The sequence below is a fragment of the Pseudomonas sp. FW305-3-2-15-C-LB1 genome, from assembly GCF_058787615.1.
In genome coordinates, this window is record NZ_JBYSZX010000021.1 from 1 (window position 1) to 99,235 (window position 99,235).

83 protein-coding genes, 2 tRNA genes, 1 other RNA gene and 1 pseudogene are annotated in these 99,235 nt (G+C 58.7%); 36 read left to right on the forward strand and 51 right to left on the reverse strand.

What is annotated here, in order from left to right:
- Positions 1-83: 83 nt before the first annotated feature.
- From msrQ to mrcB, 9 genes are all read right to left on the reverse strand, one after another.
- Positions 84-704, reverse strand: coding sequence for a protein-methionine-sulfoxide reductase heme-binding subunit MsrQ (gene msrQ / locus AC3WP7_RS26910; RefSeq protein WP_102592726.1), 621 nt, complete (start codon positions 702-704; stop codon positions 84-86).
- The gene (gene msrP / locus AC3WP7_RS26915) at positions 704-1,717 is read right to left on the reverse strand and encodes a protein-methionine-sulfoxide reductase catalytic subunit MsrP (protein ID WP_102592725.1); all 1,014 of its coding nucleotides are present in this window, start codon (positions 1,715-1,717) and stop codon (positions 704-706) included. Before msrP ends, msrQ begins: the two co-directional genes overlap by 1 nt.
- A 63-nt stretch (positions 1,718-1,780) precedes the next feature.
- Positions 1,781-2,638 (reverse strand): CDP-diacylglycerol--serine O-phosphatidyltransferase, encoded by an 858-nt coding sequence (pssA, locus tag AC3WP7_RS26920; RefSeq protein ID WP_058427621.1) that lies wholly within the window; start codon positions 2,636-2,638, stop codon positions 1,781-1,783.
- Positions 2,639-2,783: 145 nt separating this feature from the next.
- Positions 2,784-3,800 carry a ketol-acid reductoisomerase gene (gene ilvC, locus AC3WP7_RS26925; protein ID WP_003176099.1) on the reverse strand — a complete coding sequence of 339 codons (1,017 nt, stop codon included), beginning with the start codon at positions 3,798-3,800 and terminating at the stop codon, positions 2,784-2,786.
- Between the two features lie 47 nt (positions 3,801-3,847).
- Complete coding sequence (ilvN, locus tag AC3WP7_RS26930) at positions 3,848-4,339, reverse strand: acetolactate synthase small subunit (RefSeq protein WP_003176102.1); 492 nt, start codon at positions 4,337-4,339, stop codon at positions 3,848-3,850.
- Between the two features lie 2 nt (positions 4,340-4,341).
- Complete coding sequence (locus AC3WP7_RS26935; RefSeq protein WP_071490031.1) at positions 4,342-6,066, reverse strand: acetolactate synthase 3 large subunit; 1,725 nt, start codon at positions 6,064-6,066, stop codon at positions 4,342-4,344.
- 431 nt (positions 6,067-6,497) lie between these two features.
- A complete protein-coding gene (locus tag AC3WP7_RS26940) occupies positions 6,498-6,827 on the reverse strand; it encodes a YqcC family protein (protein ID WP_071490023.1) in 330 nt (109 codons plus the stop codon).
- Positions 6,827-7,561: a tetratricopeptide repeat protein gene (locus tag AC3WP7_RS26945; protein ID WP_102592724.1), complete on the reverse strand. Its 735-nt coding sequence runs from the start codon at positions 7,559-7,561 to the stop codon at positions 6,827-6,829. The genes AC3WP7_RS26940 and AC3WP7_RS26945 overlap by 1 nt, the downstream gene beginning before the upstream one ends.
- Positions 7,562-7,577: 16 nt before the next feature.
- Positions 7,578-9,902: a penicillin-binding protein 1B gene (mrcB, locus tag AC3WP7_RS26950; protein ID WP_071490021.1), complete on the reverse strand. Its 2,325-nt coding sequence runs from the start codon at positions 9,900-9,902 to the stop codon at positions 7,578-7,580.
- A 118-nt stretch (positions 9,903-10,020) separates the two neighbouring features.
- Between mrcB and AC3WP7_RS26955 the strand changes: the two genes are divergently transcribed.
- The 3 genes from AC3WP7_RS26955 (at position 10,021) to AC3WP7_RS26965 (ending at position 12,480) form a co-directional block, all read left to right on the forward strand.
- Positions 10,021-11,577 (forward strand): bifunctional aminoglycoside phosphotransferase/ATP-binding protein, encoded by a 1,557-nt coding sequence (locus AC3WP7_RS26955; protein WP_102592723.1) that lies wholly within the window; start codon positions 10,021-10,023, stop codon positions 11,575-11,577.
- Between the two features lie 93 nt (positions 11,578-11,670).
- On the forward strand, positions 11,671-12,015 hold the full coding sequence (locus tag AC3WP7_RS26960) for a pentapeptide repeat-containing protein (RefSeq protein WP_071490019.1): 345 nt from the start codon (positions 11,671-11,673) through the stop codon (positions 12,013-12,015).
- A 192-nt stretch (positions 12,016-12,207) separates the two neighbouring features.
- Positions 12,208-12,480, forward strand: coding sequence for a TfoX/Sxy family protein (locus AC3WP7_RS26965; RefSeq protein ID WP_092248424.1), 273 nt, complete (start codon positions 12,208-12,210; stop codon positions 12,478-12,480).
- A 244-nt stretch (positions 12,481-12,724) separates the two neighbouring features.
- Here AC3WP7_RS26965 and AC3WP7_RS26970 read toward each other — a convergent pair whose 3' ends face one another.
- The 3 genes from AC3WP7_RS26970 to AC3WP7_RS26980 are packed head-to-tail and all read right to left on the reverse strand — an operon-like array spanning position 12,725 to position 15,404.
- Positions 12,725-13,492, reverse strand: coding sequence for a heme ABC transporter ATP-binding protein (locus AC3WP7_RS26970; protein ID WP_102592722.1), 768 nt, complete (start codon positions 13,490-13,492; stop codon positions 12,725-12,727).
- Positions 13,492-14,529: a FecCD family ABC transporter permease gene (locus tag AC3WP7_RS26975; RefSeq protein ID WP_102592721.1), complete on the reverse strand. Its 1,038-nt coding sequence runs from the start codon at positions 14,527-14,529 to the stop codon at positions 13,492-13,494. The genes AC3WP7_RS26970 and AC3WP7_RS26975 overlap by 1 nt, the downstream gene beginning before the upstream one ends.
- On the reverse strand, positions 14,526-15,404 hold the full coding sequence (locus tag AC3WP7_RS26980) for a heme/hemin ABC transporter substrate-binding protein (RefSeq protein WP_093125988.1): 879 nt from the start codon (positions 15,402-15,404) through the stop codon (positions 14,526-14,528). Before AC3WP7_RS26980 ends, AC3WP7_RS26975 begins: the two co-directional genes overlap by 4 nt.
- Positions 15,405-15,559: 155 nt before the next feature.
- Here AC3WP7_RS26980 and AC3WP7_RS26985 point away from each other — a divergent pair, with 155 nt between their 5' ends.
- On the forward strand, positions 15,560-15,877 hold the full coding sequence (locus AC3WP7_RS26985; RefSeq protein ID WP_071490014.1) for a Rieske (2Fe-2S) protein: 318 nt from the start codon (positions 15,560-15,562) through the stop codon (positions 15,875-15,877).
- On the opposite strand, the gene sfsA is transcribed toward AC3WP7_RS26985, so the two are convergent.
- Complete coding sequence (sfsA, locus tag AC3WP7_RS26990; RefSeq protein ID WP_102592720.1) at positions 15,874-16,584, reverse strand: DNA/RNA nuclease SfsA; 711 nt, start codon at positions 16,582-16,584, stop codon at positions 15,874-15,876. The genes AC3WP7_RS26985 and sfsA overlap by 4 nt on opposite strands.
- Positions 16,584-17,756, reverse strand: coding sequence for a pyridoxal phosphate-dependent aminotransferase (locus AC3WP7_RS26995; protein ID WP_093514394.1), 1,173 nt, complete (start codon positions 17,754-17,756; stop codon positions 16,584-16,586). The genes sfsA and AC3WP7_RS26995 overlap by 1 nt, the downstream gene beginning before the upstream one ends.
- A 319-nt stretch (positions 17,757-18,075) precedes the next feature.
- Between AC3WP7_RS26995 and dksA the strand changes: the two genes are divergently transcribed.
- The 14 genes from dksA to AC3WP7_RS27065 all read left to right on the forward strand — a co-directional run bounded on the left by dksA (position 18,076) and on the right by AC3WP7_RS27065 (position 37,485).
- A complete protein-coding gene (gene dksA, locus AC3WP7_RS27000) occupies positions 18,076-18,519 on the forward strand; it encodes an RNA polymerase-binding protein DksA (protein ID WP_058427634.1) in 444 nt (147 codons plus the stop codon).
- 83 nt (positions 18,520-18,602) lie between these two features.
- Complete coding sequence (gluQRS, locus tag AC3WP7_RS27005; protein ID WP_102592719.1) at positions 18,603-19,490, forward strand: tRNA glutamyl-Q(34) synthetase GluQRS; 888 nt, start codon at positions 18,603-18,605, stop codon at positions 19,488-19,490.
- Between the two features lie 62 nt (positions 19,491-19,552).
- Positions 19,553-19,729 carry a hypothetical protein gene (locus tag AC3WP7_RS27010; protein ID WP_003176118.1) on the forward strand — a complete coding sequence of 59 codons (177 nt, stop codon included), beginning with the start codon at positions 19,553-19,555 and terminating at the stop codon, positions 19,727-19,729.
- Positions 19,713-22,667 carry a sensor histidine kinase gene (locus tag AC3WP7_RS27015; protein WP_162276390.1) on the forward strand — a complete coding sequence of 985 codons (2,955 nt, stop codon included), beginning with the start codon at positions 19,713-19,715 and terminating at the stop codon, positions 22,665-22,667. Before AC3WP7_RS27010 ends, AC3WP7_RS27015 begins: the two co-directional genes overlap by 17 nt.
- A gap of 22 nt (positions 22,668-22,689) precedes the next feature.
- The gene (locus AC3WP7_RS27020; protein WP_092248406.1) at positions 22,690-24,120 is read left to right on the forward strand and encodes a sigma-54-dependent transcriptional regulator; all 1,431 of its coding nucleotides are present in this window, start codon (positions 22,690-22,692) and stop codon (positions 24,118-24,120) included.
- Between the two features lie 708 nt (positions 24,121-24,828).
- Positions 24,829-26,223 (forward strand): polynucleotide adenylyltransferase PcnB, encoded by a 1,395-nt coding sequence (locus AC3WP7_RS27025; RefSeq protein WP_102592718.1) that lies wholly within the window; start codon positions 24,829-24,831, stop codon positions 26,221-26,223.
- Between the two features lie 2 nt (positions 26,224-26,225).
- Positions 26,226-26,723 carry a 2-amino-4-hydroxy-6-hydroxymethyldihydropteridine diphosphokinase gene (folK, locus tag AC3WP7_RS27030; RefSeq protein ID WP_092248403.1) on the forward strand — a complete coding sequence of 166 codons (498 nt, stop codon included), beginning with the start codon at positions 26,226-26,228 and terminating at the stop codon, positions 26,721-26,723.
- 214 nt (positions 26,724-26,937) lie between these two features.
- Complete coding sequence (panB, locus tag AC3WP7_RS27035) at positions 26,938-27,738, forward strand: 3-methyl-2-oxobutanoate hydroxymethyltransferase (RefSeq protein ID WP_102592717.1); 801 nt, start codon at positions 26,938-26,940, stop codon at positions 27,736-27,738.
- Positions 27,735-28,586, forward strand: a complete 852-nt coding sequence (gene panC, locus AC3WP7_RS27040) for a pantoate--beta-alanine ligase (protein WP_102592716.1) — start codon at positions 27,735-27,737, stop codon at positions 28,584-28,586. The genes panB and panC overlap by 4 nt, the downstream gene beginning before the upstream one ends.
- 224 nt (positions 28,587-28,810) lie before the next feature.
- Entirely contained in the window at positions 28,811-30,475 is a 1,665-nt protein-coding gene (gene pgi / locus AC3WP7_RS27045) for a glucose-6-phosphate isomerase (RefSeq protein WP_071490004.1), read from the forward strand.
- 105 nt (positions 30,476-30,580) lie between these two features.
- Complete coding sequence (gene acs, locus AC3WP7_RS27050; protein WP_102592715.1) at positions 30,581-32,518, forward strand: acetate--CoA ligase; 1,938 nt, start codon at positions 30,581-30,583, stop codon at positions 32,516-32,518.
- A 16-nt stretch (positions 32,519-32,534) separates the two neighbouring features.
- Positions 32,535-33,404, forward strand: a complete 870-nt coding sequence (locus tag AC3WP7_RS27055; RefSeq protein ID WP_102592714.1) for an oxygenase MpaB family protein — start codon at positions 32,535-32,537, stop codon at positions 33,402-33,404.
- A 57-nt stretch (positions 33,405-33,461) separates the two neighbouring features.
- A complete protein-coding gene (locus AC3WP7_RS27060) occupies positions 33,462-34,478 on the forward strand; it encodes a class I SAM-dependent rRNA methyltransferase (protein WP_092248390.1) in 1,017 nt (338 codons plus the stop codon).
- Positions 34,479-34,566: 88 nt separating this feature from the next.
- The gene (locus tag AC3WP7_RS27065; RefSeq protein WP_102592713.1) at positions 34,567-37,485 is read left to right on the forward strand and encodes a DUF748 domain-containing protein; all 2,919 of its coding nucleotides are present in this window, start codon (positions 34,567-34,569) and stop codon (positions 37,483-37,485) included.
- A 162-nt stretch (positions 37,486-37,647) separates the two neighbouring features.
- Here the strand turns inward: AC3WP7_RS27065 and AC3WP7_RS27070 are convergent, their stop codons facing one another.
- The 16 genes from AC3WP7_RS27070 to rlmE all read right to left on the reverse strand — a co-directional run bounded on the left by AC3WP7_RS27070 (position 37,648) and on the right by rlmE (position 53,872).
- Complete coding sequence (locus AC3WP7_RS27070; protein WP_092248384.1) at positions 37,648-38,268, reverse strand: BON domain-containing protein; 621 nt, start codon at positions 38,266-38,268, stop codon at positions 37,648-37,650.
- A gap of 295 nt (positions 38,269-38,563) precedes the next feature.
- The gene (gene pnp, locus AC3WP7_RS27075; protein WP_092248380.1) at positions 38,564-40,669 is read right to left on the reverse strand and encodes a polyribonucleotide nucleotidyltransferase; all 2,106 of its coding nucleotides are present in this window, start codon (positions 40,667-40,669) and stop codon (positions 38,564-38,566) included.
- Between the two features lie 194 nt (positions 40,670-40,863).
- A complete protein-coding gene (gene rpsO / locus AC3WP7_RS27080; protein WP_003177875.1) occupies positions 40,864-41,133 on the reverse strand; it encodes a 30S ribosomal protein S15 in 270 nt (89 codons plus the stop codon).
- 115 nt (positions 41,134-41,248) lie between these two features.
- Complete coding sequence (gene truB, locus AC3WP7_RS27085) at positions 41,249-42,166, reverse strand: tRNA pseudouridine(55) synthase TruB (RefSeq protein ID WP_043051764.1); 918 nt, start codon at positions 42,164-42,166, stop codon at positions 41,249-41,251.
- 3 nt (positions 42,167-42,169) lie between these two features.
- The gene (gene rbfA, locus AC3WP7_RS27090) at positions 42,170-42,565 is read right to left on the reverse strand and encodes a 30S ribosome-binding factor RbfA (RefSeq protein WP_003176137.1); all 396 of its coding nucleotides are present in this window, start codon (positions 42,563-42,565) and stop codon (positions 42,170-42,172) included.
- A 159-nt stretch (positions 42,566-42,724) separates the two neighbouring features.
- A complete protein-coding gene (infB, locus tag AC3WP7_RS27095; protein ID WP_071489997.1) occupies positions 42,725-45,250 on the reverse strand; it encodes a translation initiation factor IF-2 in 2,526 nt (841 codons plus the stop codon).
- A gap of 27 nt (positions 45,251-45,277) precedes the next feature.
- The gene (nusA, locus tag AC3WP7_RS27100; RefSeq protein WP_025857112.1) at positions 45,278-46,759 is read right to left on the reverse strand and encodes a transcription termination factor NusA; all 1,482 of its coding nucleotides are present in this window, start codon (positions 46,757-46,759) and stop codon (positions 45,278-45,280) included.
- 47 nt (positions 46,760-46,806) lie between these two features.
- The gene (gene rimP, locus AC3WP7_RS27105; RefSeq protein WP_003235029.1) at positions 46,807-47,265 is read right to left on the reverse strand and encodes a ribosome maturation factor RimP; all 459 of its coding nucleotides are present in this window, start codon (positions 47,263-47,265) and stop codon (positions 46,807-46,809) included.
- Between the two features lie 140 nt (positions 47,266-47,405).
- Positions 47,406-47,482, reverse strand: a tRNA-Met gene (locus AC3WP7_RS27110).
- A gap of 96 nt (positions 47,483-47,578) precedes the next feature.
- A tRNA-Leu gene (locus AC3WP7_RS27115) sits at positions 47,579-47,664 on the reverse strand.
- A 22-nt stretch (positions 47,665-47,686) separates the two neighbouring features.
- Positions 47,687-48,070 carry a preprotein translocase subunit SecG gene (gene secG / locus AC3WP7_RS27120; protein ID WP_003194191.1) on the reverse strand — a complete coding sequence of 128 codons (384 nt, stop codon included), beginning with the start codon at positions 48,068-48,070 and terminating at the stop codon, positions 47,687-47,689.
- A gap of 4 nt (positions 48,071-48,074) precedes the next feature.
- Complete coding sequence (tpiA, locus tag AC3WP7_RS27125; protein WP_058427650.1) at positions 48,075-48,830, reverse strand: triose-phosphate isomerase; 756 nt, start codon at positions 48,828-48,830, stop codon at positions 48,075-48,077.
- A gap of 66 nt (positions 48,831-48,896) precedes the next feature.
- A complete protein-coding gene (gene glmM, locus AC3WP7_RS27130; protein WP_093125940.1) occupies positions 48,897-50,234 on the reverse strand; it encodes a phosphoglucosamine mutase in 1,338 nt (445 codons plus the stop codon).
- Between the two features lie 16 nt (positions 50,235-50,250).
- A complete protein-coding gene (folP, locus tag AC3WP7_RS27135; RefSeq protein WP_071489995.1) occupies positions 50,251-51,102 on the reverse strand; it encodes a dihydropteroate synthase in 852 nt (283 codons plus the stop codon).
- Positions 51,103-51,110: 8 nt separating this feature from the next.
- Positions 51,111-53,021 carry an ATP-dependent zinc metalloprotease FtsH gene (gene ftsH / locus AC3WP7_RS27140; protein WP_058427653.1) on the reverse strand — a complete coding sequence of 637 codons (1,911 nt, stop codon included), beginning with the start codon at positions 53,019-53,021 and terminating at the stop codon, positions 51,111-51,113.
- Positions 53,022-53,221: 200 nt separating this feature from the next.
- Positions 53,222-53,872: a 23S rRNA (uridine(2552)-2'-O)-methyltransferase RlmE gene (rlmE, locus tag AC3WP7_RS27145; protein WP_010206606.1), complete on the reverse strand. Its 651-nt coding sequence runs from the start codon at positions 53,870-53,872 to the stop codon at positions 53,222-53,224.
- A 106-nt stretch (positions 53,873-53,978) separates the two neighbouring features.
- Between rlmE and yhbY the strand changes: the two genes are divergently transcribed.
- Positions 53,979-54,287, forward strand: coding sequence for a ribosome assembly RNA-binding protein YhbY (gene yhbY, locus AC3WP7_RS27150; RefSeq protein WP_028617972.1), 309 nt, complete (start codon positions 53,979-53,981; stop codon positions 54,285-54,287).
- Between the two features lie 9 nt (positions 54,288-54,296).
- Here the strand turns inward: yhbY and AC3WP7_RS27155 are convergent, their stop codons facing one another.
- The 8 genes from AC3WP7_RS27155 to grpE form a co-directional block, all read right to left on the reverse strand.
- Positions 54,297-54,701, reverse strand: coding sequence for an MFS transporter (locus AC3WP7_RS27155; RefSeq protein ID WP_071489994.1), 405 nt, complete (start codon positions 54,699-54,701; stop codon positions 54,297-54,299).
- A 28-nt stretch (positions 54,702-54,729) separates the two neighbouring features.
- The gene (gene greA / locus AC3WP7_RS27160; protein WP_060752268.1) at positions 54,730-55,206 is read right to left on the reverse strand and encodes a transcription elongation factor GreA; all 477 of its coding nucleotides are present in this window, start codon (positions 55,204-55,206) and stop codon (positions 54,730-54,732) included.
- Complete coding sequence (gene carB, locus AC3WP7_RS27165; protein ID WP_010206612.1) at positions 55,203-58,424, reverse strand: carbamoyl-phosphate synthase large subunit; 3,222 nt, start codon at positions 58,422-58,424, stop codon at positions 55,203-55,205. Before carB ends, greA begins: the two co-directional genes overlap by 4 nt.
- Before the next feature lie 105 nt (positions 58,425-58,529).
- Positions 58,530-59,666 (reverse strand): glutamine-hydrolyzing carbamoyl-phosphate synthase small subunit, encoded by a 1,137-nt coding sequence (gene carA, locus AC3WP7_RS27170; protein ID WP_071489993.1) that lies wholly within the window; start codon positions 59,664-59,666, stop codon positions 58,530-58,532.
- A 259-nt stretch (positions 59,667-59,925) separates the two neighbouring features.
- A complete protein-coding gene (gene dapB / locus AC3WP7_RS27175) occupies positions 59,926-60,732 on the reverse strand; it encodes a 4-hydroxy-tetrahydrodipicolinate reductase (protein WP_092248366.1) in 807 nt (268 codons plus the stop codon).
- 10 nt (positions 60,733-60,742) lie between these two features.
- The gene (gene dnaJ, locus AC3WP7_RS27180; RefSeq protein ID WP_071489991.1) at positions 60,743-61,867 is read right to left on the reverse strand and encodes a molecular chaperone DnaJ; all 1,125 of its coding nucleotides are present in this window, start codon (positions 61,865-61,867) and stop codon (positions 60,743-60,745) included.
- Between the two features lie 317 nt (positions 61,868-62,184).
- On the reverse strand, positions 62,185-64,101 hold the full coding sequence (gene dnaK / locus AC3WP7_RS27185) for a molecular chaperone DnaK (RefSeq protein WP_092248363.1): 1,917 nt from the start codon (positions 64,099-64,101) through the stop codon (positions 62,185-62,187).
- A 102-nt stretch (positions 64,102-64,203) separates the two neighbouring features.
- Positions 64,204-64,761, reverse strand: a complete 558-nt coding sequence (gene grpE / locus AC3WP7_RS27190; protein WP_093125925.1) for a nucleotide exchange factor GrpE — start codon at positions 64,759-64,761, stop codon at positions 64,204-64,206.
- Positions 64,762-65,015: 254 nt separating this feature from the next.
- Between grpE and recN the strand changes: the two genes are divergently transcribed.
- Positions 65,016-66,689 carry a DNA repair protein RecN gene (gene recN, locus AC3WP7_RS27195; protein ID WP_071489988.1) on the forward strand — a complete coding sequence of 558 codons (1,674 nt, stop codon included), beginning with the start codon at positions 65,016-65,018 and terminating at the stop codon, positions 66,687-66,689.
- Positions 66,690-66,776: 87 nt separating this feature from the next.
- Here the strand turns inward: recN and fur are convergent, their stop codons facing one another.
- The gene (fur, locus tag AC3WP7_RS27200; protein WP_003194220.1) at positions 66,777-67,181 is read right to left on the reverse strand and encodes a ferric iron uptake transcriptional regulator; all 405 of its coding nucleotides are present in this window, start codon (positions 67,179-67,181) and stop codon (positions 66,777-66,779) included.
- 98 nt (positions 67,182-67,279) lie between these two features.
- Here fur and AC3WP7_RS27205 point away from each other — a divergent pair, with 98 nt between their 5' ends.
- Positions 67,280-67,807, forward strand: coding sequence for an outer membrane protein assembly factor BamE (locus AC3WP7_RS27205; protein ID WP_102592711.1), 528 nt, complete (start codon positions 67,280-67,282; stop codon positions 67,805-67,807).
- Between the two features lie 63 nt (positions 67,808-67,870).
- Here the strand turns inward: AC3WP7_RS27205 and AC3WP7_RS27210 are convergent, their stop codons facing one another.
- Positions 67,871-68,173 carry an RnfH family protein gene (locus AC3WP7_RS27210; RefSeq protein ID WP_102592710.1) on the reverse strand — a complete coding sequence of 101 codons (303 nt, stop codon included), beginning with the start codon at positions 68,171-68,173 and terminating at the stop codon, positions 67,871-67,873.
- A complete protein-coding gene (locus AC3WP7_RS27215) occupies positions 68,166-68,600 on the reverse strand; it encodes a type II toxin-antitoxin system RatA family toxin (RefSeq protein WP_071489985.1) in 435 nt (144 codons plus the stop codon). Before AC3WP7_RS27215 ends, AC3WP7_RS27210 begins: the two co-directional genes overlap by 8 nt.
- Before the next feature lie 166 nt (positions 68,601-68,766).
- Here AC3WP7_RS27215 and smpB point away from each other — a divergent pair, with 166 nt between their 5' ends.
- Positions 68,767-69,249 (forward strand): SsrA-binding protein SmpB, encoded by a 483-nt coding sequence (gene smpB, locus AC3WP7_RS27220; protein WP_058427663.1) that lies wholly within the window; start codon positions 68,767-68,769, stop codon positions 69,247-69,249.
- A 40-nt stretch (positions 69,250-69,289) separates the two neighbouring features.
- Here smpB and AC3WP7_RS27225 read toward each other — a convergent pair whose 3' ends face one another.
- Positions 69,290-70,057 (reverse strand): GntR family transcriptional regulator, encoded by a 768-nt coding sequence (locus AC3WP7_RS27225; protein ID WP_092248351.1) that lies wholly within the window; start codon positions 70,055-70,057, stop codon positions 69,290-69,292.
- A 248-nt stretch (positions 70,058-70,305) separates the two neighbouring features.
- Here AC3WP7_RS27225 and AC3WP7_RS27230 point away from each other — a divergent pair, with 248 nt between their 5' ends.
- From AC3WP7_RS27230 to AC3WP7_RS27250, 5 genes are all read left to right on the forward strand, one after another.
- Positions 70,306-72,000 (forward strand): lactate permease LctP family transporter, encoded by a 1,695-nt coding sequence (locus AC3WP7_RS27230; RefSeq protein WP_102592709.1) that lies wholly within the window; start codon positions 70,306-70,308, stop codon positions 71,998-72,000.
- Between the two features lie 70 nt (positions 72,001-72,070).
- On the forward strand, positions 72,071-74,881 hold the full coding sequence (locus tag AC3WP7_RS27235) for an FAD-binding and (Fe-S)-binding domain-containing protein (protein ID WP_102592708.1): 2,811 nt from the start codon (positions 72,071-72,073) through the stop codon (positions 74,879-74,881).
- 137 nt (positions 74,882-75,018) lie between these two features.
- Entirely contained in the window at positions 75,019-75,297 is a 279-nt protein-coding gene (locus AC3WP7_RS27240; protein ID WP_010206635.1) for a PA2433 domain-containing protein, read from the forward strand.
- A gap of 104 nt (positions 75,298-75,401) precedes the next feature.
- Positions 75,402-75,798: a transfer-messenger RNA gene (gene ssrA / locus AC3WP7_RS27245) on the forward strand.
- 122 nt (positions 75,799-75,920) lie between these two features.
- A complete protein-coding gene (locus AC3WP7_RS27250; protein WP_139220347.1) occupies positions 75,921-76,262 on the forward strand; it encodes a hypothetical protein in 342 nt (113 codons plus the stop codon).
- A 174-nt stretch (positions 76,263-76,436) separates the two neighbouring features.
- Here AC3WP7_RS27250 and AC3WP7_RS27255 read toward each other — a convergent pair whose 3' ends face one another.
- From AC3WP7_RS27255 to AC3WP7_RS27275, 5 genes are all read right to left on the reverse strand, one after another.
- Positions 76,437-79,475, reverse strand: coding sequence for a type I restriction endonuclease subunit R (locus tag AC3WP7_RS27255; protein ID WP_093514385.1), 3,039 nt, complete (start codon positions 79,473-79,475; stop codon positions 76,437-76,439).
- Positions 79,472-80,641, reverse strand: coding sequence for a restriction endonuclease subunit S (locus AC3WP7_RS27260; protein ID WP_093514384.1), 1,170 nt, complete (start codon positions 80,639-80,641; stop codon positions 79,472-79,474). Before AC3WP7_RS27260 ends, AC3WP7_RS27255 begins: the two co-directional genes overlap by 4 nt.
- Complete coding sequence (locus AC3WP7_RS27265; protein ID WP_093514383.1) at positions 80,628-80,831, reverse strand: virulence RhuM family protein; 204 nt, start codon at positions 80,829-80,831, stop codon at positions 80,628-80,630. Before AC3WP7_RS27265 ends, AC3WP7_RS27260 begins: the two co-directional genes overlap by 14 nt.
- Positions 80,828-82,408, reverse strand: a complete 1,581-nt coding sequence (locus tag AC3WP7_RS27270; RefSeq protein ID WP_093514382.1) for a type I restriction-modification system subunit M — start codon at positions 82,406-82,408, stop codon at positions 80,828-80,830. The genes AC3WP7_RS27265 and AC3WP7_RS27270 overlap by 4 nt, the downstream gene beginning before the upstream one ends.
- Before the next feature lie 73 nt (positions 82,409-82,481).
- Positions 82,482-83,366, reverse strand: a complete 885-nt coding sequence (locus tag AC3WP7_RS27275; RefSeq protein WP_093514404.1) for a helix-turn-helix transcriptional regulator — start codon at positions 83,364-83,366, stop codon at positions 82,482-82,484.
- 535 nt (positions 83,367-83,901) lie between these two features.
- Between AC3WP7_RS27275 and AC3WP7_RS27280 the strand changes: the two genes are divergently transcribed.
- The 4 genes from AC3WP7_RS27280 (at position 83,902) to AC3WP7_RS27295 (ending at position 88,754) form a co-directional block, all read left to right on the forward strand.
- Positions 83,902-85,161, forward strand: coding sequence for an IS256-like element ISPsy17 family transposase (locus AC3WP7_RS27280; protein ID WP_093514381.1), 1,260 nt, complete (start codon positions 83,902-83,904; stop codon positions 85,159-85,161).
- A 653-nt stretch (positions 85,162-85,814) separates the two neighbouring features.
- Complete coding sequence (locus AC3WP7_RS27285; protein WP_102592707.1) at positions 85,815-86,066, forward strand: DUF6124 family protein; 252 nt, start codon at positions 85,815-85,817, stop codon at positions 86,064-86,066.
- Positions 86,067-86,178: 112 nt separating this feature from the next.
- Positions 86,179-87,204, forward strand: coding sequence for a hypothetical protein (locus AC3WP7_RS27290; protein ID WP_093514379.1), 1,026 nt, complete (start codon positions 86,179-86,181; stop codon positions 87,202-87,204).
- A 116-nt stretch (positions 87,205-87,320) separates the two neighbouring features.
- Positions 87,321-88,754 carry an ArnT family glycosyltransferase gene (locus AC3WP7_RS27295; RefSeq protein ID WP_093514378.1) on the forward strand — a complete coding sequence of 478 codons (1,434 nt, stop codon included), beginning with the start codon at positions 87,321-87,323 and terminating at the stop codon, positions 88,752-88,754.
- Between the two features lie 15 nt (positions 88,755-88,769).
- On the opposite strand, the gene AC3WP7_RS27300 is transcribed toward AC3WP7_RS27295, so the two are convergent.
- A complete protein-coding gene (locus tag AC3WP7_RS27300) occupies positions 88,770-89,258 on the reverse strand; it encodes a TIGR00645 family protein (protein WP_010206662.1) in 489 nt (162 codons plus the stop codon).
- 166 nt (positions 89,259-89,424) lie between these two features.
- Here AC3WP7_RS27300 and AC3WP7_RS27305 point away from each other — a divergent pair, with 166 nt between their 5' ends.
- Positions 89,425-91,248, forward strand: a complete 1,824-nt coding sequence (locus tag AC3WP7_RS27305; RefSeq protein WP_102592706.1) for a hypothetical protein — start codon at positions 89,425-89,427, stop codon at positions 91,246-91,248.
- Positions 91,249-91,251: 3 nt separating this feature from the next.
- Here the strand turns inward: AC3WP7_RS27305 and AC3WP7_RS27310 are convergent, their stop codons facing one another.
- Together AC3WP7_RS27310 and AC3WP7_RS27315 are read right to left on the reverse strand one after the other, a co-directional pair.
- Entirely contained in the window at positions 91,252-91,560 is a 309-nt protein-coding gene (locus tag AC3WP7_RS27310; RefSeq protein WP_058427690.1) for a PA4575 family protein, read from the reverse strand.
- A gap of 365 nt (positions 91,561-91,925) precedes the next feature.
- The gene (locus AC3WP7_RS27315; protein WP_102592705.1) at positions 91,926-94,364 is read right to left on the reverse strand and encodes a Lon protease family protein; all 2,439 of its coding nucleotides are present in this window, start codon (positions 94,362-94,364) and stop codon (positions 91,926-91,928) included.
- A gap of 267 nt (positions 94,365-94,631) precedes the next feature.
- Here AC3WP7_RS27315 and AC3WP7_RS27320 point away from each other — a divergent pair, with 267 nt between their 5' ends.
- The 4 genes from AC3WP7_RS27320 to AC3WP7_RS27335 all read left to right on the forward strand — a co-directional run bounded on the left by AC3WP7_RS27320 (position 94,632) and on the right by AC3WP7_RS27335 (position 98,827).
- The gene (locus AC3WP7_RS27320; protein ID WP_015885974.1) at positions 94,632-95,120 is read left to right on the forward strand and encodes a DUF3015 domain-containing protein; all 489 of its coding nucleotides are present in this window, start codon (positions 94,632-94,634) and stop codon (positions 95,118-95,120) included.
- Between the two features lie 93 nt (positions 95,121-95,213).
- A complete protein-coding gene (locus tag AC3WP7_RS27325; RefSeq protein WP_092248316.1) occupies positions 95,214-97,067 on the forward strand; it encodes an Lnb N-terminal periplasmic domain-containing protein in 1,854 nt (617 codons plus the stop codon).
- 158 nt (positions 97,068-97,225) lie between these two features.
- Positions 97,226-97,525: a chorismate mutase gene (locus AC3WP7_RS27330; RefSeq protein WP_092248313.1), complete on the forward strand. Its 300-nt coding sequence runs from the start codon at positions 97,226-97,228 to the stop codon at positions 97,523-97,525.
- A 216-nt stretch (positions 97,526-97,741) separates the two neighbouring features.
- Complete coding sequence (locus AC3WP7_RS27335; RefSeq protein ID WP_058427694.1) at positions 97,742-98,827, forward strand: type I restriction endonuclease; 1,086 nt, start codon at positions 97,742-97,744, stop codon at positions 98,825-98,827.
- Positions 98,828-98,866: 39 nt separating this feature from the next.
- Here the strand turns inward: AC3WP7_RS27335 and AC3WP7_RS27340 are convergent.
- Positions 98,867-99,040: pseudogene (locus tag AC3WP7_RS27340) on the reverse strand (DUF3077 domain-containing protein); the annotation flags it as partial.
- Between the last annotated feature and the right edge of the window lie 195 nt (positions 99,041-99,235).

The window sequence follows — 99,235 nt, forward strand, 5'->3', positions numbered from 1 at the left end:
TTGTTTACCAAGGAGTTTTCCGTTTCGACTGCGCCGGAAGTGGGGCGAATTATAGACTTCCAGAATCTGCCGTCAACCCTTAATTACGTTTTTGTTGCAGAAAGTGGTTTTTTCGCAATAAGCCGTGGGATTCGCCGCATTACGGGCGGTATCCGTAGCACCAACAGCAACGCACCTACAGAAGCATAGATAGCCCACTCTTTGAGGTCCGCTCGCACGATCCACAACATATGCAGCAAACCCAGCCCAAGAACTACGTACACCAAGCGATGCAGCTTCTTCCAACTCGCCCCCAACCGACGCTGACTGTAACGATTCGACGTCACCGCCAGAACCAACAGGGAAATAAACCCCAGCGCCCCGACAATAATGTAGGGCCGTTTGCGCAACTCCACCCCCAGCTGCGACCAATCCAGCCCAAGCACAAATACACAATAAGCCGCCAGATGCAGCACAACGTAGGCAAAGCACCACAACCCCAGTTGCCGACGCACCGCTATCCACCCCGCCCAACCGCTGAGCTTCTGCAGCGGTGTCATTGCCAGGGTAATCAGTAACAGAATCAACGTGCCGAGCCCCAGCCGATCCACCAATACCTTGCCCGGATCCGGCCCGAGAGCAGAACTCCACGCTTCATAGAGCCAGAAGAGCGGCCAAATCGCCGCTGCGATAAAGACGCCAACACGCCAGATCGGGTAACGCATCAGTAGTTCTTCCGCAGATCGAGACCGGTATAAAGAGAAGCCACCTCATCCGAGTACCCATTGAACATCTGAGTCTCACGTACATTAGGGCTGAACAGCCCACTCGGCAGACGACGCTCCCGCGCCTGAGTCCAACGTGGATGATCGACCGTAGGGTTCACGTTCGCGTAGAAGCCATACTCGTCAGCAGCAATGCTCTGCCACGTGGTTTTCGGCTGCTCACTCACGAGACTGATCCGTACAATCGACTTCACACTCTTGAAGCCGTACTTCCAAGGCACCACCAGGCGCAGCGGCGCACCATTCTGATTGGGCAACTCACGCCCATACATACCCACCGCCAGGATCGCCAGAGGATTCATCGCCTCATCCAGACGCAAGCCCTCCACATAAGGCCAATCGATCAAGCCAAAACTCGAACGCTGCCCCGGCATACTTTTGGGATCCTGGAGGGTTTCAAAACGGATGTATTTGGCCTTCGAGGTCGGCTCAACTTGCTTGAGCAGCGCCGAGATGGGAAAACCGATCCATGGAATAACCATCGACCAGGCCTCTACACAGCGCAGACGGTAGATCCGCTCTTCCAACTGATAGGGCTTCATGAAGTCTTCCAGGGCATAACGGCCTGGCTTGGCAACCTCACCATCAATGACAACGCTCCACGGCTCGGTCTTGAGTGAACCGGCATTCGTGGCCGGGTCCCCCTTACCTGTACCGAACTCATAGAAGTTGTTGTAGTGCGTAGCGTCTTTGAAAGGCGTGATCGCCTCGTCCTTCACCGTGATGGCCTGCCATTTTGTGCCTGGCAGTTTCTCGGTAAACCAGCCAGGCGCCTTGCCCGCTTCAACATCGGCATAACGCGAGGCCTCGTCAGCACTGGCCCAACGCGGCAAGCTACTGGCTGCAATACCGGCAAGCGCACCACCGAGCAAGCTACGGCGAGATAAATAGAAGGATTCAGGCGTGACATCCGACTCGTGGCAATCGGACGCTTTGGGTAATTTGATTAACATGGCAACTCCGCAGCATTGGAGGACTGATGCACCAATAGACTGCGGAGTATGGGGGAAATTACATTAAGGCAATGTTTTGTCGCGGCGCAGATGCAGCAGGTATTGAACCGGCCCCGAAGCGGCGTACACCAGGAACGCCAGCAACAGGATGCGCGGTGGATCACTGAACACCACGGCAAATACCAGCACTACCGCCAGAATTGCCACGAAAGGTACACGCCCCTTCAAGTCCAGTTCCTTGAAGCTGTTGTACTTGATGTTGCTGACCATCAGCATGCCGGCAGCGGCCACCATCAAGGCCACCAGGAACGACATTTTCGAACCCTGGATGCCGTAATCACTGAAGGCCCAGACGATACCTGCCACCACACCCGCAGCAGCAGGGCTGGCCAGACCGATGAAGTAACGCTTGTCGGCGGTCCCAACCTGGGTGTTGAAGCGCGCCAGGCGCAGGGCAGCACCGGCGACATAGATGAAGGCAACCATCCAGCCCACCTTACCCATATCACCCAACGCCCAGGCGAACGCCAGCAACGCGGGGGCGACGCCAAACGCAACCATGTCCGAGAGCGAGTCGTACTCGGCACCGAAGGCGCTTTGTGTGTTGGTCATGCGCGCCACACGGCCATCAAGGCCGTCGAGCACCATGGCCACGAAGATTGCGATGGCAGCAAAACCGAAATACTTGCTGGCACTCGCCGCATCACCCGCCGCCAGAGCACTCTGCGCGCTCATGGAATTGATGATGGAATAGAACCCGGCAAACAGGTTCGCCGTGGTGAACAGGTTGGGCAGAAGATAGATGCCACGATGCCGGACCTTGCGACCTTCCGCGTCATGCCCTTCTTCGACATGTTCATCGATCGGCAGCAGGCTTTCGGCGTCAGGAGCCTGGCTTGGCTCTTCGGGACGTTCGCTCATGGACTTTACCTTGCAACGGTGTGAAAAAAGTTCGACAGATACTTGCGGCGAGTGTTCGCCCGCAAACGATGCAGCTTTATACCAGAACCCGCCGCCCAAACGAAAAAACGCGGCCTAGGCCGCGTTTTCCCCTGATACGTACGACTTAGTTCTTGGCTTTGTCGACGATCTTGTTGGCACCGATCCACGGCATCATGGAGCGCAGTTGCTCGCCGATGACTTCGATACCGTGAGCGGCGTTATTACGACGCTTGGCGGTCATCGAAGGGTAGCCGGTAGCACCTTCGCTGATGAACATTTTGGCGTATTCGCCGTCCTGAATACGTTTCAGGGCGTTGCGCATGGCCTGACGGGACTCGGCGTTGATCACTTCCGGGCCAGTCACGTACTCGCCGTATTCGGCGTTGTTGGAGATCGAGTAGTTCATGTTGGCGATACCGCCTTCGTACATGAGGTCAACGATCAGCTTCAGTTCATGCAGGCATTCGAAGTAGGCCATTTCCGGCGCGTAGCCAGCTTCAACCAGGGTTTCGAAACCGGCTTTTACCAACTCGACGGTACCGCCGCACAGTACGGCTTGTTCGCCGAACAGGTCGGTTTCAGTCTCGTCCTTGAAGGTGGTTTCGATGATGCCGGTACGACCGCCACCCACGCCAGCGGCGTAGGACAGTGCCACGTTCTTGGCGTTGCCCGATGCGTCCTGGTAGATCGCGATCAGGTCAGGAATACCGCCGCCCTTGACGAACTCGGAACGTACAGTGTGACCCGGCGCTTTTGGCGCGATCATGATCACGTCCAGGTCGGCGCGTGGCACGACCTGGTTGTAGTGGATCGCGAAGCCGTGGGAGAAGGCCAGGGTGGCGCCCTTCTTGATGTTCGGCTCGATTTCGTTCTTGTACAGCGCGGACTGGAACTCGTCCGGGGTCAGGATCATGACCAGGTCGGCAGCAGCAACAGCGGAAGCGACGTCAGTCACTTTCAGGCCGTGGGCTTCAGCCTTGGCAACAGTGGCCGAGCCTTTGCGCAGGCCAACGGTCACGTCAACGCCGGAATCTTTCAGGTTGCACGCTTGAGCGTGGCCCTGGGAACCGTAGCCGATGATGGCGACTTTCTTGCCCTGGATGATCGACAGGTCACAATCTTTATCGTAATAAACTTTCATGAGGTTCCTCTATATATCCAGGCCGTAAGGCCATTCGCTAATTTGGGTTAGATGCTGAGTACTTTGTCGCCACGGGCAATCCCGGTGACACCACTGCGTACCGTTTCCAGAATCGAGGCCGTCCCGATCGACTGGATGAAGCTGTCCAGCTTGTCGCTTGTACCGGTCAGTTGAACGGTATAAACGCTGGCGCTCACATCGACGATCTGCCCGCGATAGATGTCGGTCGTGCGCTTGATCTCGGCACGTTGGGCACCCGTAGCCTTGACTTTAACCAGCATCAGCTCGCGCTCGATGTGGGCACTCTCCGACAGGTCGACCAGCTTGACCACTTCGATCAGCTTGTTGAGGTTCTTGGTAATCTGCTCGATCACCTCATCGTGGCCCACAGTGGTCAACGTCAGACGCGACAGGGTCGGGTCTTCGGTCGGAGCCACGGTCAGGCTTTCGATGTTGTAGTTACGCTGCGAAAACAGGCCGACAACACGAGACAGAGCGCCGGGTTCGTTCTCCAGAAGCAGGGAGATAATGTGCCGCATGATTAAGTACGCTCCGTCTTGTTCAGCCACATGTCGCGCATAGAGCCGTCCTTGATCTGCATCGGGTAGACGTGCTCGCTGGTATCCACCTGAATATCGATGAATACCAGGCGGTCCTTCATGGCGAACGCCTCTTCCATCTTCGGCTTCAGATCTTTCAAATCAGTGATGCGAATGCCGACGTGACCGTAGGCTTCAACCAATTTTACGAAATCCGGCAACGACTCCATGTAGGAATGGGAGTGACGGCTGTTGTAGCTCATGTCCTGCCATTGACGAACCATGCCCAGCACGCCGTTGTTCAGGCAGACGATCTTCACGGGAAGGCCGTACTGCAGGCACGTCGACAGTTCCTGGATATTCATCTGGATGCTGCCTTCACCGGTGACGCACGCGACGTCGGTGTCTGGGAAGCTCAGTTTCACGCCCATGGCCGCAGGAAAACCAAAGCCCATCGTGCCCAGGCCACCGGAGTTGATCCAGCGGTTAGGCTTGTCGAACTTGTAGTACTGCGCGGCGAACATCTGGTGCTGGCCCACGTCGGAGGTCACAAAGGCGTCGCCCTTGGTCACTTCGCACAGGGTCTCGATCACGGTTTGTGGCTTGATGATGCTGCCGTCACCCTTGTCGTAAGGGAACAGGCCGCGATCACCGCGCCATTCGTCGATCTGCTTCCACCAGCTGGCAACGGATTCCTTGTTCGGCGCCTCGCCGATGTCCTTGAGCGCGGCAACCATTTCGGTCAACACGCTTTCAACAGGACCTACGATCGGCACGTCGGCCTTGATGGTCTTGGAGATGGACGCCGGGTCGATGTCGATATGGATGATCTTGGCATTCGGGCAGAACTTGCTCGCACCGTTGATCACACGGTCATCGAACCGCGCACCCACGGCCAGGATCACGTCGGCATGGTGCATGGTCAGGTTGGCGGTGTAGCTGCCGTGCATGCCGAGCATCCCGACGAACTGACGGTCCGTACCCGGGAAGGCGCCGAGGCCCATCAGGGTGTTGGTGACCGGCAGGTTGAGCAGCTTGGCCAGTTCGGTCAGCTGTGCAGAACCGCCGCCCAGGATCACACCCCCCCCCGAGTACAACACTGGGCGCTTGGCCGCCAACAGCATTTCTGCCGCCTTGCGGATTTGCCCCGAGTGCCCGCGGACCGCCGGGCTGTAGGAGCGCAGCTTGGCTTTCTTCGGGAAGATGTATTCGAATTTTTCGGCCGGGTTGGTCATGTCCTTGGGGATATCGACCACCACAGGACCCGGACGACCGGACTGTGCGAGGTAGAAGGCCTTTTTCATGACTTCCGGGATTTCCGAAGGATGCTTGATCATGAAGCTGTGTTTCACGATCGGCCGGGAGATACCGATCATGTCGGTTTCCTGGAATGCATCGGTCCCCACCATGGTGCTGGGCACCTGGCCGGAAATGACCACCATCGGGATAGAGTCCATATACGCAGTCGCGATGCCGGTGATGGCATTGGTTGCGCCAGGGCCGGACGTTACCAGTACCACGCCGGCTTTACCGGTGGCACGGGCATAACCGTCAGCCATATGGGTCGCGGCCTGTTCGTGGCGAACCAGGATGTGGGTAACAGCCGGTTCCTTGAACAGTGCGTCGTAAACATGCAGCAGAGCACCACCTGGGTACCCGTAGATATAGTCGACGCCTTCGTCACGCAAAAAGCGGACGAGCATCTCACCGCCAGATAAAAGCTCCACGTTGTTCACCTCTAAAACGCCAGAATACCGTCCGTTGAAAACCGACGGGTCTTAATAGGTTTACTTCTCAACAGAGCATGAGCGACGGTGGTCGCCGACTACGTCAGCACTGACTGAGCAAGTATTGGGATCGTCCCAAGTGTTGCGGGCTTTTCCCACCCAGCGCGAGGTAACGCGTTGCGGGTGTAACAGGTCGGCGCGGATGTGCACCTCATGATCTGCTGAGCGGGCCTGCTTCTGGCAGTCCCGATACAGCGGACTTTGGATTCTTCTGTTTCAGGCCCTTCAAGTCAAGCAATAATTGCGCTTTTTTCCAACTAAGCGCATGAGAACGTAGAAGAAAGGGCTTTGAGGAGGGATAAAACTCGCCTGAATGTCGTCAAGCGGTAGAAATATGCGCAAGACTGCCGAAAAAGCCGGCAGTCAGGCAATTAACGAGCGTCGACGATCAGTTGATCGAACTTTTTCAGCGCATTGCGTAAGCCAAGGCTTTCCAGCGGGCGATCGGCGTAGACCATCTCGGCCATTTCCAGAATGCCCGACGCATTGGGCAGCGGCAGGTCCTGTTCGAGGATCTGCTTCATGCGTACCAGGAATATCCATTGCAGCCACTGGTGAAAGTCCAGAGTGTCCACCGAAAAGGGTTCGACACTGCTGAGCGCCTCGACGCTGGGGGACACCTCGTCCCACCAGCCCTGGACACGCAACTCTCGCTCGATCAGCAATAACTGTTCGGCAATCGCGGGAAACCGTGCATCCATCAGAGACTGACCTTGGCTTTCTGGCGCGCCTGGGCGGCACCGGCGGCGTCGCCTTGTGCGGCGCGCGCGTCACCAATCAAGGCCCACAGGCTGGCTTGCAGGTCGGGACGACCATTGGCCAAGGTCAGGCCACGACGCGCGAATTGCTCGGCCTGCGGCGCATCGCCCTGGGCCATGCGCACCTGGGCCAGGCGATACAGCACTTGCGGTTCACGCGGCGCAACGCGCTGGGCGCGCTCGAGACTCGACGACGCACCATTCAGGTCGCCACTCGCCTGCTGCTGCTGTGCAGTGGTCAGCAAGGCCAGTACCGGGCCATCCAATTGCTCGTCAGCCGACAGGCCGCCGGCGCTGGAGGACGATGGAATGCCGCTCGGGGTGGATGGCATGTTGTAGGTGCCCTGGTTGATCGGGGCCGTCTGAATCGGGGTCGAGTCAATCGGACCGGAGGTGCTTGGCCCCGGGGTCCACGGCTCGGCGCTGATCGGCGCCGACGTCGCTGCGCCACCACCCGGCACCATCACCACCACACCTGAATCCTGCGGCACAGCTTGCGGCTTGGCCTGGGCGGGACGGTTGGTCACGGTCTGGCGGAACCCGCCGTTGGCCGAGATCCGGTCGTTATTGGACACGGTCGTGCTCGAGTCCACCACGGGAATGGAGCCGCGCTGCACGCTGGCGCAACCATTGAGCAAAGCCAGAGCTGTAATAGCTGGAATCCACCACTTGTTCACTTGAAACCCTCTTTGCTTAATTCATCCAGCCCTTGACCCAATCCATCACCGATTCCGCGTCAGCAGGGGCACTGCCACCGCATGCGGCGCCGGGTGGCGGTTCGCTGCCGCGAATATACGGCATCTGCACCGCGCCCGGACAGTTGGCATCGGACCCCTGCCCGGTGTGCGGATCGATCCAGGCCTGCACGATGTTGTCCGGCTGCGGCATGTTCAACGGCAGCGGGTCGGCCTTGCGCATGAAACTGGTCCAGACCTGCAGCGCACCGGTGGCACCGGTGAACGGTGTCTTGCCGTTGTCGTCACGCCCCATCCAAACCACCGCCAGCACATCCTGGCCAAAACCCGCAAACCAACTGTCGCGCGAATCGTTACTGGTCCCGGTCTTACCCGCCAGTGTCAGGTTGGACGGCAGCACCTTATAGACCGAACTACCAGTACCCTCACGCATCACACGCTGCATGGCGTTCTGGATCAAGTAGATGGAGCCCGCATCGAAACGCTGCTGGATCTGGAACGGATAACGCTTGAGCGGCTCGCCTTCAGCCGTCAGCACGCTTCGGATCCCGCGCATCGGCGTATTGAAACCACCGTTGGCCAGGGTCTGGTACATCGTCGCGACTTCCATTGGGGTCATTGCGCCGGCACCCAGCAGGATCGATGGAAATGCCGGGAACTCACGCGTAATGCCCAGGCGCGCGAGGGTCTTCAGGACATTCGGTACGCCCACTTCGAGGCCGAGACGCGAAGTGGAGATGTTGTAGGAGTGCGCCAACCCTTGGTACAGGAACACTGTCCCATGAGAACGGCGATCGAAGTTCTGTGGCGTCCACACCTGCCCGTCAGCGCCTTTTACTGACAGCGGGTCGTCAGACAGCCAACTGGTCAGGGTGTACTTGCTCGGTTTTTCCAGGGCCGTGAGGTAGACCGCCGGCTTGACCAACGAACCAATAGGTCGCACGGCATCCAGGGCGCGGTTGAAACCGGCGAAGCTGGCCAGGCGGCTGCCGACCAGGGCCTGGACCTCACCGGTTTCCGGGTTGGTCACGACCATGGCCGCTTCGACTTCATCCGCGCCTTTGCGGCCGGTCATTCGCTTGAACGTGTCATTGACCGACGCTTCGGCTTTCATCTGCAGGATCGGATCGAAACTGGTGAAGATCCGCAGGCCTTCTTCGGTCAAGTCTTCGTCACGGTAGTCTTCACGCAACTGGCGCTTGACCAGGTCGATAAAGCCCGGAAAGGAGCTGTCTGCCAACTTGCCGCGGGTGGTGACACCCAGTGGCATTTTCTTCGCGGCGGCAACTTGTTCGGCGGTGGCAACACCTTGCTGCTCTAGAACATCCAGCACCAGGTTGCGACGCTCCAGCGCACGCTCGGGGTTGCGACGCGGGTTGTAGTAGGAAGGCCCCTTGACCATGCCCACCAGCAACGCAACCTGGTGCAGCTTCAGTTCGGACAGCGGCTGGCCAAAGAAGAATTGGCTGGCCAGACCGAAACCATGCACCGCGCGCTGACCGTCCTGGCCGACGAATACTTCGTTGAGGTACGCCTCGAGGATTTCCTGCTTGCTGTAATGCAACTCCAACAGCATCGCCATCATGGCTTCGGTGAGCTTGCGGGTCAGGCTGCGTTCGTTGGTCAGGTAGAAGTTCTTGACCAATTGTTGCGTCAGCGTACTGCCGCCCTGGGTCATCTTGCCGCCGGACGTATTCACCCAGACTGCGCGGGCGATCGACTTCGGCGAGACCCCCCAGTGATGGTAAAAATCACGGTCTTCAACGGCTACCAGGGTTTCCAGCAGGTAAGGCGGCACCTGATCAAGTTTGATCAGGATGCGATCTTCAAGGTTCTTCGGGTAAATGCCGCCGATCATCAGCGGCTCCAGGCGAACCACAGGCAGCTTCGAGCCATTGAGGGACGACAACTCGGCGACGTAATCGCCGGAGAAACGCACACGCACCGGCTGGGCTTTTTCCAGGCCTTCATAGAATTGGAAGCCACGGGTGTTCAGGTCGACGGTATTTCCGCTGACAGCCGCTGCACCCGGACCGTTGCTCACGGGCTCACGACGATAGCCCAAGGCGTCGAGTTCGGTCAGGAAGTCATCCTTGCTCAGCTTCTGGCCTGCGAACAATTCCAGCGGGCGCGCGTACACCTTGGCCGGAATGGTCCAGCGCTTGCCGGAGAACTTCTCCTGCACCACAGCGTCGAGGTAGACCGCAAAGCCGGCAAGCACCACAAGGCCTACCAGGCCAAGCTTGAGCGCCCAGCCAAGCCAGGGGCGCAGACCACGGGAAGGAGGTTTTTTACGGGAACGGGGAGATCGGGTTCGAGTCATGGCGGCGGATTATACGCACTTTATTGATGATCAACATGAGCCGGACAGCGGTTTGCACAAGCGGTCGCAGCAGCCATAATGCCCGCCATGTTTTTCCCCAGACTCTGAAGGATCGCCCGTGAGCCAGTCCCTGATCGCTGCCCTGCAAAATCCGGCTTTATATCCCCATCCGGTTGAAGCGTTCCAAGTCATCGAGACCCATATTTCCTGGGTCGTACTGACCGGTCCTTACGCCTATAAGCTGAAAAAGCCGATGAACTTCGGATTTCTGGATTTTACCGGCCTGGAAAAGCGCGGCCACTTCTGTAACGAGGAGTTGCGCCTCAATCAGCGCCTGACCGAGGATCTGTATCTTGAAGTGTTGCCGATCACCGGCACAGCCGAAGCCCCGCAGTTGGATGGCGATGGCCCGGTGATCGAATACGCACTGAAAATGCGCCAGTTTCCGCAGAGCCAACTGCTCAGCACCCTGCAAGCCAACGGCGAATTGACCAGCGCACACATCGATGAGATGGCCAAGCAGATCGCGCACTTCCACCTCTGCGCACCGAAAGTGCCGCAGGAACACCCGGCCGGCACGCCGGATGAGGTAATGGCGCCGGTTCGCCAGAACTTCGACCAGATCCGTCCATTCCTCAGCGACAAGACTGACCTGACCCAGCTGGAAGCCCTGCAGGCCTGGGCCGAAAGCAGCTTCGAGCGTCTCAAGCCACTGTTTTCCCAGCGCAAGCTGGACGGCTTCACCCGCGAATGCCACGGTGATATTCACCTGGGTAATGCAACGTTGATCGACGGCCACGTGGTGATCTTCGATTGCATCGAATTCAACGAGCCCTTCCGTTTCACCGATGTGTACGCCGATACCGGCTTCCTGGCCATGGACCTGGAAGACCGTGGACTCAAGTCCCTGGCACGCCGCTTCATCAGCCAGTATCTGGAATTGACCGGTGACTATCAGGGCCTGGAAGTGCTGAACTTCTACAAAGCCTATCGCGCCCTGGTCCGCGCCAAGATCGCGCTGTTCAGCATGCCGAGCGAAGCCAGCCCGGTGCAGCGCGCCACGACTCTGCGCCAATACCGCAACTATGCCAACCTGGCGGAAAGCTACAGCACCATTCCATCGCGCTTCCTGGCCATTACCCACGGCGTTTCGGCTGTCGGTAAAAGCCATGTGGCCATGCGCCTGGTGGAGGCACTGGGTGCCGTGCGCCTGCGATCGGACGTGGAGCGCAAGCGCCTGTTTGGCGAGCAGCACGTGGAAAACACACCACAGGCCGGTATCTATGCGGCCGACGCCAGTGCTGCGACCTACGCACGCCTGAATGAAATCGCCGATACCGTGCTGCGCGCCGGCTACCCGGTCGTGCTGGATGCGACCTTCCTGAAACGTGAACAACGCGATGCGGCCGCCACTGTTGCCGAAGCCACGGGTGCGCCTTTCCTGATTCTGGATTGCAACGCCCCACAAGCAGTTATCGCCAGTTGGCTGGCGCAACGTCAGGAGGACAACAACGACCCTTCCGACGCGACACTGACTGTTATCAAAGAACAGCAAGCCAATCGCGAGCCACTCACCGCCGAGGAGTTGCTCCTCAGCAAGCGCGTCGAGACCAATGAAAGCGGGACCCTCGATGCACTGGTGGCGCATATCCGCCAGCGCCTGCCGGGCCTGTAAGAAAAATTTCTTGGTCGTGTCGCCTACTTGGGCCACGCGACCAAGCAATAGTGGCACTATAATGGCGCCATAAATCCAACGGGAGTTGCCGTCATGAGTCAGCCCAAGCTTCTTGATACGCCGCTTTACTCGCTCCTGCATAAAGACGATGTGCGAGGCTTCAACCGGGAACGTCCAAAAGACGGTGCCATCGACATGCGCGGTGGCGACTTCCGTGGGCTGGATCTGCGCGAACTGAACACGGCAGGCGTGGACTTTACCGACGCCTATTTCCGATCTGCCGATTTACGCGGGCTGGACCTGCGCGACTGCCCGCTGGAGGGCGCCAGCCTGGCCCACGCGCAGATTTCCGGCACATACTTCCCGCCCGAACTGAGCGCTGACGAGATTCTCATGTCGGTCAATTTCGGCACACGCCTGCGCTATCGCACTCGCTGAAACCCTCTGCTTCCGCCCCGGTTTCGCGCAGGCGTGCCGGGGACTTCCCACCTGCCTGACCTGGTCATGCTTATACGTCTTTAGGCCGTTTCCGACTAAAGAACTACGCTTTTCCTACTGAGCGCTACACTTCTGTTCAGGCTTGCCTGGTCACATACCCACCGCACCATTCGGCCGTCGCAAGGAGGCTTGATGAACGATGAGCTGCAACACCTGAAAAACCTTGGCAAGACATCAGCACAGTGGCTGCATGCGGTGGGCATCCACAGCGCGTCCGACTTGCGTCGCCTGGGTGCGGTTGATGCCTACCGGGCCGTGCGAACGCGCGGGTTTCGTGCATCGAAAGTGCTGCTGTATGCCATCGAAGGGGCATTGATGGACGTGCACTGGAATGACATTCCTGCCGAGCGCAAGGAAGCGCTGAACCGTCAACTCGACGCTCTTTCAACGCGCCAAAAGAATTAGATCGACTATCAGGCCCCCCTGTTTATAGACATTCCGAACGGGCGTTTGAGAAAACCCAAGACACCGAAAAAACAAAGGTTGACTCTCAAATGAGAATCGTTATGATTATCACAACTGGTCGCGAGATCAGCCGATAACTGAAAGACCATTGGTTCGGACTCTCAGATTATCTCCTCATCAGGCTAATCACGGTTATTTGACCCGGCTTTTGCCGGGTCTTTTTTTGCCTGTGGAAAAGTCGAACTCAGCGCGCAATGATCAGAGGATGCCCACGCTCGGGATGAGCCTGCACAAGCACATCCAGACCAAAAACAGCTTTCAGGGGCTCAGGCTGCATCACTTGCGCCGGCGTATCCAAGGCATGCGGACGCCCCGCCTCCAGCAACAGAATACGGTCACAGTAACGGGCTGCGAGGTTCAAGTCATGAAGGATCACCAGCACCGCCGCCCCACGATCGGCGAAGGTACGAATGGCCTGCAAGGTCGTGTGTTGATGCAAAGGATCCAGCATTGACGTCGGCTCATCCAATAACAACGTCTGCCCCGCTTCACCTGGCCATAATTGTGCAAGCACGCGCGCCAGGTGCACCCGCTGGCGCTCGCCACCGGACAACGCCAGGTAGCTGCGACCGTTCAAGTGCCCGACGTCAGCCGCCTGCAAGGCCGCCTCGATGATCTCGTCATCGCGCACGCGCCCGGTCTGATGAGGCAAGCGGCCCATGCCGACAACCTCTTCGACACGGAAAGCGAAGTCCAACGTCGAGCTTTGCGGCAATACCGCCAGGCGCTGTGATCGTTGTGCCCCACTCCACGCCTGCAAAGGACGTTGATCCAGGCACACTGTGCCTAGGTCGGGATGCAACTCGCCGCACAACGCACCGAGCAGCGTACTTTTGCCTGCACCATTGGGCCCCAACACGCCGAGCACTTCACCCGGCAACAGGTCGAGTGTGATATCCGCCAATACGGTTTTGCGCCCGCGACGGATGTGCAGGTCTTCCACACGAAGCATCAGGCACGCCCCCGCAACAACAGGAAAAGAAAGAACGGCGCACCGATAAACGCTGTAACGATACCGATCGGCAACTCAGCCGGTGCCAAGGCAAGCCGTGCGACCAGATCGGCAAACAACAAAAGGCTCGCACCCGCGAAGACCGATGCCGGTAACAGCACACGATGATCCGGCCCCGCCAACAAGCGCACCAGATGCGGCACCACCAGCCCCACGAAACCGATCATGCCCGCTGCGGCAACCGCCGCCCCCACGCCCAGCGCCGTGCACAACACCAATTCGCGCTTGAGCCGTTCCACATCGATGCCGAGATGACTGGCCTCCGACTCACCGAGCAACAGGGCATTCAACGCCTTGGCCCGGCGCGGCAACCACAGCGCCACACCCGCGCTCACGAGCAACAGCGGCCATAACCGCGAATAGCTGGCGCCGTTGAGACTGCCCAGGTTCCAAAATGTCAGGGTGCGCAAGGTGGCGTCGTCGGCCAGGTAGGTGAACAGGCCCACCGCCGAACCGGCGAGAGCCGTAAGGGCAATGCCCGCGAGCAGCATCGTCGCGACGTTGGTCTGGCCGTTGCGCCGCCCCAAGCGATATACCAGTGCCGTCACACCCAGCCCTCCCAGGAATGCGCAAAGTGACAACAGGTAAGGTCCAACTGCATCCGGCAAACCACCGAAAAACGAACCGCCGACAATCGCCACCGCCGCCCCCAGCGCAGCACCGCTGGAGACCCCGACCAAACCCGGATCCGCCAGAGGATTGCGGAACAACCCCTGCATCGCCACCCCCGACAAGGCCAATACCCCGCCGACAGCCAAGCCCAGCAGCGTGCGTGGCAAACGGATCTGCCCCAGGATCAGCTCAGCCTGCTCCAGCCCTTGGGGCTCAATCGGCAGCCCCATCAAGCGCAAGGCGGCTTTGAGCGTATCCAACAGAGGCAAGCTGACTGGCCCCAGCGCCAGCGAAAGCCAGGTCGCCAAGACACACAACAACGCCAACCCAACAAACAGCGTTTTCGGTTTTACCGGAGTGGTCATGGGGCTGGTTTGGCCTGGGACGGGTAAAACCCGGCAGACAGGTCCGCGAGGCTTTGCGGCATACGCGGCCCAAGTCCGCCGACCAACAGGGTGGGATCGACCTCAAACACTCGCCCGCTCTTGGCCGCCGGCGTGGACGCCAGGATCGGGTTTTCCTTGAACAGTGCCGCACGCGCTGCGTCTGCGGTCAAGGCACGGTCAGCAAACACCAGTACATCCGGGCTCAAGCCCGCCAACGACTCCACCGAAAACGGCTTGTAACCTTCATGGACCGCCAGATTGCGCCCGCCCGCCTGTTGCAACATCCAGTCGGCCGCCGTGTCTTTGCCCGCGATCAGCGGCTTGCCGCCTGCATGCCCGAGCAACAACAACACGCCTGGCGCCTTTTGCGTGGACTGGGCCTTGGTCACCCAGCGTTTCTGCTGATCCAGCGCCTGCTCATATCCGGTAAACAATTCGGTGGCCTTGGCCTCGCTGCCCAGCAACTTACCCAGGTGTTGAAGATTGCCTTTCAACGTTGGCAGGTCCGGCTGCGCCGAGAACATTTCCACTTGCACGCCTGCACTGCGAATCTGCGCCAGCACCGGCGGCGGCCCCATTTCTTCGGTGCCGACCAGCACCTGCGGGCGCAGACTTAAAATGCCTTCCGCCGACAATTGCCGCTGATAACCAATGCTCGGCAACGCCTTGAGGGACTCGGGATGCTGGCTGGTAGTGTCCACCCCGACCAGTTTCGACTCGCCGCCCAGGGCCGTCACCCATTCCGACAGCGCCCCACCGGCACTCACCCAGCGTTGTGGCAGTTCAGAGGCTTGCGCCCCGTGGTTGACCAGCAGTCCGACAACGAGCGCAATAGCGCTGGTACTCAGTCGCATAACAGGGTTTCCTTCCAAGGGCAGGGCCGCTCAAGCACTCATTGATGTGACAGCAAACGCCCGTCTGGCATCGTATTGAGCGCCCGGTCAGCTGACGGGCGAGCCGGCATTTGATAATTGTTTGCATTTGAACGTCAAGGCACTTAAGGAGTGAAATGAAGTTTCTCTGCCCCTCCACCGCACTCGCGCCCAACAGCAGCCTCGGTTTTGATATCGACGGGTGCAAGCTGCTGGCCGTGCGTCGCGACGGCGTTGCGTACTTCTACATCAACCGTTGCCCCCATCGTGGCATTCCACTGGAATGGCAACCCGACCAGTTTCTCGACGACAGCGCCAGCCTGATCCAGTGTGCGACCCACGGCGCCCTGTTCCTGATCGAGAATGGCGAATGCATCGCCGGCCCTTGCGCCGGGCAGAGCCTGACCGCCCTGCGCGGCTGCGAAGACGCTCAAGGCCTATGGGTGGAACTCTAGTCGAGCAGCACGTCCAGCTGCCGGTCTACACAGATTTCTTCGCAGGTCACACGCACGCCATACGCCAGCACTTGCACCCCTGCCGCCTTGGCTTCACGCAGGGCTGCGGCATAACCGGGGTCGATTTCCACCGCCGGTCGCACAGCCTCAATCCCCGAGAGATTGACGCAGTACAGCTGCACCGCGCGCACACCCTCCCGCGCCAGGTGCGCCAGCTCACGCAAATGCTTGGCGCCGCGCTGGGTCACCGCGTCGGGAAACGCCGCAACCGCAGAGCCGTCATAGCCCAGGGTCACACTTTTGACTTCGACATAGGCCGCGCCGTCGGGATAATCCAGGCGAAAGTCGATGCGGCTTTTCTCCTGGCCGTAAGGCACTTCGCGTTTCAACGCGGTAAAGCCATTGAGCTCAGTGATCCCCCCTGCATGCAGCGCCTCCTCGACCAATTGATTGGCCCGCGCCGTGTTCACACAGGCCAAGCGGCCCTGAGGCGTCTCGGCGATTTCCCAGGTGCCGGGCAATTTGCGCTTGGGGTCATTGGAGCGGCTGAACCAGACCTGCCCACCTTCCACCATGCAATTGAGCATTGAGCCCGTGTTGGGGCAGTGAATGGTCAGCAACTCGCCGGTAACGGTCTCGATATCGGTGAGAAAACGCTTGTAGCGGCGAATCAGTCGCGCTTCTTCAAGGGGAGGATTAAAGCGCATCAGCCTTGCCAGCTCCGCAGACCACGGGCGATCCGCTCCACCGCTTCTTGTAGCCGATCGAGGTTCTGCGTGTAGGCAAAACGCACATGATGACCGGCCTGGTAGCGGCCAAAGTCCAAGCCAGGCGTAAAAGCCACATGCTCGGTTTCGAGAAAATGGCGGCAAAATGCGAAGGCATCACCGCCAAATGCGCTGATATCGGCGTACAAATAGAACGCCCCCTCCGGCTCAACGGCGATGCCAAACCCCAGCTCGCGCAGGGCGGGCAACAGGAAATCGCGACGGCGACCGAATTCGGCACGGCGCTCTTCGAGAATGCTCAGGGTCTGTGGGGTGAAACACGCCAGCGCCGCGTGTTGGGCCATGCTGGGAGCACTGATGTAGAGGTTTTGCGCCAACTTCTCCAACTCGCCCACTGCCGCCGGGGGTGCAACCAGCCATCCCAGGCGCCAGCCGGTCATGCCGAAATACTTGGAAAAACTATTGAGGACGAAGGCGTCGTCGTCGACTTCCAGCACGCTGGCTGCGTCGGTGCCGTAAGTGAGGCCATGGTAGATCTCATCCACCACAAGGTGGCCGTTGCGCGCCTTGATGGCCGCAGAAAGCCCGGCCAATTCGCCACGGGTGAGGATCGTCCCCGTCGGGTTGGCTGGCGAGGCCACCAGCGCGCCCACACTGTCCTGATCCCAGTGCCTGGCCACCAGGTCGGCGGTCAACTGATAGCGCACCTCCGGGCCTACCGGCACGAGTTGCGCCGCGCCCTCTACCAGGCGCAGGAAGTGGCGATTGCAGGGGTAACCAGGGTCTGCGAGCAGCCAATGCTTGCCCGGGTCAACCAGCAGGCTGCTGGCCAGCAGCAACGCGCCGGACCCGCCAGGAGTGATCAGAATGCGCTCGGGATCCACGTTCAAGCCGTAACGCTGCTGATAAAAACCGCTGATGGCTTCGCGCAACTCTGGCAGGCCACGGGCTGCAGTGTAACGGGTCTTACCATTGGCCAATGCCGCCTGGCCGGCCTGGATGATCGGCTCGGCGGTGGTGAAATCCGGCTCGCCGATTTCCAGGTGGATCACATCATGGCCGGCGGCCTGCAGCTCATTGGCCCGCGCCAGCAATGCCATGACATGAAAAGGTTCGATGGCGCGACTGCGCGCACTGTAGGGCTGGGCCATTAGCCTTCCTTAACGGTGAGGACAAAATCTGGATTCTACCGAACCCGCGCCGTAAAACATGTTCTATTGCCTGCCCGGCGGCATGTGCAGTCCGGGCAAGCGCGTGCAAACCGACTAAAATCTACATTCGAGGCAACACATACCCAGCAATGGCGGGCAGTCGCAGTTTGCAACCCCTTTGCGGTGGGCCTCGACAACCGGGAGTGGCGCACCCCGAATCTATCTGGTAAGTTCGCCCGCTTGCAGCCGCAGGGCCGGCAGGTGTCGGTGACGTTGCAATCCTGCGCAATGGATTAGAAGAGTGAGAGGCGGTCTATTCATGTCCACCCAAGCAAAGCAACAGCAGACTCAAGGCCTCAACGGCTTCGAACCTTACGTAGAGACGAAAGGTGAGGAGTACATGGGCGAGCCCATGCGCGAGCACTTCACCAAGATCCTGAACAAGTGGAAACAGGACTTGATGCAGGAAGTCGACCGTACGGTTGACCATATGAAGGACGAAGCAGCCAACTTCCCTGACCCGGCCGACCGCGCGAGCCAGGAAGAAGAATTCGCCCTGGAACTGCGCGCCCGTGATCGCGAGCGCAAGTTGATCAAGAAGATCGACAAGACGCTGCAGCTGATCAAGGACGAAGAATACGGCTGGTGCGAATCCTGCGGTGTCGAGATTGGTATTCGTCGCCTGGAAGCCCGCCCAACCGCAGACCTCTGCGTAGACTGCAAGACCTTGGCCGAAATCAAGGAAAAACAGGTCGGCAAGTAATCCAGCCGAGCTGAACGAATGGGGCGTGCGAACGCCCCATTTTTGTTTCTGGGGTTTACCGAATTTCCAGTAGTATCCGGCCCATGACAGCCTCTACCTATATCGGGCGTTTTGCCCCAACGCCCAGCGGCCACTTGCATTTCGGCTCACTGGTCGCCGCCCTCGCCTCCTACCTCGACGCCCGCGCCAACCAAGGCCGCTGGCTGATGCGCATGGAAGACCTCGACCCGCCCCGCGAAGAGCCCGGCGCCCAGGCAGCGATCCTGCACGCACTGGAAAGCTACGGATTTGAATGGGACGGCGAACTGGTCCGACAAAGCGAACGGCACGAAGCCTATGCCAAAGTACTGAACGATATGTTCAACCACGGCCTCGCCTACGCCTGCACTTGCTCACGTAAACAACTGGAGGCCTACAACGGCATCTACCCGGGCCTGTGTCGCAATGCCGGCCACGATCAGCAAGATGCCGCCATCCGTTTGCGTGTTCCTGAGCTTGCTTACCACTTTACCGACCGCGTCCAGGGTGAATTCCGACAGCACCTGGGTCGCGATGTAGGCGATTTCGTCATCCGTCGCCGCGATGGCCTCTATGCTTATCAATTGGCAGTCGTCCTCGACGATGCGTGGCAAGGTGTTACCGATATCGTGCGCGGTGCAGACCTGCTCGACTCCACGCCGCGCCAGCTCTACCTGCAGGAACTGCTCGGCCTGCGCCAACCGCGCTACTTGCATGTGCCACTGATCGTCCAGCCGGACGGTAACAAATTGGGCAAATCCTATCGTTCCCCGCCGTTGACACCCGACCAGGCCACGCCTTTGCTATTAAGGGCCCTGCGCGCCCTCGGGCAGCAACCCGGTGACGAGCTGCTCCACGCCAGCCCACGGGAACTGCTGGATTGGGGCATCCAGCACTGGGACGCCACGCGGATACCGCACAGACTCACGCTGGCAGAAGCGCAATTGAGCTGAAGGCGCTTGCAGCTTGGCCGGCATCCGTTACCATCGCCGCAGTTTTTCAATCAGAGGCCAACATGTACATCTATCGATTGGTCCTGCTGCTGGTCGTCGGGATCTACCTGTTTTCCCCCGCCATCATGGATTGGTGGATCGACGCCACGGGCGCCTGGTATCGCCCTTATCTGCTGTGGCTGATCCTGATCGTCGTGACTTTCATCCTGCAGAGCCAAAAAGATGCCGATGAGCTTTAGCCTCACCCAGATGCTGCTGATCAGCGCCGCCTACCTGGCCGCGCTGTTCGGGGTGGCCTGGATCAGTGAGCGTGGAATGATTCCGCGGGCGATCATTCGCCATCCGCTGACCTACACCTTGTCCCTTGGCGTTTACGCCAGCGCCTGGGCGTTCTATGGCACCGTAGGCCTGGCCTATCAATACGGTTACGGTTTTCTTTCCAGCTACCTCGGGGTGTCCGGTGCGTTTCTGCTGGCACCGGTGCTGCTTTACCCGATCCTGAAGATCACCCGCACCTACCAACTGTCCTCCCTGGCCGACCTGTTCGCCTTCCGCTTTCGCAGCACCTGGGCCGGCGCGCTGACCACCATGTTCATGCTGATCGGCGTGCTGCCGTTGCTGGCCCTGCAAATCCAGGCGGTGGCGGACTCCATCAGCATCCTGACCCGCGAACCGGTGCAACATCGGGTGGCCCTGGCCTTCTGCGCGCTGATCACGCTGTTCACGATTTTCTTCGGCTCACGCCATATCGCCACCCGCGAGAAGCACGAGGGCCTGGTGTTCGCGATTGCCTTCGAGTCGGTGATCAAGCTGATCGCCATCGGCGGCGTTGGCCTGTACGCGCTCTACGGCGTGTTCGACGGCCCGCAACAGCTGGAACTGTGGCTGCTGCAGAACCAGACCGCCCTCGCCGCCCTGCATACGCCATTGCAGGAAGGCCCCTGGCGCACACTGCTGCTAGTGTTCTTCGCCTCGGCAATCGTGATGCCGCACATGTACCACATGACCTTTACCGAAAACCTCAACCCGCGCTCGCTGGTTAGCGCCAGCTGGGGTTTGCCGTTGTTCCTGCTGTTGATGAGCCTGGCGGTGCCGCTGATCCTGTGGGCCGGTCTGAAACTGGGGGCCACCACCAATCCTGAGTATTTCACCCTGGGCATCGGCATAGCCGCGAATAGCCCGGCCTTGGCGCTATTGGCGTACGTCGGGGGGCTATCGGCTGCCAGCGGGTTGATCATCGTGACCACCCTGGCCCTCTCGGGGATGGCACTCAACCACCTGGTGTTACCGCTGTACCAACCACCGGCCGAGGGCAATATCTACCGCTGGCTGAAATGGACACGGCGCGCGCTGATCGTCGCGATTATCATGGCCGGCTATGGTTTCTACCTGCTGCTGGGCGCGGGTCAAGACCTGGCCAACCTGGGGATCGTTGCATTTGTCGCCACCTTGCAGTTCCTGCCGGGCGTGCTGTCGGTACTGTATTGGCCGACCGCCAATCGCCGTGGCTTCATCGCCGGGCTGCTGGCGGGGATCCTGGTGTGGGTCGTGACCATGCTGCTGCCGCTGGTCGGCAACCTGCAGGGCTTCTACATCCCGTTGCTGAACATGATCTACGTGCTGGATGACACCAGTTGGCACATGGCCGCGATTGCGTCGCTGGCCGCCAACGTCTTGATGTTCACCCTGATCTCACTGTTTACAAACGCCAGCCCGGAAGAAACCAGCGCCGCCGAAGCCTGCGCGGTGGATAACGTACGCCGTCCGCAACGACGTGAGTTGCATGCCGCCTCACCCCAGGAATTCGCCACGCAACTGGCCAAGCCGTTGGGTGCCAAGGCGGCACAGAAGGAAGTCGAGCAGGCGCTGCGCGATCTCTACCTGCCGTTCGATGAGCGCCGCCCGTACGCCCTGCGCCGCCTGCGTGACCGTATCGAAGCCAACCTGTCCGGATTGATGGGGCCGAGCGTGTCCCAGGACATGGTGGAAACCTTCCTGCCCTACAAGGCCGGCGGCGAAAACTACGTGACCGAAGACATCCATTTCATCGAAAGCCGGCTGGAGGACTACCACTCCCGCCTCACAGGCCTGGCCGCCGAACTCGATGCCCTGCGTCGCTACCACCGCCAGACCCTGCAGGAACTCCCGATGGGCGTCTGCTCCCTGGCCAAGGATCAAGAGATCCTGATGTGGAACAAGGCCATGGAAGAACTCACCGGTATCGCGGCGCAACGCGTAGTCGGCTCACGCCTGAATACACTGGGCGAGCCGTGGAAAGAACTGTTGCAAGGTTTCATCAATCTGCCCGACGAACACCTGCACAAGCAGCACCTGGCCCTCGACGGCCAGACCCGCTGGCTCAACCTGCACAAAGCCGCCATCGACGAACCCCTGGCCCCCGGTAACAGTGGTCTGGTGCTGCTGGTGGAAGACCTGACCGAAACCCAGATGCTCGAAGACAAGCTGGTGCACTCCGAGCGCCTGGCCAGTATCGGTCGGTTGGCGGCGGGCGTGGCCCATGAAATCGGCAATCCGATCACCGGTATTGCCTGCCTGGCGCAGAACCTGCGGGAAGAGCGTGAAGACGACGGCGAAATCACCGAAATCAGCGGGCAGATCCTCGAACAGACCAAGCGTGTTTCGCGCATCGTGCAGTCGCTGATGAGCTTTGCCCACGCCGGCGCCCACCAGAACCACGACGAAGCCGTGTGCCTGGCCGAGGTGGCACAGGACGCCATTGGGCTGCTGGCCTTGAACCGGCGCAATTTCGAAGTACAGTTCTTCAATTTATGCGACCCCGACCATTGGGTCGACGGCGACTCCCAACGCCTCGCCCAGGTGCTGATCAACCTGCTGTCCAACGCCCGTGACGCCACCCCGGCCGGCGGTGCGGTGCGCGTCAAGACCGAGGCTTTCGAACATACGGTCGATCTGATCGTCGAAGATGAAGGCAGCGGTATTCCACAGAACATCATGGACCGATTGTTCGAACCCTTCTTCACCACCAAGGACCCAGGTGAAGGTACCGGTCTGGGCCTTGCACTGGTCTATTCCATCGTTGAAGAGCATTATGGACAAATCACCATCGACAGCCCGGCTGACACCGAAAGCCAACGCGGCACCCGTATTCGGGTGACCTTGCCGCGTCATGTCGAAGCGACGTCCGCTGTGAACTGAGACCGTCGAGAGAATTGAATCAATGCCGCACATTTTGATCGTCGAAGACGAAACCATTATCCGCTCTGCCTTGCGTCGCCTGCTTGAACGAAATCAGTACCAGGTCAGCGAAGCCGGCTCGGTGCAGGAAGCCCAGGAGCGGTTCAGCATTCCCACGTTCGACCTGATTGTCAGCGACCTGCGCCTGCCTGGCGCGCCTGGTACCGAGTTGATCAAACTGGGCCAGGGCACTCCGGTGCTGATCATGACCAGCTACGCCAGCCTGCGGTCGGCGGTGGACTCCATGAAGATGGGCGCGGTGGATTACATCGCCAAGCCATTCGACCATGACGAGATGCTCCAGGCGGTGGCCCGTATCCTGCGCGACCGCCAGTCGGCCAGCAGCGCGCCGGCCGAGCAACGACCGGCGAGCAAAACCAATGACAAGCCAGGCGTCGACAACAGCAACGGCGAGATCGGCATCATCGGTTCCTGCCCACCCATGCAGGACCTGTACAGCAAGATCCGCAAAGTCGCGCCCACCGACTCCAATGTATTGATCCAGGGCGAGTCTGGCACCGGTAAAGAACTGGTGGCCCGCGCCCTGCACAACCTGTCCAAGCGTGCCAAGGCGCCGATGATCTCGGTGAACTGCGCGGCGATCCCTGAATCCCTGATCGAGTCCGAACTGTTCGGCCACGAAAAAGGCGCGTTTACCGGCGCCAGCGCCGGGCGTGCGGGCCTGGTGGAAGCGGCGGACGGCGGCACGCTGTTCCTCGACGAAATCGGCGAACTGCCTCTGGAAGCCCAGGCGCGGTTACTGCGCGTGTTGCAGGAAGGCGAGATTCGCCGTGTGGGCTCGGTGCAATCGCAGAAGGTCGATGTTCGACTGATCGCCGCGACCCACCGGGACCTGAAGAGCCTGGCCAAGATCGGCCAGTTCCGTGAAGACTTGTATTACCGCCTGCACGTGATCGCCCTCAAGTTGCCGGCCCTGCGTGAGCGTGGCGCCGACGTCAATGAGATCGCCAACGCGTTCCTGCTGCGCCAGAGCGCGCGCATCAACCGTACCGACCTGAAGTTTGCCCCGGACGCCGAGCAGGCGATTCGGCATTACTCGTGGCCGGGTAACGTGCGGGAGCTGGAAAATGCGGTCGAGCGTGCGGTGATCCTGTCGGAGAGCCCGGAGATTTCCGCCGAGCTGCTGGGTATCGACATTGAGCTGAGCGATCTGGAGGACGACGACTTCATCGGCCTGGCCCCACAACAGGGCGGCGGTAGCAACACCAGCCACGAGCCGACGGAAGATCTGTCACTGGAAGATTACTTCCAGCATTTCGTCCTTGAGCACCAGGACCATATGACCGAGACCGAACTGGCGCGCAAGCTGGGCGTGAGCCGTAAATGCCTGTGGGAACGTCGCCAGCGCCTGGGCATTCCGCGGCGCAAGACCGGCGTGGCCAGCGAGAGTTGAGGGCGCGCCCCCACAGGTAACACCCGCAGATGTGAAAAAACTGTTACCGCGGATATTTCGCGTAACAAAAGCCGGGGCTTACGGTAACGAAGCCCCGGTTTTTTTTGGGCCGTCAAAAGCCCGATACCACCTCAACCCCCCGGTTTTGCTGGGCGGTGCAAAAGTTGGCACGCACCCTGCTATATGCTTAGTAAAAAAACAATAACAAGCTTTGTACAAGACAATAAAAATAAGACGAATCGACTCACGCATAACAAAAACAACACGGCGGAGGCGCAGCTAACTGATTCTTTTGGAGAGGCGTTGCATTTGGGGCTTGCCCCGCAACCAGGCCGAGAACAACAAAAACTGCCCTAAGGCAGAGCCTGAACTGGTTGGATCGTAGATCAGCAACACAGCGACCAAAGCAATCCGTTTGCTCTTGACTCCCGATTGGGAGTGTCATGAAGGTGAAGCTTCATGGCGAGGGCGATCAACAAAAACAAGAAGCCCGCAATCCATAATAAAAATAGAGCACGCAACTACTTCTGGGGGAGCTTCGGCTCCCCTTGTAGTTTCCGCCATTTGACCACCCAGCAACCTCTTGAAGCTTTTGGCTTGGGGCTTGCAGCTTGTTCCTACACCATCCCCTGACTAAATGCTAGAATCCCCGCCCATCATGCGGTCATTCTTCGTTATGGCCGAACATTCCTTCAAACAGTGCATCCCATGCTGAAGAAGTTGTTCCAGTCATTCCGTTCGCCCTTGCGTCGTACGCAACACAAACCCAGCACGCCTGAAGTGCTCAACAGCAGCCAGCATTCGCTGCAACGCGCTCAATTCAGCCGTTATGCCGTGAATATCGTCGAACGTTTGCAGAACGCCGGCTACCAGGCTTATCTGGTGGGCGGTTGTGTACGCGACATGCTGCTCAATATCACGCCCAAGGACTTCGACGTCGCCACCAGCGCCACGCCTGAGCAAGTGCGTGCCGAATTTCGCAATGCGCGGATCATCGGCCGGCGTTTCAAGCTGGTGCATATCCACTTCGGTCGCGAAATCATCGAAGTTGCGACGTTTCGCGCCGGCCACCCGCAAAACGATGAAGAGGAAGACACCAATCAGTCCTCCCGCAACGAAAGCGGGCGCATCCTGCGTGACAACGTCTACGGTACCCTCGAGGAAGACGCGCAGCGCCGCGACTTCACCATCAATGCCTTGTATTACGATCCGGTCAGCGAGCGCATTCTCGATTACGCCAATGGCGTACACGATATCCGCAACAACCTGATCCGCCTGATCGGTGACCCGGTCCAGCGCTACCAGGAAGACCCGGTGCGCATGCTGCGTGCGGTGCGTTTTGCCGCCAAGCTCAACTTCGGCATCGAGAAACACACCGCCGCGCCGATTCGCGAACTGGCACCGATGCTGCGGGAGATCCCTTCGGCGCGCCTGTTCGAAGAAGTATTGAAGCTGTTCCTCTCGGGCTATGCCGCCGACACCTTCGAAATGCTCGTCGACCTGCAGTTGTTCGACCCACTGTTCCCGGCCAGCGCCGAGGCGCTGGAATACAACCCGACGTACACCCACACCCTGATCAGCGAAGCACTGATCAACACCGACCTGCGCATCAAGCAGAACAAACCGGTCACCCCGGCGTTCCTGTTTGCCGCCCTGTTGTGGCCGGCCCTGCCCAAGCGCGTGCTGCGCCTGCAGGAGCGTGGCATGCCGCCGATCCCGGCCATGCAGGAAGCCGCCCATGAGCTGATCGCCGAGCAGTGCCAGCGCATCGCCATTCCCAAACGGTTCACCATACCGATCCGTGAGATCTGGGACATGCAGGAGCGCCTGCCACGCCGCAGTGGCAAACGTGCCGACCTGTTGCTGGACAACCCGCGTTTCCGCGCCGGCTACGACTTCCTGTTGTTGCGTGAAAGCGCCGGCGAGCAGACCGACGGCCTGGGCGAATGGTGGACCGACTACCAGGACGCCAATGACAGCGAACGCCGCGACATGATCCGTGACCTCGGCAGCAAAGGCGATGGCGAAGGCGCCGGGCCGAAGAAGCGTCGCCGTAGCAGCAGCAAGCGCAAGCGCAGCGCGGCCGACGCCTCGGGCGAATAAGCGTGGAACGCATCTACATCGGCATGGGCAGCAACCTGGCGGCCCCGGATCAGCAATTGCGCAGCGCTATCGAAGCACTGGCGCAATTGCCCGGCACGCACGTCGCCGGTGTCTCTGCCTTCTATCAAAGTGACTCCCTGCTCCCAGGCCAACCGCGCTATACCAATGCGGTGGCCGCCCTTGACAGTAACCTCGCCCCTCTTGAGCTGCTGGATGCGCTGCAAGCCATCGAGAACGACCAGGGCCGCGAACGCCTCGAGCGCTGGGGCCCGCGCACGCTTGACTTGGACATCCTGCTGTTTGGCGATCGCCTGATCGACGAACCGCGTCTCAAGGTGCCGCACTACCAGATGCACCTGAGGGCTTTTGTGCTGTACCCGTTGGCCGAACTGGCGCCCGCCAGCCTGGCGTTACCCGATGGCCAAACCCTCAACGAACTGCTTGAAGCCTGCCCGTTTGTCGGTCTTGAACGGCTCACCGTTGCTGAATCGCGTCAGTAACAGCGGTAACACCGTCATCGTAACAATGCGGTAACACATCCAATTGACTTCCCGTGTCCTCCTCACGACTATAGGCGTCCCGCTGCCGCCAACCCGGCGCTGAAGGGCGCAATCCAGGCCTTATAAGCACTGCTCTCAAGACAGTGCGCCTGTATAAACGAAGACTCACGCGCGTTACTCGCTGTTTCCAAGCGCCTGAACGAGGACCCTTTTCATGCCAGACATTACCCTGACCACCTTGCAGAGCCTCAAGCTCAAAGGTGAAAAAATCGCCATGCTGACCTGCTACGACGCCACGTTCGCCCACGCCAGTTGCCAGGCCGGGGTTGAAGTGCTGCTGGTGGGCGACTCCCTGGGCATGGTTCTTCAAGGGAATGACAGCACCCTGCCCGTCACCACCGATGAACTTGCGTACCACACCGCCAGCGTCAAGCGCGGTAACGATGGCGCCTTCATCATCGCCGACCTGCCGTTCATGGGTTACGCGACGCTCGAACAAACCTTCCAGAATGCCGGCAAGCTGATGCAAGCCGGCGCGCACATGATCAAAATTGAAGGCGCGTTATGGCTCGCCGAGTCGATCCGCCTGCTCGCGGAACGCGGCGTGCCGGTGTGTGTGCACATGGGACTGACGCCGCAGTCCGTGAACATCCTTGGCGGCTATAAGGTCCAGGGCCGGAATGAGGCCCAGGCGCGCCAGATGCGTGCGGACGCCATCGCCCTGGAACAGGCCGGCGCGGCCATGATCCTGCTCGAATGTGTGCCGAGCGAGTTGGCGGCAGAAATCACCCAGGCCGTGAAAGTGCCAGTAATCGGTATCGGCGCAGGTTCGGCCACCGATGGCCAGGTGCTGGTGCTGCACGACATGCTCGGCCTGTCGATCAGCGGTCGTGTGCCGAAGTTCGTGAAGAACTTCATGGCTGGCCAGACCAGCCTCCATGACGCCTTGAGCGCCTACGTCGCCGAAGTCAAAGGCGTGACCTTCCCGGCCGCCGAACATGGGTTCTCTGCATGAACACCGTTAAAACCGTACGTGAACTGCGGGCCGCCGTAACCCATGCCCGCAGCGCCGGCAAGCGTATCGGCTTTGTGCCGACCATGGGCAACCTGCACAGCGGCCACGCCACCCTGGTGACCAAGGCCGCCCAGCAGGCGGATTTCGTGGTCGCCAGCATCTTCGTCAACCCGCTGCAATTTGGCGCCGGCGAAGACCTGGACAAATACCCCCGCACCCTGGCCGCCGATCAGGAAAAGTTGCTGCAAGCCGGCTGCAACCTGCTGTTCGCACCTACCGTCGAGGAAATGTACCCCGGCGGCATGACCGGCCAGACCCGTGTCAGCGTGCCGCAACTGTCCGAAGGCCTGTGTGGCGCCAGCCGTCCCGGGCATTTCGAAGGCGTGGCGACGGTGGTCAGCAAGCTGTTCAACATGGTGCAGCCGGACATGGCCGTGTTTGGCCAGAAGGATTACCAGCAACTGGCCGTGATCCGCGCCATGGTGCATGACCTGAACATGCCGATCCAGATCATCGGCGAGCCCACCGTGCGCGCCGACGACGGCCTGGCGCTGTCGTCGCGCAACGGCTACCTCAGCGACGAACAGCGCGCCATTGCGCCGGTGCTGTACCGCAGCCTCAGCCAGATAGGCGCTGCGATCAAGGCCGGTGACCATGACTTCGCCAAGCTGCGCGCCGAACAGGTCCGCCAGATCGAAGCCGCCGGGCTGCGCCTGGACTACCTCGAAGTGCGCCAAGGCGTGCATTTGCGCCCGGCCACGGCCGAAGACCGGGATATCGCGATCCTGGTCGCCGCCTACTTGGGGGCCACCCGTCTCATCGATAACCTGCATCTGATCCTCGACTGACCCTTCCAGTTGCCCTCCTCACTGCGTAAATAAAAAGTGCCGGTATAAAAAAGTACCGGCCTTAGCGCAGACAAAGCCAAGACATATCGACACGCTAGGTTTAATGTAATCGCCCTGCGCTATGGTTAGCGCTGTCTGGAACCCATTGCTTGATCAAAGACTGGATGTTCCAGGCAAATAAGTGTCCTAAAGGCAGTCCCCGTAATAAAAGGAAACCCGCAGCGATGGCGTACTACCGCACCCCTCATGACGTTACCGCTCTGCCCGCCTGGCAAGCGCTCAATCAACATCGCCAAGCCATGCAGGATTTCAGCATGCGCGAAGCGTTCAATGCCGATCCTCAGCGTTTTTCCCAGTTCACCTTGAGCAGCTGCGGACTTTTCCTCGATTACTCGAAAAACCTGATCACCGGCGAAACCCGTGACCTGCTGGTAAACCTCGCCAAAGAGGTCCACCTCAAGGAAGCGATTGACGCGCTGTACAAAGGCGAACCGGTCAACTCGTCGGAAGGCCGCCCAGCGCTGCACACCGCACTGCGCCGTCCGGTGGGTGACAAGCTGTCGGTCAACGGCGTGAACATCATGCCTGACGTGCACAAAGTGCTGAACCAGATCACCGACCTGGTCGGCCGCATCCACGACGGCCTGTGGCGTGGCTACACCGAGAAGCCAATCACCGACGTGGTGAACATCGGTATCGGTGGCTCGTTCCTCGGCCCGGAGCTGGTCTCCGAAGCGCTGCTGTCCTACGCCCACAAAGGCGTGCGCTGCCACTACCTGGCGAACATCGACGGCAGCGAGTTCCACGAGCTGACCCTGAAGCTGCGCGCCGAGACCACGCTGTTCATCGTCTCGTCAAAATCCTTCAACACCCTCGAAACCCTGAAAAACGCCCAGGCCGCCCGTGCCTGGTACCTGGCCCAGGGTGGCTCGGAAGCCGAGCTGTATCGCCACTTCATCGCCGTGTCGAGCAACAACGCGGCGGCCGTGGCCTTCGGAATTCGCGAAGAAAACATCTTCCCGATGTGGGACTGGGTCGGCGGCCGTTACTCGCTGTGGTCGGCCATCGGCTTGCCGATCGCCCTGGCCATCGGCATGTCCAACTTCAAGGAACTGCTGTCCGGTGCCTACACCATGGACCAGCATTTCCAGAACGCCCCGTTCGAACAGAACATGCCGGTGCTGCTGGGCTTGCTGGGCGTGTGGTACGGCAACTTCTGGGGCGCGCAGAGCCACGCGATCCTGCCGTACGACCACTACCTGCGTAACATCACCAAACACTTGCAACAGCTGGACATGGAATCCAACGGCAAGAGCGTGCGCCAGGACGGTACGCCCGTCGCTACCGATACCGGCCCGGTGATCTGGGGCGGCGTTGGCTGCAACGGCCAGCACGCTTACCACCAGTTGCTGCACCAGGGTACCCAACTGATCCCAGCCGACTTTATCGTGCCGATCGTCAGCTTCAACCCGGTGTCCGACCACCATCAATGGCTGTACGCCAACTGCCTGTCCCAGAGCCAGGCGCTGATGCTCGGCAAGACCCGCGCCGAAGCGGAAGCCGAGCTGCGCGACAAAGGTATCCCGGAAGACGAAGTGCAGAAGCTGGCACCGCACAAGGTGATTCCGGGCAACCGCCCGAGCAACACCCTCGTGGTCGAACGCATCAGCCCGCGTCGCCTGGGTGCCCTGGTAGCCATGTATGAGCACAAAGTGTTCGTACAGAGCGTGATCTGGGGTATCAACGCCTTCGACCAATGGGGTGTGGAGCTGGGCAAGGAGCTGGGCAAGGGCGTCTACAACCGCCTGACCGGCGCCGAAGAGACCTCGGCCGAGGACGCTTCGACCCAGGGCCTGATCAATTACTTCCGCGGTCGTCACCGCGGCTGATCCGGGTTTTGCAAGGCCAATGTCCATTTGGAGGTTGGCCTTGAACCCTACCCCTGCCGGGTGCATCTTTATGACTTGTCGCAAAAACAAGAATAAGGATCGCTCATGTTCGATATCAGCACGTTCCCCACCGCCGATGCCGTCCGCCGGGCTGCGCAACTCAGTCAAGAGGACTATCAGCGCCTCTACCGCCAATCCATCGAACAGCCGGATACCTTCTGGGCTGAACAGGCCGAGCGCTTTCTCGACTGGATAACGCCCTGGCACACCGTTCAACGCTCAGACATCCACACCGGCGCCGCCCAATGGTTTGCCGGTGGTCAACTCAACGTCAGCTACAACTGCATCGACCGTCACCTGGCGCAACGCGCCGATCAGCCGGCCTTCATCTGGGAAGGCGATGATCCGACAAAATCTTCAAAAATCACCTACCGCCAGTTGCACCAGAACGTCAGCCGCCTGGCCAATGTGCTGAAAAGCCGTGGCGTGAAGAAAGGCGACCGGGTATGCATCTACATGCCGATGATCCCGGAGGCCGCCTACGCCATGCTCGCCTGCACACGGATTGGCGCGGTGCACTCCGTGGTGTTTGGTGGTTTCTCGCCGGATGCCTTGCGTGACCGTATTCTCGATGCCGACTGCCGCACGGTGATCACTGCAGACGAAGGCGTGCGCGGCGGCAAGCCCGTTGCACTGAAGCAGAATGTCGACAAGGCCCTGGCCAGTTGTCCGAATGTGAGCACGGTGCTGGTAGTGGAGCGCACCGGAGCGACCGTTGGCTGGAGCGAAGGTCGCGACCTCAAGTATCAACAAGCCCTGGATGCGGCCAGTAGCGACTGCCCGCCCGAGCCGATGGACGCCGAAGACCCGCTCTTCATCCTCTACACCTCCGGCAGTACCGGCAAACCCAAGGGCGTGCTGCACACCACCGGCGGCTATCTGCTGCAAGCGGCGATGACCTTCAAGTACGTGCTCGATTACCGCGACGGTGAAGTGTTCTGGTGCACCGCCGATGTGGGCTGGGTCACCGGCCACAGTTACATCGTGTACGGTCCGTTGGCCAATGGCGCGACCTCGCTGATGTTCGAGGGCGTGCCGAGCTATCCGGACAGTTCGCGCTTCTGGCAGGTGATCGACAAGCACCAGGTCAACATCTTCTACACCGCGCCCACCGCCCTGCGTGCGCTGATGCGCGAAGGCCACGGCCCGCTGGAAAATACCTCGCGCGCCAGCCTGCGCCTGCTGGGCAGCGTCGGCGAACCGATCAACCCGGAGGCTTGGGACTGGTACTTCAATGCCGTGGGCGAACAACGCTGCCCGATTGTGGATACCTGGTGGCAGACCGAGACCGGCGGCATCATGCTCAGCCCACTGGTCAGCGCCCAGCGAATCAAGCCAGGGTGCGCGACCCAGCCAATGTTCGGCGTACAGCCGGTACTCCTCGATGAACACGGCAAGGAATTCAGCGGCGCCGGCAGTGGCGTACTGGCGATCAAAGCCAGCTGGCCGGGGCAGATCCGCAGTGTGTACGGCGATCCGCAGCGCATGGTCGACACCTACTTCAACCCCTACCCCGGCTACTACTTCACCGGTGACGGCGCACGCCGCGATGAAGACGGCGATTATTGGATCACCGGGCGCATCGACGATGTGATCAACGTGTCAGGCCACCGCATCGGCACTGCCGAGGTAGAAAGCGCCCTGGTGCTGCACGACCAGGTGGCCGAGGCCGCCGTGGTGGGCTATCCCCATGATGTCAAAGGCCAGGGCATCTATGCCTTTGTCACCCCCATGAATGGCGTGGAACCCAGCGATGCGTTAAAAAAACACCTGCTGGATCTGGTCAGCAAAGAAATTGGCAGCTTCGCCAAGCCGGAACTGATCCAATGGGCCCCGGCCTTGCCGAAAACCCGTTCCGGCAAAATCATGCGCAGGATCTTGCGCAAGATTGCCTGCAACGAACTGGACAGCCTGGGTGATACCTCGACCCTGGCCGATCCGAGCGTGGTCGACGGTTTGATCGACAAACGCCTGAACCGATAGGAAACCCCACGTCGCCATGGAATTTATCCGCAGCCGTATCGAAACCCAGTTGATGAGCCTGACCGGCCTGTCGCTGGGCCAACTGGACCTGGAAAACCCCAAGGGCGACCCAGGCTTGTTCGGGCCCGACTCGGTGAGTTGGCAAGTGCATGGCGACTTCAGCAGTATGCTCATCGGCGGCATCAGCGCCTTGATGCTGCAAGCCTTGCATCCGTTGGCCCTGGCGGGCGTGTGGGACCATTCCAACTTTCGCCAGGACATGCTTGGGCGCTTGCGGCGGACCTCGCAGTTCATTTCGGGCACGACGTTCGGCTCGCGCAGAGACGCCGAATGGCTGATCGAAAAAGTCCGCACCATTCACTTGCAGGTGGTCGGCCACGCCCCGGATGGCCGGCCTTATGCGGCCAGCGACCCGGAATTGCTGACCTGGGTGCATGTGGCGGAGGTCAGTCACTTCCTGGCCGCTCACTTGCGTTATTGCAACCCGCACCTGTCCGGTCGCGACCAGGACCGTTACTACAGTGAAATTGCCTTGGTCGCTGAACAGCTGGGTGCGCGGCATGTTCCGCGTTCTCGGCAGGACGTTTCGGATTATTTGGCTCGCATCCGCCCGCAATTGCTGTGCGACGATCGCAGCCGCGAAGTACTGCGGCTACTGCTGAATGCTCCCTCCCCCAGCCTGCTGGCCAAGCCATTTGGCAGCTTGATGATGCGCGCCGGGATCGACCTGCTGCCGGATTGGGCCAGCGCGATGCTCGACCAGCACCAGAGCCCGCTGCAACGTCAGATGATCCGTTCCGGCGTCAAACGCAGTGCGCCGATGTTGCGCTGGGCGATGCGCAATGGCTCTGTGCAACGCGCCCATCGCCGGATGGGGTTGATGTAGGCGACGGCGCATAGCTGTTAAACTTCGCGCCCTCAATTCCCCAGCAAGGCGCGCTCCATGTCTCCCTTGAATCAGGCGCTGCGCGCCGCCCTCGATCATCGCCAAGACCTGATCAGCGAGTTGCACGCACAGGGCACCGACTGTTACCGGCTGTTCCATGGCAGCCAGGAAGGCGCCGGGGGCCTGACCATCGACCGCTACGGCCCGCAGTTGCTGGTGCAGAGTTTCCACCAATCCCTGGAAACCGCCGACCTGCTGGACCTGCATCAACAGGTCAACCAGTACATGGGCCTGGAGTTGTTGCTGGTGTACAACGATCGCGCCCGTGGCAATTCGCGCATCGACCGCGAAGACACGGTGTATCGCGCCGAACCCGCCGCACTGCAGGACCTGGTTGGCCACGAGTGGGGCCTCAGTTACCGCGTGCGTGGGCGGCATGCCGGGCAGGACCCGCTGCTGTTCCTCGACCTGCGTAACACCCGCGGCTGGGTCAAGGCCAACAGCGCCGGAAAAAGCGTGCTCAACCTGTTCGCCTACACCTGCGGCGTGGGCCTGAGCGCAGCCGCCGGTGGCGCCCGCGAGGTGTGCAACCTGGACTTTGCCGAGGGCAACCTGGCGGTCGGTCGCGAAAACGGCTTGCTGAACCCGCAATTGCCGAGCATGGAGTTCGTACAGTCCGACTACTTCCCGGCGATTCGCCAATTGGCAGGCCTGCCGATCACCCAGCGCCGTGGGCAAAAGCTGCCGAGTTATCCGCGCCTGGAGCAACGTCAATACGACCTGGTGCTGCTGGATCCACCGGCCTGGGCCAAGAGCGCGTTCGGCACCGTCGACCTGCTGCGCGACTACCAGAGCCTGCTCAAGCCAGCCCTGCTGGCCACCGCTGACAATGGCGTGCTGATCTGCTGCAACAACCTGGCGAAAGTCAGCATGGAGGATTGGCGCGAACAGGTGCTGCGCTGCGCGGAAAAAGCCGGGCGCCCGGTGCGTGACTGGAAAATCATGACGCCTGGAGCGGACTTCCCGTCCCAGGATCAGCAACCGCCCCTGAAAACCCTGCTACTCCAACTGTAAGACGTTTCTCAAAGGCCCTTGCTCTTCGGAACCGAAAACCCGTGCCATACTCCAAGGCACTCCTGTTTGACATAGATGGCGCCGCCCCATGCCCAAAGGATTGATTCGCGCCGCTGGCGCCTTGTTGACCGCCCTTGCCCTGTACAGCTTGCTGGGCTTTTTGATTCTCCCCGGCATCGCCCTTCGCATCGCCAACCAGCAGTTGGCCAATTACGCCACGGTGCCGGCGCGGATCGAGCGAATCGAGCTCAACCCGTTCAGCCTGGAACTGACCCTGTGGGGCCTGAAGATCGGTGAACCCGGCAAGGAACAAGTCGGGTTCGAACGCCTCTACGCCAACCTGCAGATCGACAGCCTCTGGACCCGCGCCCTGCACCTGGCCGATATACAGCTGGACAAGCCCAAGACCGAGCTGCTGTTCGACAAGTCCGGCCAACTCAACCTGGCGCAGTTGTTCAAACTGCCGCCCAGCGAGCCAACACCGACCAATCCGGATGCCAAACCGTTCCCTCTGCGTATCGACAGCATCAAGCTGGCCGGCGGCTATGTGCATTTCGAAGACTTGCGCCCCAGCGAGCCCATCGAATTCCTCTACGACACACTCGACTTCGAGCTGAAGAACCTCAGCACCCTGCCCGAAGACAATGCCGACATGACCCTGGTCGCAGCCGGCCCCGCAGGTGGACAGATCGACTGGAAAGGCAATTTCAGCCTGGTGCCGATCACTTCCGAAGGCACGTTGAAGGTCACCAACGGCAAGATGAAAGCCTGGTGGCCCTACGTACGTGACGCGCTGCCACTGGTGCTTGAAGACGGCGTGCTCAACTTCAGCACCGAGTACAAATTCAGCCTGGCCAAAGAGACCGAGCTGAACCTGACCAACACCGCCGCCAGCATCGCGCCCTTTGCCATCAAGGCACCGGACGGCCGCCCATTGGTGCGCCTGGAGCGCCTGGACGTCAGCGAGACCACGGTGGACCTGGCCAAGCAGCAAGTGGTGGTCGGCAAGATCCGCAGTAACAAACTGGAGACCTGGGCAGCCCTTGAGGCTGACGGGCAATTGGACTGGCAGAAACTGTTCGCCAGCCAGCCGAGCAAACCGGCCAAGGCGCCCGAAGCGAAAAACGCACCCGCCACCGCCGACTCGCCAAAAGCCGAACCCGCCGCGCCAAGCAAACCGTGGCAAGTGCTGCTCAAGGACGTGCAACTGCGTAACTACCAGGTGCACCTGGCCGATCGACAGGCCAAGCCAGCAGTAGCGCTGGAACTCGGCCCGTTGAACGTCGACATGCAGAATTTCGACAGCCTCAACCGGAGCCCGTTTACCGTGAAGGTCGACTCCGGCGTGGGCAAGCAAGGCAAGCTCCAGGCGACCGGCGAGGTCAACCTCGACCCGGTCAGTGCCAGGCTGAAAGTGAATTCCCAGGACATCGACCTGCGGGTGGCCCAGTCCTACATCAGCCCGTTCATTCGCCTGGAACTGCGCAGCGGTATGCTCGGCAGCAATCTTGATGTGAACCTCAAAAGCACCGATCCGCTGAAGTTGCAGGTCACCGGCCGGGCTCAAGTCGATCAATTGCACACCCTGGATACCCTCAAGACCCGCGACTTTCTCAAATGGCAGCGCCTGGTGCTCGAAGGCGTGAACTACCAGCACGGCGACAGCCTGTCGATCGACAAGGTCAACCTGCTGCAGCCGTATGCGCGCTTCATGATCAACGACGACCGCACCACCAACGTGGATGACCTGCTGATTCCACAAGCGCCCGACAAAGGTTCCAAACCCGCCAGCAAGGACAAGCCCCTGGGCATCCGCATCGGGCAGATTGCGATTAATGACGGCTCGGCCAATTTTGCCGATTTCAGCCTTACCCCCAACTTCGCCACCGCGATTCAACAGCTCAACGGGCAGATCGGCACTATCGACAGTCGGCAGGCCAAACCGGCCAGCGTCGATATCAAGGGCAAGGTTGATCGCTATGCGCCAGTGACTATCAAGGGCAGCGTGAACCCGTTCGACCCGATGGCGGCGCTGGACATTGCGACCAGCTTCAAGCGTGTCGAACTGACCACCCTGACGCCTTACTCCGGCAAGTTCGCTGGCTTCCGTATCCGCAAGGGACGGCTGAACCTCGACCTGCACTACGTAATCACCAAAGGCCAGTTGAAGGCCGAGAACAAGGTGGTGGTTGAGCAATTGCAATTGGGCGAGAAAGTCGACAGCGCCGATGCCGTGGACTTGCCGATTCGCCTGGCCGTCGCTTTGCTCAAGGACAGTGATGGCAAGATCTCCATCGAATTGCCGGTAACCGGTGACTTGAACAACCCGCAATTCAGCGTGATGCCGATCGTGTGGCAGACCCTGCGTAACCTCGTGGTACGCGCGGCAACGGCGCCTTTCAAGTTTATCGGTGGGTTGGTGACCGGTGGCGGCTCGGAAGATCTCGGTAATGTGTCGTTCGCCGCCGGTTCCAGCGAGTTGAACAAGGATGCCGAAAGCGCCTTGAACACACTGGCCAAAGCGCTGAAAGAGCGTCCTACCCTGCGCCTGGAAATCGAAGGTACCGCCGCAGCCAGCAGCGATGGGCCATTCCTTGCGGCCCAGCGGCTAGAGCGTGAATACCAGTACAACTACTACAAGATTCTTCAACGTCGCGGTGACAAAGTACCCGCCCAGGCGTCGTTGCTCGTCGTACCCGAGAAGGAAAAAGCCCCCTTGCTGGAAGGCATCTACCGCACCCGCCTGAAACAACAACCGCCGGCCGAATGGAAGGACCTGAGCAGCGATGAGCGCAGCGCGAAGCTTCGCGACGGCGTGATCAAATTCTGGAGTGGCAGCGACGTACTGCTACGCCAACTTGGCCAGGACCGTGCCAGCACCATCAAGGATTACCTGGTGGATAAAGGCCAATTGGAAGATGACCGGGTGTACTTCATTGATGCCAATCTGGGCCAGGCGGAGAAAGATGGTCGCGTCGTTACGCCAATGCACCTGGATGCCGAATAAGCCCTGTAGGAACAGCCCACAATAGAACAGGCCCCGACACAAGTGCCGGGGCCTGTAATGACCACATCCGTGTGGTCGGTCGCATGAACTCCAGAGGTGCATCGGGTGGATATCTAACTCACCCTAAGCCGCCGCCGTCTCGTTCAGACGAAGCTCCAAGGGTTACTCTGCTTTCAGGCCGTCGGCCGATACAGCTTTAACGCCTTTGATTTTCTTGGTGATGTTCACCGCGGTAGTTTTCTGAGCCTCAGTGACCGGGGTGGTCGAAGACAGGGACACTACACCTTTATTGGTTTCGACTTTGATGTCGGTACCAGGAATGCCTTTCTCGGTTACCAGGTCAGCTTTTACTTTGGTGGTGATCCAGGTATCGGAGGTGGACTCTTTAGCGCCTGCTGCTGCGCTTTTGGTTTTGTCGACGTTGTCCGCCTTGGTCGCGCCGCCAGCCAGCAGGCCGTCAGCCGAAACAGCGGTTACACCTTTGATTTTTTTGGTGATAGCTACGGCAGTCGCTTTTTGCGAGTCCGAGATAGCGACGTCAGAAGAAAGGGAAACCACGCCTTTATTGGTTTCAACCTTGATGTCGGAACCTGGAATACCTTTTTCGGTCAGCAGATCAGCTTTGACTTTGGTAGTGATCCAAGTGTCGGAAGTAGCTTCTTTCGCCTTGGTGGCTTCACCCGCTGCAAGGGTCATTGGCGCTTGGGAAGTCTGGGCAAAGGCAACGTTGGCACCCATGGCCAGGGTCAGAGCGGTAGCAGTAGCGAGAGCGAACTTCTTCATACGAGTAACTCCTGTTTTATTAAAAGTCTGCAGTGTGTGAACCTTGATGCTGCAGCGTTAACAGGGTTATTGCAGGCAGTGTGCCAAGTCCGAATCATCAATAAAACCCTTTATAAACAACAACTTATAAAAAACAGAAAATTTCGGATTCGTGCAACTTGCATGATGCCGCCCGCGCCTGCATGCAAGTTGCGGCTTTTGCTCTCATTTAAGCGCCTGATTTTTAGGTACTTTCCTGCATCCAAAAAAAAAGGACTCCGAAGAGTCCTCTTTTTCAACCTTAAGCCTTGGGTGATTAAACGCCCGAAGCTTTGGCTGCTGCTACGTCCTTGATGGACAGCTTGATACGGCCGCGGTTGTCCACGTCCAGTACCAGCACTTCCACTTCCTGGCCTTCCTTCAGAATGTCGGTGACTTTCTCAACGCGAGCGTCGCTCAGCATGGAGATGTGCACCAGACCGTCTTTGCCCGGCAGGATGTTGACGAATGCGCCGAAGTCGACGATGCGCTCAACCTTACCGACGTAGATCTTGCCGATCTCGGCCTCGGCAGTGATGCCCAGGACGCGCTGACGTGCTGCTTCAGCCGCTTCCTTGGTTTCGCCGAAGATCTTGATCGAGCCGTCGTCTTCGATATCGATCGAAGCCTTGGTTTCTTCGCAGATCGCACGAATGGTCGCGCCGCCTTTACCGATAACATCACGGATTTTGTCGGTGTCGATTTTCATCGCGATCATGGTCGGAGCATTTTCCGACAGTTCGGTACGGGACTGACCAATGATCTGGTTCATCTGGCCGAGGATGTTCAGGCGCGCTTCCAGGGCTTGGCCCAGGGCGATTTCCATGATCTCTTCGGTGATGCCCTTGATCTTGATGTCCATCTGCAGCGCGGTCACACCTTTGGCGGTACCGGCTACCTTGAAGTCCATGTCGCCCAGGTGGTCTTCGTCGCCCAGGATGTCGGTCAGGACGGCGAACTTCTCGCCTTCTTTAACCAAGCCCATGGCGATACCGGCAACCGGCGCCTTCATCGGCACACCGGCGTCCATCAGTGCCAGGGAAGCACCGCAAACGGAAGCCATGGAGCTGGAACCGTTGGACTCGGTGATTTCCGACACAACACGGATGGTGTACGGGAACACGTCAGCGGCAGGCAGCATGGCCTGGACCGAACGGCGGGCCAGACGGCCGTGACCGATTTCGCGACGACCAGCACCACCCATGCGACCGCACTCGCCCACCGAGAACGGAGGGAAGTTGTAGTGCAGCATGAACGGGTCTTTTTTCTCGCCTTCCAGGGTGTCCAGCAACTGTGCGTCACGGGCGGTACCCAGGGTCGCAACGACCAGCGCCTGGGTTTCACCACGGGTGAACAGGGCCGAACCGTGAGTCTTCGGCAGAACGCCGACTTCGATGTTCAGCGGGCGCACGGTACGAGTGTCGCGACCGTCGATACGTGGCTTGCCGTTAACGATGTTTTCGCGGACGGTGCGGTATTCGATCTCACCGAAAGCCGCTTTGACGTCGCTGGCGGAAGGCTGGCCTTCTTCACCGGACAGCTTGGCGACAACCTGGTCCTTCAACTCGCCCAGGCGAGCATAACGGTCGGCCTTGACGGTGATGGTGTAGGCGTCGGAGATGGCAGCGCCGAACTCGGAGCGGATAGCGCCCAGCAGTTCGGTGGCTTCAGCCTGTGGAGCCCAGCTCCAGGTTGGCTTGGCCGCTTCGGCAGCCAGTTCGGTGACAGCCTTGATGACAGCCTGGAACTCGTCGTGGGCGAACAGTACGGCGCCCAGCATCTGGTCTTCGGTCAGCTCTTTGGCTTCCGATTCAACCATCAGCACGGCTTCCGAGGTACCGGCAACGACCATGTCCAGGCTCGATGCTTTCAGTTGCTCGTAAGTCGGGTTCAGCAGGTAGCCGGTGCTTTCGTGGAACGCTACGCGGGCTGCGCCGATCGGGCCATCGAAAGGAATACCGGAGATGGCCAGGGCCGCCGAGGTACCGATCATCGCAGCGATGTCCGGATCGGTCTTCTTGCTGGTGGAAACGACGGTGCAGACAACCTGCACTTCGTTCATGAAGCCTTCTGGGAACAGCGGACGGATCGGACGGTCGATCAGTCGGGAAGTCAGGGTTTCTTTCTCGGAAGGACGGCCTTCGCGCTTGAAGAAACCGCCAGGGATCTTACCGGCAGCGTAAGTCTTTTCCTGGTAGTGAACGGACAGGGGGAAGAAGCCTTTGCTCGGGTCAGCGGTCTTGGCGCCAACAACGGTCACCAGTACGGTAACGTCGTCATCAACGGTAACCAGCACTGCGCCGGAGGCTTGACGGGCGATACGGCCTGTCTCGAGGGTAACGGTCGACTGACCGAACTGGAATTTTTTGATAACCGGGTTCACGGTGTCCTACCTTCTTTGTGGCTCTTGGGGAACTTGTCTTCTTGCGAAATTCTTGGGCAATGCCGGGAATCGGCCCGACGCTCGTCCAGGGTAAAACGTGTGTCCAGATAAAACTTGAGGCTGGGAGCCTGCCATGGGCCAGCGGGAATCCCACTGGCACACGGCAGACAACCAACCTCTAGCGCAATCGCTTATTAGCGACGCAGACCCAGGCGACCGATCAGAGTCTGATAACGACCCAGATCCTTGCCTTTCAGGTAGTCCAGCAGCTTACGGCGCTGGTTTACCATGCGGATCAGACCACGACGCGAGTGGTGGTCTTTACCGTTGGCCTTGAAGTGACCTTGCAGCTTGTTGATGTTGTGGGTCAGCAGTGCAACTTGCACTTCTGGCGAACCAGTGTCACCAACAGCTTGCTGATAGTCAGCAACGATTTGTGCTTTTTCTTGAACGTCGAGAGCCATGAGGCAATCCTTTTTTCAGGAAACCACCCAAAGGGCAGTTTCAACAGGCCAGGGACAAATCCCTGTATCTAAAAATGAGTGTTGACCGTGCCTGTTAACAGCCACACTCGTTCGGTCATTCTGACCGAATCAGTCGACGCGGCGCGATGCGCCCGTCTTCGCTCACTTCACCGATACCGATAAAGCGACCGTTATGATCCTGTACCCGCACCATGCCGAACTTCGGGGCATCCGGGGCACGTACCGGCTGGCCGTTGAGCCAGTAGAACGCGCTGTGCTCCGAGAAGTGCAGCAATGGCCAATCGAGCAAACCGCTGTCCGATGGCATCAGGAAGCGATCAACTGCTTCATTGCCGCCTTCGGCGTGTACCGCTTCCAACTCTTCCAGCGTGACCGTCTGGGCCAGGCTGAAAGGACCGGCCTGGGTGCGCCGCAGTTCTGCAACGTACGCGCCGCAACCGAGCTTTTCACCAATATCTTCCACCAGGGTACGGATATAGGTGCCTTTGCTGCAGTCCACGGCCAACCGGGCGGTGTCGCCTTCACAGGCGAGCAATTCCAAGCGCGCAATAGTAACAGAACGCGGTTCGCGCTCCACTACTTCGCCCGCACGTGCCAGCTTGTAAAGAGGCTGGCCATCACGCTTGAGCGCCGAGTACATCGGCGGTATCTGACTGATTTCCCCACGAAAAGCGGGTAAAGCAGCTTCAATATCAGCACGACCAACGGTCACTTCGCGAACCTGCAAAACATCACCTTCGGCGTCGGCCGTGGTGGTGGTCTTGCCCAGTTGCATCAGGGTTTCATAACCCTTGTCGGAGTCGAGCAGGTATTGGGAGAACTTGGTGGCCTCGCCAAAGCACAACGGCAACACGCCGGTGGCCAGTGGATCGAGGCTGCCGGTGTGCCCGGCCTTTTCGGCATTGAGCAGCCAGCGGACCTTCTGCAACGCGGCATTGGAGGTAAAACCAATGGGCTTGTCGAGCAGAATGATGCCGCTGACGTTGCGACGGATACGTTTGACCTGAGCCACCGCTTACTCCTTGGCGTCTTCAGGTGTGGACGGGTGCTGGCTGTCTTCAGCCACGGCGCGCTCGATCAGGGCCGACAGATGTGCACCCCGCACGACGCTCTCATCGTAGTGAAAGTGCAGCTGAGGAACACTGCGCAGCTTCATTTCACGGGCCAACTGCATGCGCAGGAAGCCTGCAGCCGAGTTGAGCACCTTGATGCTTTGCGCGATTTCTTCGCTGTTGTCCTGCCCCATCACGGTGATGAAGATCTTGGCGTGACCCACGTCACGGCTCACTTCAACGGCGGTGATGGTGACCAGGCCAACGCGTGGGTCTTTGACTTCGCGACGGATCAATTGGGCCAGCTCGCGCTGCATCTGATCGCCGATACGCTGGGTACGGCTGTATTCTTTTGCCATGTCTTGTTACCTGTTACTGCCACACGGTGAAACCCGTGGGGTCTGAAAGCGGCAAACGCCCGGCCTGACAAAAGCCAGACCGGGCGTTGCGTTTAGAGTCCGTACGCTGCGCGGGGCAATTGCATGCCCACGCGTTGCGTGGCTCCTGAAGTGCGCGAGTTAGAGGCTGCGAGCAACCTGAACCTTCTCGTAGACTTCGATCTTGTCGCCAGCCTTGACGTCGTTGTAGCTCTTGACGCCGATACCGCATTCCATGCCGGCACGTACTTCGGAAGCGTCATCCTTGAAGCGGCGCAGGGATTCCAGCTCGCCTTCGAAGATAACGATGTCTTCACGCAGTACACGGATTGGACGGTTACGGTACACAGTGCCTTCAACCACCATGCAGCCGGCGATCGCGCCGAATTTCGGCGAGCGGAACACGTCACGTACTTCGGCAATACCCAGGATGTTCTCCCGGACGTCGCTGCCAAGCATGCCGGTGAGGGCTTTCTTGACGTCTTCGATGATGTCGTAGATGACGTTGTAGTAACGCATGTCCAGGCCTTCCTGCTCGACGATCTTGCGAGCGCCGGCATCGGCACGCACGTTGAAGCCGAACAGTACAGCGTTGGAAGCCAGTGCCAGGTTGGCGTCGGACTCGGTGATACCACCGACACCGCCACCGACAACGCGCACTTGCACTTCGTCGTTACCCAGGCCGTTCAAAGCGCCGTTCAACGCTTCGAGGGAACCACGTACGTCAGATTTGAGGACGATGTTAAGCGTCTTCTTCTCTTCCTGGCCCATGTTCTCGAAGATGTTTTCCAGCTTGCCGGCGTGAGCACGGGCCAGCTTGACTTCACGGAACTTGCCTTGACGGAACAGAGCCACTTCACGGGCTTTCTTCTCGTCGGCAACCACGCTCATCTCGTCGCCAGCGTCCGGTGTACCGTCCAGGCCGAGGATCTCGACCGGGATAGCCGGGCCGGCTTCCTTGATTGGCTTGCCGTTCTCGTCGAGCATGGCACGTACACGGCCGTAGTTCGAACCGACCAGCACCATGTCGCCTTGGCGCAGGGTACCGTCTTGAACCAGAACGGTCGCAACCGGGCCACGGCCCTTGTCCAGACGGGACTCAACTACAACGCCACGGCCAGGAGCCGATGGAGTGGCAGTCAGTTCCAGAACTTCGGCTTGCAGCAGAACGGCTTCGAGCAGTTCGTCAACACCAGTACCCATCTTCGCGGAAACCGGTACGAATGGAGTGTCGCCACCCCACTCTTCGGATGTCACGCCGTGAACCGACAGTTCGCTACGGATGCGATCGAGATCGGCGCCCGGCTTGTCGATTTTGTTCACAGCGACTACCAGCGGAACGCCAGCTGCCTTGGCATGCTGAACGGCTTCGATGGTTTGTGGCATCACGCCGTCGTCGGCTGCAACCACCAGGATCACGATGTCGGTCGCCTTGGCACCACGGGCACGCATTGCGGTAAACGCAGCGTGACCAGGGGTATCGAGGAACGTCACCATGCCACGGTCGGTTTCAACGTGGTACGCGCCGATGTGCTGGGTGATACCGCCGGCTTCGCCTGCGGCTACCTTGGCACGACGGATATAGTCGAGCAGGGAGGTTTTACCGTGGTCAACGTGGCCCATTACGGTCACAACCGGTGCACGGGAAACCGCCTCACCTTCAAACTTCAGGGACTCGGCCAGGGAATCTTCCAGGGCGGTGTCGCTGACCAGGGTCACTTTGTGGCCCAGTTCTTCAGCAACCAGTTGGGCAGTTTCCTGATCCAGAACCTGGTTGATGGTGGCCGGTGTGCCCAGCTTGAACATGAACTTGATGATTTCAGCAGCCTTGACCGACATCTGCTGGGCCAGATCGCCCACAGTGATGGTCTCGCCGATCTTCACTTCACGCACGACAGGGCCGGTTGGGCTCTGGAAACCGTGGGCGTTGCGTTTCTTCAGCTTGGCCTTGCCGCGACCACCACGACGGAAGCCATCGCTTTCTTCGTCGGTAGTACGTGGGGCAACGCGTGGAGCAGGCGCTTTCTCTTTGACCGAGGCACGATGCGGAGCGTTTTTGCGCTCGCCATCGCCACCACCACCGCGACGATTGTTATCGTCGGCACGTGGTTTGTCCGGACGACGAGGTTCGTCGCGTTTACGGGCGTCAGCAGCCGGTGCTGGTGCAGCGGCAACCGGAGCGGCCTCACGCACAGCTTCAACTGGCGCGCTAGGCGCGGCGACCGCTTCAGTGGCAGCAGGTTGCGCAGCAGCAGGCTGGCGACGCGCTTCTTCTTCGGCGCGACGCTTGGCTTCTTCTTCAGCCTTCTGACGAGCAGCATTTTCTACTGCGCGACGTTCTTCCAGTTCGCGTTTGCGCTCGGCTTCGATTTCTTCCGGGCTGCGCTGTACGAAGACTTTCTTCTTGCGTACTTCAACGCTGATGCTCTTGCTACCAGCAACACGCAGGGTGCTGGTGGTTTTGCGCTGCAATGTAATCTTGCGCGGTTCTTCCACTTTCGCCTTGTGGCTGCTCTTCAAGTGAGTCAGCAAAGACTGCTTCTCACTATCGCTCACACCTTCATCGGCGGCGGTGTGCGGCAGACCTGCCTCACGCATCTGCTGCAACAGGCGCTCTACCGGTGTTTTGACCTCATCGGCCAGTTGTTTCACCGTGACTTGCGTCATGCACTTCTCTCCTCAGGCCGCGCCTAGTTACTCGAACCAATGGGCTCGGGCGGCCATGATCAACTTGCCGGCACGATCATCGTCAATGCCGTCGATGTCGAGCAGATCGTCAATAGACTGCTCGGCCAGGTCTTCGCGGGTAATTACGCCGCGCACCGCCAGTTCCATCGCCAAATCCTTGTCCATACCCTCAAGCGAGAGCAGGTCTTCGGCCGGATGGGCGTCTGCCAGCTTTTCCTCAGTAGCGATGGCTTTAGTCAACAAACGATCCTTGGCCCGAGCGCGAAGCTCGTTGACGGTGTCTTCGTCAAAGCCGTCGATGTTGAGCATTTCTTCCAACGGTACGTAGGCAATCTCTTCCAGGCTGGTGAAGCCTTCATCTACCAGCACCTGCGCCAGGTCTTCATCGACTTCGAGCTCTTCGATGAAGTTGCGCAGGATGTCACCGGTTTCAGCTTGCTGCTTAGCCTGGATGTCCGATTCGGTCATCACGTTCAGGGTCCAACCGGTCAGTTGGCTGGCCAGACGCACGTTCTGACCACCACGACCAATGGCCTGAGCCAGATTGTCTGCGCCAACGGCGATGTCCATGGCATGGGCATCCTCGTCAACGATAATTGCCGCCACTTCAGCCGGCGACATGGCGTTGATGACGAACTGCGCCGGGTTATCGTCCCACAGCACGATGTCCACACGCTCACCACCCAACTCGCCCGACACTGCCTGAACACGCGAACCGCGCATACCAATGCACGCGCCCTGCGGGTCGATGCGTTTGTCCTTGGAGCGGACCGCGATCTTGGCGCGCGAACCCGGGTCGCGGGACGCAGCCATGACTTCGATCAGGCCTTCGGCGATCTCCGGCACTTCGATACGGAACAGCTCGATCAGCATTTCCGGTGCGGTACGCGACAGGATCAGCTGCGGGCCGCGGTTCTCGGTGCGGATTTCCTTGAGCAGCGCACGCAGGCGCACGCCGACACGGAAGGTTTCGCGGGAAATGATGTCTTCGCGAGCCAGCAACGCTTCGGCGTTGTTGCCCAGGTCGACGATCACGTTATCGCGGGTGACTTTTTTCACGGTGCCGGAGATGATTTCACCCAGGCGCTCGCGATAGGCGTCAACGACTTGAGCGCGCTCGGCTTCGCGAACCTTCTGCACGATGACCTGTTTGGCGGTCTGTGCAGCGATACGGCCGAATTCGATCGATTCGATCTTTTCTTCGACGACATCACCGACCTTGGCACCAGGATGCGTTTCGGCAACCTTGCTTGGCCAGGTTTCGATGGCCGGATCATCAAGATCGGCTTCTTCGACGACCGTCCAGCGACGGAAAGTCTCATAGGCACCGGTGTGGCGGTTGATTTCCACACGCAGATCAACTTCGTCTTCAAAACGCTTTTTGGTAGCAGTGGCCAGGGCCAGCTCCAGCGCTTCAAAAATCACGTTTGCCGGTACGCCCTTTTCATTGGATACCGACTCAACAACCAGCAGTACTTCTTTGCTCATCGTACGCCTCGCCTTTCGCAAGCCATTGGATCCGCGGGATCCGCGTCTCAGTCAAAACTGGGAATAATGTTGGCCTTGTCGATCATATCGATCGGCAACAGGAATTCATGGTCTTCTACCTGCACCACGACATCCTGTTCTTCTACACCGCGCAGAAGGCCCTGAAAGTTGCGTCGCCCTTCAAAGGGAGATCGCAGCTTGATCTTCACTTGTTCACCGGCAAATTTTGCAAACTGATCAATAGTGAACAGTGGGCGTTCCATGCCTGGCGAGGAAACTTCGAGGGTGTATTCAACGGAGATCGGATCTTCAACATCCAGCACACCGCTGATCTGCCGGCTGACAATGGCACAATCGTCCACCAGCACGCCGCCCTCTTTATCGATATAAACGCGCAACATTGAGTGGCGACCTTGAGCCGAAAACTCAATACCCCAGCATTCATAGCCTAGGGCCACGACCACCGGGGCCAACAAGGCCTGCAACTCTTCTAGCTTGCTCGACACCTGAACCCCCTCGTGCATGTATGTGCATGCTGTGCAAAATAAAAAAATGGGCGAAACGCCCATCCTTGAAACGCCGTCGAACAGCGGCGTTGAAAGTGTCCAGCTAACAAAAAGCCCCTTAAAAGGGGCTCCGCTAAAACTGGTTGCGGGGGCCGGATTTGAACCGACGACCTTCGGGTTATGAGCCCGACGAGCTACCAGACTGCTCCACCCCGCGACAAAGCTGGGGCGGAAGTATACGACCGATCCCTTACAGGGTCAATGTAACCTTCCACCTACAAGAAAGCCCGCAACAGCGGGCTCTCCTGACAATTGGTACCGAGAAGGGGACTCGAACCCCTACACCCTATGGGCACAACCACCTCAAGGTTGCGTGTCTACCAATTCCACCACCTCGGCAATACAGCGTTTACAACCCTTCTTACTTCTGCTCTTGAGCTGGAGGCACGTCAGTCGCTGGAGTAGCCGACTTTTGCTCTTGAAGCACCGGGACATCATCAGAAGCCGGTTTTGCTTTTGGTACTTCCAACACTGCTGGGTTCGGGAGACCTACTTGAGTCAGCACATGAGCTTTCTCTTTAGCAAAGTAACCTAACCCCAAGCTGGTTATGAAGAAACCGGCGGCAAGTATAGCAGTAAACTTACTAAGAAAGGTAGAGGAACCTTGGCTTCCGAACACAGTATTTGAAGCACCTGCACCGAAAGACGCACCAGCATCCGCACCTTTACCCTGTTGCAGCAAAACCAGAGCAACTACGCTCAGAGCAGCCAACAGATGAAAAACGACTACGACTGTTTCCAGCATTTTTTCAGTTTCCCGCGGCGCGACAGATCGCACCGAACTCATCTGCATTCAGGGAAGCTCCACCAATGAGCCCCCCATCGATATCCGGCATGCCGAACAGTTCGACCGCATTGGCCGCCTTCACGCTGCCGCCGTATAGAAGACGCACACCTTGTGCGACTTCAGAATTCTCTGCCGCCAACTGCGCGCGGATGGCTGCGTGCACATCCTGCGCTTGTTGCGGTGTAGCAGTCAGCCCGGTACCAATGGCCCAGACCGGCTCGTAAGCGATTACTGCCTTTGCAAACGCACCAACACCCAACTCCTCGATGATGCTGCCCAGCTGACGCGAGACAACTTCAAGAGTCTTGCCCGATTCGCGCTGCTCCAGGGTTTCCCCTATGCACAACACCGGAATCAAGCCACAAGCCTGTGCTGCTGCGAACTTGCGATTGAGTGTTCCATCACGCTCGCCCATCATCTGACGGCGCTCGGAGTGCCCGACAAGCACATAGGAACAACCCGCATCGACCAACTGGCTCGGTGCAATCTCACCGGTCAATGCGCCTTGCATGGCTTCCACCGCAGAATTCTGCGCGCCGACCTGGATCGACTTGCCCTTCAAGCCATCAACCACTTGGGTGATATGCAAGCAAGGCGGGAAAACCGCGACATCAACACCGCTCGGCAAGGCCAAGTGACGAAGGCCATTGATCAGCTCAGCGACACTGGCGCGGGTACCGTGCATCTTCCAGTTACCAGCTACCATAGTGCGACGCATGCTGTACCTCGTCGGTCAAAGTGGGCGCAGATGTTACCCAACCACATCATCACTGGCAAGCCGAATTCAGGCGCAAACTTCAGTTACCAGTTTTGCCAGGTCTTCGGCATGGCCGCGAACCTGTGTTTCGTCATCACCTTCGACCATGACACGCACCAACGGCTCTGTGCCGGACTTGCGCAACAACACACGGCCACGCCCCTCCATTGCCAGGGTTACACGCTCACATGCCTCTTTGACAGCCGGATGCTCAATAGGATTTGAGCCGCCCGCAAAACGCACGTTCAGCAATACTTGCGGGCACTTGCGCACGGCCTGGCGCGCCTGGGCCAGACTTTCTTCACGACGCTTCATGGCCATAAGCACCTGCAGCGCAGCAATGATCGCATCGCCTGTCGTGGTGTGCTGGAAGCAGACTACGTGTCCGGAATTCTCACCACCTACCTGCCAGTTGCGCTCAAGCAGTTCCGCGATCACATAGCGGTCACCGACATTGGCACGCACGAACGGAATACCCAGATCCGCCAGGGCCAGTTCAAGCCCCAGGTTACTCATCAGCGTACCGACGACACCGCCCTGCAGCTTGTTACGCTCGTGCAGGTCGCGAGCAATGATGAACAGGAGGTCATCACCATCAACAATGACACCCGTGTGATCCACCATCAGTACACGATCACCATCACCATCAAAGGCAATACCCAGGTCGGCATGCCCGGCAAGTACAGCGGCCTGCAACTGCTCCATATGGGTGGAGCCGCAGTTCTCGTTGATGTTCAACCCGTTAGGCTGGGCCGACAGCACTGTCACGTCTGCGCCCAACTCCTTGAATACGCTCGGCGCCACCTTGTAGGTCGCACCATGGGCGCAATCGACCACAATCTTCAGGCCGGCAAAATTGGTGCTGCTTGGCACGCTGCTTTTGCAGAACTCAATGTATCGGCCGGAGGCGTCGTTGATACGCGACACCTTGCCAAGCTTGCTGGACTCAACCACCGTCATCGGCGCATCCAGGAGCTCTTCGATCATCAACTCGATCTCGTCCGGCAGCTTGGTGCCCTGACCCGAGAAGAACTTGATGCCGTTGTCATCATGAGGATTATGCGAAGCACTGATCACGATACCGGCTTCAGCGTGAAAGGTGCGCGTCAGGTAAGCGATGGCCGGCGTCGGCATCGGCCCCAGCAGCATCACATCGGCACCCGCAGCAGACAACCCCGCCTCCAGCGCCGACTCGAACATGTAACCCGAAATCCGAGTGTCCTTGCCCACCAGGATGCGGCACGCGCCCATGCTGCGGAACGCCATACCTGCGGCCCAGCCGAGCTTGAGCATGAAATCAGGAGTAATCGGAAACTCGCCGACCCGACCGCGAATACCGTCGGTGCCAAAATATTTTTTAGTCATAAGTGCTCCATCATTCTTATTCGGCTGATTCTACCGCGGCAATCATACGCACCACATCCACCGTCTCGGCAACATCATGCACCCGCAAGATACGCGCACCCTTGGTGACTGCAAGCGCCGCCAGTGCAAGACCACCGTACAGTCGCTCACCCACCGGGCGATTCAGCGCAAGCCCTATCATGCTCTTGCGCGAAACGCCGACCAGAAGAGGCCGACCAAGGGCATGCAAGGACTCCATATGCTTGAACAGACTTAGATTGTGCTGCAGGGTCTTGGCAAAGCCGAAACCGGGATCGAGGACGATCTTTTCCACAGCAATCCCGGCGGCAACGCAGTGCGCAACCCGCTCGGCAAGAAATCCACTCACCTCACCAACAAGATCATCATAGTGAGGACTGTCCTGCATATTGCTCGGCTCACCCAGCATATGCATCAGACACACCGGCAAACCGGTGGCCGCTGCCGCATCAAGCGCACCGTCACGCTGAAGGGAGCGGACATCGTTAATCATTCCCGCCCCCAGGCGTGCAGTTTCGCGCATTACCGCCGGGGTTGATGTATCAACCGAGATGATCACGTCCAGTTCACGCGCAATGCGTTCAACTATTGGCGCGACCCTCTCCAGCTCCTCCAAGGGAGAAACCAGTCGAGCACCAGGCCGAGTCGACTCACCGCCGACATCAATCAGGGTCGCTCCCGCCGCCACCATGGCCTCTGCATGACGCAATGCAGCATCGCGCTGACTGAAGCGGCCGCCATCAGAGAAAGAGTCGGGGGTTACATTGAGAATGCCCATGACATGCGTATGGGCCAAATCAAGAACCCGGTTGCCGCAAGGCAACCGGGTGGAGGACAACACAGAAGTCATTTCAAACCTTAGACGTCAGCTGCCGGGCCGCCAATCGGGGTTTCAGGGCGTTCATTCTGAACCACGGGTGGAGTGCCAGAGGTGCCAGAACCGCCTTCCCAATCGCGAGGTTCACGCGGCGTGCGGCCGGCCATGATGTCGTCGATCTGGTCGGCATCAATGGTCTCGTACTTCATCAGCGCATCCGCCATGGCATCCAGCTTGTCGCGGTTATCCGTGAGAATCTGCTTGGCCGTGCCGTAGCACTGGTCAATGATGCTGCGCACCTCGGAGTCGATCAGCTTGGCTGTCTCACCGGAGAAGCTGGCGTTTTGACCACCACCGCCACGCCCCAGGAACACTTCGCCTTCTTCTTCGGCATACATCAGCGGACCGAGTTTTTCCGACAAGCCCCACTTGGTCACCATGTTCCGTGCAATCTGGCTGGCACGCATGATGTCGTTGGAAGCGCCGGTGGTGACGCCATCGAAGCCAAGGGTCATCTCTTCGGCAATCCGACCACCGTACAGCGAGCAGATCTGACTGATCAGTGCGCGCTTGGACAGGCTGTAACGGTCTTCTTCCGGCAGGAACATCGTGACACCCAGCGCCCGACCACGCGGGATGATCGACACTTTGTAGACCGGGTCGTGCTCAGGCACAACACGACCGACAATGGCGTGACCGGCTTCGTGATAAGCGGTGTTCTGCTTCTCTTTCTCGGACATGACCATGGACTTGCGCTCGGCGCCCATCATGATCTTGTCCTTGGCCAATTCGAACTCTTTCATCTCCACGATACGCTTGCCGGTACGGGCAGCGAACAACGAGGCCTCGTTGACCAGGTTGGCCAGGTCGGCACCGGAGAAGCCAGGAGTACCACGGGCAATCACGGCCGGAGCCACATCATCACCCATTGGCACTTTGCGCATGTGTACTTTCAGGATCTGTTCGCGACCACGGATATCCGGCAAGCCCACCACAACCTGACGGTCGAAGCGGCCTGGACGCAGCAATGCAGGGTCCAGCACGTCCGGACGGTTGGTAGCAGCGATCACAATGATGCCGTCGTTCATTTCAAAGCCGTCCATCTCAACCAGCAACTGGTTGAGGGTCTGCTCACGTTCATCATGACCGCCGCCCATGCCGGCGCCACGATGGCGACCGACGGCGTCGATTTCATCGATGAAGATGATGCAAGGCGCATGTTTCTTAGCCTGCTCGAACATGTCACGAACACGGCTGGCGCCCACACCGACGAACATCTCGACAAAGTCGGAACCGGAAATGGTGAAGAACGGCACCTTGGCTTCGCCGGCAATCGCCTTGGCCAGCAAAGTTTTACCGGTACCCGGAGGGCCAACCATCAGCACACCACGAGGAATGCGGCCGCCCAATCGCTGGAACTTGCCCGGATCGCGCAGGAACTCGACCAGCTCGCCCACTTCTTCCTTGGCTTCGTCGCAACCGGCAACGTCAGCCAGCGTGGTTTTCACCTGGTCTTCGGAGAGCAGGCGTGCCTTGCTCTTGCCGAAACTCATCGGTCCGCCCTTGCCTCCCGCACCACCTTGCATCTGGCGCATGAAGAACATGAACACCGCGATGATCACCAGGATCGGGAAGCTGGCTACCAGCAACTGGGTCCAGATGCTCTGCTGCTCAGGCTGCTTGCCTTCGACGACCACGTGGTTATCCACCAGATCACCGATCAGACCGTTGTCCTGGATGGCCGGACGAATGGTCTTGAAGCTGTCGCCATCGTTGCGTTTGCCGGTGATCACGTAGCCATCAACCGCTACGCGCTCGACCTTGCCATCCTTAACTTGCTGGATGAAGTCGGAATAGTTGAGGGTCTGCGGCTCGTTAGGGCTGGAGAAGTTGTTCATCACCGTCACCAGGACAGCCGCGATGATCAACCACAGGATCAGATTCTTTGCCATATCGTTCAATTAACTACCCTCTGAAGCAAGCTCCGCTACTGGCGCGCGCTTCGCATGATATTCACCGGCCTAACTTACTACATTACCTACAACACTGGCAGGCGCCGTCTGTAACCCTTTGTGAAACTTTGACTACACAATATTCGTAAAGCTTCGTGACGAAAGCGATATAAAAAAACCTATCGACTCCCTTCAAACCCTCAAAGACGCTCATCACTGGCGGCGCCTTCGATGCCACGGAACCCCCGCGCCAGCAGATACTGCTCGCGAGACCGGTCACGCGAGGAGTCCGGCTTACGCATTTGCACCTTGTCGAACAGCTTGCGAATGTTCTTGTGGTACTCGTCGAAGCCTTCACCCTGGAAGACCTTGACCAGGAAATCACCACCCGGACGCAATACCCGACCCGCCAGATCCAGCGCCAACTCGCACAGGAACATGGCTCGCGGCATATCAACAGCCGGTAATCCACTCATATTGGGGGCCATGTCGGAAATCACAAGGTCCACCTGCGAATTTCCGACGGCTTCCAGGATTTCGGCCAGGACCGCGTCCTGGGTAAAGTCCCCGTGCACGAACGTCACATCCGGGATGCTGTCCATCTCCAGGATGTCAGAAGCGATCAACCGGCCTTGCCCACCAATCAGACGACTGGCCACCTGGGACCAGCCACCCGGGGCGGCACCCAGGTCGATCACGCTCATGCCTGGGCGGAACAATTTGTCCTTGTCCTGGAGTTCCAGCAACTTGTAGCTGGCCCGGGACCGGTAACCGTCCTTTTGCGCCTTTTTGACGTAAGGATCGTTGAAATGTTCTTGTAGCCACTTAAGGCTGGTTTTGGAACGGGCCACGGGCCACCTCGAAAAATAAAACGGGTCGTGATTAACTGGGCGGTCCCGGACTCGCTCGGGTAAACTGGCCGCCGCTTTTTACAAGATCAGACGCAGGGGTCAGATTATGCCGCTCACTCAAGAGCAGAAGAAACAGTACAAATCCATTGGCCACCATCTGAAACCAGTTCTGATTGTGGCAGATAACGGTTTGACTGAAGGTGTGTTAGCCGAATTCGAACGTGCGCTGAACGATCATGAACTGATCAAGATCAAGGTCAACATCCTTGATCGCGAAGCTCGCCTGGCTGCTATTGCAGAACTGTGCAAGGCAGGCAAAGCGGACCTGGTCCAGGTCATCGGCAAGATGGCGCTGCTGTATCGCAAGAACTTCAGCGTCAACAAGCAACTGTCGAACGTACACCGCTTCAAGTAATAAAAAGGGTCACGGGCGTGCTTCGCGCGCCCCGCCACTCCATCCCGGTGCAGGCTGTAAAACCAGCACCAGGCCGGAGAACCCTAGCACAAGATAGCTGAATAGCTGCCAGCGCAACGCTTCCGGCAACCAGACATGCACCACGCAAAACATTGCGCATGCATACAGCGCCATCAACAGCAGTTGCCCGCGAATATCCCGCCACAAACTCCCCAAGCCCTCGGCCTTGACCAGCACCAATACCTGGAGCGTCACGCACGCCGCCGCAAAACCCACCAGCAGCGCACTGAGTAGTCCATCGATCTCGTCGATCAGCAGCGGTGCCAGGCCAATCAGGCCCAGCGCTGGCAACACACCGATATGCAACAACCACAGGCCGCCCACCCAAAGCATCTGGGAGAGCTGCCAAAGCATGGCGCCCGCACGAAGCGGGCGCCGTCTTTCAGATGTGACGAACTTCAACAATCTCGTACTCGATCACACCGCTCGGCGTTTTCACAGCGACCACATCACCCTCTTCCTTGGCGATCAAGGCGCGGGCAATCGGAGACCCCACAGAGATCTTGCCTTGCTTGATGTCGGCCTCGTCCTCTCCCACGATGTGGTAGGTCACGCTTTCATCGGTCTCGACATTGGCGATTTCGACGGTCGTACCGAAGATCACCTTGCCCGTATGAGGAATGGTGGTCACATCGATGACCACCGAGTTCTGCAGACGGCCTTCGATGTCACGGATCCGCGCTTCGACCATACCTTGCTGCTCGCGGGCAGCGTGGTATTCGGCGTTTTCCTTCAGGTCACCCAGTTCGCGGGCCGTCCCGATGTCCTGGCTAAGCTTCGGACGGACGACCTTGGTCAGGTGGGCGTGCTCCTCTTCCAGGGCCTTGAAGCCCTGGACGGTCATTGGGTATTTGGTCATGCCTTCAATCCTGCGTGTAGATCCTGCAAGCGACGCACGGTCTTTTCCGGACCGAACTTGAGCGCTTCACAGATGGCTTCGCCAGCAGCAATGGTGGTGGTGCAGTAGATCTTGTGCTGCAAGGCGTTACGACGAATAGAGTAGGAATCCGCGATCGACTGGCGACCTTCGGTGGTGTTGATGATCAGGGTGACTTCGTCATTCTTGATCATGTCGACCACGTGCGGACGGCCTTCCGTCACCTTGTTCACGCGACGCACTTTGAGGCCGGCAGCTTCGATCAGCTTGGCGGTCCCGGCAGTGGCCACGACTTCGAAGCCCAAGTTGATCAGATCGCGGGCCACGCCTGCAACCAGTGGCTTGTCGTCATCACGCACACTGATAAACGCAGTACCGCCGGTCGGCAGCACTTCGCTGGCGCCCATCTGGGCCTTGGCAAACGCCTCACCAAAGGTATCGCCAACGCCCATTACTTCACCGGTCGACTTCATCTCTGGGCCCAGGATCGGGTCCACGCCAGGGAATTTGGCGAATGGGAACACCGCCTCTTTCACACTGTAGAAGTTCGGAATGATTTCCTTGGTAAAGCCGATTTCCTTCAGGGTCTTACCAGCCATCACGCGGGCAGCGATCATGGCCAGGGACACACCGATGCACTTGGAAACAAACGGCACGGTACGCGAAGCACGCGGGTTGACCTCGATCACGTAGATGTCTTCGCCTTGCAACGCCAGCTGCACGTTCATCAGGCCGACAACACCCAGCTCCAGGGCCATTTTCTTGACCTGTTCGCGCATTTCGTCCTGGATGTGCGCCGGCAGCGAGTACGGCGGCAGCGAGCAAGCGGAGTCACCGGAGTGAACGCCCGCCTGTTCGATGTGCTGCATGATCGCGCCGATCACCACGTCGGTACCGTCGCACACCGCGTCCACGTCCATCTCGATGGCACAGTTGAGGAAGTGGTCCAGCAGCACCGGGCTGTCGTTGGATACTTTCACCGCGTCACGCAGGTAACGCTTGAGCTCTTCTTCTTCGTAGACGATTTCCATCGCACGACCGCCCAGCACGTAGGACGGACGCACCACCAGCGGGTAGCCGATCTTGCTGGCGGCACGGATGGCTTCGTCTTCGCTGCGCACAGTGGCGTTTGGCGGCTGACGCAGGTTCAGGCGCTCAACCATTTGCTGGAAGCGCTCGCGGTCTTCTGCACGGTCGATAGCGTCCGGGCTGGTACCAATGATCGGCACGCCGGCCGCTTCCAGGGCACGCGCCAGTTTCAGCGGAGTTTGCCCGCCGTACTGGACGATCACACCTTTCGGCTTCTCGACGCGCACGATTTCCAGCACGTCTTCCAGGGTCACAGGCTCAAAGTACAGACGATCGGAGGTGTCGTAGTCAGTAGAAACAGTTTCCGGGTTGCAGTTGACCATGATGGTCTCGTAGCCATCTTCGCGCAGGGCGAGGGCAGCGTGGACACAGCAGTAATCGAACTCGATACCCTGGCCGATGCGGTTCGGACCGCCGCCCAGGATCATGATCTTGTCGCGACCCGACGGTGCGGCTTCGCACTCTTCCTCATAGGTGGAGTACAGGTACGCGGTGTCGGTGGAGAACTCGGCCGCGCAGGTGTCAACACGCTTGTAGACCGGGAAGATCTCCAGCTTGTGGCGATGGGTACGCAGGTTCTTCTCGGTCACACCCAGCAGTTTGGCCAGACGCTGATCAGAGAAACCTTTGCGCTTGAGGCGGAACATCATGTCGCGGTCGATGCTGGCCAGCCCCAGGGTCTTGACCTTCTCTTCTTCCTTGATCAGATCTTCGATCTGCACCAGGAACCACGGGTCGATCATGTTCATGCCGAAGATGTCTTCAACGGTCATGCCGGCACGGAACGCGTCCGCCACGTACCAGATGCGCTCGGCGCCCGGCACGGTCAGCTCACGCTTGAGCACGCTCATGCTTTCCGGGTTGCTCAGGTCGAGTTTCTCGTCCAGGCCGCAAACGCCCACTTCCAGGCCGCGCAGGGCTTTCTGCAGGGATTCCTGGAAGGTACGGCCGATGGCCATGACCTCACCGACAGACTTCATCTGGGTGGTCAGGCGCGCATCAGCCTTGGCGAATTTTTCGAAGGCAAAACGCGGCAGCTTGGTGACGACGTAGTCGATGGAAGGCTCGAAGGACGCCGGGGTCTTGCCGCCAGTGATGTCGTTCGACAGCTCGTCCAGGGTGTAACCCACGGCCAGCTTGGCCGCGACCTTGGCGATCGGGAAGCCGGTGGCTTTCGAAGCCAGGGCCGACGAACGGGATACGCGCGGGTTCATCTCGATCACGACCATGCGGCCAGTGTTCGGGCAGATACCGAACTGAACGTTGGAGCCGCCGGTTTCCACGCCGATCTCGCGCAATACCGCCAGGGAGGCGTTACGCAGGATCTGGTATTCCTTGTCGGTCAGGGTCTGTGCCGGAGCCACGGTGATCGAGTCACCGGTGTGCACACCCATCGGGTCGAAGTTTTCGATGGAGCAGACGATGATGCAGTTGTCCTTTTTATCGCGGACAACCTCCATCTCGTATTCTTTCCAGCCGATCAGGGATTCGTCGATCAGCAGCTCTTTGGTCGGCGACAGGTCCAGGCCGCGGGCGCAGATTTCTTCGAACTCTTCACGGTTGTAAGCAATACCGCCACCGGTGCCGCCCATGGTGAACGACGGACGAATGATGCACGGGAAGCCCAGGGTCTCGAGGACCGCATTGGCTTCTTCCATGCTGTGGGCGATACCGGAACGCGGGCAGGCCAGGCCGATGGACTTCATGGCCTTGTCGAAGCGCGAACGGTCCTCAGCCTTGTCGATGGTGTCGGCATTGGCGCCGATCATCTCTACGCCGAACTTTTCCAGGACGCCTTCGCGCTCCAGGTCCAGGGCGCAGTTCAGTGCGGTCTGGCCACCCATGGTCGGCAGCAGCGCGTCCGGACGCTCTTTCTCGATGATCTTGGCAACGGTCTGCCACTTGATCGGCTCGATGTAGGTGGCGTCGGCCATGGCCGGGTCGGTCATGATGGTGGCCGGGTTGGAGTTCACCAGGATGACGCGGTAGCCCTCCTCGCGCAGGGCCTTACAGGCCTGGGCGCCGGAGTAGTCGAATTCACAGGCCTGGCCGATCACGATCGGGCCAGCGCCGAGAATCAGGATGCTTTTTATGTCTGTACGTTTTGGCATGGGTTTGTCACTCAAATCCGCAGGTCAGTCGGCAAGCCGTCTTGAACAATCTTTGAAGAGCCTGCGGGGGCCACCGACATCCGGGGCCGCCCGCAGGCCGCTCAGTCAGCGTCGCTTGGCCATCTCATTGATGAAACGGTCGAACAGCGGCGCTACGTCGTTAGGGCCCGGGCTGGCTTCAGGGTGGCCCTGGAAGCTGAACGCGCTCTTGTCGGTGCGCTCGATACCCTGCAGGGAACCGTCGAACAGCGACTTGTGAATGGCGCGCACGTTGCTCGGCAGGGTGGCTTCATCTACCGCAAAACCGTGGTTCTGGCTGGTGATCATCACAACGCCGGTATCCAGGTCTTGTACCGGGTGGTTGGCGCCGTGGTGGCCATGACCCATTTTCAGGGTCTTGGCGCCGGAGGCCAGGGCCAGCAATTGGTGACCGAGGCAGATACCGAACACCGGAATCTCGGTTTCCAGCACTTCCTTGATCGCCTGGATGGCGTAGTCGCATGGCTCAGGGTCACCCGGGCCATTGGACAGGAACACGCCGTCCGGTTGCAGGGCGAGCACGTCGCTTGCCGGAGTTTGCGCCGGAACTACGGTCACGCGGCAACCGCGCTCCACCAGCATGCGCAGGATGTTGTACTTCACGCCGTAGTCGTAGGCCACTACGTGGTAAGGCAGGTCCGCGGCTTCGATGGTCGCGTGGCTGTCGGTCTTCAAGTCCCAGACCGTGGAGCGCCATTCGTACTTCTCTTTGACGCTGACGACTTTCGCCAGGTCCATGCCCTTCAGGCCAGGGAAACCTTGGGCTGCGGCAATCGCCGCCTCTTCGGAAATATTGTCACCGACCATGATGCAGCCGTTCTGCGACCCCTTCTCACGCAGGATGCGCGTGAGGCGGCGCGTGTCGATACCCGCGATCGCCACAACATTGTTGGCCTTCAGGTAATCGGACAGCGACATCGTGTTACGCCAATTGCTCGCAACCAGAGGCAGGTCACGAATCACCAGACCGGCCGACCAGACACGATCAGACTCGACGTCTTCCGGTGTAGTACCGGTGTTGCCGATGTGCGGATAGGTCAAGGTAACGATCTGTTGGGCGTAGGAAGGATCGGTAAGGATTTCCTGATAGCCGGTCATGGCAGTGTTAAACACTACCTCTCCAACGGTCTGACCGTCGGCTCCAATGGCTTCGCCGCGAAAAATGCTGCCATCAGCAAGGGCGAGTATGGCTGGCTTAGTCAAGAAGACCTCCCGTAAATAAAGCCTGAAAGGGCGATCGCAGGTTGTAAAAAAGCGGAGTGACGTATGGACACGTCACCCCGCTTCTTCACTGAATTATTCTGCGCGCTTTTAGTGGACACACTAAAGCTGTAGCTTACAGAAAAAGGCTTTTTTGGTCCACCGCTAATGAGCCTTAAAGGCAGGGGAATGCGACAGGGCGTCGCTCAGCGGGTAAAAACGGGGCCTAAGCATAAGCTTGAGGCCCCGCTTTAGCTACTGCTTAGTGCAGATCCAGCACATCGCGCATGTCGTAAAGACCCGCTTCGCGACCTTCCAACCAGAGTGCTGCACGCACCGCACCCTTGGCAAACGTCATGCGACTGGACGCTTTGTGCGTGATTTCCAGGCGCTCGCCCTCAGTGGCGAACAACACGGTGTGATCACCCACCACATCCCCCCCGCGCACCGTTGCAAAGCCGATGGTGTCACGCGCACGCGCGCCGGTATGGCCTTCGCGGCCGTATACCGCCACTTTCGACAGGTCGCGACCCAGCGCATCAGCGATCGCCTCGCCCATGCGCAGCGCGGTGCCCGACGGCGCATCGATCTTGTGGCGATGATGGGTCTCGATGATTTCGATATCCGCCTCGTCCCCCAGCACGCGCGCTGCCAGATCAAGCAACTTGAGCGACAGGTTCACGCCCACGCTGAAGTTGGCCGCGAAGACGATAGGAATATCCTTGCCCGCCTCCACCAGCAACTGCTTCTGCTCAACCGTCAAACCGGTGGTACCGATCACCATCGCCTTGCCCGCCTTGCGGCAGAACGCCAGGTTTTTCAGCATCACTTCCGGCAGGGTGAAGTCGATAAGTACGTCGAACTCGTCAGCCACCTGCTCCAGGTTGCCCGACAACGAAACGCCGATGCGCCCCAGCGAAGCCAGCTCACCGGCATCCGCGCCGATCAACGTGCTGCCCGGGCGGACGATCGCCGCCGTCAGCCCGGAGGCCGGCGAGCGTTGCTGCACCGCCTCGACCAGCGTCTTGCCCATGCGCCCGGCAGCGCCCATTACGGCTATACGTCGCATATTCAATTCCTTACAGGTCGCCGAAGAAGCGCTTCACACCGTCGAAAAAGCCCGCGGTTTTCGGCGAGTGAGAGTCATCACCCTCCATCGAGCTGCGGAACTCCTCAAGCAGTTCGCGCTGACGACGATTCAGGTTGACCGGAGTCTCTACCGCCACACGGCACATCAGGTCGCCAGCACCGCCGCCACGCACCGGCGCAACGCCCTTGCCACGGATACGGAATTGCTTGCCAGTCTGGGTGCCCTCAGGGATCTTGAGCTTGACCCGACCGTCGAGCGTTGGAATCTCAAGCTCGCCACCCAGCGCCGCATCAACAAAGCTGATCGGCACTTCGCAGAACAAGTGCTTACCGTCACGCTGGAAGATCGAGTGCTCGCGCACATTGATCACCACGTACAAGTCCCCCGTAGGGCCACCCTGCGTACCCGCCTCGCCCTCACCCGACAGACGAATGCGATCACCGGTATCCACACCCGCCGGCACTTTCACCGAAAGGGTTTTGTACTCTTCGACACGACCTTCGCCGTGGCAGGAGTCGCATGGGTCGGAAATGATCTTGCCCTGGCCATGGCAGCGCGGGCAGGTCTGCTGCACAGAGAAGAAGCCCTGCTGCATACGGACCTGACCAATACCGCCGCACGTTGGGCAGGTGATCGGCGAAGAGCCTTTCTTGGCCCCCGAACCGTCGCACGGCTTGCAATTGACCAGCGTCGGCACACGGATATTGACGCTGGTGCCGCGTACGGCTTCTTCCAGGTTCAACTCCAGGGTGTAGCGCAAGTCGCTGCCACGCTGGGCGCCGCCACGCTGACCACCCCGGCCACCACCGAAGAAGTCGCTGAATACATCGCCGAAGATATCGGAGAAGTTCTGGCCACCAAAACCGGCACCGCCGCCGCCCATGCTCGGGTCGACACCGGCGTGGCCATACTGGTCGTACGCTGCCCGTTTGTTGGGATCGGACAGGCATTCGTAGGCCTCGTTGGCCTCTTTGAACATTTCCTCGGATTCTTTGCTATCCGGATTACGGTCCGGGTGATGCTTCATCGCCAGGCGACGATAGGCCTTCTTCAGGTCTGTCTCGCTGGAGCCGCGCTCCACACCCAATACTTCGTAATAGTCACGCTTTGCCATAAGTCTTTGCACTCTTAAGGACGTTCGGCCAGACCCTCCTGAGCCTTGCCAAACTCGTTGAGCCCCAATACAGGCCCGGACCCAACTCACGTCAATTCAACGATCCTGGTCATTACTACTTTTAGCCAGGGACCCGGCCAAAAATGCGGTATTTACTGCTCGGAAAGCAGGAGCATTCCCGATCACACCGCCAGCATCCGAAGACTGTCGCATGCTGTAAAAATTCGCATACCCCAGACACGCCAACGCGGGAGCAAGCTCCCGCGCGGCGACATCCTACCAGTCACCGCTTGATAGCGGTCAACCGGGCGACCAACTTACTTCTGGTCTTTGACTTCTTCGAACTCGGCATCGACAACGTCGTCGTGCTTGGCTTCAGGCTCTGCCTGTTGCGCAGCACCGTCAGCTGGCTGACCTTGTTCGGCGTACATTTTCTGAGCAACTGGCGCAGACACTTTCGACAGTTCTTCGATCTTGGCTTCGATAGCTGCCTTGTCATCGCCTTTCACGGCGGTTTCCAGGGCAACGACAGCAGCTTCGATGGCAGCCTTCTCTTCGGCAGTCACTTTATCGCCAGCATCAGCGACCATTTTGCGCGTCGAGTGAACCAGCGCATCACCCTGGTTACGGGCGCCAGCCAGCTCGGCAAACTTGGCATCCGCATCAGCGTTCGCTTCAGCATCACGAATCATCTGTTGAATTTCTTCATCAGACAGACCGGAGTTGGCCTTGATGGTGATCTTCTGCTCTTTGCCAGTCGCCTTGTCTTTCGCGCCAACGTGCAGGATGCCGTTGGCATCGATGTCGAAGGTCACTTCAATTTGTGGCACGCCACGTGGAGCTGGTGGAATCTCGGCCAGGTCGAACTTGCCCAGGGACTTGTTCTGAGCAGCCTGCTTACGCTCACCTTGCAGCACGTGAATGGTCACCGCGCCCTGGTTGTCGTCGGCAGTCGAGAACACCTGGGATTTCTTGGTAGGAATCGTGGTGTTTTTCTCGATCAGCGCAGTCATCACGCCGCCCATGGTTTCGATACCCAGGGTCAGCGGGCTGACGTCCAGCAGCAGCACGTCTTTCACGTCGCCGGCCAGTACCGCACCCTGGATGGCAGCACCCATGGCAACCGCTTCGTCCGGGTTCACGTCTTTACGTGCTTCCTTGCCGAAGAACTCGGTAACTTTCTGTTGAACCAATGGCATACGGGTCTGACCGCCGACCAGGATCACGTCGTTGATGGAGCCAACGTCGATACCGGCGTCTTTCAGCGCGATGCGGCAAGGTTCGATGGTGCGCTGAACCAGGTCTTCAACCAGTGCTTCCAACTTGGCGCGAGAAATCTTCACGTTCAAGTGCTTAGGACCGGTGGCATCTGCAGTGATATACGGCAGGTTCACGTCGGTCGAATTGCTCGAAGACAGTTCGATCTTGGCTTTTTCAGCAGCTTCTTTCAGACGCTGCATCGCCAGCGGATCACCCTTGAGGTTGATGCCGCTTTCTTTCTTGAATTCGTCAACGAGATAGTCGATCAGACGAATATCAAAGTCTTCACCACCCAGGAAGGTGTCACCGTTGGTGGCCAACACTTCGAACTGGTGCTCGCCGTCAACTTCAGCGATCTCGATAACCGACACGTCGAACGTACCACCACCCAGGTCATAAACGATCACGGTGTGGTCGCCTTTGGCCTTGTCCATACCGTAAGCCAGCGCAGCTGCGGTTGGTTCGTTGATGATGCGTTTTACGTCCAGGCCCGCGATGCGGCCGGCGTCTTTAGTGGCCTGACGCTGACTGTCGTTGAAGTAGGCCGGAACGGTGATCACCGCCTCGGTCACTGTTTCACCCAGGTAGTCTTCGGCCGTCTTCTTCATCTTTTTCAAGACTTCAGCCGAAATCTGCGGTGCAGACATCTTGGCGCCATTTACTTCAACCCAGGCGTCACCGTTGTCAGCCTTGGCGATTTTGTAAGGCACCATCTTGATGTCTTTCTGTACGACTTCTTCGTCGAACTTACGACCGATCAGACGCTTTACTGCGTACAGAGTGTTGTGCGGGTTGGTGACAGCCTGGCGCTTGGCCGACTGACCGACCAGGATCTCGCCATCATTTGCGTAAGCAATGATCGACGGTGTGGTACGCGCGCCTTCCGCGTTCTCGATGACTTTGGCCTTGCCATTTTCCATGACGGACACACACGAGTTGGTGGTCCCCAGGTCGATACCGATAATTTTGCCCATGATTTACTCTCCCGAAACTTGAATTTGGTTGCCGCAGCAGTGGTGGCTAACTGCGGTAGCACTTAAACGCTTGACTTATAGATGGGGGCTTTACAGCGTATTTCAAGCCTGCTCATCAATAGAAGGCGCAACCGGTGCCGCCTTGCTCACCTCGACCATCGCCGGGCGCAGCAGGCGACCGTTGAGCTGATAGCCCTTCTGGAACACTCTCAGCACGCTGTTAGGCTCCAGGTCATGGCTTTCCTGCATGGACATGGCCTGGTGATGTTTAGCGTTGAACGGTTCGCCGCCGGTTGGATCGATGGCTTCCAGTTGATAACGCTTCAGGGTGTCCTGGAACATTTTCAGGGTCAGCTCGATCCCTTCGCGCATTGGGCGGATGTTTTCGTCATCCGGATTGGACAACTCGAGACCACGCTCCAGGCTGTCGATGATCGGCAGCAAGTCAACGGCGAATTTTTCCAGTGCGAACTTGTGAGCCTTCTCTACATCCTGCTCGGCACGGCGGCGGACGTTCTGCAGATCGGCGGCAACACGCAAAGACTGATCCTGCGCAGCGGCCAATTGCTCTTCGAGCGTTTGCACGCGACTTGTCAGCTCGTCGCCGACAGCCGAATTGGCGTCTGGAGTTTGCGTATCCTGCGTCTGTTCGTCAGCCATAGTTTTCTCCTTTCAAAATCATGCGCGAACTCAACTCGCGCTTCTGTTCCGGTATATGGGGCCACAATTTCCAGGTTCAAGGGCGTAGGCGTTACCAAAAGTCTTTCCCATGACCGGGATCAATTCCTGCTCTTTCATTCCTCAGCGCGCTAAAAAACACATCTATTCAAGCAAATCGAGCTAAACGCCAGGATTGTCAGCCCCGAACAAAACACTGTATAAATAACCAGACCTAAAGCCTGGGAGCGGCCGTCATGCTCGTGCACCTGTCCGTACATAACTACGCCATCGTTGAACACCTGGATCTCGAACTGGACCGAGGGATGAGCGTAATCACAGGCGAAACCGGCGCCGGCAAGTCGATCATGCTCGATGCCCTGGGCCTCACCCTGGGTGATCGCGCCGACAGCGGCGTGGTGCGCCCCGGCGCAGACAAGGCTGATATCCTGGCCACCTTCGACCTGGCCGATATTCCCGAGGCCGAAACCTGGCTGGCCGAACGCGACCTTGATAATGAAGGCCCGTGCATCCTGCGACGGGTTATCACGGCGGAGGGTCGCTCTCGCGGCTATATCAACGGTACGCCCTGCCCACTGGGCGACCTGAAAGCCCTGGGCGAGCTGCTTATCGATATCCACAGCCAGCATGAGCACCAGTCGCTCCTGAAGACCGACACCCATCGCCGCCTGCTAGATGAATACGCCGGCGCCACAGACCTTGCCCGCCAGGTGCAACTGGCCGCCCAGCGCTGGCGCCAGACTCGCCAGGAACTGGAGCGACTCTCCAACTCCGGCGATGAACAACGTGCTCGCCATCAGTTGCTCAGCTATCAACTCGAAGAACTGGAGAGCCTGGGCCTGGGCGAGAACGAACTGGAGCAGCTCGAGCAGGAACACAAGAACCTCACCAACGCAGAAACCCTGCTGGGTATTTGTCGCCAGGTGGTTGAGCAATGCAGTGAAAGCGACTCGGGCAACGTGCTCAATGCACTGACTGCCAGCCTCAATCGCTTGTCGAGCGTGAACAATGCCTCCGGCTCGCTGAGCGAAGCTACGACGCTGCTCACCAGTGCACAGATTCAGGTGGAGGAAGCGGTCGGCGAACTGAATCGCTTCCTGGATCACTTCGATGCCGACCCGGCACGCCTGCAGGAAATAGAAGAACGCCTGGACACCATCTACACCCTGGCGCGCAAGCACCGAATCCAGCCCACCGAAGTGGCGACAATGCAGCAAAAACTGCTGGATGAAATCGAGACCCTGAATGCGAATGACGAGTCCATCGAACGACTGGGCGAAGAACTCGCCTCGTTCGCTCGTCATTACCAGGAGAAAGCGCGCGAACTGAGCGACCTGCGCCAACAAGCCGCGACCGGCCTGGCCAGCGCAGTAGAGCTGGAGATCCAACGCTTGGGCATGCCGGGCGGACGCTTCACCATCGAACTGCACGCCAACACCAGCAACGAGCTGCAACCCCACGGACTGGAGCAGGTTGAACTACTGGTAAGCGCCAACCCTGGGCAGCCGCTCAAGGCGTTGGCAAAAGTGGCATCCGGCGGCGAGCTCTCGCGGATCAGCCTGGCGATCCAGGTGATTACCGCGCAAACCTCCCGGGTACCGACACTGGTATTCGACGAAGTTGACGTGGGCATTGGCGGGCCGACAGCAGAAATTGTTGGCCAACTGTTGCGACGCCTTGGGGATCGAGGCCAGGTACTGACGGTCACCCACTTACCGCAAGTGGCAGCCCAAGGTCATCAACACTTGTTTGTGCACAAGGTACGCGGCAGTGATGCGACGCACACGGCCGTGTCCAAGCTGAACAAATCCGAACGTGTGGAAGAAGTGGCGCGCATGCTCGGCGGTATTGATTTGACCAAGGAGTCGTTGGCGCACGCGAAGAAAATGGTCGTGGCAGCAAAGGCCTGAGCGAACAACATTCCTTCTTTATAGAAAGCACGAAGGCGACCCTGAGGTCGCCTTCGATCGTTTTGCAGCGTAAATCTGCAGCGCTTGTTACTTTTTCTTACGGATGTACAGGACCAGATTATGGTCAACCAGATCGAAGCCATGCTCTTCAGCAATCTTATGCTGCAACGCTTCGATTTCCGGGCTGGTGAACTCGATAACCTCGTTGGTATCCAGGTCAACCATGTGGTCGTGATGACCACCGTCAGCCAATTCGAACACTGCATGACCGCCGTCGAAATTATGACGAACCACCAGCCCAGCGGCTTCAAACTGGGTCAGCACACGGTAAACCGTGGCCAGACCAACGTCCTCATTAGACTCCATCAGCGCCTTGTAGACATCCTCGGCACTCATGTGGCGCTGCTCAGCAGAATCGAGCATTTGTAGAATCTTGACTCGTGGCAGAGTCACTTTGAGACCGGCTTTGCGTAGTTCGCTATTTTCAACCATGGTTAGCTTTCTCGCGGATGCTGCTTCGCAGCTTCTCTTAATACGGGTATGATCGGCGTTTACGTTGTCCCAGCCAAGATAGTGGAAGTCGCCCACCGATGCAAAACACCAAGCTCTTGCTAACCAGTTTCACCTTTGTGGGACTGCTCGCACTCGCCGGTTGTTCATTCCCCGGGGTTTACAAAATCGACATCCAGCAGGGCAATGTCGTCACGCAGGACATGATAGACCAGTTACGCCCCGGAATGACCCGACGGCAAGTACGGTTTATCATGGGTAATCCCCTGCTGACCGACACTTTCCATGCCGATCGCTGGGATTATCTCTACAGCCTGCAACCAGGTGGCGGTGAACGCCAGCAGGAGCGCGTCAGTGTCATCTTCAATGGCAATGACCAGCTTGTCAGCCTGTCCGGCGACTTCATGCCCGGCGTAAGCCGTGATGAAGCCCTGCTTGGCAAGGATAACGGTAACAACGTGACTGCGCCTGCGCAGGAAGGCGAGAAGCCGAAGTCCGAAGTACCGGCCAAGCCTGGCTCCTTGCTTGACAAGATCCAGAAAGACGTCGACGGGGTGGAGACAGTACCCGTCCCGACGCCGCAGCCTCTGGACAACAGCCCGCAGTAAGTGTGCGGCGCTCAACAAAAAGCCCGGCATGCCGGGCTTTTTGTTGCCTGCCATTTGGCTGGCCTATGGGTGCTGCTGCTTGGCCCGGGCCGCCTTGGCCGCGCGGAGCCGGCGCACCTCTTTCGGATCCACCAATAACGGACGGTAAATCTCAATACGGTCACCGGCCTGCACTGCGCGCACGTCGGCATCCGCAACCACCTTGCCGAATATCCCCAAAGGGCAATTCGCTAGATCCAGCTCGGGAAATCGCGCTGCAATACCGGACGCCTGCACTGCAGCACGCAGATGGGTGCCCACCGGCACCGACACCGCGAGCAACACTTGGCGATCCTCGGCGGCATACACCACTTCGATCTCAACCATGCAGTTGCTTGGCTCGCTGACAAAATGCATCCACCAGGGTATTGGCGGCCTGGTTGAACAACGGCCCCAACGTCGCCCGCACAATAGGCCCGGCATAGTCAAAAGAAAGATCCAGGCTGATTTTGCAGGCCTTATCCGTCAGCGCCTTGAACACCCATACGCCATGCAGTTGGGTAAACGGCCCTTCCTGCAAATTCATTTCGATGGACTTACCGGGCACCAGCACATTACGCGTAACAAAATGCTGACTAAGGCCACTCTTCGCGACCCCGACACTGGCGACCATGTGGTCATCACTGCTTTCCAGCACCTCGGCCGTTGAGCACCACGGCAGGAATTCCGGGTAACGCGCCACGTCGTTGACCAGGTCATAGAGCGCCTGTGCCGGATAGGGCAGCAGCGCTGAACGTTGAATATGCGTCGTCATGTGTGCGTTATTTCCACAGCTGAGGCAAACATCGCGAAAAAACAGCCCGATCCGCGAAAGAAAAAATCCAGAGAACTGCCTGCATTGTCCGGGATTCATCCAACACGCTCAAGCACGCAGGTTGACCGTAGCCGACACGCTCGCAACTCCCTATAATGCCGCCCCTATGGCTAAACAAAAGAAACACCCCACAGGGACCATCGCGCAAAACAAAAAGGCGCGACACGATTACTTCATCGAACATCGGTTCGAGGCTGGTCTGGTCCTGGCCGGCTGGGAAGTAAAGAGTCTGCGTGCCAGCAAGCTGCAACTGGTCGACAGTTATGTGCTGCTCAAGGATGGCGAGGCATGGCTGCTCGGCAGTCATATCACCCCGCTGACCACCGCGAGCACCCACGTGATCGCCGACCCGGTGCGTACGCGCAAGCTGCTGCTCAATGCCCGCGAACTGGAAAAGCTCGCAGCCGCTGTACAGCAGAAGGGCTATGCCTGCGTCTGTCTGTCCTGGTATTGGAGCAAGCACCTGGTCAAGTGCGAAATCGCACTGGGCAAGGGCAAGAAGGAATACGACAAGCGTGATTCCGAGCGCGAACGTGATTCCAACCGCGAACTGCATCGCGCCGTGCGCAACAAGGGCAAGGAAGAATAATCCTTGCTGCGATGCAGCCGTGGGCGCCCCCCCCCCTCGGCTACATCCCCTTGCGCCGCTCCGCACGCGCCACGCGCTGAACTTCCTGACGTACTTCCTCCAGCACTTCCTGCACATACAGCAGGTGACGTGTTGAAACCTCGCGCGCCTGCTCGGCGCGACCTTCGATAATCGCCAGGTACAAATCCCGATGCTGACTGATCAGCATGTCACGGGTTTCCGTACGCTGCTGGTACATGCCACCAATGTTGGTCACCACATTTCGTTTCAGCAGGTCGAACAGACCGCGAATGGTGTGCAGCAACACGGCGTTATGACTGGCTTCGGCGATCGCCAAGTGAAACCGTGCATCGGCCGCGCCCTCTTCCGCTCGACTCACTTCATCGCAGCGGGTGTAGCAATCCTGTAGCACCTCGAACGCCGCCGTCAGCCGCTCGCGATCAACCTCCGTGGCGCGCAGCGCGGCGTAATAGGCGCAAGACGCTTCGAGGGTCTGACGAAACTCCAGCAGATCACGCTGGGCCTCGGGATTGTTCTCCAGCAGGTGCAGCAACGGATCACTGAACGTGGAGCCCAGGGACTCAGCCACATAATTGCCACCGCCTTGACGGCTGACGAGCAAACCCTTGGCCGCCAACTTCTGGATCGCCTCGCGCAAGGAAGGCCGCGACACCCCGAACTGCTCAGCCAAAGCGCGCTCGGCCGGCAAGCGCTCGCCCGACTTCAGCGTGCCCTCGAGGATCATGCCCTCAAGCTGCTCGACAATATCGTCAGACAAACGGCGCTGACGCACCTGATCAAACCCCATCACTCACTCTCCACCATCCCGACCACTCGCCGGGGCTCTATTCTGGCCTATCGCAGCGCTTGCGGCACCTATCAGAACGCCTTCCTTTCAACCGATCAGCCCCCTGCACACCGACCTACGACCAAAGTTTCGCAAGCGGCAAATTGACACGCCCCTGGCAAGGCTTTTACTCTAGCCAACAGCGATTGTAAATTGGTATTACCAATTATCCAAGCTGACCAAACAACAACAATCAGGGGCCACCCCATATGCAAACCTGGCAACAGCTCTACAGCCCGCTCGGCAGCCTCGGCCTGTCCGCACTGGCGGCCGTCATCCCGATCGTATTCTTCTTCCTGGCCCTGGCCGTGTTTCGCCTCAAAGGGCATGTGGCCGGCAGCATCACCCTGGCGCTGTCGATCCTGGTGGCGATCTTCGCCTTCCAGATGCCGGTGGACATGGCGCTGGCCGCCGCCGGTTACGGCTTTGCCTACGGCCTATGGCCTATCGCGTGGATCATCGTCGCGGCCGTGTTCCTCTACAAACTCACGGTCAAAAGCGGCCAATTCGAGATCATCCGCAGTTCGGTCCTGTCGATTACCGATGACCAACGCCTGCAAGTGCTGCTGATCGGCTTCTGCTTCGGCGCCTTCCTGGAAGGTGCGGCCGGTTTTGGCGCCCCCGTGGCCATCACCGCAGCGTTGTTGGTCGGCCTGGGCTTCAACCCGCTGTACGCCGCCGGCCTGTGCCTGATCGCCAACACCGCGCCTGTCGCATTCGGCGCCTTGGGCATCCCGATCATCGTGGCAGGTCAAGTGACCGGCATTGATGCGTTCAAGATCGGCGCCATGACCGGCCGCCAATTGCCGCTGCTGTCGCTGTTCGTGCCTTTCTGGCTGGTGTTCATGATGGACGGTTTGCGCGGCGTGCGTGAAACCTGGCCGGCCGCTCTGGTTGCAGGTTTGAGCTTTGCCATCACCCAGTACTTCACCTCCAACTTCATCGGCCCGGAACTGCCGGACATCACCTCGGCCCTGGCCAGCCTGATTTCCCTGACGCTGTTCCTGAAAGTCTGGCAGCCCAAGCGCACTGCGGGCGCACAGATAGCCGGCGCCACATCCAGCGCTGCGGTCACCGCGAGTGCGGGCGGTTTCGGCCTGCCGCGCAACACGACTGTCTCACCCTACAGCCTGGTGCAGATTTTCAAGGCCTGGTCGCCGTTCCTGATTCTCACGGTGCTGGTCACCATCTGGACCCTCAAGCCGTTCAAGGCGATGTTCGCCGCCGGTGGCTCGATGTACAGCTGGGTGTTCAACTTTGCGATCCCGCACCTGGATCAACTGGTGATCAAGGTCGCACCGATCGTGACCAACCCCACTGAGATTCCGGCCGTGTTCAAGCTGGACCCGATTTCCGCGACCGGCACCGCGATTTTTTTCTCCGCGCTGATCTCGATGCTGGTACTGAAGATCGACATCAAGACTGGTCTTACCACTTTAAAAGAGACCTTCTACGAACTGCGCTGGCCGATCCTGTCCATCGGCATGGTGCTGGCCTTTGCTTTCGTCACCAACTACTCCGGCATGTCGTCGACCATGGCGCTGGTATTGGCTGGCACCGGTGCAGCCTTCCCGTTCTTCTCGCCTTTCCTCGGCTGGCTGGGGGTTTTCCTGACAGGCTCCGACACGTCGTCCAACGCCCTGTTCAGCTCGCTGCAAGCCACCACTGCGCATCAGATCGGTGTGAACGACACCCTGCTGGTTGCCGCGAACACCAGCGGCGGCGTCACCGGCAAAATGATCTCGCCACAATCCATCGCCGTGGCCTGCGCCGCCACCGGCCTGGTGGGCAAGGAATCCGACCTGTTTCGCTTCACCCTCAAGCACAGCTTGTTCTTTGCCACCATCGTCGGGCTGATCACCCTGGCCCAGGCCTACTGGTTCACCGGTATGCTGGTGCACTGAGACCTGCACGCAATAGGGTAAGAATCGACGCCGGACAACGGTTCCGGCGTCTGCTATTTCTGGAGGACCGATGAGCCTGCCTGCTGCTTTCCTGCGCGACGCCGCACAACTGATCCCGAAAGATCGACGCTTCGACGACCCGCTTTCCACCCTCGCCTTCGGCACCGACGCCAGTTTTTACCGACTGATCCCACAGCTGGTAATCCGCGTGGAGTCGGAAGACGAAGTCGTCGCGCTGCTGCAACTGGCTCAACGCGACCGCGTTCCAGTCACCTTCCGTGCCGCTGGCACCAGCCTGTCCGGGCAAGCCATCAGCGACTCGGTGCTGATCGTACTGGGGGACAACTGGAATGGCCGCGAAATTCGCGGCCAAGGCACACAAATCCGCCTGCAGCCCGGCGTGATCGGCGCCCAGGCCAACGCGTGGCTGGCGCCGTTCGGGCGCAAGATCGGGCCGGACCCAGCGTCGATCAACGCCTGCAAAATCGGCGGCATCGTCGCCAACAACGCCAGCGGCATGTGCTGCGGCACGGCGCAGAACACCTACCACACCCTGGCCGGGATACGCCTGGTATTGGCTGACGGCAGCCGCCTGGATACCGAAGACGCAGCCAGCGTGGCGGCGTTTCGCGAACAGCACGGCGCGCTGCTTGAGCGTCTAGCGACACTGGGGCGCGAGACCCGCGCAAATACTGAACTGGCGGCAAAGATCCGCCACAAATACCGTCTGAAAAATACCACCGGGCTGTCACTCAATGCCTTGGTGGATTTCGACGACCCCCTCGATATCCTCAGCCATCTGCTGGTGGGCTCCGAGGGGACCCTCGGGTTTATCAGCGCGGTCACCTACGACACCGTGATCGATCACCCCAACAAAGCCTCGGCGTTGATTGTGTTTCCGGACGTCGAAACCTGCTGCAATGCAGTCACCGTCCTCAAGACCCAACCCGTTTCGGCCGTTGAGCTGCTGGACCGTCGCAGCATGCGCTCGGTACAGAACAAGCCGGGCATGCCCGCTTTCGTACAGCACCTATCGGAAAATGCCTGCGCCCTATTGATCGAGTCGCGTGCAGCGTCCTCGTCGTTACTGCACGAGCAACTGGCGCTGATCATGGCTTCCCTGGCCCAGTTTCCGGTCGAGAAGCAGGTCGACTTCACCGAAGACCCCGTGGAAAACGCCCGCCTGTGGGCGATCCGCAAGGACACCTTTCCCGCCGTCGGCGCCGTGCGCAAAACCGGCACCACGGTAATCATCGAGGACGTGACCTTCCCGGTCGAACAACTGGCAATCGGCGTGAATCGCTTGATCGAGCTGTTCGACAAACATCACTACGACGAAGCGATACTTTTCGGACACGCGCTGGAAGGCAATCTGCACTTCGTGTTCACCCAAGGCTTCAACAGCGCGGAAGAAGTCACACGCTACCAAGCGTTCATGGACGACGTGGCACAACTGGTAGCGGTGGAATTCGGTGGTTCGCTGAAAGCCGAACACGGCACCGGCCGCAATATGGCCCCGTTCGTCGAGCTGGAATGGGGCAGCGACGCCTACAAACTGATGTGGCAACTCAAGCGCCTGCTCGACCCCAACGGCATTCTCAACCCGGACGTGGTGCTCAGCGAAGACCCGCAAATCCACCTCAAGCACCTCAAGCCGCTGCCCGCCGCCGACGAGCTTGTGGATAAGTGCATCGAGTGCGGTTTCTGCGAGCCGGTGTGCCCGTCGAAAGGACTGACTCTGAGCCCACGCCAGCGCATCGTGATCTGGCGCGATATCCAGGCGAAAAAACGCGCTGGTATCGACACCGCTGAGCTGGAAGCCGCCTATCAGTACCAAGGCATCGACACCTGCGCCGCCACCGGGCTTTGCGCCCAGCGCTGCCCTGTAGGAATCAATACCGGCGACCTGGTGAAAAAACTGCGCAGCCGCGATGCTGACCGTACGAAAACCGCCGAATGGCTCGCCACGCATTTCGCCACCGCGCTGCAAGGCGCGCGTTTTACACTGCATGTGGCCAATGGCGCACGCATGCTGCTGGGCGCCCCGCGCCTGGCGAAGCTATCGGCCAGCGTGACCAAGCTGTCCAAGGGGCAGATTCCGCAGTGGACCAACGCCATGCCGCAGCCGGAGAAAGCCATTCGCTTCAGCCCGGCGGTGACGGACGAGCGACCCCGGGTGGTCTACCTGGCGGCCTGCGTCTCACGCGCCATGGGCCCGGCGGCGGGCGATAAAGAGCAGATGTCGCTGTACGACAAAACCCGCAACCTGTTGGAAAAAGCCGGTTACCAAGTCGTATTCCCCGACAATCAGGACAGCCTGTGCTGCGGCCAGCCGTTCGCCTCCAAAGGCTACGCCGAACAGGCCGAACACAAGCGCCAGGAACTGATCGGCGCACTGCTCCACGCCAGCCGTGGCGGGCTCGACCCGATCTACTGCGACACCAGCCCCTGCACCCTGCGCCTGGTACAGGACCTGGGCGAAACGCGCCTGGATCTTTACGACCCCGTACGATTTATCCGCACGCACCTGATGGACCGCCTCGACTTCACCCCCCAGGAAGCCCCCATCGCGGTGCATGTCACCTGCAGCACCCAGCACCTGGGCGAGAGTCAGGCCCTGATCGACCTCGCTCGCCGCTGCTCCAACACCGTGGTGATCCCGGAAGGCATTCATTGCTGCGGGTTCGCCGGCGACAAGGGCTTCACCACGCCGGAACTCAACGCCCACTCACTGCGCACCCTCAAGGATGCGGTGCAATATTGCAGCGAAGGCATCTCCACCAGCCGCACCTGTGAGATCGGCCTGAGCCAGCATGGCGGCATCGATTATCACGGCTTGGTCTACCTGGTGGACCGCGTCACCCAGGCCCGCGCTCACTGAGCCTGCAAAAAAAACAGAACCCCTGCGCGCCGGCGTAGTCATCTGCATAGGCCTCGCCAAGCGAGGTTTATCAGTGATGTCGCTGGCAGCGGTTGAACGCCAGCAGCGTCGAGCCCTTTTGCGCAAGGAGATACCCTATGAAGCGTTCCGCTCTTGCTGGCTTGTTCATTACCGCTGCGATGCTGGCCTCCCCTGTGTTCGCGGCGGGCGAGCCCGATCTGTGCAAAATCAATCTGGACAAAATCAACAACGGTAAAGCGCTGCTCGCCACCGACACCAGTGGTAAAAGCGGCGAGATAGACACCGCCGTCTCCCAGGCCAAGGCGGCCCACGCCGCGGGTGATGACAAAAAGTGCATCGAGATCACCTCGAAGGCGCTGCAAGACCTGCAGAACAGCGAAAAAGGCGGCCAATAGGCCACGCCATAGCGGAAGACCAACCTTCGGGTTGGCCTTCCGCGAGTGTTTGGCGTACACTGCATAGGCTTGTCACTCACTAAGAAACAACGAGTTACAAGCACGGGGCCGTTTAGGATTCGACGCCGGTCGCGAAACTTTAGGTGCATGCCGAGTTGGTAACAGAACTCGTAAATCCACTGTTGCAACTTCTTATAGTTGCCAATGACGAAAACTACGGCCAGGAATTCGCTCTCGCTGCGTAAGCAGCCTTAGCCCTGAGCTTCTGGTACCTTCGGGTCCAGCAATCACCAGGGGATGTCTGTAAACCCAAAGTGATTGTCATATAGAACAGAATCGCCGTGCAGTACGTTGTGGACGAAGCGGCTAAAACTTACACAACTCGCCCAAAGCACCCTGCCCTTCGGGTCGCTGAGGGTTAACTTAATAGAAACGGCTACGCATGTAGTACCGACAGCGGAGTACTGGCGGACGGGGGTTCAAATCCCCCCGGCTCCACCAAATAAGCTATATAAATTAGGCACTTAGCGTTTATCGCGAGTGCCTTTTTTGTGCCTGAATGGGTGGTTTTGGCTCGGTTATGCCAGCTTAATGACAGCTTCAACAGCCGGAGAATGGAATCGATGTTCAATCTATTGGTAATGGGCGGAGGATGGGGCGACCGTAGAGATGAGATCTCGATTGGTCGTATCTACATCACCCCTGAGCAGCAAGCTGAATTCAAACCAGGGGGGATGCTTAACCTCAATCGCCTGAAATCGCTGCCTGCGATCTTTGCAGCAGAGACGGATGGAGACCCTACCCAGGTTGCGCGCGTCTGCGAAATAACGAGCGCTCGTATCAATGGAGAAAACGTAGCTATTGAGTACCGATACGATCTTGACGTGCCTCCCTCTTTTTTGATTCATTACTTTTGCTCAAGACCATCGCAGCCGCCCTACCAGACAACCATTGGCACTCCCTAGGTTGACTTAGCTTTTCAGCAAAAAGAGCAGACAAATGCCTTAACGCCCGCAGTCACTGACAAATGCCGTGACCAAGCCGGATCCTAAGAACTCATTCAAACCGTAGCCACTTCGCGGCTCGGCTTGATTCAGGCGTGAGACTGTTTGCTCTTTTCTTTTTTGAATGCTTTCCCGTCAAGCCAATCCGAAATAACGCTCGAAAAACACAGCCAGCTTGCCAAGTACTGATTGTTTCTTGGCCGCATGCCCGTTGTTCTGAGAGAACCGCGATACGGGCGGCAGGATCTTGGTGATGGCAGTGCCATTCGTGGGGATACCGCCGTCACGAAAAGCATTATCAATGAACTCACGCGCCGCCTCGGCATTGAGGTTTTCTTCCGTGATGATGCGCTCCAGTTCCTCTGTCTTTTTGGCCGCCATGAAGCTCTGCCACTGAGCGTCCACCTTGGCCTTGGTATTGACCGACTCCACGAACTGAATGATGAGATCCTTTTTATTACGTAGGCTGAGACTGGAGTTGATGGCGCGCTCGATAGTGGCGCGGATTTCCTTGTCGTCTCCTGTGCCCTTTTTCTTCAAGTACTGCTCGACCAGCAGCAGGATGTAATCAACATTGATTTCCACCTGCTTGATGAGCTCGATCTCGAAGACCACGTCATCGTTGATCGACTCCTTCTCCGCCTCGGACGTAGCGCGAAACTCGGCATACAGGTTCAGGTAAAGGCTTTGATAATCTTGGAACTGACGCTCGCTGAGAATCTCATGCCCGGCAAAATCGTCAAACGCCGTCAGAATATTTTTCAGCCGCAAGATCGAACCAAATAGTTTGATAAATGCTTTCTGCGACGCTTCGCCGACGAGGGCCTTTGCCAGCGGGTACTTGTCGAGCAGCTCAGCGACTCGGGCTTGGTATTCAAAGTAATACTCGGCGTATGCTTTCAGCAGCACGATGCCCTTGGCGTCTTTGTTGCCAAACAGGGCGAGTGCATCGTTGGTTTCCTGCTCCAGGTTGCGGAAGGAAACGATGTTACCGTAGGTCTTGACTGAGTTAAGGATACGGTTGGTGCGCGAATACGCCTGAATCAAACCGTGCGCCTTGAGGTTCTTGTCCACCCATAGCGTGTTCAGCGTGGTGGCGTCGAAGCCGGTCAGGAACATGTTGACCACAATGACCAGGTCCAGCTCACGCTTCTTAAGGCGTTGCGACAGATCCTTATAGTAGTTCTGGAACTTGTCCGCCGAGGTGTCGAAGCTGGTAGCAAATAGCGCGTTGTAATCCTTGATCGCGCTGTCCAGAAAATCCCGCGAGCTTTGATCCAACCCTTCAGCCTCGAACTCCTCCTCGCCGAGCAAGCCGTCTTCGTCGTCCTCATTCGCAGCAAAACTGTAGATCATGCCGACCTTGAGCCGCTGGGCCTCAGGCAAGCCCTTCTGCTGCGCGGAGAATTCAGTGTAGTAACGCTTGGCCGCATCAATCGATGCACAGGCAAACAGCGAGTTGAACCCTGCCACTCGCTTGCCATCATGGCGATAGGTGCTGGCACGCTTGGTCTTCTGATCAAAATGCTCGCGGATATAGCCGACGATTTGGCTGATACGTTCCGGAGCCAGCAGGGCACGTTCAGTATCGATGGCTGAGACCTGCTTGTCCTTGATCCGCGCCTGCATCTTGAGGGTATTGATGTAGTCTATGCGAAACGGCAGCACGTTCTTGTCGTTGATGGCGTCGACGATTGTGTAGGTGTGCAGCTTGTCGCCAAAGGCCTGCTCGGTGGTGCGGCGCAATGGATTGCCTCCGGTTCCCGAGTTCTTCGCAAAGATCGGCGTACCGGTGAAGCCGAACAGGTGGTAGCGCTTGAACACGCGGGTGATTTCGCTGTGCATGTCGCCGAACTGACTGCGGTGACACTCGTCAAAAATCACCACCACATGCGCGTCATACACCAGATGCTTCTTGTTCTTGGCCACAAAACGAGAGAGCTTCTGAATGGTGGTGATGATGATCCGAGCGTTTGGGTCTTCCAGTTGCTTCTGCAGCACTGAGGTGGAGGTATTGGAGTTGGCCGCACCTTTCTCGAAGCGCTCATATTCGCGCATTGTCTGGTAATCCAAATCCTTGCGATCCACCACGAACAGCACCTTGTCGATGTCCGGCAATCCACGGGCCAGTTGGGCAGCCTTAAAGCTGGTCAACGTCTTACCAGATCCCGTTGTGTGCCAGATGTAACCACCCGCCACCAACTTACCCAAGTGTCTGTGGTTAGTTGACGTGGCAATGCGCTGCAGGATGCCCTCGGCGGCCACGATTTGATAGGGCCGCATTACCAGCAGCTTGCGATCCACATCGAATACACAGTATTTGGTGAGTACGTTCAGCAACGAATGCTTGGCAAAGAAGGTCTTGGTAAAGCCCAAAAGCTCAGTGATGGGCTGGTTGTGCGCGTCCGCCCACCAACTGGTGAAGGAAAAGCTGTTGGTGGCTTTACTTTTACTACGTTTTCCGGACTGCTCCTTCAAGTGCCCGTCGCGCACAGTGTTGCTGTAGTACTTGGTCAGCGTGCCATTACTGATCACGAACAGTTGCACGTACTCGAACAGCCCAGAGCCCGCCCAGAAGCTATCGCGCTGGTAGCGATTGATCTGATTAAAGGCTTCACGAATGTCCACGCCACGGCGCTTAAGCTCGACGTGCACCATCGGTAGGCCGTTGACCAGCACCGTCACATCAAAGCGAGAGGCATGCTTACCGCCACTCTCGCCAGCCGACGTTTCGTACTGGTTGATCACCTGCAAGACATTGTTATGGATATTAGCCTTGTCGATCAGATAGATGTTCTTGCTGCTGCCATCGTCGCGCTTTAAGACCTGAATGTGGTCTTCCTGAATACGTGCGGTTTTTTCCAGAATGCCGTCATTGCTGCCTGCAACGCAGGTCGTAAAGAAGCGCTGCCACTCCGTATCGGAAAACACGGTCTTGTTAAGCTGCTCTAGCCGAGCACGCAGGTTGGCGATCAGCTCGGCCTCCGTGCTGATCGTCAGGTATTCGTAGGCCTGCCGCTGCAGTTGCTCGATAAAAGCCTTCTCCAGCGCCGCCTCACTCTGGTAGCCGGTCTCGCCCACGCCCAGTGCATCTGGCATAAACTCTGCAACCACGGTGCTCTCATTGGAGAGTGCAATGGCCTCGTAGCGATAAGGCTTGGTGTCTTCGCTCATGTGGCTTCCTTGAAGGTGAGCAAACGGTCGCGGTAATGCGCGTACTGCTGGCGGCGGACGCCGATCTCAGCGGGCAGGCCGATTAAAATTTCATTTACCAACGAATCGAACTTGTCGAGGATCGCTACGATGCGGGCCTGCTCTTCGGGTGAAGGAAGAGGAATGGTCAGCTTGGCCAGGCTTTCTGCAGACAAGCGCTTGACCTTAGCACGGGCGACGAACTTGTTCTTCTCCGTGTGAAACGCCGTGGTCTGGAAGTAATAGGACACAAACCGAGGGTTCAGCGAGTGACGGAAGGCAAAGCAGTCATCATGAATCGCAACCTCACCACTGCCAATCCATGCCACTGCCTTGCCAACATCCTCAACCGTCTCGCCCACACCAGCAATTATCAAATCGCCCTGCTTTGCAAAACGGAGCGTCGACGCAAAATCAGCGCGCACATGTGAAACCGTTGTCTCGGTGGCGGTGCCGTACTGTGTATATATTTCGCCGTAGTGAACGCACGGAACCCCGGCATCGGCATAGTCAGCTTTGGTAAAACGGCGCCCACGGAAGAACTCTCCGACCTCGGCCATCGCGGCCCAGCGAATATCTTGATCGCTAAAAGCGAACAAGGCATCGCGGTAGTACTTGTACTGCCAGCGACGCGCCTCAAGCTCCGCCCTAAGCTCAGCCTCAAGTTCAGCCTCAAGCTCTTTAAAGGTGTCTAGCACTTTCACTATTTCGCGCTGGATGTCGAGGGGAGGAACGGGGATACGGAGGGTAGAAACATCGCGAGGGTATACATGAGGCACGCCGCCGCCGCTTTTTAGCTCGTGCAATGTCTGTTGAATGCTAGTCAACCAGTAATAGCAGTACTTCGCCAACAAAGTATCTTGCGGCTTAATAGAAAAAGCATCTGAGACGAAAGTAGGTTGATCCCACCAACTTACAAAACCGGCATATGCCCCAGAACCTGCAATGACAATAGTCGCGCCATCGCGATTGCTCACATTGTGGAAATAAGCTGGTGTGCGCCCACCTGCTATGACTGGGATTTCGCCTGGGGTTACTGCAGACTTAGTTATTGATGTCCCCCGCTTGATATCGGAAACCTCGCCCAGCGGCTTAAATGCCACCCCCTCAGGGCACAGCTCCGCAATCAACTCCTCAATGCGACTCATGGCTTTTTTTCCCGGTAATTTTCTTCTGTACCGTCTTAATGGCTTCCATATAGGCCGCTTCCACCTCGCTCGGCTGCTCGGCCATCTTTTCCTGGGTCAGCCAGACCGTTTCGCCGTCAAGATGAAAATCGATGGTGGTCGCATAGCCGCGCTGGTAGGGCATGATCTCTCCCGCTGGCTCCTGGTTCATGCCTGGACTCCTTCCAGATCCTCAACGATGGCGTCTATCTGCCCTCTCAACTCCGCTTGTCTAGCAACAATGCAGAGAATTTTTTTATTGAGTTCACGGATGTTCACAGCTTCTCTGATGTCGGCCTGTTCGACATAGCTGGAAACGGCGATGTTGTAGCCGTTGGCAGCAATTTCGTCGTTCTCGACCAAGCGCGCGAAATGATCAAGGCTTTTTCGACCAGAGAATGCGTCGAGGATTTTTTGCTGGTACTTGGGTAACAGCTTGTTCTTGTTGCCACTGCGCACAAACAGACTAGAAGCATCAATGAACAGTGTGGCGTTGTCGCGCTTCGACTTCTTTAATACGACGATGCAAGTAGCGATGGTGGTGCCAAAGAATAAATCCGGAGGCAACTGGATGACAGCATCGACGTAGTTGTTGTCGATCAAGTATTTGCGAATTTTGGCTTCCGCACCGCCGCGATAAAGCACCCCGGGGAACTCAACAATCGCTGCGGTGCCATTGACCGCCAGCCAGCTCAGGATGTGCAGGGTGAAGGCCAGGTCGGCCTTGCTCTTGGGAGCGAGCACACCGGCGGGGGCGAAGCGTGGGTCGTTGATCAACAGCGGGTTGGCATCGCCATCCCATTTGATTGAGTATGGGGGATTTGAGACGATGGCCTCGAAGGGCTCGTCGTCCCAGTGCGCTGGGTCGGTCAGCGTATCGCCATGGGCGATGTTGAACTTCTCGTAGTTCACGTTGTGCAGGAACATATTGATCCGGCACAAGTTGTAGGTCGTAAGGTTGATTTCCTGGCCGTAAAAGCCCTGACGCACCTTGTTATGCCCCAGCACCTTGGAAAAGCTGAGCAACAACGAGCCGGAGCCGCAGGCTGGGTCATAGACCTTGTTGACCTGGGTCTTGCCCACCACGGTGATACGGGCCAAAAGCTCGGAGACTTCTTGCGGGGTATAAAACTCACCACCGGACTTGCCAGCGGTGGAGGCATACATCTGCATCAGGTATTCATAGGCGTCGCCGAACAAGTCGATGCTGTTATCAGAAAAATTGCCCGAGCTGTTGCCGAGCGGCAGATCGCCGATGGCATCGAGCAGCTTCACCAGCTTTTCGTTGCGCTTAACCACGGTGGGGCCGAGCTTGCTACTGTTGACGTCCAGGTCATCGAACAGCCCTTTGAAGTCATCCTCGCTACCCGCCCCCAGTGCCGATGCCTCAATGTCTTTGAAAACTTGAGACAGGGTTTCGTTGAGGTTTGGATCATGGCGGGCGCGTCGCCGCACATTAGCGAATAGGTGCGACGGCAAAATGTAGAAGCCTTTTTCCTGAACCGTTTCGTATCGGCCCACGATAGCGTGAGCATCAGCCAAATCGCTGTAGTCAAAATCCGCGCTGCCCGCGCGATGCTCTTGCTCGTTGAGGTAGTTGGTCAGGTTTTCCGAGATGAATCGGTAGAACAGCATGCCGAGCACATAAGTTTTGAAATCCCAGCCATCGACGCTGCCACGCAGGTCGTTGGCGATGCGCCAGATCGTTTTGTGCAGCTCGGCGCGTTCAAGTTCTCTGGTGTTGCTCATGGTCAGGTAGTCGCTCTAAATTTTCGTATCGCCGGATGACTGAATGCATCACGGCTTGTATGCAATCGTTTGGTCAGCCTGCCAGGTAACCAGGCGCCAGCACCGCCGTTTCTACTCCGTAGAGCAACAGCGGGTCTTTCAGCCAAAGGCGGTATTCCGGATCACGCAGGCGGTGGTCCGGTGAGCAGTCGATGCTCCATTTGCGCATTACGTAGCCAGCCGTGGCTCCACGTAACCTCAAACGCAACACACCATCGCTCATTCCGTAGTCCATGGCAGTGATGTCTGGGTGCGGTCGGTCCGGGTGAGGTACCAACTCGACCTCCAATATCCTGCTCCACTGGACATCCTGTTCTGGGTACTCATGTTCAGCGACAGAAGACTCCGTCAGCAGCTTTGGCCGCTTGATGCGGGTGATCACAAAGTCCCGAAATGCACCGCGCTTGCGGTCGTAGCCGCGCACATGCCAGCGCAGCCCCGTATCAATAAGGGCAAAGGGAACAATTTCTCTCTGGGTCTTTCCACTAGACAGCGAGTAGTACTCCACTCGCAGAGGGCAACGATGGTAGATCGCGCGCGTCACCAAACCCAACGTATCCAAATCTGGCTGAGTAAGCCGTTTGGACGTTACGCAGGAAATACCCGGCGCGCTGCTTGCCGGCTCACCATCGCCAAAGCCCTCCGCCAGCCAGGCCAGTACCCGGTCAGCAGAGAAGGTGAAAATCGGTCGAAACTCTTTGCTCGGCGTATAGATCTTGCTACTGCGGTCATACGCCAGATTGTTGCCTGCCAACTCGCGATAAGTGGCGAGATCGCGCGTGGCTGCAGCCGTTTGAATGCCGAAACGCTGAATCAGATCCTGTCGCCCTATTTCTCCGAAAAAACGCAGACGCAATTCGAGGTAAGCCAGACGGTCACGCTGGGCTTGCGTTAGCTGTGAGAGAGGTTCAGTGGTCATGAATACGCTGGTTTGAAGTGAAAGCGGGGACAGCATAAATTGCGATCACAACGCACGCAATTAAAAATCACGAAAGCGATATCCACAGATCATTTTGATTCGCAATTGTTGTTACTGATTCAGCTGACACTCCGGAGCTAGTGCAGAATTTCAGGAGCGTCGGAGCGAAGCTTAACCACAAAGGCTTCCGCCCACACTACGTCGCTTGCGTTGTTACCTCCGGACTCAGCCCGACTGAAGAGGAGCAGACCCAGGATCTTCGAGCAATATCGACAATCCCTGCAGGGGGAGCAAGTAGCAATTTTCGAAGAGTTCGTCGATCGACTGAGGGCTATACTGAATCGTGTCGGTTCCTCGATGCTTTTCGCGAGACATACAGAAATGCTGGAGCTCGGTGCAAAAATTGAGCGTCGGAATGATGGACGCGAAGTTCTCCAGGACATGAAGGCTGTCTGGAGGCAGAAGCACGGACGGGATTCTGCGAGACTGTCAGAAATTTTGTGTTCGGGCATAACATGTAGCTAGAGGTGCATGTATGCCGACCAAAAAGAAGTCCGCCAATGCAACAGCGAGGGAGTTGCCCTCGATTCCCCAAGAGCTGATCGAGCAGTTTGTTAAAGGCCCGATGAGCGCCGAAGCCATTCAAGACGCGTCCATGGCGTTCAAGAAGGCTCTGATCGAGCGTGCGCTAGGCGCCGAGCTGGGTCACCACCTTGGTTACCCTCAGGGCGCGGAGCGCCCTGAGGAGTCGACCAATCAGCGCAATGGCAAAAGCAGCAAGACGGTTCTGACCGACGACGGGCCGCTTCGCCTGGATATCCCCAGAGACCGCGACGGTAGCTTCGCCCCGATCCTGATTCCCAAGCACGAACGCCGTTTTACAGGCTTCGACGACAAGATAATTGCTATGTACGCCCGGGGCATGACGGTGCGTGAGATCCGCGCTTTTCTGTCTGAGCAGTATGGAACTGACGTGTCCCATGACTTCATCAGCTCAGTCACCGATGCGGTCATGGAAGAGGTGGGCGCTTGGCAGCAACGACCCTTGGAACCGATGTATCCGGTGATCTTCTTCGATGCGTTACGGGTCAAAATCCGGGACGAGGGGTTAGTGTGCAACAAGGCTATTTATCTGGCGCTGGGGGTATTACCTGATGGCACGCGCGACATTCTGGGTATATGGATCGAGAGCACCGAGGGTGCCAAGTTTTGGATGAAGGTGTTCAACGACCTCAAGACTCGTGGCGTTGAAGATGTTCTGATCGCCGTCACGGATGGCCTCAAAGGAATACCGGAGGCGTTGGGGGCGGTTTTTCCTGCCACGACGCTGCAAACCTGCATCGTGCATCTGATCCGCAACAGCTTGGACTATGCCGCTTGGGATAAACGTCGGGCACTGGCCAAAGCACTCAAGCCGATCTACCAGGCGATCAATGCCGATGTGGCTGAGCAAGAGCTTAACGCCTTTGAAGCGGGCCCCTGGGGCAAGCAGTATCCGACTGTGGTTGCTGCATGGCGTCGCGCCTGGGATCGGGTTATACCGTTTTTTGTTTCCCCGGCGGGCATCCGCAAAGTGGTTTACACGACCAATGCCATCGAGAGCATCAATGCCCAGTTACGCAAGATCATCAAGACTCGAGGGCACTTCCCGACCGATGAGGCCGCGACGAAACTGATATGGCTTGGGTTGCGCAACATCACCGCCAACTGGGGTCATGCGGCACACGACTGGAAAGTGGCAATGAATCAATTTGCGATCCTGTACGGAGACCGATTTACCAGACCGAGCTGGTAAAACAAGGGCCTGCCTGACGGCAGGCCCTAACCAGCCCGAACACAAAAAAACTGATACTCCCGTCACCAGCCATCGCTAACGTTTACACGACCATTTGCTTGATAGATTCGATGCCGATTAGTTAATGGCGCGGAACTCAAAAAGCACCGTCCATCGGAAGCCAAACCACGCAGCGTTCCAACTGGTATTCCAAGCAAGTTGACCGAACAATTATTAACTTGCAAAAACAGATAGATACCGACTTGTTTCAGATTACCCAGGCCCACCACGTCAGAATCAACCGAACCCGCCCAGTGCGGGTTTTGTCATTTCTGGGGTTTCGAAAGCTCGACAAAATGAACGCTCAGAATTTTCCTTCAAGATATCGCGCCATCGATGAACTAGTACAACTCCTCCCACGCAGATAGCCTCCCCCAGTCGCTGCAAAATCAGCGACCGGGTTTAGCAGCTCGTTTACTATCAAGGCCTGCAAAGCCACCATCCGTTCCAGCGATGCTGTCAGCATCCGCTGGTGCGTATTATGGCGGCTGTGCGTGGGGCACTTTCGGGTGCGCCGGGTTCCTTGATTCCTGGTCTGCTAACCCGCGCACAGTCGCCACCCGTTTCGTTTAGCAGCGATGTCTGGCGACTCCATCAATCAAGGAGTTTCAGCCATGAAAAAGATCACCCCCAATCCCCCCTCCACAACCCTCTTCACCCTCGCCCCAGACATCTCCCCCGAAACCCTGCTGATCCAAGCCAGCGAAACCCTCGCCTCTCTCAACGCCATGACCACCGACCTGGCTTTCGAACTCGAAGGCGTCCACCGTCACAAGCTGCTGGCCACCCAGCAACTGATCGTGCTGGGCGAGTTGTTGGTTGAGCGCGTGCTGGCCCTCACTCAAGACACACAAACATTCCAGTAACCAAAAGGCCGAGACGCGTTCAGCGACTCGGCCTTTTGTTGCGCGTCTGGAATCCCGCCACACTTGCGATTACCCTGCTCTCCTCTATCAGACATCCGGAAGTCCGATACCCGTGTTCAAGCCTCTCGCCGTTCTCATCCTTGCCTGCTCCCCTCTGCTTGCAAACGCCGCCGACCTGGCCGGTGTCTGGACAGGCACCTTGGGTAAATCCGCGATCACCGTGTGTTTCAACGGTGCCCACGGCGCCAATGGCAGTTACTACTACCAACGCATCCTGACGCCCATTCAGCTCACTCAGGTCAACGCCAGTGAGCCGTGGGTTGAAGAAGGGCAAACCGGGTTCTGGCAGTTGGATGATCCCCAAGGCGATACGTTGACGGGTACCTGGAGCAAATCTCTCGAGGGTAAAAGCCTGGCGTTGGTGCTGAAACGCAGGGACACGGACGGTTGCGCCAGCGATGCCTATAACAATGCGCTTGAAGCCGTGCCACCCGCGGTAAAGGTCGAACGGAAAACCTTCGCCGAACACGCCTATCAAGTGAAGACCCAAGGAGGCCAGGTCATCCTGAAACTTGAAGGCGACGGTGCGGCCATCGACAAGATCAACCGAGAGCTCGCGCGCATGGCCATCAACCCGGACGGGCAGGCCGATTTCTACAGGGAGCGGCGCAACTCACTGGACCAGAGCGGCGGCACCACCACCAGTGAGATCGCGGTGGAGCCGTTCTACTGGTCATCGCACTGGATCACCGTGCGGTTCTATCGCTGGTCGGCGGGCTACGGACGCGGGGGCATCAGTTGGGGCCTGCACAGTTGGAACCTGCAAACCGGTGAAAAGGTCGACCCCTGGACGTGGTTGGGCGGCCACGAGCAATGGGACACGCCCTACTCGGGCCAAGTCAAGTTGCCGGCCGCTTTCAGCAGCTGGCTGGCCAAGCAGACCACCACCGACGAAGGGTGCCCGGCCGTGACCAGTTATTCCTCGTTCGACTTGAGCTTCAACACCCAGGGCCTGCAACTGTCGACGCCCGCCCAGGGTGATGGCTGTGATAACGAACTGAGTTTTACCTGGGAGCAACTGGAGCCGGTGCTGAGCCCGGCAGGTAGAGCCGCACTGCCCAGCCTGATGGCGCCGTGACCGACCTTACAAAAAACCCACATTCGTTCACGAAATATTCAGAAACGCCGACGGATACTAGCCCATTGCAATGACCGTTCCCCCGGACGGTCCTCCTGCCCTGGTAGCCACTCTCCATGACGCGTCCCGCTCCCCTGCTGTTCCTGCTTGCTGGTCTGTTGTTCTTCTTTGCCCTGGGTAACCACGAGCTTCAAGGCTCCACCGAAGCCCGCGTGGCCGGGATCGCCATGGCGATGCACCTGGACAATAACTGGGTGGTGCCCCAGTTGTTTCGTGAACCGTTCCTGGAAAAACCACCCTTGAGCCTGTGGATCGATGCCGGGGCGATTCGCCTGTTTGGCGGCACCACCTGGGCAGTGCGCCTGGCTTCGGCGTTTGCTGGGTTGTTCAGCGTAATGCTGCTTTACACCATGCTGCGCAAGTTCGGCCGGCCGCAGACGCTGGCCTTCAGCGCCGCGCTGATCCTGGCGACCATGGCCAGTTACTGGAGCAATGCGCGCGGTGTGGGTGAGGATTCGCTGCTCACCCTCGGCGTGACCGCCGCACTGCTGGGGTTTTACCAGGCCGTGCGGCCCGATCGTGAAGGGTCAAGCACAGGCGCATGGGCACTGTTTACCGCAGGGATGGTGATTGCCACCCTCAGCAAAGGCGTGCTGGGCCTGGCGATGCCGGGCATTGTGATTTTTGTATATCTGGTCAGCACCAGCCTCATGGACAAGCGCCTGCGCCTTGGCGACTGGCTCAAGCCCGCGCTGTTCACCTTGCTGGCGCTGGTGCCATTGGTGATCTGGCTGGGCTTCCTGTTCCAGCGTGGCGGCATGCAAGCGGTGGCCGAAGTGCTGCTGACCAACAGCGTCGGCCGTTTCAGCGGTTCGTTTGTCGAGGCAGGCCATTACGAGCCGTTCTACTACTACATCGCCAAGCTGCCCGAGGCGTTCCTGCCGTGGAATATCCTGGTGTACCTGGGCCTGTGGCATTTCCGCAAAAGCCTGGTGCGCAACCGCTACCACCTGTTCTTCAGCGTCTGGCTGGTAGCGCAGTTCACCCTGTTGACCCTGGCCTCGAGCAAACGCACGGTGTACCTGATGGCACTGGCCCCGGCCGCCGCCGTACTGGCCGCGGAATATGCACGGGTGCTGCTGGCGTGGCTGAAAACCCGCAAACCTGCGCTCTACACACATCACAGAACCCTCGTGGGCGGCGTGTTCACCCTGGCCGTGGGCTGCTATCTGATTGCAGCGTTCTGGTTTGCGCCCAAGGCCGATGTGCGCCAGTCGTTCGTCCCGGTGATCAGCCAGGTTCAGGCGTTTAAAGATGAAGGCAGGGAGGTGGTGCTGTTCCAGCCCAACGAGCGCATCGCCGGGGCCAGCGTGTTCTATCTGCAGGCCTACTTGCCGATCCTGAAGACCGAGGCCGAGCTGCACAACTACCTCGGCGCCAAGCCCGGCAACATTGCGTTGCTGGACCATACCAACGACCTGGCCACCCCGGTGAAGGTGATCAAGCAGATGTCGATCAACCGCCAGCCTTACTACTTCGTGGAGCAGTAAGGCTGGCGCGGGGCATCAGTGTTTGGTGACTTTGTCCAGGTAACCCATGGCAAACGCCGAGACCACGAAGGTCATGTGAATGATCACGTACCACATCAGGTGCTGCGGATCGACGTTCTTGGCGTCCATGAAGATGCGCAGCAAGTGGATGGACGAAATCGCCACGATGGACGCCGCCACTTTCATCTTCAGCGACGAAGAGTCCATGGTGCCCAGCCAGTTGAGTTTCTCTTTGTTGTCATCGATATCCAGCTGCGAGACGAAGTTCTCGTAGCCGGAAATCATCACCATCACCAGCAAGCCGCCGACCAGGGCCATGTCGATCAACGACAGCAGCACCAGGATCAGCTCCGACTCGGCCATCGAGAACACGCTCGGCAGCAGGTGAATCACTTCCTGGAAGAATTTCAGCGCCAGCGCCAGCAACCCCAGGGACAAGCCGAAATAGATCGGCGCCAGCAGCCAGCGCGAGGCGTACATAGCATTTTCGATAAAGCGTTCCATTGGATCTCACACAGCTTGGCTAGAAATGGCGGCGAGTATACCAGCCGCTACAAGACAGCTGTAACCACGAGAAAACTGACCTGTGCGGCATCTGTAAGAGAATTTTTCTGCTAGTGTCGAGCCCAATAACAACTCGGCTCGATGACGTCGGACAGGAAAAACTCAGATGATGGATGTGCGATCCCCTTTGGCCAGTATCGGCCTGTGCGCGGCATTGCTGCTGGCTGGCGGCTGCTCCCCCAGTGACGAGCAGAAGCAGACCACCCTCGAAGAGAAAACCGCGAAGTTCGAACACTCCCTGGACAGCATCCAGGACCCCAAGCTGCGTGACGCCGTCGCCGACCTGGGCGGTTCGCTGCTGCTGCTGGAGCGGGCGCGGGTCAAACTCGCCAGCAAGCCCATCGAAGCCGAGTACGGCGAAGACTCCCTGGCCCTGCTCAAGCACTACCCCACGCCCCAGGCGTTGGTGGACACCTACATCAATGGCCTGTTTGTGCTGCGCAAGAGCTCCCATTCCGACTACCTGACCGACTTGCAGCCGGTGTTCCCGTTCAACTTCAACATGCCTGACCAGTTCCCCTTCCCCCACGGCCTGGAATGGCAGTCGGTGACCCTGAGCAACAACAAGGTCATCCCCTTCCAGCCGGAATGGTCGGAAACCGATCCGGGCATCCAGCTGAGCCCCAGCAGCTCCAACCTGACCAACCCCGACGACCTGACGGTGACCTACCCGTTCATCGACGGCATCGAGACGGAAAACAAGAGCCAGCCACAGCCCGTCAGCCTCAAGGGTACGGTGGAAGTGGTCGCGCCGGGCAAGGTGTTGACCTTTGATCTGTCGAAAAAAGACGTAGGCCGCAAGCGCACCGAGGGCAACATCACCCTCAACCTGTTGCTCCTGGAAAAAAACTACGCTGAGATCGAGCTGACCAACAGCCAACCGCTGGCGCCTGAAGTCGGTGACGAATCGCCCAACCCGCTGCTGGTGCAGGCGCGGGACAGCACCGGGCAGTTCCTCACCCGGTCGGGCTCGATCAACGAAAGCAGCGCCCAGGTGGCGTTCTACGAAAAACAACTGGCCGAGATGCAAAAGCAGAAAGCCTGGTCGGAGGCGTTCGAAAAACAGCTCACCGAGGAACAAAAAGCTTTCGAACACAAACAAAGCAGCCATTACGCCAAGGTGTATTTCAATGGCGTGATCGACAACCTGCAGGTCAACGTACTGGATTTTTCCACCGCCACGCGCACGCGCAAAGACCTCGACCTGCCCGTGATGCGCTTTGACAAGAACAGCCTGCAGAACACCGTCCAGGCCCTGCCGATGCCGGTCACCGTGTATGACGACGGCGCCGCCAGCTGGCTCAAAGACGCGGGCATGACCGAGGACCAGCTGAAAAACAGCGTCACCATCAGCCAGTCGGTTGAAGACGCCAGCGCCGCGCACATCGTGTTCGACCACCCGTTCACCTTCAATGACGACCTGGTGGGCAGCGAGCGCAACAGCAGCGAATCACCGGTGACCTTCTTCACCGCCGACGAAAAAGGCGAACGTGGCGAGCCGATCGAACTGCCGGCCGAGGCGTTTGAACTGAACCCGGCACGCGGCACCCTCACCTACGACCTGAACCTGTTCCCGGAAAACCCGGCGTATGTGGTGGGCTCGATTCCGCTGTTCCTGGCGACCATCGACAAAGCCGAGATCGACGTGGCCAAGCTGCCCAAGGGGCTGTCGCTCAAGGACAACGCGCTGATCGTCGACCAGAAGGCCTTCCCCGCCGACAGCTGGCGCTTCTACGCCAAGGACGCCAGCGGCAACTACCTCAAGGAAATCCTCGGCGTCAGCCACCGCGCCGAGGAGTACGGCACGGCGCTGTTTGACGTGCATTACTTCTACGGCCGGCCGACCACCCTGGAAAGCTACCAGCGCACCGACCTGAGCACCGTGCAATATGGCTTCGAGGTCAAGTTGGACAAACCCGAGAGCAAATAGCGGTCAGTGCTGGGTGTCACCATTGAGCTGTCGCAGATGGGCCTGCATGTGCAGGCACCAGATCTGCGGGTCACCCGCCTTCTCGTAGCCGTGCTGGGTCAGGCTGTCGACGATGGACTCAAGCATGTTTTCCGCGACGAAGGGCCCGGGGAACGGGCCTTGAGACTTAATGGTGGACGGCTGTTCACCGGTCATTCCGGCGGCAAACAACAAGGTCCACATCCCGTTATCCCCCGCAAGAGGGCGAATGGAACATTCGATACGGGTGACCAGGCCAAAGCACTGGCGGGTAAGGCAAAGGTTGCGCGGCATGGCGGCGACCCTCGGTAGATCGGTGTTCAACCTGCGCCTGGGCGCGAGGCTGTTTCTATCCCGCGACTCCTGTGGATATCCCTTGAGCACAGAATAGAAGAAAACCACGACAAACCAAGGTTGTAGGGACCAACGGGCGTTGGTCCTACAGTCGCGCCAAATTCATGACGGTTTTACCCGTCATGTGGTGATGGGATTGTTGTGGCTATGGTGCTAGTTGTGGCGAGCGGGCTTGCCCCGCGTTGGGCTGCGCAGCAGCCCCAATCGGACCGCTGCGGTGTGCCAGTGAGATTGAATTGTCTGGTTTTAGGGCTGCTTCGCAGCCCAACGCGGGGCAAGCCCGCTCGCCACACTCCACGTCGACATCAGGTGGGCTTGGCCTCGGCCAACGCCTCCTGCGCCAACTCCTTCTCCGCTTCCTTCAGGTCTTCCTCGCTGATCATCTCGGCAATCGCGCGCAACCGCTCTACCACACGCGCATTCACCGTGCCTTCCGGAAACTGCCCTTCGGCATCCGGCTCACCGGCATCCTCGCCCACCAACAGGCTCAACGCCTCGTCCGCCTGGCGCACCGCATAGATATGGAACTGCCCGGCACGCACGGCCTGCAGCACCTTCTCATCCAGCATCAGCGTAGCGACGTTGGCCTGGGGAATGATCGCGCCCTGTTCACCGGTCAGGCCACGCGCTTCGCAGAGGCGGAAGAACCCTTCGATCTTCTCGTTGACCCCGCCCACAGCCTGCACTTCACCAAACTGGTTGATGGAGCCGGTGATGGCGAAGCACTGCTTGAGCGGGGTTTTCGACAAGGCCGAGATCAAGGTGCACGCCTCACCCAGGGAGGCACTGTCGCCGTCCACATAACCGTAGGACTGTTCCAGCGCGATACTCGCCGAGATCGCCAGCGGGAATTCCTGGGCGTAACGGCTGCCCAGGTAACCGGTGAGGATCATCACGCCCTTGGAGTGGATCGGCTGGCCGAGGTTGACCTCACGCTCGATGTCGACAATACCGCTGCCGCCCGGGTACACCGTGGCGGAAATCCGCGCCGGCACACCGAATGCCGAATCGCCCACCTCCAGCACCGTCAGCCCGTTGCACTTGCCCACCGCGGCACCGGCGGTGTCGATCAGGATCACCCCGGCGAGCATGTCGTCGAGAATCCGCGCCGACACCCGCCCGGTACGCGTGGCCTTGGCCTTAAGTGCGCGTTCGATATGCCCGGCATCGGTCATCTCGTCGCCTGCCAGATGGCGAATGAAATCCGCCTCGCTGACCAGCTGGAACAAATCCCCGATACGCGCCGACAAGCGCCCCTGGTGCTCCGCCAGCCTGGCGCTGTAGGTGGCCAACCGCGCCACCGCATCCGAGGTCAGCGGTGCCATGCCTTCTTCCGACGTGCGGGTTTTCAGCAATTGGGCGAACTGCTCCAGGCTTTCGTCGACCATCGGGATGTCTTCGTCGAAGTCCACCAGTACGCGGAACATCTCCTGGAAGTCCGGATCGGCGTCCTGCAACGCGTAGTACAACTGGCGCGAACCAATGATGATCACCTTGACCTGCAACGGGATCATCTGCGGGTTGAGGGTCACGGTGGCCAGGCGGCCCAGTTCGCCCAGCGGCGATTCCATCTTAAGCTTGCGCGATTGCAGGGAGCGCTTGAGGGCGTCCCAGACGAACGGCTCGCCGAGCATTTTTTCGGCTTCGAGAATCAGGAAGCCGCCGTTGGCACGGTGCAAGGCGCCCGGGCGCAGCTGGCGATAGGTGGTGTAGAGCGCGCCCTGGTCGGTGCTGTACTCGATGCGGCCGAACAGGTTGTCGTAGGTCGGGTGCGGCTCAAACACCACCGGCGCGCCACCGTTGACAGGATGGCCCACCACCAGGCTTGGGCAGTACTGCTCTTCGAGCAGCTTGCGCGCCTGGGCGTCGGTCTTGGCATCGTCCACCAATTGCTCGACCACGGTCTTGAGCAAGTACACCTGCATGGCTTGCAGGTAGCCGCAGACGCCTGCGTTTTCCGCGTATTTTTCCGACAATGGCGCAAGCAGAGGCTGCAGGGCCAGGGTGATGGTTTCTTCGTTGAACTGGCGCAGTTGGTTGTTCGACTCACGCTTCCACTGCGGCAGGCTGGCCAGCTCTTCGTTGAGGCGCTCTTCCAGCTCGGAAATATCCGTGTGGAAGCGCTCGCGATCAGCTTCCGGCAGCTGCGAGAACTCGGCCTCGTCCAGCGCCTTGCCGTCGAGCATCGGCGTGAAGGCAATGTTGGAGCTGTCGCGGTACAGCGCCACGTCCTTTTCCAGGGCCAGGCGTTCGATCACGTCCAGGGCCTTGTCGTAGCGCTGGTTGAAGGCGCGGTCGATGGCGCTCTTGCGCTGTTGATAAGTCGGGTGCTCGAAGACTGCCGGGAAGGTGGCGACAAGGTTGTCGACCAGACCGTTGATGTCGTTGATAAACGCCGCCGCACCGCCGCCCGGTAATTCAAGGGCACGCGGCTCGCGAGGCTCATCGAAATTATTCACATAGACCCAGTCCGACGGGGTCTGCAGGCGCTTGCCTTCGGCCTTAAGGTAGCGTTTGACGAACGAAAAGCGACCGGTCCCGGGCTCGCCCATGACAAACACGTTGTAACCGGGGCGTGGCATGGCCACACCGAACTGCAACGCTTCAACCGCACGTTCCTGGCCAAGCACACCGCGAAAGGGCTCCAAATCATTGGTGGTCGAGAAGCTGAACTGTTCAGCGGAGAAAGGGCGAGTCAGCGCTTCGGGCGCTAGACGCAAGCTGGCAGCAACAGGATCAGGCATCGGGCTTCCTTACATCAGGCGGGGCAGATGACGGCATTCTGGCTCCCGGTTACGCGCTCTGGCAAGGCGCGCCTGTGGGAAAGCATAGACACGGGACGCGCCCTGTAAAAATATCGGGTCATCATCGAATGTTTTAGAAAAATGCACGGAACCCTTGGAACGTGCCTAAACTCCAAACTGCGCGGGTTGGACTAATAACTGGCCCCTAGGGCGCCGCGATGCGCCTGAACCCTTGTCCATTGGTTTGCACACAAAGAGAACAAAGCTATGAAACGGATCCTTCTCGGTACTCTCTTCACCGTCGTCTCCCTCAATGCAATGGCAGAAGCACCAGGTGGCCCGAACTGCGGTTGGGGCAACATGTTGTTCGAAGGCCAGCGCGGCACTCCAGCTCACTTCCTGGCTTCCACCACCAACGGTACATCGGGTAACGCCACGTTCGGCATGACCTCGGGCACCAACGGTTGCAGCACCAACAGCGCCCTGACTTACGGCGGCAAATCGTGGATTGCCATGAATGGCATGATGAACGAGCTGTCCGAAGACATGGCCAAGGGTAATGGCGAAGCGCTGACCACCTACGCCGTGGTACTGGGCGTGGCCCCGGAAGATCGCGAACACTTCGCGGCCGTGACCCACGAGCACTTCCAGCAGATCTTCAGCAAGGCTGACGTGACCGCTGACGACGTGCACAACAACACCATTGCTGTACTGAAAAGCGATGCCCGTCTGGCGAAATACGCTACCCAGGCTTAAGCTCGTCCAGCCCGCGCCTGCTTAAGGCGCGGGTTTTATTTTTGGGCCCGCCTCCCCTTTGGGTCTCTCTTAATTCCGACTTAAGTTGCCCCTATGCTCAAACGCTTTGCCTGGACGGCACTCTTCGCCTGCGCCCCGCTGTACGCGGCACCGCATCTTGATGATCAACGTTTGCAGCAATTGGCCAACGATCCGTTCTGGCTGTCCCTCGGCCATTATGAAGCCGGCAAAATCAGTGGCTGGCGCAGTTATGTCAGCGACAAGAAATTCTTCCTCGCAGCCGATGGCGCCCACCACCCGGACGCCGAACTCAAGGCCACCGTTGACGCGCTCTACGCGCCGGCCAGCCTGGGTGAAAAACATGCCCAATGCGTTTACCCCGCACGTACCCGCTGGCTCAAGGCTCAGTTGCACCTCACTGACCTGCCCGCCGTGGACTGCACGGAATTCAAGCAATGGTTCAAGGACGTCGCCCCTCACAGCGCGGTGATGATCTTCCCGGCGGCCTACCTCAACAGCCCGTCGTCGATGTTCGGCCACACCCTGCTGCGCATCGACCAGGCCGACGTGCAAAGCAACAACACCGCCCTGCTCAGCTACGCGATCAACTTCGGTGCCTATATCGAAGGCTCCGACAACAGTATCCTCTATGCCTGGAAAGGCCTGATGGGTGGTTATCCCGGCCTGTTCGCCCTGGTGCCCTACCAGGAAAAACTCTCCGAATACCGTAGCCTTGAGAACCGCGACCTGTGGGAATACCGCCTCAACCTCACCCAGGTCGAGACCGAGCGCATGGTCGAGCACGTGTGGGAGCTCAAGCAGATCCAGTTCGATTACTTCTTTTTCGACGAAAACTGCTCCTATCGCCTGCTCGAACTGCTGCAAGTGGCCCGCCCCGGCCTGCGCCTGACCGAACAGTTTCCACTGACCGCCATCCCGACCGATACGGTCAAGGCCGTGAAAGATGCGGGCCTGGTGGAAAGGATCGACTACCGCCCGTCCCGTGAGCGCGAGCTGTTGGAACGCGCCAAGCCGCTGGACAGCGACGAACAGCAATGGGTGTTGAAGGTCAGCGATGACCAGCAGCAATTGCAGGAACCGGCCTTCAAAGCCCTGCCCCGCGACCGCCAGGCCCTGATCATCGACGCCGCCTACCGCCTCGGCCGCTACCGCGCCAACGGCCTGGAACGCGACACCGTCCGCTCCCAACGCAGCTTCGAACTGCTGCGCGCGATCAACCAGAACCCGGCGCCCGACCTCAAGATCACACCGCCCGGCCTGCCGGAAAACGGCCACGAATCGCGCACCTGGCAAGCCGGCATCGGCACCCGGGGCGACAAGGCCTTCGGCGAATACGGCCTGCGCATGGCCTACCACGACCTCAACGACAACGCTGAAGGTTTCCCCCTCGGCGCACAGATCGAAATCCTGCAAATGAAACTGCGCCAGTACGAAGGCAACCACTGGCAGCTGCAGCAACTGGACCTGGCCACCATCCGCTCCCTGACCCCACGCAACGCCCTGTTGCAGCCGTGGTCCTGGCAAGTCACTGGCGGTCTTGAACGCGTGCCCGGCAAACACGACGACGAAACCCTGGTCGCCCACGTCAACGGCGGCGCCGGCGGCACCTGGCAGTTGAGTGACGACATGCTCGGCTTCGCCCTCGGCACCGTGCGCGTGGAGCACAACAACGACTTCAGCGAAGCCATCTCCCCGGCGGCCGGGTTCAACACCGGCGTGCTGTGGAAGAACCCGCTGGGCAACCTGAGCCTGGAAGCCAAGGGTGACTTCTTCACCAATGGCGAAGTGCGCCGCAGTATCAGCCTGAATCAACAGTGGGAATTGTCGCGCAACCTGGGACTACGCCTGAGTGCACAGCGCGAGTACAGCCACTTGTCGACGCCGGTGAATGAAGTGATGCTTGAAGTGAAGTGGTATCACTACTGACTAAAGCCTGGCCGAGATCAATATGTGGGAGGGGGCTTGCCCCCGATAGCAGTGCATCAGTCACATATCCATCGCCTGACACGCCGCCATCGGAGGCAAGCCTCCTCCCACATTGGGTCAGCGTCTATTCAGTTTCTTCTAAAAGGAGCCCCACCAACATGGCCGTTAACTGCACCAGCCTCGAAGAAGTCCGCACCCACATCGACCGCCTCGACCAGCAGATCGTCACCCTGCTGGCCGAGCGTGGCGGCTACGTCTCCCAGGCCGCGCGCTTCAAGAAAGACACAGACAGCGTCAAGGCCCCACAACGGGTTGAACAGGTAATCGCCAAGGTGCGGGAGATATCCCAGGCAGTGGGTGCCAATCCCGAGGTCACGGAACAGGTGTATCGCGCGATGATTGCGGCGTTTATCCAGCAGGAATTGGCGGAGCATGCTGCGCTCACGGAAACTCGCTAAGAATTACCCAAATTATTCGCCTACACAGCAAACTCACAAGCCATCCTCAAGCCCCTGATTACTAAGAAGGAAATCTTGCGGTTTTTTTAGCTTTTTTGAGTCATCGAAAACTTGCTCCGACGAAGCCTCGCTTTATGGGGATTTGTGTCTAGTCTCGGGTAGCAATCAAATTGCCACCACGTCTATACACGGATCTGAATAGGTAAGAGGCTTACTATGGAATTTTTCGAAAAGCTCACCAGTCTGGCCGCCAAGGTTCGGTTGCAAGGCCCGGCCATTCAAACAGAAGAAGCGACCAAAAATGCTTTTGTAATGCCGTTTATCAACACGGTACTGGGTTATGACGTGTTTGATCCGCAGGAGGTGACGCCTGAGTTTGTCTGCGATGTCGGGACGAAGAAAGGTGAAAAAATCGACTACGCCATCATGAAAGACGGTGAAGTTCAGATACTCATTGAATGCAAAAAGATCGGCGAGTCACTGAGCATCAATCATGCCTCGCAGCTGTTTCGGTATTTTCATGTCACCAGCGCAAGAATTTCAATTCTCACCAACGGCCAGGTCTATCGGTTTTTTACTGACTTGGACGCACCGAATAAAATGGACGAAAAGCCATTTCTTGAGCTAGACCTGCTGGATATTGATGAATACTCCGTACCGGAGTTGATAAAGCTGACCAAGTCAGCCTTCGACGTCGATTCAATCATCAACGCTGCGGGAGAGCTGAAATATGTCAGCCAGCTCAAGAAGCTGATTGGCGCTCAAGTCAGTAAACCGGAAGACGACTTCGTTAAATTCTTTGCCTCCCGCGTTTACGAGGGAGTCATCACTCAGAGAGTCCGTGAGCAGTTTTTCGAACTGACACGTAAAGCCTTGGCTCAGTTTCTGAATGACCAGATCAATGATCGACTCAAGTCGGCCATGAGCGGGGTAATTCAACCGACGATAGCTTCATTGACCGTCACGAACAGCGCAAATACGGATCTTCAGGAACGAGACGAATCGGAAGACAAGATCCTGACGACGCTTGAAGAACTGGAGGGCTATCACATCGTCCGCGCTGTCGTACGCTCCGTTGTCGATGCCAAACGAATCGTTCAACGCGATACCCAAAGCTATTTTGGGATATTACTGGACGACAACAATCGCAAGCCTATCTGCCGTCTTCACTTCAATCGCAGCCAAAAATACCTCGGGATATTCGACGAGGAAAAAAATGAAACCCGGCACGCCATTTCATCCATTGATGAGATTTACGAATACGCGGATCAACTGAAAAAAACAGTGGGTTATTACGACTGAAGGCCGCACCGGAATATTTTCAGCCGTCGATAACCCCGTAGCGAGTTTCTTGGAATAAAAAAGCAAAGTGGAGGCGTGTTCCAAGGCTTCCTCAATCGGCATGCCGGAATTGACACGAAACAGCGGTTTTTCGTTTTCGCCGTAGTCGCCGAAAGTGACGACACCAAGTGTGGTGATTGCGGACAAGGGTGGATCAGGGACGACTTTGCTAATGATGATTGCTCTCTTGTGAAGTCGAGCCACCAGATCACATCGCTAAACATGAAGAGGGTGGCAGCTGTGTGCAGGTTAGCGATCCGGGTCTGAGAGCACCCCGGGTAGACTCAAAAGTCGGGACTGTCAGAAATTTTGTGTTCGGGCATAACATGAGTAAGAGGTGCATGTATGCCAACCAAAAAGAAACCGCTT

Coding starts and splice junctions, on each gene's coding strand:
- dapB (WP_092248366.1), bottom strand. CDS start 60,732: ATGCGACGTATAGCCGTAATGGGCGCTGCCGGGCGCATGGGCAAGACG.
- AC3WP7_RS26940 (WP_071490023.1), bottom strand. CDS start 6,827: ATGGATGCACGGTTTCCCGCGATTGCCGAACAGTTATTGCTGATCGAG.
- AC3WP7_RS27325 (WP_092248316.1), top strand. CDS start 95,214: ATGCTCAAACGCTTTGCCTGGACGGCACTCTTCGCCTGCGCCCCGCTG.
- AC3WP7_RS26965 (WP_092248424.1), top strand. CDS start 12,208: ATGAACGATGAGCTGCAACACCTGAAAAACCTTGGCAAGACATCAGCA.
- AC3WP7_RS26980 (WP_093125988.1), bottom strand. CDS start 15,404: ATGCGACTGAGTACCAGCGCTATTGCGCTCGTTGTCGGACTGCTGGTC.
- AC3WP7_RS27070 (WP_092248384.1), bottom strand. CDS start 38,268: ATGAAGAAGTTCGCTCTCGCTACTGCTACCGCTCTGACCCTGGCCATG.
- AC3WP7_RS27335 (WP_058427694.1), top strand. CDS start 97,742: ATGGAATTTTTCGAAAAGCTCACCAGTCTGGCCGCCAAGGTTCGGTTG.
- AC3WP7_RS27295 (WP_093514378.1), top strand. CDS start 87,321: ATGACGCGTCCCGCTCCCCTGCTGTTCCTGCTTGCTGGTCTGTTGTTC.
- panB (WP_102592717.1), top strand. CDS start 26,938: ATGCCAGACATTACCCTGACCACCTTGCAGAGCCTCAAGCTCAAAGGT.
- pssA (WP_058427621.1), bottom strand. CDS start 2,638: ATGAGCGAACGTCCCGAAGAGCCAAGCCAGGCTCCTGACGCCGAAAGC.
- AC3WP7_RS27320 (WP_015885974.1), top strand. CDS start 94,632: ATGAAACGGATCCTTCTCGGTACTCTCTTCACCGTCGTCTCCCTCAAT.
- rpsO (WP_003177875.1), bottom strand. CDS start 41,133: ATGGCTCTCGACGTTCAAGAAAAAGCACAAATCGTTGCTGACTATCAG.
- AC3WP7_RS27280 (WP_093514381.1), top strand. CDS start 83,902: ATGCCGACCAAAAAGAAGTCCGCCAATGCAACAGCGAGGGAGTTGCCC.
- AC3WP7_RS27235 (WP_102592708.1), top strand. CDS start 72,071: ATGAGCCTGCCTGCTGCTTTCCTGCGCGACGCCGCACAACTGATCCCG.
- panC (WP_102592716.1), top strand. CDS start 27,735: ATGAACACCGTTAAAACCGTACGTGAACTGCGGGCCGCCGTAACCCAT.
- AC3WP7_RS27025 (WP_102592718.1), top strand. CDS start 24,829: ATGCTGAAGAAGTTGTTCCAGTCATTCCGTTCGCCCTTGCGTCGTACG.
- nusA (WP_025857112.1), bottom strand. CDS start 46,759: ATGAGCAAAGAAGTACTGCTGGTTGTTGAGTCGGTATCCAATGAAAAG.
- rbfA (WP_003176137.1), bottom strand. CDS start 42,565: ATGGCAAAAGAATACAGCCGTACCCAGCGTATCGGCGATCAGATGCAG.
- fur (WP_003194220.1), bottom strand. CDS start 67,181: ATGGTTGAAAATAGCGAACTACGCAAAGCCGGTCTCAAAGTGACTCTG.
- AC3WP7_RS27020 (WP_092248406.1), top strand. CDS start 22,690: ATGCCGCACATTTTGATCGTCGAAGACGAAACCATTATCCGCTCTGCC.
- AC3WP7_RS27060 (WP_092248390.1), top strand. CDS start 33,462: ATGTCTCCCTTGAATCAGGCGCTGCGCGCCGCCCTCGATCATCGCCAA.
- AC3WP7_RS27305 (WP_102592706.1), top strand. CDS start 89,425: ATGATGGATGTGCGATCCCCTTTGGCCAGTATCGGCCTGTGCGCGGCA.
- glmM (WP_093125940.1), bottom strand. CDS start 50,234: ATGACTAAAAAATATTTTGGCACCGACGGTATTCGCGGTCGGGTCGGC.
- mrcB (WP_071490021.1), bottom strand. CDS start 9,902: ATGACTCGAACCCGATCTCCCCGTTCCCGTAAAAAACCTCCTTCCCGT.
- grpE (WP_093125925.1), bottom strand. CDS start 64,761: ATGGCTGACGAACAGACGCAGGATACGCAAACTCCAGACGCCAATTCG.
- AC3WP7_RS27155 (WP_071489994.1), bottom strand. CDS start 54,701: ATGCTTTGGCAGCTCTCCCAGATGCTTTGGGTGGGCGGCCTGTGGTTG.
- ilvN (WP_003176102.1), bottom strand. CDS start 4,339: ATGCGGCACATTATCTCCCTGCTTCTGGAGAACGAACCCGGCGCTCTG.
- AC3WP7_RS27230 (WP_102592709.1), top strand. CDS start 70,306: ATGCAAACCTGGCAACAGCTCTACAGCCCGCTCGGCAGCCTCGGCCTG.
- AC3WP7_RS27300 (WP_010206662.1), bottom strand. CDS start 89,258: ATGGAACGCTTTATCGAAAATGCTATGTACGCCTCGCGCTGGCTGCTG.
- AC3WP7_RS26995 (WP_093514394.1), bottom strand. CDS start 17,756: ATGGCCCAGCCCTACAGTGCGCGCAGTCGCGCCATCGAACCTTTTCAT.
- AC3WP7_RS27015 (WP_162276390.1), top strand. CDS start 19,713: ATGCCGATGAGCTTTAGCCTCACCCAGATGCTGCTGATCAGCGCCGCC.
- gluQRS (WP_102592719.1), top strand. CDS start 18,603: ATGACAGCCTCTACCTATATCGGGCGTTTTGCCCCAACGCCCAGCGGC.
- dnaK (WP_092248363.1), bottom strand. CDS start 64,101: ATGGGCAAAATTATCGGTATCGACCTGGGGACCACCAACTCGTGTGTG.
- AC3WP7_RS27275 (WP_093514404.1), bottom strand. CDS start 83,366: ATGACCACTGAACCTCTCTCACAGCTAACGCAAGCCCAGCGTGACCGT.
- yhbY (WP_028617972.1), top strand. CDS start 53,979: ATGCCGCTCACTCAAGAGCAGAAGAAACAGTACAAATCCATTGGCCAC.
- greA (WP_060752268.1), bottom strand. CDS start 55,206: ATGACCAAATACCCAATGACCGTCCAGGGCTTCAAGGCCCTGGAAGAG.
- AC3WP7_RS27240 (WP_010206635.1), top strand. CDS start 75,019: ATGAAGCGTTCCGCTCTTGCTGGCTTGTTCATTACCGCTGCGATGCTG.
- msrP (WP_102592725.1), bottom strand. CDS start 1,717: ATGTTAATCAAATTACCCAAAGCGTCCGATTGCCACGAGTCGGATGTC.
- dksA (WP_058427634.1), top strand. CDS start 18,076: ATGTCCACCCAAGCAAAGCAACAGCAGACTCAAGGCCTCAACGGCTTC.
- infB (WP_071489997.1), bottom strand. CDS start 45,250: ATGACGCAAGTCACGGTGAAACAACTGGCCGATGAGGTCAAAACACCG.
- AC3WP7_RS27225 (WP_092248351.1), bottom strand. CDS start 70,057: ATGGGGTTTGATCAGGTGCGTCAGCGCCGTTTGTCTGACGATATTGTC.
- AC3WP7_RS27260 (WP_093514384.1), bottom strand. CDS start 80,641: ATGAGTCGCATTGAGGAGTTGATTGCGGAGCTGTGCCCTGAGGGGGTG.
- smpB (WP_058427663.1), top strand. CDS start 68,767: ATGGCTAAACAAAAGAAACACCCCACAGGGACCATCGCGCAAAACAAA.
- AC3WP7_RS27255 (WP_093514385.1), bottom strand. CDS start 79,475: ATGAGCGAAGACACCAAGCCTTATCGCTACGAGGCCATTGCACTCTCC.
- pgi (WP_071490004.1), top strand. CDS start 28,811: ATGGCGTACTACCGCACCCCTCATGACGTTACCGCTCTGCCCGCCTGG.
- AC3WP7_RS26960 (WP_071490019.1), top strand. CDS start 11,671: ATGAGTCAGCCCAAGCTTCTTGATACGCCGCTTTACTCGCTCCTGCAT.
- AC3WP7_RS27210 (WP_102592710.1), bottom strand. CDS start 68,173: ATGGTTGAGATCGAAGTGGTGTATGCCGCCGAGGATCGCCAAGTGTTG.
- AC3WP7_RS27315 (WP_102592705.1), bottom strand. CDS start 94,364: ATGCCTGATCCTGTTGCTGCCAGCTTGCGTCTAGCGCCCGAAGCGCTG.
- AC3WP7_RS27065 (WP_102592713.1), top strand. CDS start 34,567: ATGCCCAAAGGATTGATTCGCGCCGCTGGCGCCTTGTTGACCGCCCTT.
- msrQ (WP_102592726.1), bottom strand. CDS start 704: ATGCGTTACCCGATCTGGCGTGTTGGCGTCTTTATCGCAGCGGCGATT.
- ftsH (WP_058427653.1), bottom strand. CDS start 53,021: ATGGCAAAGAATCTGATCCTGTGGTTGATCATCGCGGCTGTCCTGGTG.
- AC3WP7_RS27205 (WP_102592711.1), top strand. CDS start 67,280: ATGCAAAACACCAAGCTCTTGCTAACCAGTTTCACCTTTGTGGGACTG.
- acs (WP_102592715.1), top strand. CDS start 30,581: ATGTTCGATATCAGCACGTTCCCCACCGCCGATGCCGTCCGCCGGGCT.
- sfsA (WP_102592720.1), bottom strand. CDS start 16,584: ATGCGCTTTAATCCTCCCCTTGAAGAAGCGCGACTGATTCGCCGCTAC.
- AC3WP7_RS27310 (WP_058427690.1), bottom strand. CDS start 91,560: ATGCCGCGCAACCTTTGCCTTACCCGCCAGTGCTTTGGCCTGGTCACC.
- AC3WP7_RS27285 (WP_102592707.1), top strand. CDS start 85,815: ATGAAAAAGATCACCCCCAATCCCCCCTCCACAACCCTCTTCACCCTC.
- AC3WP7_RS27055 (WP_102592714.1), top strand. CDS start 32,535: ATGGAATTTATCCGCAGCCGTATCGAAACCCAGTTGATGAGCCTGACC.
- recN (WP_071489988.1), top strand. CDS start 65,016: ATGCTCGTGCACCTGTCCGTACATAACTACGCCATCGTTGAACACCTG.
- AC3WP7_RS27215 (WP_071489985.1), bottom strand. CDS start 68,600: ATGACGACGCATATTCAACGTTCAGCGCTGCTGCCCTATCCGGCACAG.
- AC3WP7_RS27270 (WP_093514382.1), bottom strand. CDS start 82,408: ATGAGCAACACCAGAGAACTTGAACGCGCCGAGCTGCACAAAACGATC.
- tpiA (WP_058427650.1), bottom strand. CDS start 48,830: ATGCGTCGCACTATGGTAGCTGGTAACTGGAAGATGCACGGTACCCGC.
- AC3WP7_RS26970 (WP_102592722.1), bottom strand. CDS start 13,492: ATGCTTCGTGTGGAAGACCTGCACATCCGTCGCGGGCGCAAAACCGTA.
- AC3WP7_RS27010 (WP_003176118.1), top strand. CDS start 19,553: ATGTACATCTATCGATTGGTCCTGCTGCTGGTCGTCGGGATCTACCTG.
- AC3WP7_RS27250 (WP_139220347.1), top strand. CDS start 75,921: ATGTTCAATCTATTGGTAATGGGCGGAGGATGGGGCGACCGTAGAGAT.
- AC3WP7_RS26985 (WP_071490014.1), top strand. CDS start 15,560: ATGAAGTTTCTCTGCCCCTCCACCGCACTCGCGCCCAACAGCAGCCTC.
- AC3WP7_RS27265 (WP_093514383.1), bottom strand. CDS start 80,831: ATGAACCAGGAGCCAGCGGGAGAGATCATGCCCTACCAGCGCGGCTAT.
- carB (WP_010206612.1), bottom strand. CDS start 58,424: ATGCCAAAACGTACAGACATAAAAAGCATCCTGATTCTCGGCGCTGGC.
- AC3WP7_RS26975 (WP_102592721.1), bottom strand. CDS start 14,529: ATGACCACTCCGGTAAAACCGAAAACGCTGTTTGTTGGGTTGGCGTTG.
- secG (WP_003194191.1), bottom strand. CDS start 48,070: ATGCTGGAAACAGTCGTAGTCGTTTTTCATCTGTTGGCTGCTCTGAGC.
- ilvC (WP_003176099.1), bottom strand. CDS start 3,800: ATGAAAGTTTATTACGATAAAGATTGTGACCTGTCGATCATCCAGGGC.
- AC3WP7_RS27330 (WP_092248313.1), top strand. CDS start 97,226: ATGGCCGTTAACTGCACCAGCCTCGAAGAAGTCCGCACCCACATCGAC.
- folP (WP_071489995.1), bottom strand. CDS start 51,102: ATGACTTCTGTGTTGTCCTCCACCCGGTTGCCTTGCGGCAACCGGGTT.
- dnaJ (WP_071489991.1), bottom strand. CDS start 61,867: ATGGCAAAGCGTGACTATTACGAAGTATTGGGTGTGGAGCGCGGCTCC.